Source organism: Haematobacter sp., assembly GCF_032102465.1.
In the GTDB taxonomy this organism is placed as follows: Bacteria; Pseudomonadota; Alphaproteobacteria; order Rhodobacterales; family Rhodobacteraceae; genus Haematobacter.
This window is the reverse complement of sequence record NZ_DAMDHB010000001.1, coordinates 1-95,887: the sequence shown is the minus strand read 5'-3', so window position 1 is coordinate 95,887 and position 95,887 is coordinate 1. Positions and strand designations below refer to the sequence as shown.

Genomic DNA, 95,887 nt, shown 5'->3' with positions numbered 1-95,887 from the left:
TCTCGGGCGAAACGCTCAGCATACCCTGTTCACCCCGTTGCAACGCCCCGGAGACGGGTGAACCCCGATGTGAAGAAAGGGGCATCTTCTGCAGGGCCAGCGCGGGGACCAGTGGGGGAAGAGGGTAGCCGTTCGCCGGCTACCCCGTGGCTGCGGCTCAGAAGCCGGCCTTGATCTTCTCGAACTCCTGCACCATCCGGTCGCGAAGCGATTGTTCCAGCGGCTTTTGCGTCAGCACCGGGACCGTGACGGGGCCAAGACCGGCCTCCTTCAGCTTCTCCGGATCCATCGCATCCATGGCGGTCTTGTTGGAGGAGCCGTAGCCGAACACGTCCACCAGATATTCGGCGGACGACGGCTGGAGCCAGGCATTCATGAAATCATAGGCCTGATCTTCCGATCCGGGCCCGTTCTTGAAGTTCACGAAGCCGCAGACGAAGGCCGAGGAGCCTTCTTTCGCCTCACGCTGGAAGCCGACGGGATAGCCGTCCGCAACAAGCTGTGTCACGCCCTCGGGCCAGGACCAGGCGATCAGCACCTCTCCCGTCGCCATGAGCTGGCCCATCTCTGACGGATCGGCCCAGTAGGCGCGGACGTTCGGATGCACCTCGCGGAGCCAGTCGGCGGCGGCCTTGAACTGATCGTCCGTCACATGGGTCCAGTCGTGCACGCCGGTTGCCAGAAAGGCGAGCGGCCAGATATCGTCCACCGAGTTCGGCAGCGAGATGCGGCCGGCGTATTTCGGATCCTTGAACACCTGAAGGGTCGAGACATCCTCCGCCGGTACCTTCTCCGTGTTCCAGGCGATGGCGGTGGAGGCCCAGTCCGTCGGCAGGAACCACAGCCCTCCGTCATCCTTGAAGATGGGGGAATCAAGCAGCTCCGGATCCAGATCCTTGAAGGCGGTCAGCTTGGAGGTATCCCACGGCTCGATCAGGCCAGCATCGCGGTATTTGGAGATCATCTGTGAGCAGGGGTGGGCGATGTCCGGCTTGAAGCCGGAGACGACCTTCTGGAACGCCTCGTCGTCATCTGCGTAAAAGCTGTACTGCGGACTTGCGCCATATTTGTCGATATAAGCCTGATGAAGCCCCGGATCCTCGAAGCCGGCCCAGTCGAAAACGAGCAAATTCGGCGATTGCGCCCATGCGGCCTGCGCGACAAGCGTCGCGGCGGCCGTGCCAAGAAGCCAGGTCCTGATGGCCATTCTCGATCCTCTGTTGGAGAGCTGTTTCTCCCGAGGCTAGAGGACAGCGCCCGACGCCTCAAGCGGCGATTGTATTCGGTCGATCAAGATTCTGCGGGAACGTCCGATCCACCCGGCAGAGAGAGGGGACATGCCGCCCAAGCAGTACGGAAACCGAACAATCAGCATCTTTAACAATATGGTATAGAACGATGCTATCAGAATTGTTTAATGGTTTTAAGTTACCCAATGGCGACAGGTCAGCGTGTTGACCGTGCTCTGCCGGCGGTAACGACGGGGGATGGGGTTGCGCCCCCGTCGCCATCGGGCAACTGTGCCGGCGATCTTCCCGGAGACGGATATGACGGACTTCTTCTTCTACGGCACGCTGCGTCACCCCCCCGTATTGGAGGCCGTATTGGGCCATCCCGTTAGCGGCCGCGCGGCGCGGCTGTCCGGGCAGCGGGTGGTGGCGGGCGATACGGGCCCGGTGCTTGTCGCGGCGGAGGCGGCGCTCGCGCCCGGCTTGCTGGTTACCGGGCTGAGCGAGGCGGATCGCGCGCGGCTCGATCACTATGAGGCGGGTGAGGCCATGCCCATGACGCTCGAAACCGAGCGTGGGCGCGTCAAGGCGCTGGTCTATCCCGGTGCGGCGGGCAGCGATCACGACTGGTCCTTCGATGACTGGGTGGACGATTGGGGCAATATCACCGCAGAAACCGCTCGCGACATCATGCGCGGCTTCGGGATCAACCCGCCGACGGCTCATCTTGCCCGCCTCCCCATGTTGCTGGGCCGGGCTCATTCCCGCATCCGTGCGGCAAATGACATGCCGCGGGAGGCGCGTGGCGTGGCCGAGGCAGGCGATGTGGAGGTCATCGCAGCGCGGGAGCCCTATGCCCATTTCTTCTCCGTTGAGGAATATGATCTGCGCTTTCGCCGTTTCGACGGGACGATGAGCCCGGTCGTCAATCGTGCGGTCTTCGTCTCCGGCGACGCCGCGACGCTGGTCCCCTATGATCCGGTGCGGGACAGGGTGCTCGTCATCGAGCAGTTTCGCCCCGGGCCTTTCGCACGGGGCGACCGGCAGCCGTGGCTGATCGAGCCGATCGCAGGACGGATCGATGCGGGCGAAGACCCGCGCTCCACGGTGGTGCGGGAGGCCGTGGAGGAGGCGGGCCTGAACGTCTCCGACGTGCGGGAGATCATGCGCTATTACTCCAGCCCCGGCACGATGACCGAATTTCTTTACTGCTTCGTCGCTCTCTGCGACCTGCCGGATGACGTGGCGCAGACGGGCGGGCTGGCGGAGGAGGCGGAGGACATTCGCGGCCTTCTCATGAGCCTTGATGATCTGCTGAAACTCGTCAATTCCGGCGAAGGGGCGAACGGCCCGCTTGTCGTGACGGCGCAGTGGCTGGCGATGAACCGTGACGCGCTCCGCGGGTAAACGGGAAACTGAACCGAAACGGTGCGGGTTGAGTTCGTCTGACGGCGGCCCTATCACCGAAGCGATCCTGAAGAGGGAGAAGGAAATGCCCGTTTACGGCGATCTCATGGCCTCCATCGGTCATACCCCGCTCATCCGGCTGCGCAAGGCCAGCGAGATGACCGGCTGCGACATCTACGGCAAGGCCGAGTTCATGAATCCCGGTCAGTCGGTGAAGGACCGCGCAGCGCTCTATATCATCAAGGACGCCGTGGCACGGGGAGAGCTTGCCCCGGGCGGCACGATCGTGGAGGGGACGGCGGGCAACACCGGTATTGGCCTGGCGCTTGTGGGCGCAGCCATGGGCTTTCGCACCGTGATCGTCATTCCCGAGACGCAGAGCCAGGAGAAGAAGGACATGATCCGCCTTGCCGGGGCGGAACTGGTGGAGGTGCCTGCGGCACCCTATGCCAACCCGAACAACTATGTGCGCTATTCGAGCCGCCTTGCCGCGGAACTCGCCAAGACAGAGCCGAACGGCGCGATCTGGGCCAACCAGTTCGACAACACCGCCAACCGGCTTGCGCATGTTGAGACGACCGGCCCCGAGATCTGGGAGGAAACGGGCGGCAAGGTGGATGGTTTCGTGGCCTCCGTCGGGTCGGGCGGCACTTTCGCGGGTGTCGGCATGGCTCTGCAACCGAAGGGCGTGAAGATCGCGCTGGCGGATCCAGAGGGGTCGGCGCTATACGAATACTACGCGCACGGAACACTGAAATCCGAAGGCAATTCGATCACCGAAGGTATCGGGCAGGGCCGTATCACTGCCAATCTGGAAGGTTTCACGCCCGACTTCGCCTATCGCATCCCGGATGGCGAAGCTCTGCCGCTGATCTTTGACCTGCTGTCGGAGGAGGGGCTTTGCGTGGGCGGTTCTTCCGGCATCAACATCGCAGGGGCGATCCGGCTTGCCCGCGACCTGGGTCCGGGCAAGACCATCGTGACCGTGCTGTGCGATTACGGCACCCGGTACCAGACAAAGCTGTTCAATCCGGCCTTTCTGCGGACGAAGAACCTACCCGTGCCGGAATGGCTGGCCACGCCCGCTCAACCCCTCCCTTCGGTGCTCGAGGGCTGATCCATGCAGCGTCTGACCGGTATCCTGATCGCGCTGATCTTTGCGCTCCTGCCCGTCTCCGGTGTGCCAACCGGGGTTTTCGTCACGCCCGTCCACGCGCAGGAACCCGCGCAGACCACGCCTGATTTCGCCGCATGGGAGAAAACGGCGAGCGAGATAGAGGGCGAGGTCGCGGACCCGGAGGTTACGGATCAGCAACTCGACACGCGTCGTGCCCAACTGGTCCCTCTCCGGGCCGAGTTTCAGACGGCGCAGGGCGCGAACAATAGCCGGATCGACACGCTGAAGGGCCAACTCGCCGCGCTGGGTGCGCCCCCGGAGGACGGCACGACCGAAGTCCCGGAGATCACGGCGCGCCGCTCGGAGCTTCAGACCCAGATTTCCGAAGCCGAGGCGCCCGGCAAGGCGGCGGTCGAGGCCTATACGCGGGCCGACAATCTCATCAAGCAGATCGATGCAATCCTGCGCGACCGGCAGACAAATGCCCTTCTGGAGTTGTCGCCGTCGCCGCTGAATCCGGCCAACTGGACGGTTGCAGCGGGGGCCCTTCTGGACGCGGGCAAGGGGATCGTGGCGGAGGTCAACCGCAACGTCGCGTCTGATTTCCGGCGTCAGAACCTCGTTTCCAACCTGCCGATCATCCTGCTCCACCTTGTCGTCGCGGCGGTGATCCTTCTCCGCGGCCGGGTGTGGATGGAGCGGCTTGTCCGCAATATCAGCGGGCGGAGTTCACTCCGCGGCGCCAAGGTCATCGCGAAGCTGGTCTCGCTCGGTCAGGTGGTGATCCCGGTCCTGGGGCTGGTGCTGGTGAGCCGGGCGTTGCAGCTTTCGGGGATGGTGGGTGTCCGCACTCTTCCGATCGTCGAAACTCTGCCATGGGCCGGTTTTCTTGTCTTCGCGGCGCTCTGGCTCGCCGGCCGGCTCTTTCCCGACGACGCAGGCGACAGCCCGTTTCAACTTGCGCCCGAGCGGCGGCGCGAGGCCCGCGTTCATATGGTGGCGTTCGGCATCCTCCTCGCCATTCGCAGCCTGCTCTGGCAGATCATCCCGAACCCCGAACCGCAGGTCTTTTCCGTTCTGGCCTTCCCGCTTCTGGTCGTGGGCGGGATCCTGCTCTTTCGCTTCGGACAGCTCATCCGCGCCCATGCGGTGAATGCGACGGCGGCAAGTGCGGAGGTATTGTTCCGTCACCGGCTCATTAGCTACGTGGCCTATGTCACCATTGCCATCGGGGCGTTGGCTCCGCTTCTCGCAGCGGTCGGCTATGTCTCCGCAGCAACGGCGCTGATCTATCCGGCGGCCATGACGCTTGCGCTCATCGGCATGGTGATGTTCCTGCAGGGCCTCTGCGCCGACATCTACGTGCTGGCGATCAAGGGGGACGAAGCCAATCGCGGTGACCTCGTGCCGGTTTTGCTCGGCTTCGTGCTCTGCGCGCTGGCGATCCCTTTCCTGCTGCTGATCTGGGGCGCGCGCGGCTCTGACTTGGCGGAGATGTGGATCAAGTTCCGCGACGGCTTCAACGTGGCAGGGGTGCAGATCTCTCCCACCATCTTCCTGACCTTCGTCGTCGTGTTCGTTATCGGCTACACGGTCACCAAGCTGCTGCAAGGCGCGCTCGGCGCCTCCATCCTCCCCAAGACCAAGCTGGACACCGGCGGGCAGCGGGCGGTGGTTCTGGGGGTTGGCTATGTCGGGGTCGTGCTGTCCGCGATCATCGCCATGACGGCGGCGGGCATCAACCTTTCATCGCTGGCGATCCTTGCCTCCGCGCTTTCCGTCGGTATCGGTTTCGGCCTGCAGAATATTGTGCAGAACTTTGTCTCCGGTATCATCCTTCTGATCGAACGTCCCGTGTCGGAAGGCGACTGGATCGAGGTTGCGGGCGTGCAGGGCCGCGTGCGCGCGATCTCTGTCCGTTCGACCCGGATCGAGACATTCGACCGCAACCACGTCATCGTGCCCAACGCCTCGCTGATCTCCGGTCAGGTCACGAACATCACGCGTTTCAACCTGTCGGGGCGTGTGCTCCAGCAGGTTACCGTGTCGGGGGTCAATGACAGCGATCATGTGCAGAAGGTGCTGGAAGATATCGCCAAGGTGCCGCCCATGGTGATCTTGAACCCGCCGCCTTCCGTGGGGCTGGTCGGTATCGACGGCGGCAACCTGACGTTCGAGATGCGGCTCATCATCCGGGACGTGAACTTCAAGGGCGCGGTTCAGGACGAAGTGCTCCACCTCATCCATCGCCGCTTCAAGGAAGAGGGGATCGTCTTCGGTGTCATGGGGTCGAGCAAGACCATCATGGCCGATGGCGACGGCACGCCCTATGTCCTGCCCGGCGCGATCTTCGGCGAGAAGCCCGCCCCCGATCCGGTGTATGCGGAAGCGGCGCGCGACGGCAAGGCCGAGGAGCAGGCAGAGGAAAACGATCAGCGCCGCGCCGGAAGCCCTACACGGTGAGGCCCACACGCTGGAACCGGGGCGGCGGTGCTTGACTCCAGCCGCCTCTCCACGCATGATTCACCGAAGGGCGGTATGGACCGTTCAGTGCAACGGGCCATGCCCACAAGGTGAAAACGCCATGGCGATCCTTGCGGATCGAATGTGCATCGGGCCAGCACACCACTCCCGGATAGACAACCTCACATGACTGATACGCCCTCTTCCCGGCCAAGCTCCCCGGAACCGGTGGATGATGCGTCATCCCATGGATCACGGGGCCGCGAGGGCTTTCTGAAGCTCGCGCTCGGTTCCATCGGCGTTGTCTATGGGGATATCGGCACAAGCCCGCTCTATGCCATGCGGGAAGCGCTGCACCACGCGGCGAGCGACGGGCTGACGAATGAAGAAGTGCTGGGCGTCGTCTCCCTGCTCGTCTGGGCCTTGTTCCTGATCGTCACCGGCAAATACGTGGTGTTCCTTCTCCGCGTGGACAACCGGGGAGAGGGGGGTGTGCTCGCGCTGTTCTCTCTCGCCATGGCGGCGGTCGGGCGGCGTTCCGTTCCGGTCTTCATCCTTGGTATCATGGGGGCGGCGCTGTTTTTCGGCGATGCGATGATCACGCCCGCGGTTTCCGTCCTCTCGGCGGTGGAGGGGTTGGAGCTCATCACGCCGAGCTTTACCCCGTTCGTTCTGCCGATCACCATCATCATCCTGGTCGGCGTCTTCATGGTGCAGAGACACGGCACGGCGCGGATCGGCGCATGGTTCGGTCCGATCACGCTCATCTGGTTTATCACCATGGGAGCAGCCGGTATCTGGCAGATCTCCGGCAATCCCCATGTGCTCACGGCGCTGAACCCGCATCATGCGGTGTTCTTCCTCACCGACCATGGCTTCACGGCCTTCCTCGTGCTGGGTGCGGTGTTTCTGGCGGTGACAGGGGCGGAGGCGCTCTATGCAGATCTGGGGCACTTCGGACGCGGGCCGATCCGCTTCGCCTGGCTCTGGGTGGTGCTGCCGGCGTTGGTGCTGAACTATCTCGGGCAGGGAGCGCTGGTCATTTCGCGGCCGGAGACGCTGGGTAATCCGTTCTTCCTCATGGTGCCGGACTGGGGGCTGATCCCGCTGGTGCTGCTGGCGACGGTGGCGACAGTCATCGCCTGTCAGGCCGTGATTTCCGGCGCTTTTTCCATGACGCGGCAAGCGGTGCAGCTTGGCCTGCTGCCGCGGTTCGAGATCCGCCATACGTCCGAGCAACAAAGCGGCCAGATCTACGTGCCCACGATGAACTGGCTGCTGCTCATCGCGGTGATCTGGCTTACGCTGGCGTTCGGCTCGTCAAGCAGCCTTGCCTCCGCCTATGGGATCGCGGTGACGGGGACGATGATCGTCACCACGGCGCTCGCGGTGGTGCTGGCGGTGAAGGGGTGGCGCAAGCCGCTATGGGTCGTGCTGCTGATCGCGGCGCCGGTTGCGGTGATCGAGCTTTCCTTCCTGACTTCCAACCTGCTGAAAATCCTTGATGGCGGCTATGTTCCGGTGCTGGCGGCGCTGGCGCTCATGCTGGTCATGTGGTCGTGGTGGCGGGGCTCTCAGCTGTCCTTCGAGCGGCAGCATCGGATGGCCGTGCCGCTGGAGAGTTTTGCCCATTCGATGTCGCATAGCTCCGTGCATATCGCTGATGGAGTCGCGGTCTTCCTGACCTCCGATCCGACCACGGCACCGCCTGCCTTGTTGCATAACCTCAAGCACAACAAGGTGCTGCATCGCCGCAACCTCGTCACGACGGTGCTGGTGGCGGAGGAGCCGCGTGTCTCAGAGCACGACCGGCTGACCTACGAGAATCTCGACGACCGGTTTGCGCGCGTCACCCTTCGCTTCGGCTTCATGGAGACGCCTGATGTCAGCCGTGCCCTGTTCCGCTCGCGGATCGACGGGGTGAAGCTTGAGGTGATGCGCACCTCCTTCTTCCTCGGGCGCCGCCGCTATGTGCCGGGTGCGCGTATCGGCATGCCGCTCCTGCTGGACAGGATATATATCCTGCTGAACGGATTTTCCGCCGATCCGACGGTGTTCTATCACCTCCCGAGGGACCGGGTTGTGGAGATCGGCGCCCGGATCAGCGTCTGACCGTCCGGGGGTTAAGCGGAGCGGGATCGCCCGCGCCGAACATGCTGTCCGGTTGCCCGTCGCGCGACATGAGGACGGCGAGCGGCCGGAGCGGCGGAATATGGGAGCAGAGGATCATCGCCGCGACCATCATCGGCACCGCGAGAAACAACCCGGCGATTCCCCATATCGCGCCCCAGAAGGCCAGCGCCAGCACGATGCAGAAGGTGGAAAGCTGCAATGTCCGCCCCATGAAGATCGGCTCGATGATATTTCCGTTGCCGAACTGGATGCCGCACACGATGAGGGATACCGTCACGGTGACCCAGGGTTCCGGCATCTGGATGAACACTGCTAGTATGGTGAGGATGGAGGCGACCAGCGAGCCGATGGTCGGAATGAAGTTCAGGATGACCGTCAGCATCCCCATGGCACCCGCAAATTCCAGCCCCGCCACGCGCATCACCAGATAGACCTCAAGCCCCGTCACAAGGCTGACTGCGCTTTTCACCAGAAGATAGCGGTTCACCCGGCGGATGATGGAGCGGCTGATGGCGGCGGCACGCGCCGCACGCTCCGGCGAGGCGAACAGGTTCAGCAGCTTTGCATGGAACCAGTGCTGCTCCGCGAACAGAAACCCCACGACGAGGCTTGTCATCACCGCGATCGACACCAGCCCGGAAAGCTGAAACGCGATCGAGCGGAGGTAGGCGTTGAGGTTGATCGTCTGGATCGCGTTCTGAACCGCCGAGGTTGCCTCTGGCCCGAGCCAGGCGAACAGGCGGGCGACAGCATTGATGGCCGCATCGCTGTAAAGCAGCATGGTGGTGATCAGCCGGTTGACCTCATTCACCACCACAACGGCCAGCAGGATGAGGCAGAAGGTGAGTAGCGTCACCGCGAGCACCACTGCAATCCAGCGCGGGAAATAGAAGCGACCGAGCCTGAGTTGCGCGATCCGGTCGATGGTGGCGGTCGTCACGCTGAAAAGGATGATGCCGAAGGCGAGCGAGATGAGAATGGAACTGCCCACCCAGAGGAGAAACACCGCCACCCCGAAGGCGATGATGGTGAGCGCCCATGTCTGGATGCGGAGCCTGTCTTCAAGACTTGGGCGGTAGGGGGGGAAGACGCCGGTTTGATCCTCGGGCGGTGTCGTCTTGAGCATGGCGCGCGGAACCTCGGCGTGGGTCTGCGCCACTATGCGGGGTTGCAGGCCGAACGGCAACTCCGGCCTGCACGGGAAGGTGTTCAGCCTGTCGGTTCAGTGGAAAGTGCAGCCGCAGGCGGCGCGGTCACTTGGCTATCCGGGCCGGGGGAGGCGATTTCCTCCCGGCGCCAGTCATTCAGGATTTCCTGCTGCCGAATCATCACGGGGCGCGGATGCTGTTCCTCGGGCTTCATGAACAGCCGCAACCGACGGGCGGAGGCGCCCTCCCCGGAATCGGAGGACCAGGCGATGATCAGGGGTGCGATGAGCATCGGGCCGCCAACCGGAAGGAACCATATGAAAAGATTGGTGAACTTCCATGCCGCGAAGAGGATGACAGCGCCGGTGGCGGTGATCCACCAACTTGCCTTCCAGGCGGTTGAGAGCGGGATCGCCTGCGCCTCCCGATCTGCAACCGGCCAGCCGCCGTCTGCTCCGGTAAGGATCTCGATGACGGAGCGGGTCTGGAAGGCCAGCATGAGCGGGGCGATCAGGCTCGACCACAGGATTTCAATGATGACACTTGCCAGGCATGCAAAGGCACCGCCGAATTGCCGGGCGCGCCCATCGAAGATGGATCGAAGCGCGATGAGCAGCTTCGGCCCAAGAAGAAGCCCCAGGACAAGCAGCAGCAACAGAATGGCGCGTGTGGACTCACTGATCGGAAACTGCGGAACGCCGAGCGCCGAGTCAGGAAAGAACTCAAAGGGCGCGGCCAGAATCGGTGCCAGAATGGTCGCGATCAGGAATACGCCCCAGAGGGAGGAGGCGAGGTAGGCCATGATGCCCTGAAAGAATACGAACCGGCTCCACATCTTCAGGCCGGGCACGGCGAGCAGGCGCGAATGCTGAAGGTTGCCCTGTGCCCAGCGGCGGTCGCGCTTGGCATAATCGAGGATGTTGTCGGGTGCTTCCTCATAGGAGCCGCCGATGTCGGGATCGACCCGCACGATCCAGCCCGCGCGCGCGAGGAGGGCGGCCTCCACATAGTCGTGGCTGAGGATATGGCCCCCGAACGGCGGCTTGCCCTTGAGCTCTGGCAGGCCGCAGCTTTCCGCGAATGCCGTGGTGCGCGTGATGGCATTGTGGCCCCAGAACGGCCCCTCGCGCCCCTGAAGCGCCGCGACGCCACGGGTGAAGATCGGCGAAAAGAACGCAGCGGAGAATTGCAGAACCCGGCCAAAGAACGACCGCGAGCGGATGATCTTCGGCAGGGTCTGAAGCAGCCCGAGCTTCGGCTCGGCCTCCATGCGTCGCACCATCTCGACCAGCGTCTCGCCTTCCATCAGGCTGTCCGCATCGAGAATGATGAGGAAATCGTACCGTCCGCCAAAGCGGCGGATGAACTCCGCGATGTTGCCCGCCTTCTTGCCGGTATTGTCTGTCCGGCGGCGGTAATAGACCGGCAGGATATGCCCCCAGCCGCCGCGCAGCTTTTCGAACCACGCCTCTTCCTCCGCCCCTATCGCGGCGCGGGTGGTATCCGAGACGATCGCAAGTTCGAAAGCGCCATGAAGGCCGGTGGCCTCCAAGCTCTCGATCATCGCCGCAGCATGGGAAAAGGGCTTTTCAGGAGGTTCGTTGTAAACCGGAAGCAGGATCGCTGTGCGCGTGGTCAGCGGGCCGGTCGTCCGCGCACGGCGGATATGACTGCTCATGAACACGCCGCTCATGCCGAGCATCGCGCCCCAGGCGATCCACCAGGTGGTCAGGCCGAGCAGGGCGATCCTGACATAATCCGTTCCGTCCCGCCCGTCGGCAAAAAAGACGTTGAGGCCAAGCCATACGGCTGTTCCGGCCAACACAAGGCTCGCCAGAAAGAGGACGGTCCGCAATATCATGGGGAGATCAGGTCAGTCGCCGGCCGCCAGACTGGGCGAACCTGGCGCGCAGCAGCCCGAACCAGGAGGAGGAGCGCTCCAGAACCTGCACCGGCATGATCATCGGCGCCGCCGGCGGCAACCGGTCATCGAGCGCGAGCGTGCCAGCTGCGTCACTCACTTCCATGACCCTCGCAGCAGCGATGTCAGTGAGGCGATTCATCTCCAGGTCTCCACTGATAGCTCCAGGTTTCGGTCAGACGACGACCGCCAACGCTCAAATATACCGACAGTTCCACAGGATTGCTTGCCGTACTCTTCACGTCGGCAACGAACCGCCAGATGTCCTCTCCCGCGACTTTCTTCAAGTCCGTGTGGACAAATTCTCCATTAAAAATTGACGTGTTCGCGGCGACGGAATCGAGGTCGAGCAGGCGGTCCAGATAGGGGCCTTCGAAATCCACCACAAATTTCCGCTCTCCCGTTGTCGGATCGGAGCCGGATGTCCCGGAATGGCCTGAACTGAAGGTGATGACGCGCGCGAATCGCGTGCTCGATTCGGCGATGTCGCCCCACACCAGCCGATAGCTGAACTCGACCGCCGAACCCGCGGTTGCGGGCGCTTCCGGCATCCAGAAGCAGACGATGTTGTCGTTGACCTCCCGCTTTGTCGGGATCTCGATCAGGCAGATGTGGCCCACGCCCCATTGCCCGGACGGCTCCACCAGAACGGAGGGGCGCTTTTCGTAATGCGCCTCCGCATCGGCATAATCCTCGAAACGACGGCTGCGCTGCATGAGGCCGAAGGCGCGGGGGTTTTCCTCCTTGTAGAAGGAAGCCGCCAATTGCGCCGGATTGTTCAGGTTGCGCCAGACTTCCTCTCCGCTGGCACGGATGATCTTCAATCCCTCGCTGTCATGCACACGCTCGCGATAATCGTCAAAAGCGGCACGATTCGGCCCGCCGTAGAGGAACATCGAGGTGAGCGGCGCGATGCCCAGCCGCGAGACGTCGCGCCGCACGAAGATGCGCGCGGTCACGTCCATGGTCGTGTCCTTGCCGGGGCGGGTGATGAAGCGATACGCGCCGGTGACGCTTGGCCCTTCGAGCTGGGCGTAGATGGTGATCGACGAATCGAACTGGCCGGGCGGGACGACGTAGAACCGGGTGAAGCGAGGAAACTCCTCCGGCTTGCCCGCTGCCGTGTCGATGGCAATGCCGCGCGCGGAGGTGCCATAGGACGACCCTTGTCCCAGCGCGCGGAAGTAGCTGGCCCCCAGAAACGTCAGCAACTCATCCCAGATTTCGGGAGAATTCAGCGGGTAGTTGATCTTCAGTCCGGCGATACCGGGGAAGGGGTTCACTGCATCGAAAGGCGCCCGGTCGAGCGGCGCGTGATAGAGGAAGTCCTGCGAGGTGAAGGAAAGCTCCCGCCGCTCCCCGCCTTCGAGCAGGGCAATCGTCACCGGCTCATCATAAAGCCAGCCGAGAGAGAAGGCGTTCAGCGTGAACAGGGCCTGACCCGCCCAGATGGCCCGCGCGGGATCCGCCTGCACCTGACGATAGCCGTCATATCCGAGCGTCGAGAACGGCTCGGGCAACGTAAGTTCGTTCCGCTGATAGGGCTGGTTAACGAGCGCCTGCATTTCCTGCGTCAACGCGTCGAAGAAGTCGGCCGTCTGCGCGGAAATGCGGAGCGGAGCAATGGCGGCAAGGGCGCTTACGGAAAGACCGGTAAGAAGAAATTGCCTGCGCCGCATGACCCACCTTCGATTAGACGATCCATGCTATTTAGAGGAAGTTTGCCGAAGGAAAAGCGGCATTTCTACGCAGACCAAGGGACTTGCGGTGAAGTGATGATTATGCGCCTCACCCTGAGCGGGGAACCGCAATACTCTGTTCAGACCCCCTTGCCCCCGACCAAAACCCGCGTTAGGAAGCCCGCCACGGAGAGGTGGCCGAGTGGTCGAAGGCGCACGCCTGGAAAGTGTGTAGGCGGGGAACCGTCTCGAGGGTTCGAATCCCTCTCTCTCCGCCATACATCATTGATATTGTGTCATTTTTTGACGGCATGACGGATTTACCCGCCATGATGCCCGCCAAACGCATTGCGCTTGGATGCAACGGGATGCAGTGCCGCGATTGAAGGGAACTCAAACCGGCGAGAAGGAGGCCTCCTCGCCTACGAGGGAGACGCTCGGGTTCTTGGCGTGAATTTCGCGAATTCAGGGCAGGATACACACATCCGCGGCTTCGCGCCCGCCATCACCTCTCGAATTTGATCAGTAAGAGCACTTCGTGTGAGAAATTATGCCTATTGCTTCTTGGGCTTCTGGCTGAAAGATGGGGAGCCTCGCGGATTGGTCTTCAAATCTCCAGCGGAGGTAGGGCGCGCACGATTTTCATCGTCTCAAGGCTCACGGTGATAACACGGCACAACAGGTCGAAGGGATAGCGCGCATCGCCGATGGTTTCGTTGGCGTAGTCGTTGGCGTCATTCACGATGCCGCTGTCCTTGTCCTCACGGACCGCCTGGCGCTCCATCACCCAGTCGATGGCGGGCTTGCCGTTCACGACGTAGTCATAGGCGGCCAGCGGGACGTTAGTCAGGGTGATGTTCGCGTTGTAGTGGATCACCGAACGATCCTTGCCCTTGCCGAAGGTCATCTTCTCGACGCGGAAGAACTTCGCCGCGTTATCGATCTGCGCGAGCGACAGATCGCCTTGCTTGATCGTCACCGGATAGGGTTCGACGCTCTCATAGACAACATGCAGATCCCCCAGCCGGCGCCCAGCCTCGACGAAAGCCCGGAAATCGGCTGCCTTCTTCACGCAAGGAATGCGGGGCAGTTCTTTCGTCAGGTTGTCGGCGAAGCGGCGGCGGTAGTCCTCGGAATGCAGCAGACCATAGGTATAGTAGAAGATGTCGTCCTTGGTGAGTTCCTCACCGGGATAGGCGGTTTGAAAATGCGCGAGTCCGGCGTCGGTGATGCCGTGGCGGGGGCGATAGGTCGGCCGTACCTCCTCAATCACCGAGAAGAGATCATCATCAGCGACTGGGTCTTCTTGCGCGTAGAGGGTGAGCGGGAAACATTGGGAGCCACCCTTCATAGCCGCGATTTCCAGTGTCGGAATCTGATTCGTCATGAGGGTTGAAAAGCCACCGACATGGCCAACGCCCGCAACGGAAATCACCCGATTGGGCTCGTCAGGGTTAGGAAACATGCGAGGCATCTGATAGATCATCTCGTTCAGGCGGCGGCTGAAATAGAGGTGTTGGCGGAAGAAGGGCCGATAGGTGGCGGGCACGATCTGGCCTTCGTCAAAGTTCAGCGGCTTCAGACGTGCGAAATCATTGCGCAGGGCGCGGGTCCAAGACACGTCGTGCGGCGCATGGGTGATGAAATCCTCCACCGATGAGGTGGCCTTGGCAGCGGCATATCGGGCAAGCTGGCCGTTGTAGTAATCGACCGTACGGCGGATGTTTTGTTTTAGGCGCCATTCAGAGGAATTGAAGCACCAGGCATCGCGCTGCGTCTTCAGCCCGGCCGAATAGTTCTCGAACAGGACCTTCGCGTCCTTGTCCTTTTTGTGGCCAATGCTGATGTAGCCCGCCACGCTGTCGTCGCGCTGTTTGAGCCAGTCGCCGTGGGCGTCGGGGATCACCTCCTGCCATCCGCCCTTGGCTCCGATGCCGCGGATGCTGCGGAAACCGGCGATGATCTTCAGCTTGTCCTCGCGGCTGAGGTAATCGCCGATGTCGTGGTAGAGGACCTGCCCCTGCCTCGCAGCAGCGGGGTTTTTGATGAAAAGGGTGATTGCGACCGGAGCCCGGCTACCTTCCTGAAAGACGTTGCCGCTCTCCTTGCGGCGCTGTTCGCCGGAGGTGCGGGCGTTGCCGCGCAGGTGGAAAACGTAGATCGAGGAGAATTCCTCGACCAGGGATTTGCGCATGCCGTCGCCGGTGTTGGCATCGATCCAGCCCCCGTTGGTCACATAGGCCATGACGCCGCTGTCACCCAGTCGGTCAGCACCCCAGCGGATCGCGCGGATGTAGCTGTCGTAGAGCGCGTTCTTGTTGGTCGCGGTCGAACGTCCGGCAAAGGTCTCGCCGATCCGACCATCGAGGCGCCGGTAGTTGACGTGGTGCGACACGGCGTAGGGCGGGTTGCCCATAATGACGCGGATGTCGAGTTCCTGCTGGCGGCGGCGGCGTTCCGAGTTGTCGGGCATGACCAGCGCCAACTCGTCCTTGCCCTCGCCCATGGCGAAAGTGTCGGTCAGAAGGATGCCATTGAAGGGAGCGTAGCTATCCGAGAGGCCTTCGTAGATCGACTCGATGTTGATCGCGGCGATGTAATAGGCCAACAGCACGATCTCGTTCGCGTGCAGTTCGTAGCGGAACTTGTGCTCCAGTTCCTCGGGCTGGATCAGGCCGGATTGCAGGAGACGGGTGATGAATGTGCCCGTACCGGTAAAGGGGTCGAGGATATGGACGCCTCTTGAGCCGAGGGTTTGTCCGAATTCGTCCTCCAGCACGTCATTGACCGAGTGGATGATGAAATCGACTATCTCGACGGGGGTGTAGACAATGCCCAGCTTGTCGCGCGTGCCCTTGAAGGCCACGCCGAAGAAGTTGTCGTAAAGCTGGCGGATCAGGTCCTGTTTGGCGGCCGGGTTGGTGATGCCCCGCGCCTTGAGCCTGACAGAGCGATAGAAATCGTCGAGGTCGCGGCTTTCCTTTTCCAGATGCGCGCTTTCGAGTGCATCAAGCACGCCCTGGATGGCGCAGGAGACCGGGTTTTCCGTGGTGAAAGTATGGCCTTCAAACAAAGCGTCGAAGACCGGGCGGGTGATGATATGCTGGGCCAGCATCTCAATGGCCTCGGCCTCGGTAATGCCGCTGTTCAAATCGTCGCGGATTTCGGCGAGGAAACGGTCGAACTCCTGCCGCGCGTGGCTTCCTTCGACAGAAAGGATCGCTTCCAGCCGGGTGATATGGGCAATGGCAATGTCGCGCAGGCTGGCGGCCCACCGGTCCCAGTATTCACGGTCGCCGCATTTCTTGACGATCTTCGCCATGATGGCGCGGCTGAAATCGTCAAGGATGATGCCGGGCAGTTCAGGCTGGCTTTCATCCTCGATGATGAAATCATCGTCACCGCGGTCGTGCCCCGAGCCGGTGATGCCGGAGCGTTCGGCGGCTGGGCGGCTTGGCAGGTTTTCAACCGTCGCCGTGACGGATTCCAGTTCCTTGCTCCCGATGATCTGGATCCTGTCGGAAACATCCTGACCAAGCGACATCTGGTTGATAGTCGCATCGAACCGCTCGTCATGGGCGCGAAGGGCGTTCAGAATCTGCCAGACAACACGGTATTTGTCGTTGTCATTCAATGCCTCTTCCGGGGTCTTGTCGGCCGGAACACCGACCGGCAGGATGACGTACCCCATCCGTTTGCCCGGCGCCCTTCGCATGACGCGGCCAACGGATTGCACCACGTCGATCTGACTTTTGCGCGGGTGCAGGAACATGATCGCATCCAGTGCCGGTACATCCACGCCTTCGGAGAGGCAGCGGGCGTTCGTCAGAATCCGGCAGATCTGGTCTTCGGTTTCGGCCTTCAGCCAATCCAGAAGTTCGCCTCGGGACTTGGCGTTGAATGTTCCGTCGACATGCTGGATTTCGCAGTTGAGGTGATGGTGTGCGAGGTCGCCTTCACGGCTCTGCACTTCGGTCGAGCTGAGATATTCATCAACCACGGCGCCGAACTCGTCTTGGACCAACTTGGAGGATTTGATGTCCCGACAGAAGGCCAGAGCCCGGCGCATCGGCTGGGTATCGGCGCCCAAGTCAGACTGAATGTCCATCTTAGTCAGCGCCTTGTAGCAGCCGAGGATACGTGTCGCATCGTCCAGAATGAGCCCGGAGGTTGGATCCTCGATCCGCTTCTGAAGCGAGCGCGCCACCAGCCCTTCGTCCATGGTCAGCACGATGACCTTGTAGTCGGTCAGCAGACCTTCCTGCACCGCCCAACCGAAGCCGCGATAGAAAAGCGTTGGGCCGAACAGGCTTTCGTCGTCCATTGTCGCCAGGGTCACGCCCAGATCGCTCGCCTTGGACTTCGCACCATCACCGTAAATACGCGGGGTCGCGGTCATGTAGAGCCGCTTGTCGCCGCCCACCACCTCGTCGCGGTGAACGCGGATGAAGTTGCTCTCCTCCTGTCCGTCGAGCGCCGCCCCGGTCGTACGATGAGCCTCGTCGCAGATGATGAGATTGAACCGCCCCATGCTGTGTTTCAGCTGGGCATCGGAAACCGTCTGGATCGACTGATATGTGGCGAAGACGACCGTCATCTTGCCGGGCGCTGGGTCCGCAACGCCGGTGGCGAGCTTTCCCGCGTCGGTCGTCGCCGGGAATGCGAGGTCGAGTGGACTGATTTCGGCGACATCGTCTTTCGCCGGCCGCCGCCTACCAACTTGGGTGTCGGAACACACAGCAAAAGAACGGATTGGCGTTTTGGTGTCGTTCGTCCATTCGCGCACCGTCTGCGCCATCAGCGCAAGCGAGGGGACAAGGAACTGGACAGAGCCGTCAGCACCGACCAAATCTTCGGCAATCTTCAGCGACGTGAAGGTCTTGCCGGTTCCACAGGCCATGATGATCTTGCCGCGGTCATGTTCCGCCAGACCGGCGCGGACAGCATCCAGAGCGTCACGCTGATGGGGGCGAATCTCCTTCTTTGCCTCCAGCACCACTTCCTGCCTGGCGGCAAACAGCCCCCACCGGATTGGCGAGGCACGCATGTCGGCCAACCCGATGCGGAGGACAGGGATCAGCTGACCGATCAGCATCGCCTCGGCATTCTCGGACCATGCGCCTTCGGTCGAATCCATCACGATCCGGCGCACGAACGGCGCTTTGGAAGATGCCGACAGGAAGGAGTCGATGTCCGCCTTGGCGATCTTGTCACGTGCCCCATAAAACTTGCACTGAATCGCGGCAAAGCCAGCATGGCCACGCAGCTTTGCCACAAGGTCGATCCCCACGTCCTTGCCGTTCCAGCCGTTCTCCGCTGCCCAATCGGCCCAGGTCCATACGGCTTCGTACTGCTCCGCTTGCACAGGATCATGAGACAGAAAGGCCGCGCAGAGGCGTTCGTAGTAGCTGCCCTTATCCCGCTCGCTGGTTGCTGATACCCGATAGTGGTTGAGAAGGGTGTCGAGCGAGAAGGTCATTTAGGTCACCGGGCTAGTGGAACCGCGCGAAACTACGGTTTCAACCGCAAGGGGGCAACCAGTGCGAGAGCAGCGCGACATCTCCGTGGCGTAGGGGCGACATCATCGTTCGTTATGAAGGCCTGTCGCGGGGTCCGCCTTAGTCTCGGCATTCCAGTAGTCGAAGCTGGGGCAAGAGACATCGGCGCGAAGGGGAATGAACCCAACCCCGCAAGCGGCACTATTAACCGCTGCGGCTGGGGTTTCAATCGAATCGTCGAGCGAAATGGGAACCGGCGTTCTTTGCGCCGTGGCTGAGGCTGGCAAGGTCATCCCGCCCTCGCAGAGCGGTTGTAGGCTGGTGTCATGGATACCTGGAACTCGGTAGAAGTTATCATTGCCTGCGGCTGGCAGCGGGGCCCGGAGTGCACGATCCGAGGAGGACCGGTCTCCGACGGTGCCATCACCCGATAACGGGCCAGTGGGCTTGCCGGTAGAAGGATTCAGCCCCGCCAGTTGGAATATTGCCGTCCGCCCCACAGATTTCAACGGGGGAGCAGGGACGGCTCGTTGGTGGTTTGGGGGCAGACCTGTTGACGCGGGCTGAGCAGGCTCGTCTTGGCGCATAGGAAGCACCCCGCCACGAAAGATTTCGGCTCGGCCTGCCCGAACCCTGCTTTCCAACGCCCGAAGCGATGGCGGGGATAGGCGGAAGGTAGCTCTGGCAACTGACTGGCGTCAACAAATCTCAGTGCGTCAACTCCACGGCGGCACACAGGGCGTGCGGTCTGCGGCGGTGGAGGTACGGTTGTAGGCGTCCTCTGCGGCTATGTGGGTGGGCGCGGCTCTAGGCGCTGATGGCATCGAGCCGAGGAACATCCGCTCCGCAGAGGACGAGGTGAGCATTGCGCGGACTGGGCGTGATTTCAATGCGGGGATCAGCGATGTCATCTGGTCAATGCCATGCTGCGGGTGATGATGAGACCCCGAGTGCCGCTCCCATTCGCTCAAATCCACTCGTCCGGATGTTGTCAGAGCGCTCCGGCCGCCCCGATCATTTTCGCGCATGGTGGCACCCTCTGGGGATGGATGCATGCCCAAACTACCAAGCGCGGGTCCTAACACCCCATGACGAGACCGCTGCGCATGGACATATAGTTTTATCAAGTCGAACCCGGCAGAGGTTCCACTCCGCCAAGCTCCGCCTTGTCCCGCCGCCAGCGGATCCACCTTTGCCGTTGTGCGTCGCGGATGCGGTCGAGACCCTCGGGGGTTCTGGCTCCGGTGGATAGCCCGCCGTGGAACTTGCAGCGTGCCTTGCCGGGCTGCGGCTTGCAGGCACAAGAGGTGCCCTTTCGAGTGCGAGCCCCGCAGCGCGGCTGGGAGGTAGTTCGAGCTTTGGGCGGGCCGGAGACGACGCGGACCTGGCATGCCCTTACCTGTGCCATGAGGGCGGCGTTCTGCTCCTGCGCCAAGATGCGCGATCTCTCCACCCACGGGTCGGGGCCGGCAGCCGACGCGACGGGAAGCGCCAGCACCTCGGCCATGCGCCTCACCGCCAACGCCTGAGGATCTACTCTCGCCTTTGTCTCCCAATAGCTGACAGCGTGACGGCCGACGCCCGCTCGTTGGGCCAGAGCGGCTTGGGACAGCCCGGCAGAGCGGCGGAGGGCGGCAAGCTCCGGTCCGGTCATATTTCCTCCCCATCATGGCAGCGGGGGAAATCCTCCGCTGGCACCCACGCGCGGCAAATGCCGCAGAAGTGCCGCCCATCCGGCCCGTGGCAGTCCCATGCGGAAAGCCTGCGCCATTCATCGAGCCGGATGATGCGACCTGTCCATGTGACCGGGTTTCCCGCGATGGATCGGCCATGCCGGAACATGTCGTCATCATTTCGCGAAGGGGCCGGAGCGCTGGGTGGTGGGGCGAAGGGGACGGCAAGCGGCGTTACGATTGCAGGTGTCTGCGATTGCGATTTCCGCGATTTTTGCGATTCCGGCCGGTCCAAATCGCAGAAATCGCGACTATCGCAACGCGCAGGTGTCTCGCTCAGGATTTCAGCAAGAGCGGCTTGAACGTCAAACAGCATGGCCCGACCTTACAATCCGATATGCTTCCTGCCGGGGTTTGCCCCGCACCTCGGCTCCCCTTGGCAACTGAACCAGGTGACCTGCCTTCACGAGCATGGACAATGGACCGGAAAGCGCCTTGCGCTCCCGAAGGGGGTTTGGTCCCCGGTGCAGGATCTCGGATGGCGTCACATCCTCATGCGGCCAGCTTTCCGAGAGCCATTGCCGCAGGCGCTCTGCCTTCGCGGTTTCCTCGGAAACGAGTCCCGCCTCGGCCAGCCTGCGCGCTTCCGACAGGTAGAATTGAGCGAGATCGATGCCCCATCCCATCGCCTGCGGCGTCAGCTCCGGCGCATCGAGATCGGCCCAGAGCGTCAGCACCCCAGCAATGCGCGCCGCCTGCTCTGCGGCCTTGGAGCCATAGGCCCTGACATGCTCCATCTTCCCACCAGTCGCCTGTGCTGTCTCCACCGTGGTATAGAAGCGCCACAGCAATTCCTTGGCCCCCTGCGCCAGCGGCAGGCGTGCCGGGGCGAGTTCCTGCGGGCTATCTCTGGTCGGCATCGGGGTTTCGAGAATGACGCCAAGTCGCGCCGTGAAGGCAGCAATGGCCATCTCGCTCGCTGCGCTGTGCCCCCGCCGCAACCGGGTGCCAATCGCGCTGGGCGGCTCGGTGATGAGGAAGCGGGCGAGGAAGCCCTGTCCCGATGCCTGCGGGTCGGCCAACAGCGGACGGGCGGCGATAGGCTGTGCCATCAGGTGGATGGCGAGACGGCGGCCGGGATAGTCGCTGGCGCCATCCCCGGAGCGGATGCGGTTCACCGTGTCGCCGTTCCAGAGCTGCGAGAGCCCGGCAATGGTCTTGAGCCGGTTGTCCGAGTTCATCGCGTGGCCGCCGATGAAGCCCCCGGCCTCGTCCGAGAACAGGCCCAAGGCCGGGCGGCCAATCTGGTAGAGCTTCAACAGGCCCTCAAGCGTTGGTTCCTGTGCCGTGAGGCTCGGATAGAGCGGCGCGCGGGGCTCCGGCCCAAGGGCGCGCAGATCGGCCTCGGCCGCCGTGGCCTTCATCTTGTCGGCCGCTGCGGCCTCGGTCATCAGCCGCTTGCGCTTGCCCTGCCAGATTTCGCGGGCAACCTCGAAGTCGGAGAATGCGGCCCGGAAGGCGTCGGCCTGTGCCCGCTCATGGTCGCGCACGCCCTTCATCAGCAGCCGGTCGCAGGAGGATTTGCGCTCGCCGCTCTCCGCGATGGTCAGGCAGAACAGCGAACACGGCACATCCCCGCCCAGCGTCTCCACGTTGGCGAAGCCCTGCACCGCCAGAGAGGCGACAGAGAGCGCCGACTGCGCGGCGATGCCGACAGGGGCCTGTGTCACATCCTGCACCGCCGCCACGGCCGCCGCGAGCGGACCGAGCGCTGCGACGGGATAGGGTTTGCCGGGAGGAATTTCCCGCAGGAGGGGTTGCGGTCCTTCGGCCTTGAAGGGGATGGGTTCGGCCGCGAAAGCCGGAGTGATGCCGGGCGCGTTCATGCAGCGGCCCCTTTCATGGTGAGAATGTCGTTCCAGTCGCGCCCCTCCGGCGCGGGAAGCAGGCTGACGGTCCAGCCAAGGGCGGCGGCGCGTTCGGCCAGTGCATGGCCCGCTGCTCGGCCCGGCGCGTCACCGTCCGTCGCAACGGTCAGGCGACCCGGAGTGGGCGGCAGGCGCAGTCCGGTCAGACCGGAGGTGGAGAGCGCGGCCCAGATCGTCGCGGGAGCGCGCAGGAGTCCGCTGGAGAGGCTGAGGGCGGTTTCTATGCCCTCCGCCACCACAAGCGCGCCGTTGCCCTCAGCGACTCGCACGGCGCCTCCGGTGACAGCCCCCAGCATCGCCTTGGCCGGGCTCACCTCCGCCTTGCCGCTGCCATCGGCGCGCAGATAGGTGCGATGCAGCGCGAAACGGTCGGCCCCCTCCACCATCGCCACCAGCGCGGGCAGGCGCTGCGCGGTCGGATGCCAGCACGCGGGATGGAAGCGCAGGCTCTCCGGCAGCGCGCAGGTGATGCCCCGGCCGCGAAGGTAGGTTTCGGCCAGCGTGCCGCTGATCGGTTGCGCCGCGCGCCAGACGGCGAGCGCCTGACGTTCCCGCTTCTCGGCCTCCCGGCGTTGCTCCGCCTGATAGCGGGCCAGCTCGGACGGATCGGTCTGCGGAACCGTGCCGCGGCCCTCCACGATGCCCAGCCCGCGCAGGGCGTCGAGCACAGCCGCGAAGCTGCACCCTGTCTTGCAGTGGGCCAGCAGCCGCCCGGACGGGCCGTCTGCCAGCGTGAGGCTGGGGTGGCGGTCGCCATGTGCCGGGCAGCAGGCCAAGCCGTAGCGGCCGTGCCAGCGTCCTCGCAGCGCTGCCGTGATGCGCTGGGCCTCTGTCACCGAAACCCCCCGCACGATGCCAGCCCGATGAGCAGAGCCAGCAGCATCAGAAACTGAAGGTCGGTCACGCCCGTCCTCCCAAACCCTGACAGGCCTGATAGGCCATCACCCGCTCCTGTCCTTCGAAGATGCGGGCTTTCACTTCCGCCTCGCATCCCAGCCGGTCCGACAGCTCAAGAAGCGAGCCACCCGCCACGGCGAGGGCTTCAAACAGCACGTCATGCAGCTGTTCGACCTTGTCGGCATTCGTGGGGTCGTTCGCTGCGATGAGTTTGCGTGCGAAAAGCACGATGGAGGCCGCGCCAGCCAAAAGCTCGACGTTGACGGGATCGATATCCGCGCTCACTGGAGCACCGCCTTGCGTGCTTCGCGCAGCGCGTTCAGAAGCTCGCCCAGCAGGTCCGGGCGAAAGGCGGTCTCCGCCTTGCTGGGGCGGAATTTGTCCTTCGCGTCGCGATGCCAGAGACAGGGACGCACCCATTCCAGGCCGTTGACAGTTTCCACCGTGAAACGGATTTCCTCGTGGGTGTCTTTGAAAAGTGTGCCAATTTGCGCTGGGGCCCTACATCCTTTCTGATCAGGAGAGGAATTTTTGTCTGAGGTAAATGGAGGATATGCCACGTCGGTCTCATTTTAGAGGCCGGGTATGGTGGGCGATCTTTGGGTCGTTCTAGCCGCCCCAAAAGACAAGCACCGCCACCCCGTTCCTCGGGGTGATGGATTGTTAAGCAGCGCCGGCGCGCCGCGCTTCCCAGGCTTCGATCTCGGAAAGCTTCCAGCGCGAGCATTGGGGCGACAGTTTCACCGGCTGGGGAAAGGTCGGATCACTCTTGACCCACCGCCACGGCGTCGTGCGGTGAACGCCATAGCGGACGGAAAGCTGAACATCGGAAAAGTAGATCTCGGCCACGGATTTGCACTCCAACGGGTTGCGATTAGCAGCCACATGCAACGCAATATCGTGGATCGGAACAGCAAAGCCGGCCCAAATAGCCCGTAAAAGACGCCCGTAACGATCAGCCTTCTAGGTTGGATTTCTGGGCTTCTTTATGGGCATGAAGAATGGGGGCGAGATAGCGTTGCGCAGTCGACCTGCTTATTTCCTCTCCCAAGGCCTTCTTTGCCCAGTCCATAACCTCTTGCCACACCCCTTCAGCTTTCTCAGGTAGCTGCCCTGACGCGAGACGCTCGGCAAACTCGTCCTGAACAGCCTGCTCGACAGCTCCGCCACCCTTGCGCCGGCGTCCCCTTGGCGCCTTACCGAGCGTCGCACTTTTGCCACTTTCGTCATCAACGATCAGCGCCACACCGCTGACGATGCCGGAGATTACCTGCGCTTCCAGATGGGAACGTGGAAAAAGAGCCAACAAATCGCAGAGATCAACCTGCACTCCGATCCAACCGAGATCATCGTCCGGAACAGACAAGTTAGCTTTGGACCAGTCGATCCTTGCCGCACGCCAAGCATCTACCGGAACGGGTCGAAGCTCTCCGAGGATATCCCCCGCGTCGTCCGTGTCAGTCAGCTCCTCGGTTTCCCCACCAGCATCTTCACTTACCGATTCAGCGACGAGATCGTCGTCGCGAGCTTCACTGCTGTTACTTTCATGGAAGCGCCCTTCAACAGAGCAAGCGTTTGGGGTATCTTCCTCGGACTCAGGCATGTGATTGTTTCGGATGCTCTGAGTAACATGAGCTGAACGCCACGCCTGGACACCAATAGCATTCAGCTGACCTTCGGCGAAGGCGCAAAAGAGCTTCGCCTGCGCAACATCAAGATGCCTTTCCATCTCTGACAGCCGGGGTGTGACCCAACGAGCTACATTGAGTGCCTCTCTTTCCTCCTCGAGGATAGCATCTACGTTGACGACTTCCTGTTCGTCCTTTCCCTCGAGATGAGGCCCCTGATTAGCCCGCCAGCTTTCCAGCAGCGAGATGTGACGAGAAATCTCCGCCTCCGTGCTCCCTTCGATGCGATACCATGCATCTTGCAACTCCCTGTCTGCCGCATTGATGAGCGAGGGAGAAATCAGAGCTTCACCCCAGTCCAAATGTTCTTCCACGTCACTACGGATATCGATGCGCGCTCCGATTGCTCCGGTTTGCGAAAAAGCCGGAACTAGGCCGAATGCTATCCAGTGCGCCGCTTCGTGGATGTAACAGGTATCGGGCAGCTCCGCGCGTACATAAATTTCCACTAACCGATCCTCACAACCTTCGCCCCTGTCCGGTCCTCTCCGGTCAGGTAATCCGCCCAAGCCGCCATCATCGTGCGGCGTTTCTCGATCATGTCGCCCCGGCGGTAAGACGCCTCGACGGCGTTCCCGACCCTATGGGCCAGGGCCACTTCGGCCATGTCGCCGGGAAAATGCGTGCGTTCAGCCACCCAGTCTCGGAACGTGCTGCGCAGCCCGTGCGGAACTGCTGGCCGGTTGCTCACCCGATCCTCGAAACCAGAACCGCCCGTCGCCAAATCGGCAGCATGAAGCCGCTTCATGGCGGCGCTCAGCGTCATATCGGACATCTCCCCACCACGTGGGGCGGGAAACACCAACGGATTGTCTTCGAGGCGTGGCAATGCCTCAAGCATCGTCATGGCCGCTGGCGAGAGGGGCACCCGATGTTCGCGGTCCATTTTCATGCGTGCGGCCGGGATGGTCCAGATTCCCGCCACGATGTCAATCTCATCCCAGCGTGCTCCACGCACCTCGCGCGATCGGGCAGCGGTCAGGGCGGTAAACTCCAGTGCCCGGCTGCCGAAGCCATCGCGTGCCCGGATCGCTGCGAACCACCGTGGCGCATCCTCAATCTGCACGGCGGGTTGATTGTCCTGCTTTGCCACCTTGGACGCCGCAGGCAGCAACTCCTTGAGGTTTCCGGCCCATCGGGCGGGATTGTCGCCCGTGCGATGTCCGCTCACGGTTGCCCACGACAACACCGCCTCAATCCGCCCGCGCAGGCGCGACGCGGTTTCCGTCTTGGCCTGCCACAGGGTTTCACCCTCGGCGTTCGCGGGTTGGTTCAGCACTCGCAACACGTCCTGCACGCTGATGTCCTGCACGAGCATCGCGCCAATCTCGGGCATGGCATAGGTTTGTAAGGTATTGCGCCATTGGTCGCGGTGCTTGGCATTCCTGAACGCGTCCAGCTTCGCCGCAAGACTCTTGTCCACCGCTTCCGCGAAGCTCAGCCCCCGCTGACGGGCTGCAACCAGCGCCGCGCGGGCGGTTCTGCGCTCCTCAACCGGATCAATACCTCGTTTGATCTGATCCTTCGCCTCTCTCGCCTTATCCCGTGCCTGCGCGAGTGTCACATCCGGGAAGCCGCCCAAGCCGATCTCACGGCGACGGCCGCCGACTAGAACGCGCAAAAGCCACGTCCGACCATTGTTCGGCGTGACCTGCAACAGCAAACCTGAAACACCGCCCACGGCGAAGGTTGCATTGCCGCCCGATCCAGGGTGCCGCAACCTTTTCAGATCAAGAGCAGTCAACTCCTTCGCGACTCGCGGCATGCCGTACCCGTTAATTTACCCGCCTATATGATCGATACTGGATGCTACAAAACACGAAGGAGCGCAACAAGGTCTGAGGCGAACACCTGTTATTTCTCAATAAAACACTTCCGGTTGCGACAGAGTGCCAGTCTGTGATGGCGGTCTCTCTCTCCGCCATCAACCAACTGAAATGATGTGAGCTTATCGCGTCCTGCGCGGGATTTGCCTGCGCGATGCCGCAGGGCGATGTCTCATAGCCGTCGCAGGGACATCCTACATCGCGATGTAGCGATCACGGCGGTGGTTGATGGCGATGACAAGATTGACCACGACGACACCCAAGACCGACCAGATCAGCCGGTCGAGCGGCACCCACCACAGGGCGACGGCGAAAAGCGCCACGTCGAAACCCATCTGGACCCAGCCCGCGCGGACACCCGTGCTGTCCTGCAGATAGAGCGCGACCACCCCCACGCCACCAAGGCTGGAGCCGTGACGGAAAAGCGCCAGCAGTCCTGCGCCGGTGGTGCAGCCGAAGAGAACCGCCGCCAGCGGCTCCGACAGCATCTCGAAGCTGAGATAGTGAGGGAAGAGCGCGGCAAGCACGGACATGAGCGCGACCGAAGCAAAGCTCTTCAACGTGAAAGACAGCCCGATTCTACGGTATCCGAGCCAATAGAACGGCAGGTTTATCAAAAAGAAAACCGGCCCGAACCCCCAGCCTGTCGCATAGCTTATGAGCAGGGCAAGACCCGCGGTCTGACCGGTCATGAAACCGTGGAAGGCCAGAAACTGAATGCCCAAGGCACACATCATGGTGCCGAAGGCGATCCCTTGCGCGTCCTCGAAGCCGGTGTGGCGGGTCGGTTTGTCGGTTTGGCTCATGGCGAAGTGATGCCGCGACGGCGAAAGGCTTTCCAGCGCTAATTTCGTGGCCTCCTGCGTTGCGGATTGCAGGAGGGAAGACAATCAATGCAGGGGATGCACCGGCAATGCGGGGGCGCACCGGTTCCTGTATTGCCAAGCGAAGGCTATCTCGCGCCTCATGACGCGTGGCTGTTCAGCTGCGGAAACCAATCTGCCGGCAACCGTTTTGGGGCGGGGTAGGGCGGTTCGGCAGGGAGGAGGGTGTGTCGGCTTTGACCCGCAGGGGAGACGTGACCGGGCCACGGCCTTGCGAAGCGGGGGGAGCGAACCGACATAGGGTGGATCAAGGAGACCCACCATGGAAATGCCCGAAGGGGAAGTCTTTATCGCCACCTCGTTGGATGGCTACATCGCCCGACCCGATGGAGATGTTTCGTGGTTAACGAGCTGCCCGCTCCCGGAGGGAGAGGATTTCGGCTATTCCGAACTCATGGCGCGGGTTGACGCGCTTGTTCTGGGCCGCAAGAGCTACGAGAAGGTTCTGAGCTTCGGGGCGTGGCCCTACGATAAGCCGGTGACGGTGCTGAGCCGCACGCTGCCCCCTTGCCGCGCCTGCGATACGGGCGGAAGGGTGGCGATACGGGACCGGGATCCCCTTACTGTCATGGAGGAACTCGGCCGGCAGGGGGCAAGGCGCGTCTATGTGGACGGGGGGGCGGTTGTCTCGGCCTTTCTGCGAGCGGGGCTGATCGAGCAGATGACCATTACCCGGCTGCCGATCCTGCTTGGAGATGGCATCCCGCTTTTCTGCGATACCGGAGAGATCGCGCTTCGGCATGAAGCCACGAGAAGCTGGCCGAACGGCTTCGTGCAATCCGTTTACAGTGTCGGGTAATTTTTTGAAATCATTGTATTATGTGGATGATCTTCCCCTTGATTCCGCCGCAGCTACCCGTGCGGCACGACCGCTTGCACGACGGGCGACGCGGGCACGGATCGCGTCCAAATCGGTGACCGGCGTGGCGGCGAACAGCTCTTTCGTATAGGAGTGTTTCGGGTTGGAGAAAATTTCATCCCGGCTGGCCTGTTCCACAGCCTCCCCCTTGTAGAGCACCATCACATCGTCGGCGATGTAATTCACCACCGAGAGGTCGTGGCTGATGAAGACGTAGGTCAGCTCGAACTCCTCCTGCAGATCGGCAAGCAGGTTCAGCACCTGTGCCTGAACAGAGAGATCGAGTGCGGAAACCGGCTCATCCAGCACCAGCAGCGAAGGCTTCAGCATGAGCGCCCGCGCGATGGCGATCCGCTGACGCTGTCCGCCCGAAAACATATGCGGATAGCGGTTGAAATGCTCGGGCGCCAGGCCGACCTTCAGCAGCATCTGTTCGGCCAGCTCCCGCCGTTCGGCAGCAGGGATGGAAGTGTTGAGCTGCAGCGGCTCCATGAGCACATCGCCGACCTTCTGGCGCGGATTGAGCGAGCCATAGGGGTTCTGAAATACCATCTGCACCTTTGAGCGCATCTCATGCGTCAGGCGGGTCTTGCCGATGTTCACGCTCTTGCCGGCGATCTTAAGATCGCCGCCCGATTGCGGATCGATGAGCGCGATGATCCGGGCAAGCGTCGATTTGCCGGAGCCGGATTCTCCGACGATCGCCAGCGTCTTGCCCTTTGCGACCGCAAAATCCACGCCCTTCACTGCACGGAACGTTCCCCTTTTGGAGAACAGTCCACCCGGAAGATCGTAGTCCTGCGTGATCCCATGGCCTTCGACAACGATCATTGGTTCGCCTCCCCGGCCATGAAATCGGCCACCGTGGACAGCCGGTCACCCGTCGCATTCTCTGGCAGAGCCGAGAGGAGGGCGCGCGTATAGGGGGTTTTCGGCGCCTCGAAGAGGGTCAGCACATCGGCCTCCTCCATCTTCCGGCCCTTGTATTGCACGATCACCCGATCTGCCGTTTCCGCCACCACGCCCATGTCGTGAGTGATCATGATGAGCGCCATGCCGTATTTCTCCTGCAGTTCCATGACCAGATCGAGGATCTGTTTCTGGATCGTCACATCCAGCGCGGTCGTGGGTTCGTCCGCGATGAGCAGGCGCGGATTGGAGGCGATGGCGATGGCGATCATCACCCGCTGGCACTGCCCGCCGGACATCTGATGCGGATAGGCCTTGAGCTTGCCCTCCGGGTCCGGCAGACCCACCGCCCGGAACAGCTCCAGGGCGCGAGCCCGCGCGGCGGAGCGCGACAGGCCGAGGTTCAGCCGCAGCACCTCCTCGATCTGGAAGCCGGCGGTGAAGGAGGGATTGAGCGAGGCGATCGGTTCCTGGAAGATCATCGTGATCTCGCGTCCAATGATCCTGCGCCGCTCCCTCGGCGTCATTGTCAGCATGTCCCGTCCGTCGAAGCGCATGGCGTCTGCCGTGACGGTCGCGCTGTCCGGGAGCAGTCCCATGACGGCCAGCATGGAAACCGATTTGCCGGAGCCGGACTCACCGACGATGGCCAGCACCTCGCCCGCATCCACCGACACATCCACCGCGTCCACGGCGGTGAAGGGGCCTGTCGCGGTGGCGAAGCGCACGGTGAGGTTCTTGATCTCGAGCAGCGGCATCTCAGCCCCTCTTCAGCTTGGGGTCCAGCGCGTCGCGCAGCCCGTCGCCCATGACGTTGATGGCGAGCACGGTGATGAGGATGGCGAGGCCGGGGAAGGTCACCACCCACCACGCCCGCAGGATGAACTCCCGCGCCTCGGCCAGCATGGTGCCCCATTCCGGGGTCGGCGGTTGAGCACCCATACCGAGAAAGCCGAGCGCCGCCGCATCCAGCACCGCGTTGGAGAAGGAGAGCGTGCCCTGCACGATCAGCGGGGCGAGGCAGTTGGGCAGGATCGTCCTGAACATCAGCCGCAGGTTGCCCGCGCCGGACACCCGGGCGGCGGTGACATATTCGCGCCGCTTCTCGCCCATGACCGCCGCACGGGTGAGGCGGGCGAAATGCGGCTGATAGACGATGGCGATGGCGATCATCGCGTTGACCAGTCCCGGCCCCAGTACCGCCACCAGCACGAGCGCCAGCAAAAGCGAGGGGAAGGCAAGGATCACGTCCATCACCCGCATGATGACCGTATCCACCCAGCCGCCGAAGTATCCGGCGACCAGGCCGATGATGATGCCGCCGATCAGGGCGACGGCCACCACGACGATACCGATGAAGAGCGAATACTGCGCGCCATAGATCAGGCGGGAGAGAATGTCCCGCCCGACCGCATCGGTGCCCAGAAGGAACCCGGATTTACCGCCCTCCTGCCAGATCGGCGGGACGAGGAGGGAGTCGCGATATTGCATCGCCGGATTATGCGGCGCGATCAATGATGCGAATATCGCCACGAGGACGAGCAGGACAAAGATCGCCAGCCCTACGACGGCACCCCGGTTCTCGCTGAAATAGAACCAGAAATCCGCGAACATGCGCCGCCGGATGGCGGCATCGGAGAGTTTTGCCGGAGCGGTGGAGGAGGTATCGGTCATGCGCGCCTCACTGATGCCGGATGCGGGGATTGATGAGGCCGTAGGTCAGGTCCACGATCAGGTTCACGATCATGACCACGGCCGCGATGAGGAGCAGACCGCTCTGCACCACGGGATAGTCCCGGCGGGAGATGGAATCGATCATCCACTTGCCGATGCCGGGCCAAGAGAAGATCGTCTCCGTCAGGATCGCGCCAGCCAGGAGCACGCCGATCTGCAGGCCGATGGTGGTGACGACCGGGATCATCGCGTTGCGCAGCGCATGAACCCCAACGACGCGCCCCTCTGACAGGCCCTTGGCCTTGGCGGTGCGGACGTAATCCTCGCCCATTACCTCCAGCATGGCGGAACGGGTCTGACGGGCAATGACCGCAAGCGGGATCGTCGCCAGGACGACGGAGGGCAGGATCAGGTGCGAGACGGCGGAGGCGAAAGCGCCCTTCTGGCCCGAGAGCAGGCTGTCGATCAGCATGAAGCCTGTCACCTGCGGAAAGAAATACATCAGGGAGATGCGCCCGGAAACCGGCGTCCAGCCCAGAGTGCCCGAGAACAGGATGATGAGCAGCAGCCCCCACCAGAAGATCGGCATGGAAAAACCGACAAGCGCCGTCGTCATGGCGAGCTGGTCGAACCAGGAGCCGCGCTTGATTGCCGCGATCACACCCACAGGAACGCCCACCAGCGTTGCGATCAGAATGGCACACAGGCCAAGTTCGATCGTGGCCGGAAAGAGCGCGAGAAACTCAGTCAGAACGGGTTTCTTCGTGACGATGGAATTGCCGAAATCGCCGTGCAGCAGCCGCCACAGGAAATCCAGATACTGTTGCCACATCGGCTTGTCGTAGCCGAGTTGATGGGAAAGCTGCGCATAGCGCTCCGGCGAGATACCGCGCTCACCCGCCATCAGCAGCACCGGATCGCCCGGCAGGATGCGGACGAAACCGAAAGCCACGATCGTGATGCCGAGAAAGGTGGGGATCAGGTAGAGAAGCTTGCCGAGGATGAACCGGATCATGTTTCGCGCTTCTTCCGAGAAGAATAAGGAGCCGGTGCGACGCCTGCCGCACCGGCCATTCAGACATCGGCCCGCTGGTCAGTCGGCCAGTTCGACGCCATCGAAGGTGTGATCGCCAAGCGCGCTCATCACATAGCCTTTGACCTTGTTCGACATCGGCATGAAGACGGTCGAGTGGTCCAGCGTCGCCCAGGGGGCCTGATCCTTGAAGATCACCTGAGCCTGTTCATAGAGCTTGGTCCGTTCGGCCATGTCGGACGTTGCCTTGGCCTTGGCCAGCAGGTCCGAGAACTCCTCGTTGCACCAGAAGGCGCGGTTGGCCCCGCCCGGTTGTGCGGAGGCGCAGGACAGCAGGACGCTGAGGAAGTTGTCCGGATCGCCGTTGTCGCCGGTCCAGCCGAGGATCACGGCGCCGTCGCGGCCCTCCTCCATCGACTTCTTCAGATATTCACCCCATTCGTAGGAGACGATCTCCACCTTCACCCCGACCTTGTCGAAGTCCGACTGGATCAGCTCCGCCGTGCGCCGTGCGTTGGGCATGTAGGGACGCTGCACCGGCATTGCCCAGATCTTCATGGACAGATCCTTGACGCCGGCCTCGTCCAGCAGCTTCTTCGCCGCGGCCGGATCGTAGGCATCGTCCTGCACGGCGTCGTTGTAGGACCACATGGTCGGCGGGATCGGGTTCTTGGCCACCGCACCGGAGCCCTGGAACACGGCATCGATGATCGCTTGCTTGTTCATCGCCATGTTCAGCGCCTTGCGGACGCTCGGGTTGTCGAACGGCGCCTGCTGGGTGTTGTAGGCGAGATAGCCGACGTTGAGGCCGGGAGCCTCCATCATGGTGAGGTTCGAATCCGCCTTGATGCCCTGGATATCCGCAGGGGCGGGGTAGGGCATGATGTGGCACTCACCCGCCTTCAGCTTCTGGAGCCGGACGGCAGCGTCGGGGGTGATCGCAAAGATCAGGTTCTCCACCTTCGCCTTTTCGCCCCAGTAGTCATCGTTCCGCTGGTAGCGGATCACCGCGTCCTTCTGGTAGGCGACGAACTTGAACGGCCCGGTGCCTACGGGAAGGTTGTTGAAGTCCTCCGGGTGGCCTGCCGCCATCAGCGTGTCGGCATATTCCTTGGAGGCAATGGAGGCAAAGGGCATGGCCAGGTTCGCCATGAACGGCGCTTCGGGCCGGTTCAGCACGAACTTGACGGTATGGTCGTCAACCTTCTGGATTTCCTTGATGAGACTGTCCATCTCCATCGAGGAGTAATATTCATAGGTGATACCCGCCACATAGTTGTGGAACGGATTGTCCGCCTTGCCCTGCCGCTCGAAGGAGAAGATCACGTCATCCGCGGTGAGCTCACGGCTGGGCGTAAAGCCTTGCGTGCTGTGGAATTTCACACCCGGACGCAGATGGAACGTGTATTCCAGCCCGTCATCGGACACATCCCAGCTCTCTGCGAGCGCCGGCTGCACCTCCGTGGTGCCCGGCTTGAACTGGACCAGACGGTTGTACACAGGATGCGCGCTGGCGTCGAAAGTCGTGCCGGCGGTATAGGGCGCGGGGTCGAAGCCCTCGGGCGAGCCCTCCGAGCAATAGACCAGTGTCTGTGCCTGAAGTGCGCCTGCCGACATCAGCGCGAGCGCTGAGGCGGCCAGAAGGCGTGTGCTGAACGGTTTCATGTCTTCTCCCTGAGGTTCGAAATTGCCCCTGCGCCATGGTGACGTGCCGGTCACGCCGGTCAAGCGGATTTCCGCTTTTGACAAGTGCAGTCAGGACGGGGGGATTTTTGCCGGCTGTTGGATGCCGGTTGGGGCAGCCCGCTTCGGGGCGCCGCGGGTCCGGCCGGCGGAAGGCTCCGCCAGCCGGAATTGGTGTCAGGCGAGGGCCCGGTTCAGGTATTCGTCAACCTTCTCGAGATAGCCCATCGTCGTGAGCCACTTCTGATCCGGGCCGACGAGCAGCGCGAGGTCCTTGGTCATGTAACCATCCTCAACCGCCTGCACGGTCACCTTCTCCAGCGTTTCGGCGAAGGACAGCAGCGCCTGGTTGTTGTCGAGCTTGGCGCGGTGCTTCAGGCCGCCGGTCCAAGCGTAGATCGAGGCGATGGAGTTGGTCGAGGTCTCCTTGCCTGCCTGATGCTGGCGATAGTGCCGGGTCACGGTGCCGTGGGCGGCTTCCGCTTCGACCGTCTTGCCATCGGGCGTCATCAGGACGGAGGTCATCAGGCCGAGGGAGCCGAAGCCCTGCGCCACGGTATCGGACTGCACGTCGCCGTCGTAGTTCTTGCAGGCCCAGACATAGCCGCCGGACCATTTCAGCGCCGAGGCCACCATATCGTCGATCAGGCGGTGCTCGTAGGTGATGCCCTTCTTCTTGAAGGCCTCCTCGAACTCTTCCTCATAGACCTTCTGGAACAGGTCCTTGAAGCGGCCGTCATAGGCTTTCAGGATCGTGTTCTTGGTGGAAAGATAAACCGGCCAGCCAAGGTTCAGACCGTAGTTCATCGAGGCACGGGCGAAGTCGATGATCGAATCGTCAAGGTTGTACATCGCCATCGTCACGCCGGAGCCGGGCGCATCGAAGACGTCACGCTCGATCGTCGTGCCATCTTCGCCCACGAACTTCAGCGTGAGCTTGCCCTTGCCGGGGAAGCGGAAGTCGGTGGCGCGATACTGGTCGCCGTAGGCATGACGCCCGACCACGATGGGCTGGGTCCAGCCGGGGACAAGACGGGGCACGTTCTTGCAGATGATCGGCTGACGGAAGATTACGCCGCCCAGGATGTTGCGGATCGTGCCGTTGGGCGACCGCCACATCTGCTTGAGGCCGAATTCCTCCACCCGCGCTTCATCGGGGGTGATCGTGGCGCATTTCACGCCGACGCCATACTGCTTGATCGCGTTGGCCGCATCGATGGTGATCTGGTCGTTGGTGCGGTCACGCTCCTCGATGCCCAGATCGTAGTACTTCAGGTCGAGGTCGAGGTAAGGCAGTATGAGCTTCTTCTTGATGAACTCCCAGATAATACGGGTCATCTCATCGCCGTCGAGTTCGACGACGGGATTGGCTACCTTGATCTTGGACACGGGCAGAAGCTCCTTTGCCGGAATCGTCAGCCTGCCTCTAGCGCAAATGTGCCTTGGGGGAAAGGGCGGTATCCAACGGCATACGATGCAAGATGCCCCGCAAGGGCAGCTTGAACCCGGCATGTGGCGCGAAGCCGCCCCGGCGCGCAATATGCGGGCGGCCCGCGACCGACCCGAGACATATCATGAGCGGCAGTTGCAGAGATCTGCGTTATTCCGTCGCACGATCTGCAGTAAGATGCCCCTCGGTGAGCGCGCGCACATGGTGCCACAGGTCGGGGGCCCCGCGCGCGATCTTGCTGCCCACGCGGCGCTCCAGGAGCTCCTCCGTGACGCCGAATTCCTGCCATGTCCCGCCGCCGAGGGCGATGTTGTGCATGACCGGCTGAACCCGGTCTATGGCCTTGGCGAAGATGGCGTCAGGGGTGCGCGCGGCTTCGAATTCTTCCCACAACGCCCGGAGGCTGGATGCTAGCTCCGACGGCAACAGGCCGAAAATCCGGTCTGCCGCACGCTGTTCACGCGCCGCGACATCCGCCGCATCGAACGTGCCGTGGATCGGGGTATCGCCCACGTCGATCTCCACCAGGTCGTGGATCAGCAGCATGCGGATGACGCGATCTATGCTGACATCCGGGCCTGCCTGATCGGCGAGGATCAGCGCGTAAAGCGCCACGTGCCACGAATGCTCGCCGGAGTTCTCCCGCCGGGAATCATCGGTCAGGCGGCTGGCCCGAAGCACGGTCTTCAGCCGGTCGGCCTCCTGAAGGAAGGCAAGCTGCCGCTCCAGATTTGAGGGGGTATGCGCGCTGTCGGCCATTGAGGGTGTCTCCGTCCGGATCGCCGGAAGAAAACGGCCGCCGGAGGGGGCGGCCGTCGGATGTCAGCGTGTCGTTTCCGTCAGCCGGCGCTTCACATAGCCGGTGACCGTGTCGATCATCGGCTCCATATGCGGGTCTTCGAAGAAGTGCCCGGCGCCATCGACCTGCTCATGGGTGATCGTGATACCCTTCTGCTCGCGCAGCTTGCCCACCAGCGTGGACGTATCCTTCGGCGGAGCGACGCGGTCCGCGCTGCCGTTGATGATGAGCCCGGAGGACGGGCAGGGCGCGAGGAAGGAGAAGTCGTAGAGGTTCGCCTGCGGCGCCACCGACACGAATCCCGTGATCTCCGGCCGCCGCATGAGGAGCTGCATGCCGATCCATGCGCCGAAGGAGAAGCCCGCCACCCAGCAATGCTTGGAGTTCTGGTTCATCGACTGGAGGTAATCGAGCGCGGAGGCCGCGTCCGACAGCTCGCCGATGCCCTGATCGTATTCGCCCTGGCTGCGCCCGACACCGCGGAAGTTGAACCGCAGCACCGTGAAGCCCATGTTGTAAAAGGCATAATGCAGGTTGTAGACGACGCGGTTGTTCATCGTCCCGCCGAACTGCGGGTGCGGATGCAGGACGATGGCGATCGGTGCGTCACGCTCTTTTTGGGGATGATAGCGACCTTCGAGCCGGCCGTCCGGCCCCTGGAAAATAACTTCGGGCATCCTGCCGCCTGTATCCTCGCTTCACTGTGACCTGCCGTCCGGCGGACGGGGCGAACTTGACCGCGGGCTTCACAGCACTTAGAATAATTCCAAGTTTCCGGACGCCGGTGGACGGATGGCAATTAAGCAGCCTTCCGGCCCGCGTCAATGCTTTGGGGGTATCATGAAGCTCTCGACCAAGGGGCGCTACGCGATGGTGGCGCTTGCCGATCTTGCGATGGCGGAAGGCGACGGGATGGTTTCGCTGGCCGAGATCGCCCGTCGGCAGGATCTGTCGCTGCCCTATCTGGAGCAGCTTTTCGTCAAGCTCCGCCGCGCGGGGCTGGTTGAATCCGTGCGTGGCCCCGGCGGCGGCTACAGGCTGGCGCGCCCCGCCTCCGACATCCGGGTGTCCGATATTCTGGAAGCCGTCGATGAAACGGTGAGCGCCATGCACACCGGGGCGGGGGCGACGGGCGGGGTTTCCGGCACGCGGGCGCAGTCGCTGACCAACCGGCTCTGGGAAGGTCTCTCCGCCCATGTCTATGTCTTTCTGCATCAGACGCGGCTGTCGGAAGTCATCGGCAACCAGCTTCGCCCCTGTCCCGCGGTTCCCTCGATCTTTCGCATCGTGGATGAGGAGGAGGCTTCCGCGCCGCTGAACGCGGCGCCCGCTCCGGCGGCGGTGAAATGAACGGCGATACTGCGCGGGTCTATCTGGACTGGAATGCCACGACCCCGCTCCGGCCCGAGGCGCGCCAGGCGATGATCGCGGCAATGGAGGCGGTGGGCAACCCGTCCTCCGTCCATGCCGAGGGACGCGCGGCCAAGGCCATCGTCGAAAGGGCGCGCGCGCAGATCGCCGCGGCGCTCGGGGCGGACGGGGCGGATATCGTCTTTACCTCGGGGGCGACGGAGGCAGCGGCGCTGACGCTCGCGGGCCGTGATTTTGCCGGGGCGGAGATCGAGCATGACGCGGTGGGCGCCTGGATCAGCCCTGTTCTTACGACCGACCGGAACGGGCAGGTCAGCGTCCCGGACCCCGCGCATTCCACGCTGCAACTCGCCAACAGCGAAACGGGTATCCTTCAGACCCTGCCGGAAGGGCTTGCGGTCTCCGATCTCACGCAGGGGTTCGGCAAGGTGCCTTTTGCCTTCAACTGGCTCGGTCTCGACATGGGGCTGGTATCGGCACACAAGCTCGGCGGTCCCAAGGGGATCGGCGCCGTGGTCCTGCGGCGCTGGCTGGACCTTGCCGCCCAGATACGCGGCGGCGGTCAGGAGATGGGGCGCCGCTCGGGTACGGAGAACATCGTCGGGATCGCCGGATTCGGGGCAGCCGCAGAAGCGGCGGCGCGGGATTTGGCAGAGGGCGTCTGGGATCGCGTCGCGGAACTTAGAAATAGTCTAGAACTAAACTTGGCATCCGCCGCTGAAGGGACTATTTTTGTCGGGAAAGACGGTCCGCGGCTGCCAAACACCTCCTGCATCGTGACGCCCGGCTGGAAGGGCGAGACGCAGGTGATGCAGCTTGATCTGGCCGGTTTCGCGATTTCGGCCGGTTCTGCCTGCTCCAGCGGCAAGGTCAGGGTAAGCCGGACGCTCCGTGCGATGGGCTTTGATGACATCGCGGCCGCATCGGCGATCCGGGTGTCGATCGGGCCCGGAACGCGGGAAGAGGATTTGTCGCGCTTCGCCGAAGCGTGGCTCTCGCGGCGCGCGAAGGCGCGGCTGCGGGTCGCTTGAATGGCCGGCAACCGCCGGCGGAAGGATGAGGAAGATGGCAGCACGCGAGATGAGCGAAGCCGAACGGCTGGAACTCGCCGCAGCAGATGCGGTGACCGAGGTCCGTGACGGCGTCGACCGCGAGACGGTCGAAACCGTCCAGGCGATGGCCGGCAAGTATAAATACGGCTGGGAAACCGAGATCGAGACCGAATACGCGCCGAAGGGTCTGAACGAGGACATCGTGCGCCTGATCTCTGAAAAGAACGGCGAACCGGAGTGGATGCTGGACTGGCGTCTGGCCGCGTATCGCCGCTGGGTGAAGATGGAGGAGCCCCGCTGGGCCATGCTCCACTACCCAGAGATCGCCTATCAGGACCAGTACTACTACGCCAAACCGAAGAGCATGACGGAGAAGCCGAAGTCGCTTGACGACGTGGATCCGGCCCTGCTCGCGACCTATGCAAAGCTCGGTATCCCGCTGAAGGAACAGATGATCCTCGCGGGAGTCGAGGGCGCAGGAGACACTCCGGCGGAGGCCCGCAAGGTCGCCGTCGATGCGGTGTTCGACAGCGTCTCCGTCGGCACGACCTTCAAGGAGGAGCTGGCGAAGGCGGGCGTGATCTTCTGCTCGATCTCCGAAGCGGTCCGGGAGCACCCCGAGCTGGTAAAGAAATACCTGGGCTCGGTCGTGCCGCAATCCGACAACTTCTTCGCCACGCTGAACTCCGCCGTGTTCTCGGACGGGTCGTTCGTCTACGTGCCGCCGGGCGTGCGCTGCCCGATGGAGCTGTCCACCTACTTCCGCATCAATGCGGAGAACACCGGGCAGTTCGAACGCACGCTGATCATCGCTGACAAGGGCGCCTACGTCAGCTACCTCGAAGGCTGCACCGCGCCGAAACGCGAGACGCACCAGCTTCACGCCGCCGTGGTGGAAATCGTGCTGCTCGACGATGCGGAGGTGAAATACTCTACCGTCCAGAACTGGTATCCGGGCGACGAGGAGGGCCGGGGCGGCATCTACAACTTCGTCACCAAGCGGGCGGACTGCCGCGGCGCGCGCTCCAAGGTCATGTGGACGCAGGTGGAAACCGGATCGGCGATCACCTGGAAATACCCGTCCTGCATCCTGCGGGGTGATGACAGCCAGGGCGAGTTCTACTCCATCGCCATCGCCAACAACATGCAGCAGGCCGATACCGGCACCAAGATGATCCACCTCGGCCGGAACACCAAGTCCCGGATCGTGTCGAAGGGCATCTCGGCGGGCAAGGCGCAGAATACCTATCGCGGGCTGGTTTCCATGCATCCGCGCGCGCAGAACAGCCGCAACTACACGCAGTGCGACAGCCTGCTCATCGGCGATCAGTGCGGGGCGCATACCGTGCCCTACATCGAGATCCGCAACAACTCGAGCCGGACGGAGCATGAGGCCACCACCTCCAAGGTCGATGACGATCAGCTCTTCTACTGCCGCCAGCGCGGCATGGATGAGGAGGAGGCCGTGGCGCTTGTGGTGAACGGTTTCTGCCGGGAAGTGCTTCAGGCGCTGCCGATGGAATTCGCCATGGAAGCGCAGCAGCTTGTCGCCATTTCGCTGGAAGGCTCGGTCGGCTGAGCCGCCGCCAATTATCAGGGACGGCGCCCAGGCGTCGGAATAAACATGTTGAATATCAAAAATCTGCACGTCAAACTTGAAGAAGAGGATAAGCAAATCCTCAAGGGCGTCGATCTGACGGTCGAGGCCGGCAAGGTGCATGCGATCATGGGGCCGAACGGCTCGGGCAAATCGACGCTCTCCTATGTGCTCTCCGGTCGCGACGGCTACGAGGTCACCGAGGGTTCCGCGACGCTGGATGGCGAGGAGCTCTTGGAGATGGACCCGGAGGAGCGTGCCGCCGCTGGCCTGTTCCTTGCCTTCCAGTATCCGGTGGAAATTCCCGGCGTCGGCAACATGACCTTCCTACGCACCGCCGTGAACGCGCAGCGCAAGGCGCGGGGCGAGGAGGAGATGTCCTCCACCGAATTCCTGAAGGTCGTGCGGGAAAAGGCCAAGGCGCTGAAGATCGACGCGGACATGCTGAAGCGTCCTGTCAACGTGGGCTTCTCCGGCGGGGAGAAGAAGCGTAACGAAATCCTCCAGATGGCCATGCTGGAGCCGCGGATGTGCATTCTGGACGAGACGGATTCCGGTCTTGACGTTGATGCGATGAAGCTGGTGGCCGACGGTGTGAATGCGCTCCGCTCGCCGGATCGTTCCTTCCTTGTGATTACCCACTACCAGCGCCTGCTGGACCATATCAAACCCGATGTGGTGCATATCATGGCGAACGGCCGGATCGTAAAGACCGGCGGGCCGGAACTGGCGCTGGAGGTCGAGAACAACGGTTACGCCGATATCCTGGGGGAGACGGCCTGATGGCGATCCCGCAAGCGAAGATCGACGTGACGGAGGCGCGGCTTTCCGCGCTGACCGCCCCGGAAGGGAGCGGCTGGGGAGAGGGCGCGCGCGCCAAGGCGCTCCAGCGTCTGCGCGACATGGGCCTGCCCACCCGCCGCGACGAATACTGGAAGTATACCGACCCTGCATCTCTGACGCAGGCGGAGGCGCCTGCCGCCGCGCTTAATTCCCACGCGGAGGAGGCTTTTGCCGATATCGACCGCGTGAAGATCGTCTTTACGGACGGGCGTTTCGACAGCGCGGCGTCGGACGATCTCGGTCTCTCCGGGATCGAGGTGGAGCAACTGGCCGATGCGCTGGCGCGTGACATCCACTGGGGGCGTGAGATTTACGGTGTGCTGGAGGCCGCGGGTCAGAATCCGGTGCAGCGCTCTCTGGCAACGCTGAACACGGCCTATGCCGAAGCGGGCGTCATGATCCGCGTCAAGGGCGCGGTCGCCAGGCCCGTTCATCTGATTTATCGTTCTGGATCAGAGAATAAAGACGTTATTCTTCACCATTGCGTAAAGATGGATGAAGGCTCCGATCTTACGCTGCTTGAGAGCGGTACAGCGGCGGGGCGTCTGAACAGTGTGCTGGAGGTCGATGTCGCCGATGGCGCGCGCTTTCACCACGTTCGCATTCAGGGCCGCGATCATGAGCGCCGGGTGAACACGCATGTCTTTGCCCGTATCGGCAAGGAAAGCCTGTTCAAGAGCTTCACGCTTGCCATGAACGGCGTGCTGACGCGCAATGAAGTGGTGATGGATATCGTCGGGCACAGCGCGAATGCGCATGTCGCCGGTGCCTGCGTGGGCGACGGCACGGATTTCCACCACGACGACACGGTGTTCATCACCCATGCCGGCGTGGGCTGCGAAAGCCGTCAAGTGTTCAAGAAGGTGCTCCGCAACGGCGCGACCGGCGTTTTCCAGGGCAAGATCCTTGTCAAGCAGAGCGCGCAGAAAACGGATGGCTATCAGATCAGCCAGTCGCTTCTGCTCGATGGTGACAGCCAGTTCCTGACGAAGCCGGAGCTTGAGATCTACGCCGACGATGTGAAATGCTCCCACGGCTCCACCTCCGGCGCCATCGACGAGGAGGCGCTGTTCTACCTGCGCTCCCGCGGGGTGGATCTCCACACGGCGCAGACGCTGCTCGTGCTCTCCTTCCTCGCCGATGCTGTGGCGGAGATCGAGGATGAGGGCATCGCGGGCGATATCCTGACCCGGCTTGAGGGCTGGCTTGTCCGTCACCGGCACTGAAGCGGCATGGCGATCACGACCGAGATCCTGCGCAGCTATCGCACGCCGGGGGCGGTCGTGCGCCGTCGCTTGTCGGATGGGGTGAGAGAGGACAGGGCGCTTGCGGTTCTGATGGCGGCCTGTCTGGTGATCTTCGTGGCTCAATGGCCCCGGCTGGCACGGGAGGCGCATCTTGACCCGACCGTCCCGCTTGACGCACGGCTGGGGGGTGCGCTGCTCGGCTGGCTGTTTCTGGCGCCGCTGTTCTTTTATCTGCTGGCGGGCCTGTCTCATCTTGTCGCACGGGTTCTGGGCGGGCGAGGCAGCTATCATACCGCACGTGTTGCGCTTTTCTGGTCTTTGCTGGCCTCGGCGCCGCTTTTTCTGCTCAATGGGCTGGTCGCCGGTCTGGTCGGCCCGTCCCCCGCGGCGACCGTCACGGGCATCGTGGTGCTTGCGGTCTTTCTGACGATCTGGTTTCTCTCGCTTGCCGAAGCGGAGCGGCCGCAGCCGGCGACGCCGTGAGGACATATGGCCATCTTCAGTCTCCGTGAGCTGATCCTGACACCGCGCGCTGCCCTGCGCCGTATTCTGGATCTCAACCTGCCCATGTCAGCACGCTGGCAGGTTTTCCTGATCGTGGCGGTGGCGAGCGCGCTTTTCTCCCACCTGTTCCTGTGGCTCGTCGGAGGCACGGCCTTGATGGGGGCGAGCCTCAGCCCGATTCTGACCGGCGCGATCCAAGCGCTGCTTTTGCTGATTGTTGTGGGGGCGGTGCAGCTTTTCGGGCGCGCGTTCGGGGGAACGGCACGGTTTGCCGATACGCTGCTTGGCGTCTCCGTTCTGCAGGGGGTGATGGTCATTGCGCAATGCGCGCAGCTTCTTCTCTATTTCGCCCTTCCCGTTCTGGGCGAGGTCGCCGGTTTCGCCGCCGTCATCCTGTTCTTCTGGTTGCTGACCAACTTCGTCACGGAGTTGCATGGCTTCCGCAGCCGGATGCGGGTGTTTCTGGGGGTGATCTTTGCCGTGTTCTGCGTGGCTTCGGTTCTTGCCCTGCTGTTTGGCAGCCTTGCCACGATGCCGCCCGGGCTGACCCCGGCTGGAGGCTGACATGTACGATGTCGAAAAAATCCGCCGCGACTTTCCCATCCTCTCGCGGGAGGTGAACGGGAAGCCGCTGGTCTATCTCGATAACGGTGCCTCTGCGCAGAAGCCGCAGGTGGTGATCGATGCGGTGACCCGCGCCTATTCCCACGAATATGCCAATGTCCATCGGGGTTTGCACTACCTCTCCAACCTTGCCACCGACCATTATGAGGCGGTGCGGGGCAAGATCGCCCGTTTTCTGAACGCCCCGTCGGAGGAGGAGATCGTCTTTACCTCCGGGACGACGGAGGGGATAAACCTCGTCTCCTACGCCTGGGCCGCGCCACGGCTGGAAGCCGGGGATGAGATCGTCCTGACGGTCATGGAGCACCATGCCAATATCGTCCCGTGGCACTTCCTGCGGGAGCGTCAGGGGGTGGTGCTGAAATGGATTGCGCCCGAGGCAGACGGCTCGCTCGACCCCCAGAAGGTAATCGCGGCGATCGGTCCGCGCACGCGTCTGGTCGCGGTGACGCAGATGTCCAATGTCCTTGGGACGCGTGTGGATGTGGGGGCCATCTGTTCCGCCGCGCGTGCCAAGGGCGTGCCGGTGCTCGTCGATGGGTCGCAGGCGGCCGTTCACGGGCCGGTGGACGTTGACGAGATGGGCTGCGATTTTTACGCCATAACCGGGCATAAGCTATACGGGCCAAGCGGTTCTGGCGCAATCTTCATGCGTCGCGAGAGGATGGCCGAGATGCGGCCCTTCCTCGGCGGTGGGGACATGATCCGCACCGTCACGCAGGATGCCGTGACCTATGCCGATCCACCGATGAAGTTCGAGGCCGGAACGCCCGGTATCGTCCAGCAGATCGGTTTGGGTGTGGCGCTCGATTATCTGATGGACCTCGGCATGGAGAATGTCGCGGCGCATGAGCGGGCCTTGCGCGACTATGCGCGCCAGCGGCTCTCCGGTCTCAACTGGTTGCAGGTGCAGGGGGAAGCGCCGGACAAGGGGGCGATCTTCTCGTTCACGCTTTCCGGCGGTGCTCATCCCCATGACATTTCCACCGTGCTGGACAAGAAAGGCGTCGCCGTCAGAGCCGGCCATCATTGCGCGCAGCCGTTGATGTCCCATCTCGGGCTGACGGCGACCTGCCGCGCCTCCTTCGGGCTTTACAACACGGAGGCGGAGGTCGATGCGCTGGTGGAAGCGCTGGAGCTGTGCCACGAGTTGTTCGGCTGACGGCGGTCACCGCCGCTTCGGCTTGAGCAGGGCGCGCATTGGCTTGGACGCGACGACGACGCGGCGAGAGGCAAAACTTTCGTGGTTCTCCTCCACCGTGTCGCGTTCGTAAAGATAGTTGACCATCACCCCGCAGGACTGGGCGAGACCGTTCCGCGCGGTATCTGCCAGCGCATGCACGTCATGCACCAGTGCTCCGTTGCCCAGATGGAACCGGGCGACCGGGTCCAGCGGCAATCCGTCGGCACGCCGCGCCTCCAGCAGATAGACCGCGGCGAAATGTCGAAGATCGTCGCCCGCCTCTGCCAGAGCGGCAAGGTCTCCCGCCTCCGCCGCTTCCAGTGCCGCTGCGGCTTCCGGCCTGTCGCGGAGCCAGCGGGCAAGGCCGGGGATGGGAGAGAGGGTGACGAAATGCTGAAGATGGGGCAGTTCGTGGCTCAACTCCTCCACCACCTGCTTGATGAGCGAGTTGCCGAAGGAAATCCCGCGAAGCCCCTGCTGACAGTTGGAGATGGAATAGAAGACGGCCGTGTTGGCCTGTGCCGGATCCATCGGCGCGCGGTCGGCGGAGAGAAGCGCCTGGATGGAGCCAGGGATTCCCGCCGCCAGCGCCACTTCGACGAAGATCAGCGGCTCCTCCGGCATGGCGGGGTGGAAGAAGGCGAAGCAGCGCCGGTCGGGCGGTTCCAGCCTGCGGCGGAGATCGCCCCAGCCGTGGATCGCATGGACCGCCTCATAGTCGATGATCTTTTCCAGCACATTCGCGGGGCTGCGCCAGTTGATCGGGCGGAGGACGAGAAACCCGCGATTGAACCATGTCTCGAAGAGTTTCACGAAGTCCAGATCGGCGCGGGCGATCTCTGGCGCGGCGGTTGTCAGGGTCAGCAGGTCGAGCCGCATCTTCACCAGCGCGTTCGTGGCATCGGGCGCCTGATTGATCCTGCGGAGCAACTCCCGTCGCCGGGGTTCCGCGGCATGGGTGACAGCAGCGAGTGTGGCCGGCGTCGGCTCGCGGCCATAAGCCGCGACCGCCTGCGCCAGCACCGTCGTGTCGAGATCCATGTCCTCCGTCAGCCAGCGGAAGAAGTCGAGCCGCTCGGTCTCCGTCATGATGCGGTAGCGGGCGAGCACCTCCTTGGCCAGCCGGACCCCGGAGACCTCGCCCCGGCTCGACATCAGCGCGCCGCAAAGCTCCCGGATCGGACGGCGCACGACGCGCGCATCGGCGCTCTGCGAGCGGTCGAGCAGGGTGGACAGAAGGCCTGAGAGAAATTCGGTCGGCTGGAACATGGCGCCTCCGCGATCTGCAGGGAAGGATAGCGCGCCCCGCACCATTTTCCCTAGTTCCTTTTGCGCCCGGCCTCGCCTTCCGCTGCGGTATTGCGTAGAGAGCGGGGCATGACGCGCGCCTTGATGATCCAGGGAACCGGTTCCAACGTGGGGAAGTCCCTTCTCGTGGCAGGGCTATGCCGCGCGGCGCTTCGGCGCGGGCTTTCAGTCGCGCCTTTCAAGCCGCAGAACATGTCCAACAACGCCGCCGTGACACGCGATGGCGGCGAAATCGGTCGCGCGCAGGCTCTGCAGGCGCTGGCGGCCGGGCGGGAGCCTGTCTGCGACATGAATCCCGTTCTCCTGAAGCCCGAAACGGATCGCCGTGCCCAGGTGGTGGTGCAGGGACAGGCGCGCGCGACACTCCCCGCTGCCGGCTACGGAGCCATGAAGGGGACGTTGCTGCCCGCCGTTCTCGAAAGTTTTCAGCGCCTGTCGCGTGACGCCGATCTGATCGTCGTGGAGGGGGCCGGCAGTCCGGCGGAGGTAAACCTCCGGGCGCGCGATATCGCGAATATGGGCTTTGCCCGTGCGGCTGGCGTTCCGGTCATCCTCGCAGGAGACATCGACCGGGGGGGCGTCATCGCCCAGCTCGTTGGCACCGCGGAAATTCTGGACCCCGCCGACCGCGCGATGATTCGCGGCTTTCTGGTCAATCGCTTCCGCGGTGATCCGCGGCTGTTCGACGACGGGTATTCCCTGGTTGCGGAGCGGACGGGCTGGCAGGGCTACGGCGTTCTGCCCTGGTTCGCCGGTGCCGCGAGATTGCCCGCCGAGGACAGTCTTGACCTTGCGCCCGGTGGGCTTCAGGGCACATTCCGCATCGTCTGCCCCGCGCTTTCGCGTATCGCGAATTTCGACGATCTCGATCCGCTGAAGCTTGAGCCGTCCATCCGGCTTGACATCGTGCCGCCCGGGCGCGCCTTGCCGGGGGATGCAGATCTCGTGCTGCTGCCGGGAACCAAATCGACGCGCGGCGACCTTGCCTTCCTGCGCGCGCAGGGCTGGGACATCGACATCCAAGCCCATGTACGACGGGGCGGCGCGGTGCTGGGGATTTGCGGCGGGTATCAGATGCTGGGCAGGCAGGTCGCCGATCCAGACGGCATTGACGGCGAGCCGGGTGTATCGGAGGGGCTTGGCCTTCTGGATGTGGAGACGGTGATGGCCCCGGAGAAGCGGCTTGCCCGGATGGAGGCGCGGGATGACCTGACCGGGCAGCGTCTCTCCGGTTATGAGATCCACGCAGGCCGGACCGAGGGGCCGGATCGCATGCGCCCCTTCGTGCGGCCCGGCGGGCGGGACGAGGGCGCACGCTCCGCGGATGGGCGGATCGCCGGAACCTATCTCCACGGTCTGTTCGCCGCCGACGGGTTCCGCCGCGCCTGGCTTGCCCAGCGGGGCCTGACCAGCGGGCTGAGTTACGGAGGAGAGGTGGAGCGCGTGTTGAACGACCTCGCCGATCACATGGAGGCACATCTGAACGTGGACGGTATCCTCGGCGTGGCGGAGACGGTGGCATGAGCCTCGACGCCTGCGCGAGACTGGTGGAGAAGGGCGACCCGGACAGGTTTCTGGCCACCATGTCGGCCAGCCCGGCGGCGCGTGACAGGCTCTGGCCGCTCTACGCCTATAATCTGGAGATCGCCCGCGCCCCTTGGGCCAGCCGGGAGCCGATGATCGCGGAGATGCGCCTTCAATGGTGGGTCGATACGCTGGACGCCATCGCCGCGGGCAAGACGCACCAGGCGCATGAGGTTGCAGGCCCGCTCTCCACGCTCATCCAGGAGCGCGGACTGGACACAGGGGCGCTCCGCGCCATGGCGGAGGCGCGGTTCTGGGATGTCTGGCAGGAGCCTTTCGCCGATACCCCGGCGCTCGTCGCCTATCTCGATGCCACCTCCGGCAATCTCATGATGGAGGCTGCGAGGGCTTTGGGCGCCGATGCGGCGAGCGAGCCGGCGATCCGTGATCTGGCGCTTGCCTCGGGGATCGCGTCATGGCTTCGGGCGGTGCCGGTGCTCGTGGCGCGGGGGCGGTATCCGCTTCCTGCCGACAGCGAGCCCGTGGACCTTGCCCGGCGGGGCATGGAGGCTCTGGCCCGGGCGCGTCAGGGGCGTGCGACTGTGCCCCGTGCCGCCGCACCCGCAATGCTCGCCGCGTGGCAGGCGGGCCCGACGCTCCGCGCGGCGCTCCACGCGCCGGAAAAGGTCTGGACGGGGCTGCCCGTGCCAGCGGAATTCACCCGCCGCGGCGCCTTGGTGCTGCGCAGCATGACCGGCCTCTGGTGATGCTGGACGCGCGATGCCCCGCGTCCTATTCAGGGCCAACCTGACAGGGGCGGCCCGGCCCGATCGTGACGGATACTCACATGCCCGATTTCAAACCCGTCGAGACACTGACCCCCGGAGAGGCCGCGCAGGAGCTGGCGTCGCTGTCCGATGCGCTCGCCCGCGCCAACCGTGCCTACCATACGGAGGACGCGCCCGAGATCAGCGATGCTGAATACGACGCGCTGAAGCGGCGCAACGCGGATATCGAGGACCATTTTCCCGACCTCAAGCGGCCCGACAGCCCCTCCGAACAGGTCGGCGGTGCGCTGGCGGAGGGTTTCTCCAAGGTCCGTCACGAAATCCGCATGCTGTCCCTTGAGAATGCCTTTTCGGACAGCGAGCTACGCGATTTCGACGAACGGGTGCGGCGGTATCTCGGCCTGGCCTCTGGCGCACCGCTGCTTTACACGGCGGAGCCGAAGATCGACGGGCTGTCGCTGTCGCTCCGCTATGAAAACGGCGTTCTGGTTCAGGCCGCGACGCGCGGCGACGGCGCGGTGGGCGAGAATGTCACCCAGAACGCGATGACGGTCGCAGATATTCCCCGCACATTGACCGGTGCGCCGGAGGTGCTGGAGATCCGGGGTGAGGTCTATATGAGCCACGCCGATTTCGCCGCGCTGAACGAGCGGCAGGCGGCGGCGGGGGATCGCGTCTTTGCCAACCCGCGCAACGCGGCCGCCGGATCGCTCCGCCAGCTTGACGCAACGATCACACGCTCCCGCCCGCTCCGGTTCTTTGCCTATGCCTGGGGCTTGGTGAGCGAGCCGCTGGCCGCCACACAGTTCGACGCCATCGCCCGGATCGCGGCGCTTGGCTTTCAGACCAACCCGCTCACCCGCCTGTGCAACGGGCCGCAGGAGATGCTGGCCACCTACCGGGACATAGAGGAAAACCGGGCGCGGCTCGGATATGACATCGACGGGGTGGTCTATAAGGTCAACGATCTGGACTACCAGCGGCGCCTTGGTTTCCGGTCCACCACGCCCCGGTGGGCGCTGGCACACAAGTTCCCGGCGGAGCTTGCCTGGACGATGCTGGAAGCCATCGACATCCAGGTGGGACGAACGGGCGCTCTTTCCCCCGTCGCGCGGCTGACGCCGGTGACGGTGGGCGGCGTCGTCGTCTCCAATGCCACGCTGCACAACGAGGATTACATCGCCGGACTGGATTCCGCGGGCAACCCGATCCGGGACGGCAAGGACATCCGCATCGGCGATACGGTGCAGGTCTATCGCGCGGGCGACGTGATCCCCAAGGTGGCGGACGTGGACCTTGCCCGCCGCCCGGAAGGCACGGAACCCTATCGCTTCCCGGAAACCTGCCCGCAATGCGGCAGCCCCGCCATCCGCGAGCCGGGGGATTCGGTGCGCCGCTGCACGGGCGGGCTGATCTGCCCCGCGCAGGCGACGGAAAAGCTGAAGCATTTCGTCAGCCGGGGCGCTTTCGACATAGAGGGGCTGGGCGTTAAGCAGATCGAGATGTTCTTTGCCGACGGCATGTTGCCGGTAAAGACCCCTGCCGACATCTTCACGCTGGAGGCGCGTGACAAGGCCCAGATCGCCAAGCTCGCCAATCGCGACGGCTTCGGAAAGCGCAGTGCGGAGAAGCTGTTCGCAGCCATCGACGAACGGCGGGTGATCCCGTTCGAGCGGTTTCTGTTCGCTCTGGGCATCCGGCATCTGGGGGAGGTGGCGGCAAAGGATCTTGCCCACCACTATCACGGCTGGCCCGCGCTGCGCGCCGCGATAGATGCCGCGCAGCCGGCCGCCATCGCAAGCATCGCGGCCGATGAGGCCGAGGCGGAGGAGCGTGCCGCCGCCGCGCAGGCGGGGCGTCGCGCCCAGATCTCGCGGGCGCGTGCGGCCGCGCGGGAGAGTGTCCCCCCGGAGGCGGAGGCGGCCTGGCAAGAACTCCTCTCCATCGACGGGGTGGGGACGACGCTTGCCACCTCCGTCGTCACGACGCTGGCGGAGGGTGGGCATGAGCGGGCGGCAGTGGACGATCTCGTCGCGCAGCTGCGCGAGATCGTGCCCCCCGAAAGCCGCGCCACGGAAAGCCCGGTCGTCGGTCTGACGGTCGTCTTCACCGGCTCGCTGGAGAAGATGACCCGGGCGGAGGCCAAGGCGCGGGCGGAATCGCTGGGTGCCAAGGTCGCGGGCTCCGTCTCTGCCAAAACCGACCTGCTGGTGGCGGGGCCGGGCGCAGGGTCAAAGGCCACGAAGGCCGCGGAACTCGGCATCCGGGTGATCGACGAGGACGGCTGGCTCGACCTCATCGGCGGGGCGTGATGGCGGATCGTCCGTCCCTCCTGCTGCCGCTCTTCGCCCAACTCGACACGCTGGAGGGCGTCGGCCCGAAGACGGCGAAGCATTTCGCGGGGCTGGCGGTGGAGCGCCCCCGTGACCTGCTGTTCACGCTGCCGCATTCGGTCATCGACCGGCGGCGGCGCGAGACGATCCGGGACGCGCAACTGCCCGGTGTCGTCACGGCAGAGGTGGAGGTGCTGGGGCACAGCGCGCCTGTCGCCCGCGGCCGCCCGCATCGGGTGACGGTGCGGGACGCGGCGGTGGAGTTCCAGCTCGTCTTCTTTCACGCCAAGGGCGATTATCTCCAGCGGCAGTTGCCGGTCGGCGCGCGCCGCATCGTGTCGGGCCGGGTCGAACTGTTCGACGGCATGGCCCAGATGGTCCACCCCGACCACATCCTGATGCCGGAGGAGGCGCAGCGCCTGCCGGAGTTCGAGCCGGTCTATCCGCTGACGGCGGGGTTGGGGCAGCGGACTGTCTTCCGCGCGGCGGAAGGTGCGCTCGCCCGTGCGCCCGATCTGCCGGAATGGATCGACCCCGCGCTGTGTGCCCGCGAAGGCTGGCCCTCCTGGCGGGAAGCGCTGAGCGCGGCCCATGCCCCGGACCGGCCGGATGCCGTTTCGCCCAACCATCCCGCGCGGCGCCGGCTCGCCTATGACGAATTCTTCGCGCATCAGTTGACGCTTGCCCTGTCCCGTGCGCGGGCGCGGCGGCAGCGGGGGCGGGAGACGACCGGAAACGGCGTTCTGCAAGGGCGCGTCCTCTCCGCGCTGCCCTATCAACCCACGGGGGCGCAGAGACGGGCGGTGACGGAGATCGCCGCCGACATGGCGCTTCCCCAACGGATGAGCCGGCTGCTGCAGGGTGATGTCGGCTCCGGCAAGACGCTGGTGGCTTTCCTCGCCCTCACCATAGCGGTGGAGGCAGGCGGGCAGGGTGTGCTCATGGCGCCGACGGAGATCCTCGCGCGCCAGCATCTCGACAGCCTTCGCCCGCTGGCGGAGAGCGCGGGAATAGCGCTGGAGTTGCTGACCGGGCGCGACAAGGGGGCGGAGCGCGCCGCCAAGCTCGCCCGGCTTGCCTCCGGGGAGACGCGGATCCTTGTCGGCACCCATGCGGTCTTTCAGCAGGATGTGGTTTTCCATGATCTGCGGCTCGCGGTCGTGGATGAGCAGCATCGCTTCGGCGTCGCGCAGCGGATGGAACTGGGGGCCAAGGGGCAGGCGGTCGATGTGCTGGTGATGACGGCCACGCCGATCCCGCGGAGCCTCGCGCTCGCGCAATACGGCGACATGGACCTTTCGGTGCTGGACGAAAAGCCGCCGGGCCGGACGCCCGTCCGCACCGCGCTGGTGTCCGCCGCGCGGCGGGAGGAGGTCATCGCCCATCTGGGCCGCGCGCTCCATGAAGGCAGGCAGGCCTACTGGGTCTGCCCATTGGTGGAGGAAAGCGAGACATCCGACCTTACCGCCGCAACGGAGCGGTTCAGGGAACTGCGCGCCCTGTTCGGGGAGCACGTCGCGCTGGTCCACGGCCAGCTTCCCCCGGCGGAGAAGGACGCCGCCATGGCCCGCTTTGCCGGGGGGGAGGCGCGTATCCTTGTCGCGACCACGGTGATCGAGGTCGGCGTGAACGTGCCCAACGCGTCGATCATGGTGATCGAACGGGCGGAAACCTTCGGCCTCGCGCAGCTTCATCAGCTTCGCGGCAGGGTCGGGCGCGGGGCCGCTGTCTCCACCTGCCTGCTGCTTTATCAACCGCCGCTGGGAGAGACGGCGGAACGGCGGCTGAAGCTGCTCCGCGATACGGAGGACGGCTTCCGCATTGCGGAGGAGGATCTGGCGATCCGTGGCGCGGGCGATGTCATCGGAACGGCGCAATCCGGCCTGCCGAAGTTCCGCGTTGCCGACCTGGAGCGGCAGGGCGCGCTGATGGCTCTGGCCCAATCGGATGCGCGCGCACTCCTCACGATGGATCCAGAACTGATCTCGCCGCGGGGAGAGGCCGCGCGCCTGCTGCTGTGGCTGATGGAGAAGGACCGCTCCATCCGTCTGGGGCGCATCGGTTAACAGGCTACTGAAAGAGGTCTCCAGTTCCGCGCCAGAGCGGAACTGGGTCGCAATCCGAAAAATCCGCGCGGAAATCTGCATATGTCGGGTCAGTCGGGGGTCAGATTTCCTGATTTACACAGCGCATCGGCCCATACTTCAGAGCTTTTTCAGCAGCAGGTCAGAGGGCGAATCCCACAGGCTGACAGAATGTTCCTAAAAAGTTCTTTACAGAATGCATAGAATCAGGAACAAATAGAGAACGCAACGGAGGTTCAAGATGCTGACCCAACTGAAGTCCGTCGTTTCCCGTCACGCCGATACGCTGGTGGAAGATATGCTTGGCATGGCGGCGATCACGCTGCTGTTCGTCGTGCTGCTTCACCTGCCGATCCTGCTCTGAGTCTGCCTGCCGCCTGCGGCCCTGTCCCACCGCAGACGTGCCACTGGCGCCGCCATCCGCAGGGATGTGCGGCGTCTTTTTCGTCTGCGGGATCAGGTTTTCGCGGCGATTTCCTCAAGCGCTGCGACGGTCGCGTCGAGCGACAGCAGAATGGAGGCATGGCGATTGGGAAAGTCGCGCGCCGCCATCAGCGCCTCCAGCCCCTCAAAGGGCGCCGCCGGGATCGGCCCGCCGGCGGCAAGCATCGCGCGAAGCTCATCGCGGGCGCGGCGGACCTCGGGTTCGGACCGCCCGAGGATGACCTGACCCACCACGGATGCCGCAGCCTGACTCAGCGCACATGCCCGGACGTCCTGCCGGAACGCCGCGATCCTGCCGTCCTTTGTCGTGACGTCAACCGTCACCTGCGAGCCGCAGAGCGGGGACCGGCGCATGACGCTTGCCTCCGGGGCGGCAAGCCGTCCGGTGAGTGGAATGTCGGCAGCCAGTGCCAGCAGCCGCGCGGAGTAGAGCCTGACGAGATCGTCCACGGGTTTCCTCTTTCGCTTCCACCCCATATATGCGGCGCGATGCCCGATGAACAGGAGCCTGTCATGTTCGACCCCTCGACCCTTCGCTACGACGACCGCGGCCTCATCCCCGCCGTGGCGCAGGACCATCGCACGGGCGAGGTGCTGATGGTCGCGTGGATGACGCAGGCTGCGGTGGAGCGGACGCTGGCAACCGGGGAGGTGACCTACTGGTCACGCTCCCGGCAGGAGTTGTGGATCAAGGGCGCGACGTCCGGCCACGTGCAGAAGCTGGTCGATTTCCGTTTCGACTGCGACAGGGATTGCGTGCTCGTGCTCATCGAACAGACGGGACCGGCCTGCCACACCAACCGGCGGAGCTGCTTCTACACCGCTGTCCGGAAGGGCGACGAAGTGGAGCTGATGCAGCCCGAAGGCTGAGATTCACTTCTCCAGCATCGCCCGGATGTTGTCCGGCGTAGCACCCGCCGCCCGATAATGGCGGATCGCGCGGTCATCGTCCCGCTTGGCGAGCCGTTTGCCGTTTTCATCGCGGATGAGGCGGTGGTGGTGGTAGTCGGGCGTGGGCAGGTCCAGCAGCAGTTGCAGCAGGCGGTGAATGAAGGTCGCCTCGAACAGATCCTCTCCGCGCACGACCTCGGTGATCTGCTGAAACGCATCGTCCACCACGACGGCGAGGTGATAGGCCACGCCGATATCTCCCCGTGCCAGTACGATGTCGCCGATAGTGCGAAGCATCGTCTCGGCGTCCAGCAGATGCAGGCCGGGATGCTCCGGGCCGGTTTCCAGAAAACCGGTGCCGGGCGGGATCAGCGTCACGGCCCGCTGCATGTCGAGGCGGATGGCGTCTCCCGGCCCGGCCTCGGCGATCGTGCGCCCCCGGCAGGTGCCGGGATAAACAGGACCGTCCGGCCCGATCAGCGGCATGCCCTCCTGCGGGGCGGACAGGGCCGCGCGGATGTCGGCCCGCGTGCAGCGGCAGGGATAGAGAAGATCCATCTCTGCCAGCCGGGCAAGGGCGGTGTCATAGGCGTCGCGTCGCTCCGATTGCCGGAGCGTCGGTTCCGGCCAGGAAAGGCCCAGCCAGTGCAGGTCTTCCTTCAGGGCCGTTTCGTAGTCGGGGCGGGAGCGGGCGGTGTCGATATCCTCGATCCTGAGCAGGAACTGCCCCGGGGTCGCACGGGCGCTGGCCGTCAGCGCGGAGAAGGCATGCCCGAGGTGGAGCAGCCCCGTGGGCGAGGGCGCGAACCGGGTGCGGCGTGTCGGGGGGAGCGCACTCCCCCCGATCCCCCCGGCCCGAGGGGCAGCGCCCCCCGGAGCCCCCCGATCAGACAGCGGTTCCGGCATGGGCTGACACGGAGGAGGCCTCCTGAAGCCAGTGCGAGAAGGCCTCCTTCGCCCGGTCGGTATAGGCTTTGTAGCGGTCCTTCCGCCCGCGCCGGCCACCCTTTGCGTCGATGGGCGGGAACAGGCCGAAGTTCACATTCATCGGCTGAAAGGTCGCGGCCTCCGCATCGCCGGTGATATGGGCGATGAGCGCGCCCATTGCGGTTTCCCGCGGCGGCGGCGGCACGTTGCGGCCCAGAAGCTCTGCCGCGGCGAGGCGTCCGGCGACCAGCCCCATGGCGGCGGATTCCACATAGCCCTCCACCCCCGTCACCTGACCCGCAAAGCGGATATTGGGCCGCGAGAGCAAACGCATCCGCGGATCGAGCAGGGTGGGTGAGTTCAGGAAGGTATTGCGATGAATACCGCCCAGCCGGGCGAAGCGCGCGTCCTGAAGGCCGGGGATCAGGCGGAACACCTCCGTCTGCGCGGCGTATTTCATCTTCGTCTGGAAACCCACGATATTGTAGAGCGTGCCGAGCGCGTTGTCTCGGCGGAGCTGCACCACGGCATAGGGCTTCACGGCGGGATCATGGGCGTTGGTCAGGCCCACGGGTTTCATCGGGCCGAAGCGCAGCGTCTCCCGTCCGCGTTCGGCCATCACCTCGATGGGCAGACAGCCGTCGAAATATTTCGCTGTCTCCCCCTCCCGGAACTCCGTCTTGTCGGCGGCGATCAGGGCGTCGATGAAGGTCTCATACTGCTCCCGCGTCATGGGACAGTTGATATAGGCGGTCCGCTCCTCCTCCGTCTCGCCCTTGTCGTAGCGGGACTGGCGCCATGCCATGTGCATGTCGATCGTCTCGGCATAGACGATGGGGGCGATGGCGTCGAAGAAGGCAAGCGCGTCCGCCCCCGTTTCCGCCCGGATGGCCTCGGCCAGTGCGCCGGAGGTGAGCGGGCCGGTCGCGATGATCCAGTGGCCTTCCCGCGGCAGCTCGGTGATCTCTCCGGCAACCGTTTCGATCAGCGGATGGGCGCGGAGCCGCGCCGTCACATCGGCGGAGAAGGCATCCCTGTCCACCGCCAGCGCGCCACCCGCAGGCAGGGAGTGCCGGTCGGCGGTGGTCATGATGAGCCCGCCCGCCGCCCGCATCTCCCAGTGCAGCAGGCCCACGGCGTTCTGCTCGTCGTCATCCGAGCGGAACGAGTTGGAACAGACCATCTCGGCGAAGTCGCCGGTGCGATGGGCGAAGGTGCCCACCTGGGGGCGCATTTCGTGCAGGACGACGGGAACCCCGGCCTCGGCCGCCTGCCAGGCGGCTTCCGATCCGGCCATGCCGCCGCCGATGATATGGAGCTTTTCGGTCATGCGCCGCACTTAATCCCGTAAAGCGCATTTGGGAAGGGCCGAGACAGCGGCAAGACCGGCGCGCGCCGACCGCATCAGGAAATGACTTCTGCCGGTCGGGCGGTTTCGCCGCCTTCTGGCAGCGGTATCCCGCATATTATGACCTGTGGAGGGGGCAATCCCTATCCGAAGCGCAGGGGAGCTTCTTCAGGCAGCCGCGACGGGTCTGGAGTCCCGCGCGAAACCCGTCACGAAGCGGCCGCAGCGCGCAAAGGTCGATACTGTTGACATATTTCCGCCCGGCATACATCGCGACCCGACCGCTTCCCGCACCCTACGTGCCGCCGCCGTCAAATGAAAAGGGCCGGCATTTCGCCAGCCCCTTCGCTCATTCCTCGCCGTCTTCCGCCTGTTCGGCGATCCGGGCGACGGAGACGACCTGCTCATCCCCGCCCGTATCGAAGATGCGCACGCCCCCGGCGCTGCGCGAGCGGAAGGAAATGCCATCGACCGGGCAGCGGATCGACTGGCCAGTGGAGGTGGCCAGCATGATCTGATCCTCGATCGCGACGGGGAAGGAGGCGACGAGCCGCCCGCCGCGCATGCCCTTGTCCATCGCCATGACACCCTGGCCGCCCCGTCCGCGCACCGGATAGTCGTGGGAGGAGGAGAGCTTGCCGGTGCCGGAGGCCGTGACCGTCAGGATCAGGTCCTCGATGGCGGACATCTCCGCATAACGTTCGGTGGAGAGCTGCCCCCCCTCCACGGCGTCCTCATCCTCGTCGGCCTCCACCTCCTCCGTCGCCCCCGCGACGAGGCGGCGCTGCTTGAGGTAGGCGGTGCGCTCCTCCGGCGATGCCTCGAAATGCCGGATGACGGACATGGAGACGACCTCGTCCTCCTCCGCCAGACGGATGCCGCGCACGCCGGTGGAATCGCGGCCCTTGAACACGCGCACATCCGTCGTCGGGAAGCGGATCGCCCGCCCGAGCGCGGTGACGAGCATCATGTCGTCCTGCTCGTTGGCGATACGGACACCGACGAGGCTGACGCCCTCGGGCAACTTCATCGCGATCTTGCCGTTCGACTTCACGTTGGTGAAATCGGAAAGGGCGTTGCGCCGCACGTCACCGTCGGAGGTGGCGAAGACGATCTGCAGCATATCCCATTCCACCTCCGGCTCGTCGATGGCCATGATCGCGGCGATGGAGACACCGGCCCCGATCGGCAAGATGTTGACGATGGCCTTGCCGCGGGCATTGCGGCCCGCCAGCGGCAGGCGCCATGTCTTGAGCTTGTAGACCATGCCGTCGGTGGTGAAGAACAGCAGCTGCGTATGGGTGTTGGCGACGAAGAGCGTCGTCACCACATCGTCCTCCTTGGTGGACATGGAGGACAGGCCCTTGCCGCCCCGCCGCTGGGAACGGAATTCCGCCAGGGGGGTGCGCTTGATGTAGCCGCCGGAGGTCACGGTCACGACCATGTCCTCCCGTTCGATCAGATCCTCGTCCTCCATGTCGCCGGACCAGTCGGCGATCTCCGTGCGGCGGGGAACCGCAAAGGCGTCGCGCACCTCGCGCAGTTCGGTGGAGATGATGGACATGATCCGCTCCCGCGAGCGCAGGATGTCGAGATAGTCGCGGATCTTCGCGGCCAGTTCCTGCAGCTCGTCGGTGATCTCCTTCACCCCCATCGCGGTGAGGCGCTGAAGGCGGAGGTCGAGGATCGCGCGAGCCTGAAGCTCCGACAGGTTGTAGGTTCCGTCGTCGTTGATCGTATGGCTCGGATCGTCGATCAGGCGGATGTATTCGGCGATGTCCATGGCGGGCCAGCGGCGCGACATCAGCCGCTCCCGCGCCTCTGCCGGATCGGCGGAGGACCGGATCGTGGCCACCACCTCATCGACGTTGGAGACGGCGACGGCCAGACCGCAGAGCAGGTGGCTCCGCTCCCGCGCCTTGCGGAGTTCAAAGGCGGTGCGCCGGGCGACGACCTCCTCCCGGAAGGAGAGGAAGGCGGTCAGGAAGTCGCGCAGCGCCAGTTGTTCCGGCCGCCCGCCGTTCAGCGCGAGCATGTTGCACCCGAAGGACACCTGCATCGGCGTGAAACGGAAGAGCTGGTTCAGCACCACCTCAGGCGTCGCGTCGCGCTTCAGTTCGACGACGACGCGCACACCGATGCGGTCGCTTTCGTCCTGCACGTGGGCGATGCCTTCGATGCGCTTCTCGCGGGCCATTTCGGCGATCCGCTCGATCATCGTGGCCTTGTTGACCTGATAGGGGATCTCGTCCACCACGATGGCGTAGCGGTCCTTGCGGATTTCCTCCACCCGCGTCTTGGCCCGGATGATGACCGATCCGCGGCCCTCCAGATAGGCCTTGCGCGCGCCGGACCGCCCGAGGATCACGCCGCCCGTCGGAAAGTCGGGGGCGGGGATGTATTCCATCAGCCGTTCGGTGGAGAGGTCTGGTTCCTCGATCAGCGCCAGAGTCGCGTCGATCACTTCGCCAAGGTTGTGCGGCGGAATGTTGGTCGCCATGCCGACCGCGATACCGCCCGCGCCGTTGACCAGCATGTTCGGGAAGCGCGCCGGCAGCACCACCGGCTCCCGGTCCTTGCCGTCGTAGTTGTCCTGAAAGTCCACTGTCTCCTTGTCGATATCGGCAAGGAGGAAGGCGGCCGGCTTGTCCATCCTGACTTCGGTATAGCGCATGGCGGCGGCAGAATCCCCGTCCATGGAGCCGAAGTTGCCCTGACCGTCCAGCAGCGGCAGCGACATGGAGAAGGGCTGCGCCAGACGGACGAGCGCGTCATAGATCGCGCTGTCGCCATGGGGGTGGTATTTCCCCATCACGTCGCCCACGGGGCGGGCGGACTTGCGGTAGGGCTTGTCGTGGGTGTTGCCGGTTTCGTGCATCGCGTAGAGGATCCGCCGGTGCACGGGCTTCAGCCCGTCGCGCAGATCGGGGATCGCGCGCGCGACGATCACGCTCATCGCATAGTCGAGGTAGGAGGATTTCATCTCCTCCGCGATGGAGACGGTCGGGCCGGCGTAGGACGGGCGGTCGGGGCCGTTTTCCTCGTCCTCGGGCAATTCAGGGGTATCGTTCACGGTCTTCCGATCTCTTTCTGGCAAGCCGCGCGCAGCGCCCCGCGACTATAGTCCGGGGAGGGGGCAGGCGCAATGCAAGGGGGTCAACGAAGCGCGGCGATCAGGAGGGAAAGCGCGTGTTCCACGGTCGCGCGCCGCACGTTGGAACGCCCGATCGCGCCGAATTCCACGGTTTGCGTCCGCGTGACCCCATCGCCCGCCAACCCGAAGCAGACCCGCCCCTCCGGCTTGTGCTCGCTTCCGCCCGGTCCCGCGATGCCGGTGACGGAGACGGCGAGGGTGGCGTTGGAGCGGGCAAGCGCGCCCTCCGCCATTTCCGCCGCAATCTCCTCCGACACAGCGCCATGTGCGGCGAGCGTTTCGGGACGGATGCCCAGCATCTCCACCTTGGCGGCGTTGGAATAGGTGATGAAGCCGCGGTCGAAGATATCGGAGGAGCCGGGCACTTCAGTGATGGCGCCGCCGATCAACCCGCCGGTGCAGCTTTCCGCCGTGGCTACGACCGCCCCCCGCGCGCGTGCTGCCGCCAGAAGCCCGGCGGCCGCTGCGGGAATGGCGTCTTCGCCGCTCATCGCATCAGAACTCCGTGCGCCAGCGCGGCGAGGATCATCACCAGAATGCCCGCGAAGATCCCGGCGAGCAGGTCGTCCAGCAGCACGCCCCATGCATCTCCCCGCCGGTCCGCGCGCCCGATCAGCCAGGGCTTCCAGATATCGAACAGCCGGAATGCAAGGAACGCTCCCAGCCAGCCGGGGTAGGGGAAGCGCCAGCTGTCGAGCCCCATCATCCAGAACCCGAAGGAGGGGGCGAGCAGGGCCAGCCATTGCCCCGCCACCTCGTCGATCACGATCTCGGACGGATCGCCGCCGCCCATCTCCGGCAAGGCGGCGCTGATGGACCACCTTGCCACCGCGATAACGGCAAGGGTGGCCAGCAGCAGAAGCGGGAAGCTGCCCAACCCGTGGATCAGCACCCCCACCGCCACGGCGGCAAGCGAGGCCCATGTGCCCGGCGCCAAGGGAATGTATCCCAGCCCGAACCCGGTGGCGACGAGGCGCGCCGCGCTCATGCCTTCACCAGCGTTGCCGTGGCGAGCGCCGCGATCCCTTCGCCCCGGCCGGTGAAACCCAGCCGTTCCGAGGTGGTGGCCTTGATGCTGACCCGCTCCGCCTCCAGCCCCATGATCCGGGCCATTTCCGCCTGCATCCGCGGGGCATGCGGGCCGATCTTCGGCGCCTCGCAGACGATGGTCACGTCCGTATGGGTAAGCGCGAATCCCCGCTCCCGCGCCAGGGCGGCGGCATGGGCAAGAAAGATTTCCGAGGCCGCGCCCTTCCACTGCGGGTCGGTTGGGGGGAAGTGGCGGCCGATATCGCCCTCCGCCAGCGCGCCGTAGATCGCATCCGTCACCGCATGCATCGCCACATCGGCATCGGAGTGACCTTCCAGCGCCTGATCGAAGGGAATGCGGATACCGCAGAGGACCACGCCGTCGCCGTCGCGGAAGCGGTGGACATCGTAGCCGTTGCCGGTTCGGATGTCGGGAAAGGGTGCGGGATGTGTCACGCCTGCTGTCTCCCTCTGCGCCAGAAGGCGCGCGGCACGGGCGAAGTCGCCCGGATGGGTGATCTTGATATTGTCCTCATCGCCTTCGACGATCATCACGTCAAGGCCCGCGGCCCGCGCCACCTCCACATCATCGGCGGCGCCGCCCGGATGACGGTCGTGGGCGGCACGGATCGCGGCGAAGTCGAATGCCTGGGGGGTCTGCGCCCGGTAAAGGCTTGCCCGCGGCACTGCCTCCGCCACCCGGCCCTCCACCCCGCGCCAGAGCGCATCCGTGACGGCAAGGCCCGGCGCGGCAGCCCGCGCGCCGCTTTCCAGAGCGGCAATCAGCCGGGAGACAAGGTCAGGAGAAACCAGCGGCCGCGCCCCGTCATGGATCAGCACATGGCGCGGCGGCCGCTCCGCCAGCAGCGCCAGCCCGGCCCGGACGGAGGCGTCACGGCTCTCGCCGCCCGGCGTCATGGTTACCCCATCGCGGAGCAGGGTCTTGGCCAACGCCATGTCATCGCGGTGAATGACCAGCACGATCCGCGCAATTCCCGCCCGCCTGAACGCTTCCACCGTATGCGAAAGCACCGGACGACCGTCGAGAGGCTGCCACTGTTTCGGCATCTCACCGCCTGCGCGGGTGCCGCGACCCGCCGCCACGATCAAGGCCGCGACATCTTCTCCAGCGCCTGTTGCAGCCGCATTTGCCAGCACGTTACGCCTCCATTCACTCCTCTTTGCTTACGGTGAAGGCCGTCGGGTGGCAACGGCGCGGCGTGATCGGGCAGTTAGCTTAAAAATTGTGCATAATTCCGCATTCAGCACCTCCCTCCCCAAGGTCGTGGCGGGGTGCGATTGCAAAGCGGGAAGGCGCGCTATACCTGCAAGCTTGACGCACAAGGATTAGGCAGTTGACGATTCAGGTAGCGACTCTGACGCTCCACCCTCCGGTCTTTCTGGCGCCGCTCGCCGGGATCACCGACCTGCCGTTCCGCCGAATCGTTCAGGGGTTCGGCGCGGGGCTGGTGGTATCCGAAATGGTGGCTTCGCAGGAGGTCGTGCAGGCCAAACCCTCCGCGCGGGCAAGGGCGCGGGCGGAACTGGGGATCGGCGACGGCGTGACTTCCGTGCAGCTTGCGGGGCGGGATGCCTACTGGATGGCGGAGGCCGCGCGCTACGTGGAGGATTGCGGCGCCGCGATCATCGACATCAACATGGGCTGTCCGGCGAAGCGGGTGGTGAACGGCTGGTCGGGGTCCGCGCTCATGCGCGACCCGGATCATGCGCTCCGGCTGATCAAAGCGGTGGTCGGCGCGGTGAAGGTGCCGGTGACGCTGAAAACCCGGCTCGGTTGGGATGATGCGCTGCTGAACGCACCCGACATTGCGCGGCGGGCGGAAGCCGCAGGCATCCGCATGATCACCATCCACGGTCGGACGCGATGCCAGTTCTACAAGGGGCAGGCGGACTGGGCCGCCATCCGCCGCGTGAAGGAGGCCGTTTCGATCCCGGTGATCGCGAACGGCGATATCGTGGATACGGCGACCGCTGCCGAGGCGTTGAAGCTGTCAGGGGCGGATGGCGTGATGGTCGGGCGGGGCGCGCAGGGGCGGCCCTGGCGGCTGGCGCAAATCGCTGCCGCGCGCTTCGGCACGGCGGCACCGGTTGTGCCCTGCGGGGCAGCGCTGGCCGATCTGGTCGCGAAGCATCATGAGGCCATGCTGTCGTTCTACGGCACCGAACTGGGTCTGCGCGTCGCGCGGAAGCATCTAGGCTGGTATCTGGACGAGGCCGGCGCCCCCGCTGTCCTCCGCCGCGAAATCCTGACGGCGGAGGAGGCAGGGCGCATTCCCGCGCTGCTGCGGCTCGCCTTTGTGGAGCAGGGCAGGCAGGCCGCATGATACCTGAATCGACCATTTCCCCGCCCGCCGGCCTTTGGGCCGCACTACCCATTCCCGGTCTGGTCATCGATCAGGATGACCGCATCTGCGACATGAACCCCGCGGCGGAGGAGTTCCTGAACCTCTCCGCCCGGAACAGCCGCGGACAGCCGTTGTTCGAGCGCGTTTCCATCGACGCGCCCATGGAGGAGGCCTTCCGCCGGGTCCGGGGCGGGGAGGTCGCGATGACGCTGAACACCGTCGATGTCGGCACGGGAGAGCGCGCACCGGTTTCGACCACGCTCTACCTCTCCGCGCTGCCCGAAGCGGGGGCGGATGCCATTCTGCTGCTGCTCTCCCCCCGTGAACTGGCTGACAGGCTGGGTCGTGCGCAATCGGTGAAGTCGGCGGCGAAATCGGCGATCGGGATGTCGGAGATGCTGGCCCATGAGATCAAGAACCCGCTCGCAGGCATCACCGGCGCGGCGCAGCTTCTATCCATGAACCTCTCGCCCGAGGATCAGGAACTGACGGACCTGATCGTGGAGGAAAGCAAGCGCATCGTGAAGCTTCTGGAGCAGGTGGAGCAGTTCGGCAACCTCCGCCCGCCGGAGCTTCAGGCCGTCAATATCCACGACCTGCTGGACCGCGCGCGGAAATCCGCGCTGGTCGGCTATGCCGCGCATATGATGATCGAGGAGGATTACGACCCCTCGCTCCCCGATACCTATGCCGATGGCGACCAGCTTCTTCAGGTGTTTCTCAACCTGCTGAAGAACGCTGCCGAAGCCTCCGGCAGCCGCGCGGGCAGGATCAGGCTGCGCACCTTCTACGACGCCGCGCTGCGGATCCGCCGTGCAGATGGCACGCCCCGCCGCCTGCCCTTGCAGGTGGAGATCATCGACGACGGTCCCGGTCTGCCGCCCGCCATCGCGCAGGACATCTTCGAGCCGTTCGTGAGCGGGAAGGAGAACGGCACCGGCCTTGGTCTCGCGCTCGTTTCAAAGATCGTTTCCGATCATGACGGCTGGATCGCCGTCGATTCGGTTCCCGGTCGCACCGTATTTCGCATCTCGCTTCCCATCGCGCCCCCCACCGCGCCGAAGCACCCGGAGGATGAATAACCCATGGATGGTACCGTTCTTGTCGCCGACGACGACCGCACGATCCGCACAGTCCTGACGCAGGCGCTGACGCGGGCGGGCTGCAAGGTCCACGCCACATCCTCCCTCATGACGCTGATGCGCTGGGTGGAGGAGGGGAAGGGTGATCTGGTGATCTCCGATGTCATCATGCCCGACGGCGACGGGCTGGAGGCGCTGCCGAAGATCTCAAAGGAGCGTCCCGGCCTCCCGGTCATCGTCATCTCCGCCCAGAACACCATCATGACGGCGATCCAGGCGGCGGAGGCGGAGGCGTATGACTATCTGCCGAAGCCCTTCGACCTGCCGGATCTGATGAAACGCGCCGCCCGGGCGCTGGAGACGAAACGGCGCGCCCCCGCCCGCAAGGCGGAGGAGCGGGAGCAGTCCGACGATCTTCCGCTGGTCGGGCGGACGGCGGTGATGCAGGCGCTCTACCGGCTGGTGGCGCGCGTGATGAATACCGATCTGCCGGTGCTCATCACGGGTGAATCGGGCACGGGCAAGTCGCTCATCGCCCGGGCCATCCACGATTTCTCCGACCGGCGGATGCTGCCCTTCGTGGTGGCCGGGGCCGCCGAACTCGGCTCGCCGGAAGGGCCGGCCTCGATCCTCGCCCGCGCCCGCGGCGGTTCCATCGTCTTCGACGAGGTATCCGACTATGACGACGAGGCGCAGGGGCGGATCGTGCGGATGCTGGACAGTCTTGGCGAGAACGCCCCCCGCATCATGGCGACCAGCCAGGCGGACCTGATGCAGCGCATGGAGTCGGGAGCGTTCAGGCAGGATCTCTACTACCGGCTCGGCGGTGTGACGATCAACGTGCCCGCTCTGCGCGAGCGGGTGGACGACATTCCGTTGCTGGCGGAACACTTCCTGAGCCGGGGGGAGCGGGACACCGGCGCGCTGCGCCGTTTCTCTCCCGACGCCATGGAGGTGATTCGCACCTACTCATGGCCGGGTAACGTGCGGCAGCTCGAAAACACCATCCGGCGTCTGGTCGTCACCAGCACGGAGGAGGAGATCGCGCGGGGGGAGGTCGATGCCGTATTGGGTAACCAACCCTCCATGGAGCCGCTACGCGCCGGAGGTGAGGGGGAGCGGCTCTCCGCCTCCGTGGGCAAGCATCTGAAGCGGTATTTCGACCTGCACGGCGGGACGCTGCCGCCGCCCGGCCTCTATCAGCGCATCCTCAAGGAAGTCGAAATCCCGCTGATCGAGATCGCGCTCGACGCAACTGCCGGAAATCAGGCGAAATGTGCCGACCTGCTGGGCATTAACCGCAATACCTTGCGCAAGAAGATCACCGACCTTGATATTCGCGTGACACGGAGGCGGAAGCTGATGTAAAACGGCAACATAATGTGGCCCGCCGGTTTCACGCCGGGAGAAGGCCACTCATGTTGGCGGATCCGCGAGAGCGGCGAATACCGAGGGGGAACCGTGCAACGCACGGCTCGTAGCAGCGCGTCCTGGGCGGCAAGGCTTGCCCATCTGCGCCGGCAGCGCCGGGTGCAGAACCTCGCCACTCTTGGATTGGTGATCCTCGGGCCCGTGCTGGCCTGGCTCACGCTTTTTGCGTTGGGACCATTGGAGCAAGGCACGGGATCGACCGGGCTGCGGCTCGTCCTGCTCGCCGATCTTGTCTATACGCTCGTCGTGGCGGCGCTGGTCGCGCAACGCGTGGCCCAGATGGTGGCGGCGCGGCGGGCCCATTCTGCCGGGTCGCGGCTGCACCTGCGACTCACCGGCGTTTTCGTCGTCGTGGCGCTGGTCCCGACCGTGCTCGTCGCGGTCTTTGCCATGCTGACGGTCAACGTGGGGCTTGAGGGGTGGTTCTCCGACCGGGTGCGGAACGTTCTTTCCACCTCCCTCGCCGCAGCCGAAGCCTATGAAGACGAACATCGCCGCGACCTTGTGGAGGATGTGGAGGCGCTGGCGGGCTACCTGAACGATTTCCGCCGCCGGACCCTTCTTCCCTCCGACGGGACGCTCCGCGAGGTACTGACACAGGGTCAGGGCCAGATCCAGCGGGGCATCCGCGAGGCATATGTCATCGACGGTGGCGGAGAGCTTAAGGCGCGGGGCGAACGCTCCTACCTGTTCGACTATGAAAAACCCACCGACGATCAGCTGCGCCGCGCCTCGGAAGGTGAAACGGTTGTCATCGAAGACTGGAACAACAACGAATTCCGCACTCTGATCGCGCTCGACCAATACGTGGACCGCTATCTTTACGTTTCGCGGTCGGTGGACGGGCAGATCCTCAGCCTGCTCGACGATACGAAGCAGACCGTCGGCCTCTACCAGCAGCTCGAGCGGGACAGGGGGCGGCTGCTGTTCGAGTTCGGCCTGCTCTACGTGGGGTTCGCCGTCATCCTGCTGCTCGCGGCCATCTGGCTCGGCCTGTGGTTCGCGGAGCGTCTGTCACGGCCGGTCGGGCGGCTGGCCGGGGCTGCGCAGCGCGTCGGGAGCGGGGATCTCGACATTCATGTGCAGGAAGAACCGGGGGACGACGAAATCGCCATGCTGGGCCGGGTGTTCAACCAGATGACCCGCCAGCTCAAGGTCCAGCGCGAGGCGCTTCTGGATGCCCACCGCAGCACCGAGGAGCAGCGGCGCCTTTTCGACTCCGTGCTCCGATCGGTGACGCCGGGCGTGATCGGCATGGATGCGGAGGGGCGGGTGCTGTTTCTGAACCGTTCCGGTCAGCGGCTTCTGGAGCTTTCCTCCGCCCCGGAAGGGCAGGAACTCGCCCTTTCCGTGCCGGAGTTCGGCACCCTGCTGGACAGGCTGCAACAGGGCGGGGCGGAGACCGTGCAGGAGCAGATCCCCGTCAGCCGCTCCGGGCGCCTGTTCCAGCTTCTGGTCCGCATCGCGATCCGGCGGAACTCGGACGGTGCGCTCGAAGGCTATGTGGTGGCTTTCGACGATGTCTCGGATCTCGTCTCCGCGCAGCGGATGGCGGCCTGGGGGGATGTCGCCCGCCGCATCGCGCATGAGATCAAGAACCCGCTCACCCCCATCCAGCTTTCCGCCGAGCGCATCCGCCGCCGCTTCGGACGGCAGATGGAGGAGGAGGATGCGGCCACGCTCACCCAATACACCGAAGTCATCATCCGGCAGACCGGAGACCTGCGGCGGATCGTGGACGAGTTCTCCAAATTCGCCCGCATGCCGGAGCCGGATCGTCGGGAGCAGGACCTGACGAAGCTCGTGCGCGACGCGGTGGTTCTGCAACAGAACGGCCAGCCCGGCGTGAACATCTCCGCGACGTTGCCCGATCATCCGGTGGCGATGGATGTGGACGCGACCATGCTCTCGCAGGCGCTGACCAATCTCATCAAGAATGCGGGCGAGGCGATAGAGACACTGGTGGAGGCGGGCGCGCCGGAGGGGTATCGGCCGGAAATCCGCGTCTCGCTTGAAGATACGGCGGAAGGCGCGGTCATCCGCATCGCCGATAACGGCGCGGGTCTGCCGGAGGACCGGGGCAGGCTCTTTGAGCCTTACGTGACGACGCGGGACAAGGGCACGGGGCTCGGCCTTCCCATCGTCAAGAAAATCGTCGAGGAGCATGGCGGCACGCTCGCCCTTCTCGACGCGCAACCCTTCTCGGAAGGGGCGCATCGCGGCGCGCTGGCGGAAATCCGGCTGCCGCGGCTCGTACGGACGGACAGCGTCCGCAGCACTCTCGTAAAAACCAAAGAACGGGCCGCAAACGGCTGAAAAGGGGTAGGACGATGGGCGACATACTTGTTGTGGACGACGAAAGGGACATCCGCGAACTGGTCGGCGACATCCTGCGGGACGATGGGTTCACCGTTCGGCTCGCCTCCAATTCGGATGAATGCATGGCGGAGCTGAACCGGGAGGCACCGGCGCTCATGATCCTCGACATCTGGCTGAAGGACAGCGGGATGGACGGGATCGACATCCTGAAGACGGTGAAGCGCAACAACCCCGACATTCCCGTCATCATCATCTCCGGCCACGGCAATATAGAGATCGCCGTGGCTGCGATCCGGCAGGGCGCCTACGACTTCATCGAGAAGCCCTTCAACATCGACCAGCTCATGGTGGTGGTGCAGCGCGGGATGGAGGCGTCGCGCCTGCGGCGGGAGAACGCGGACCTGCGGCGAAAGGAGGTGACGGGCGGTGAGATGCTGGGAAGCTCCGCCGCCTTCCGGGGGCTGAAATCGCAGCTCGACAAGGTGACGAAGTCGAATGGGCGCGTGATGCTGAGCGGCCCCGCCGGCTGCGGCAAGGAGGCGGCAGCGCGCTTCATCCATACCGGCTCGAACCGTGCCTCGGCCCCGTTCGTCACCGTATCCTCTGCCGGGATCGAACCGGAACGCATGGAGGAAGTGCTTTTCGGGCGCGAGACGGAGCGGGGAGTGGAAACCGGGCTGCTCGAACAGGCCCATGGCGGCGTGATCTATTTCGACGAAGTTGCTGACATGCCCGTCGGGACACAGTCGAAGATCCTCCGCGTGCTGACGGAGCAGCAGTTCACCCGGGTCGGCGGCGCGGCGAAGGTGCGGGTCGATCTCCGCGTCATCTCCTCCACCACGCGGAACCTGAAGGGAGAGATCGGGGCCGGGCGCTTCCGGCAGGAGCTTTTCGACCGGCTGAACGTGGTACCGATCGTCGTGCCCTCGCTGGAGGAGCGGCGCGAGGATATCCCCGAACTCGCCGCCTATTTCCTCAGCCAGCTTCACAAGACCCAGGGCCTGCCGAACCGGCCGCTGTCGGAAGATGCCGCCGCGCTGCTCCAGACGATGCCGTGGCCGGGCAACGTCCGGCAGCTGCGGAACGTGCTGGAGCGGATCCTCATCCTCTCCGAAGGCTCGGGCCCCATCGAGGCGCGCGAGGTGCCGTCGCGCAACGAGGGGCAGGGCGGTGAGGGACGTGTCGCGCTCTCCGGCGCGCTGGCCACGCTGCCGCTCCGCGAGGCGCGGGAGCTGTTCGAGCGGGAATACCTGCTGACCCAGATCAACCGCTTCGGCGGCAATATCAGCCGCACGGCCAATTTCGTGGGCATGGAGCGGTCGGCGCTGCACCGCAAGTTGAAGTCGCTCGGCGTCGTCAACACCAAGGGCGGCGGTCGCGGGGCCGATGAGGATGAGGACGATGAGGTTCTGAACGCGGCGGAGTAGCTGCGCCACGCTCTGCAACGCGGGGCGGGGCGAAAGCCTCTGCCCGGTTGACGGGCGCGGCAGGCTCTGCAACCTAGCCAATGGAATGAGCGGGAGCCAGCGCGATGAAGGTCATCATCTGCGGAGCCGGGCAGGTGGGCTGGCAGATCGCGCGGCAGCTTGCCGGTGAGCGCAACGACGTGACGGTGGTGGACAGTAACCCCCAGCTCATCGCGCGCATTTCCGACACGCTGGAAGTGCGGGGGCTGGTGGGCTACGCAAGCTATCCCGATGTGCTGGACCGCGCCGGGGCGCGCGATGCCGACATGGTGATCGCCGCGACCCATTCGGACGAGGTGAACATGGTTGCCTGCCAGGTGGCGCATTCCGTGTTCAATGTCCCGCGCAAGATCGCCCGTGTCCGGGCGCAGAGCTATCTCGACCCGGCCTATGCCGATCTCTACCGCCGCGACCAGTTGCCCATCGACGTGGTGATCTCGCCCGAGCGGGAGGTGGCGGAGGCCGCGCTACAACGGATCGCTGCGCCTTCCGCCTTTGACACCGAGAGCTTCTTCGGCGGCAAGGCTCAGCTTCTGGGCATCGCGATCAGCGAGGACTGCGCCGTGCTCAACACGCCGCTCCGCCAGCTTTCCGACCTGTTCCCGACGCTCGGTACCATCATCGTCGGCGTCCGGCGGGAGGATCGGCTCTTCGCCCCGGAGGCGGAGGATCAGCTTTTCCCCGGCGATCAGGTCTATGCCTTCACCGACACCAAGGATGTGGACCGCACGCTGGAGGTCTTCGGCAAGGTCGTCGCGCCGCAGGAACGCATCGTGATCCTCGGCGGCGGGGCTGTCGGGCTGACCGTGGCGCGCAAGCTGGAGGCGGGGGCCAACCGGGTGCGCGTCCGCATCATCGAACGGGACCGGGAGAAGGCGGAGACGGCCGCTGACATGCTGCAGCGGACCATCGTGCTGAACGGCGACGGGCTGGACGCAGAACTCATGCGCGAGGCGGGGGTGGACAAGGCCGATGCCATCGTCGCGGTGACGGATGATGACAAGACGAACCTTCTTGCCTGTGTGCGGGCGAAGGCGGAGGGCGCAAAGCTCGCCATCGCGCTCATCAACGATCCCAGCATGGCGCAGCTCATGCCCGCGCTGAACATCGACGCCTACATCAACCCGCGCGCCACCACCGTCTCCTCCATCCTGCGGCACATCCGTCACGGGCGGGTGCGGGCGCTCTATTCCATCGGCGACTCGGAGGCGGAGATCATAGAGGCGCAGGTGCTCTCCACCTCTCCGCTCGCAGGCAACATGATCCGGGAGATCGAGTTTCCGGAGGGCGTGCTGGTCGGCGGCATTCTGAGGGCCGGGCGCTACATCAAGCCCGACAGCAAGACCCGGCTGGAGGAGGGGGACGTGATCGCCATCTTTGCGCTGACCCCGGACATCCCGCAGGTGGAGCGGCTGCTCCAGGTGTCGATCGACTTCTTCTGATGGAACGGCTTTTCGCGCTGCCGCTGTTCGTCCCGCTCACGGCTTTCGGGGGGCTGGCGATGTATGTGCCCGCCGCTCACGCGCTGGCGTTTCGGAACCATGGGGTCGCGCGGGCCTTCTTCTACAGCGGCACGATGGTGCTGTTCGTTACGGGTCTGATCGCGCTGGCGCTTTCCGGGCGACGGTTCGGGACCGCGTCGCGGAGCCAGCTTCTCCAGCTTCTTCTGGCCTATACCGCCTTTCCGCTGATCCTCGCTCTGCCCTTCGTGGAGGCCGTGGGGAATACGAGTTACGCGAACGGCTGGTTTGAAATGGTGTCGAGCTTCACCACCACCGGCGCCACGCTCTATGACGCGGGCCGTCTAGCTCCCTCTCTCCATCTCTGGCGGGCGATGGTGGGCTGGATGGGCGGGTTCTTCGTCCTCGTCACGGCCTTTGCAGTGCTGGCGCCCATGAACCTTGGCGGGTTCGAGGTTCTCAACCCCGGATCGGTGGGATTTTCGGGCAAACAGGGACCGGCCGGCATCGCGGTGGCAGACCTGCCGGAGCGGCTCTTGCAGCAGATCAGACTGCTGCTCCCGGTCTATGTGGGGCTGACCGCGGCGCTCGGCCTTCTTCTGGCGGCGGCAGGGGATACGACGCTGGTCGCGATTTGCCATGCGATGTCCACCCTCTCGACCAGCGGCATCAGCCCGCTTCCCCCCGGTTCGGCCACTCCCTCCGGTCGGTGGGGAGAGGCGGCGATCCTGCCGTTTCTTCTTTTCGCCCTGTCCCGCCGGACGATGCCGCTCGGCCGGGCGTCACGCCAATCCTTCCCCTTGTCGGCCGACCCGGAGTTCCGTCTCGGCGTGGCGGCAGCCATCATTGTTCCTCTGGTCATTCTGGGCGTACTCATCGCAGAGGCGGTCAGGCGGGATATGGTTCCGGGATTGGGAGAGGTTCTTTCCGCCTTATGGGGTGCCGGCTTTACCGGATTGTCCTTCCTCACCACCACCGGCTTTCGGAGCGCGGACTGGATCGCGGGCCCGCTCTGGCAGGGGATGACCGCGCCGGGCTTGTTTCTCGTCGCGCTCTGCCTCATCGGCGGAGGGGTCGCCACGACAGCGGGCGGCGTGAAGATCCTGCGGATCTACGCGCTCTACCTCCACGGCCAGCGGGAGATGGAGCGGATCCTGCATCCCCATTCGCTTGGCGGCGGCGGCCCTTTCAAGCGGCATCTGCGGCGGGAGGGCGCCTTCATCGCGTGGCTGTTCTTCATGCTCGTCGCGCTCTCGCTCGCCGGGATGGTATTGATCCTGACGCTGACAGGTCTGGGGCTGGAGGAATCGATCATCTTCTCCATCGCTTCCATCACCACGACCGGCCCTTTGCTGGGGATGGGCACCCACGCCCCGCTCAGCGTGGCGGCGGTGGATGGTTGGGCGCGGCTGGTGATGGCGGGGGGCATGGTGGCGGGCCGGATGGAGATTCTGGCTCTCATCGCGCTTGTCGCGCCGGGCACATGGCGGCAATAGTCGGAAATTGGGGCTGGAATCTCCCTCCGCCTGCCATCATAATCTTGTGAGGACGAGGGCCGGTTCCGCCGCAGGCCGCAAGACCAATAACAGAAAAACAGGGTTTACCCATGGCCGCCGATAAGCAGAACCTGCAGGACGCTTTCCTCAATCACGTCAGGAAGGCCAAGATCCCCGTGACGATCTTTCTGATCAACGGCGTGAAGTTGCAGGGCGTCATTACGTGGTTTGACAATTTCTGCGTGCTTCTGCGCCGGGACGGTCAATCGCAACTCGTGTACAAACACGCGATTTCCACGATCATGCCCGGTCAGCCGATCAGCCTTTATGAGGGTGAGGACTGATTTCCGACGAGCAATCCACCCACAGCGCGCCTACGCGCGCCTATGTGGTTCATCCCGATATCAAGGGTTCCGCGAGCGGCCGTGAGGGCGGTGACCGGCTTCCCGAGCACAGGCTTGCGGAGGCCGTGGCACTCGCCGCGGCCCTGCCGGGACTTGATGTGGTCGGCGCGGACGTTGTCCGGCTGCCGAAGGTTGCCCCGGGCAAGCTTTTCGGCTCCGGTAAGGTCGAAGAGCTGGCCGAGCTGTTCAAGGCGGAGGAGATCGGCCTCGTCCTCATTGACGGGCCGGTCACGCCGGTGCAGCAGCGCAATCTCGAGAAGGCCTGGGGGGTAAAGCTCCTTGACCGGACGGGGCTGATTCTCGAAATCTTCGCCGATCGCGCCCGTACGCGGGAAGGGGTGTTGCAGGTCGAACTCGCCGCGCTCTCCTACCAACGCACCCGTCTGGTCCGCGCCTGGACCCACCTTGAGCGGCAACGCGGCGGGCTCGGATTCGTCGGCGGGCCGGGGGAGACGCAGATCGAGGCCGACCGCCGCGCCATCGACGAGGCCGTCACCCGCATTCGCCGCCAGCTCGCCAAGGTCGTCAAGACGCGCGAGCTCCACAGGGCCGCACGGCGCAAGGTGCCCTATCCCATCGTGGCGCTGGTAGGGTATACGAACGCAGGAAAATCCACCCTGTTCAACAGGATGACGGGCGCAGAGGTGTTGGCGAAGGACATGCTTTTCGCCACGCTGGATCCGACGATGCGGGGCGTGACGCTGCCATCCGGACGGGAGGTGATCCTTTCTGATACGGTCGGTTTCATCTCGGATTTGCCGACGCAGCTCGTCGCGGCTTTCCGTGCCACGCTGGAAGAGGTGCTGGAGGCCGATCTGATCCTCCATGTCCGCGATATTTCTCATCCCGAAACGGAGGCGCAAAAGGCCGATGTTGAGGGGATCCTCGCGGAACTCGGTGTGCGGGAGGAGGTTCCCATGCTGGAGGTCTGGAACAAGATCGACCAGCTTTCGCAGGAGCCGCGAGAAGTGGTGGAGGTGCTTGCGGCGCGCACGCCCGACGTCTTCGTTGCTTCCGCCCTGACGGGAGAGGGGCTTGGCCCGTTGCTTGCGGCCGTCTCCGAACGGTTGAGCGAGGAACGGACGGTGCGCGATCTCGTGCTTCCCTTCGAGGACGGCCGCCGCCGCGCCTGGCTTCATGAGCAGAACGTGGTGGAGAGCGAGGCGCCGGGAGAGGATGGCTGGCACGTGACAGTCCTCTGGACAGCCCGGCAGCGCGCCCGATACGACGCTCTCTGACAGGCGACCGGGACAACCGGTGGAGCGCGCTTCACGCTCCCCCACTTGCGCCATGCATGTGGCGTGGTGGCTGGTCTGGCTATCTACGTTGCCAGAACTCACCCGAGCCTGAGATAAACGGGGCCTGACGAAAGGCCCGGCTGGTGGAAGCAGGATCACCCCTCGCTGCAGGAGCCGACCCGCCCGCGTGACGGAGCGGCGCGGTGACGTGCCAGCTACCTGTGCATATTACGATCCGATGAAGCCGCAACGGGAGGCCGGTTGGCCGTAAGGCAAATCGCCGGCGCAGAACTGGCGGGACAAGCGGTCGGCTCAAGGGGGTGTAATGGTCAGGGGGAAGTCTGGGTATATGCCGATGCCCAACACATTCATCCTGATGCGCATCAGTCGGGTGAATGTCATGTCGATAGGTCACCCCTATCTATGGATCGAGTTCGCGAGGAGGATCTTATTGTCGCGTTTTCTCTCCTCGTTCGACAACCCCGGAGGTCTCTGGTCCCGGTTAACTTCTCAACCCCGTTGCCCCTTTGCAAGGGACCGCGCCGATTAGCAGGGTGCTGAAAGAGTATTCCGAGGCTGCTCCGGGGCGGAAATCTTACCTACATGGTTGAAGAACTGCCCGGAAACCGCAGGTTCTGGCTGGTAACCAGACCGATTTCCTGGTTTTCGCCGCAAGGCCGGGTAGACCCATGACTTTGTCAGCAGCCGATTAGATCAGCGCGCCGGGGCTGCTCACCGCGGCCCGTCCGGAGACGCCGGAACTTTCCCTTCGGGATGGCCGGATCATCTGACTGTTCATCCCATGCATATTCATCAGAACCATGCCCCACGTGACATCAGCCAGATCGAACCGCACCATCCTCACGTCCCGCTGTCGGCAAATTAAGGCCTACCCAACACCCCTGTGTGGGATCGACGCGCAGCCTCCGGTGCAGCGCAACCGGTGTCTTGTGAAAGCGGCGCACCCCAAAGGTAGCGATGCCGCTAGAAGCGGATCTCCAACCTGTCCCCAATGTCCACGCTGATACGCCGCTGCTGCCGGGCGGCTTCCAGCGGTGCGAGCAGGAACTGAACCTGCGCGGCACCGAGTTCCGCGGTCTGGCCGGGCTTTTGAAGGCAGGCCCAGTGGCTCTCCTCTATCCGCATCCTGTCCCCTTCGGCGAGCAGAAGCCATTCTCCCTCCTGACGAACCTCTATCCGCCCGCCGCGCGGCAGGGCCGTCTCGAGGCATTGCAGGAGGAGGAGGGCAAGCTTTACTTCCTGCCGGGAGGTGCTTGCTGCCAGCCAGTCAACCTGAATGCGGCCCTGGCCCCACAGCCCCTCAACTATCTCCCGCAATTCGCCGGGGGCCACGCTCTGTTCCGCGCCCGCCATGCCATAGGCAATGCGGAAGAACCGGATCCGGGCGTTTGCGTGGGCGACACTGTCCCCGATGAGAGACATTTCCTCCCCCGCCGGATCACCAGTCATGCGCAGAAGCTCAAGCCCATTGCCGATCGCGCCCAGCGGACTGATAAGATCGTGACAGATGCGCGAGCCGATCAGCGCGCCAATATCGGGGGTGTCATGGGTCATGGTCTTTCCAATCGGCTTTGGGGGCGTCGATGAGCGGTGTGGCAAGCCTTCTGGAGCCGGGCATGCTCGTCCGTCATCCGAATGCCCCGGAGTGGGGTCTGGGACAAGTGCAGTCGAATATCGGCGGCCGCGTCACCGTGAATTTCGAACATGCGGGCAAGGTTGTCATCGACGCGTCCCGTGTGGATCTCATTCCCGTATTCGACGGGGGGCACTGACGCCACTCTCCCCCATCTCCGTTAAGAAACGGTTACCGGATCGTGATTTGCAGACCATGGGCCCCTCCCTCGGACTTGTCACCTCGTGGGGCAGGCCATAGACAGTCATGAACAGGACGGAGACGCCCATGCAAAACGCGCCTCTCGCCAGGACGGGATCGCAATTCTCCGTCCGGCTGGCCAGCACGCCGCAGGATATCCGGGACGCGCAGCGGCTCCGATATGAAGTCTTCGTGGCAGAACTGGGTGCCACTGGGCCGCTGGTCGATCATGAGGACCGGCTGGAATGTGACCGCTACGATCCATTCTGCGATCACCTCCTGCTTTTCGACGATGCGAAGGGGCGCGTTGCGGCGGTCTATCGGCTGCTCCCGGGGGAACGGGCGGAGCTGGCGGGCGGTTTCTACACGCAGAACGAGTATGACCTCGCGCCCCTGCTTGTCTCCGGGCGGAAGCTCCTGGAACTGGGCAGGTCCTGTGTCCATGCGGATTATCGCGGGAGCGCCGCGATGTTCGTCATGTGGAGCGCGCTTGCGGACTATGTCATGGAGCGGGGGATCGAAATTCTCTTCGGCACGGCCAGTTTCCACGGGACAGATGTGGACGCCCTCGCGCTTCCGCTCTCCTGGCTCCATGCCCATCACCTCGCACCGGAAGCCCTCCGCGTGCAGGCATGGGGCGCGCCGGCGCAGCCGATGGACCTGATCCCGGTGACGCCGGATGACAAGAACCGCGCGATTGCCGCGATGCCGCCCCTCATACGCGCCTACCTCCGGCTCGGCGGTGTTGTGGGCGAGGGCGCATGGCGGGATGCGGCCTTCAATACGACGGATGTCTGCCTCATCGTTGACACCACGCATATGTCTGCACAGCATCGCGGCTACTATACCCGCGGCCGGGGGCAGCCTGCGTGAGTCGAACCTGGCAGCCCGAGGAACCGCCGCCCGCGCTTAACCGCCCCGACATGCGCGGGTGGATCAGGGTGATCTGCCGTGTTGTGCCGATGGTAGCCATCACCTTTCCGGCGCTCTTGTTCATCCTGATGGTCCGGCTCGTGGAACGCCCCCTCGCCCGCGGGGGGCGTCCGGTGACCGCACGGATCAAGCAGGTCATCTGCCGTATCGATCTGGCGCTGCTGGGTATCTCCTTCACCCGCCGCGGACAGCCGATGACGGGTGCCGGGATCCTCGTTGCCAACCATTCCTCCTGGCTCGACATCCTCGTGCTGGGCGCGAGTGCGCCGGTGACCTTCGTCTCCAAGGATGACGTTGCGGACTGGCCCGGTATCGGCCTGCTCGCGCGGGGGACGGGCACGATGTTCATCACCCGCGATCCGAAGCTCGCCGCTCAGCAACGCGATGAGTTGGCGCATCGGCTGGCGGAGGGGGAGCTGATGCTTTTCTTCCCCGAAGGTACCAGTTCCGACGGGCGCCGCATTCTGCCCTTCAAGCCCGCGCTCTTCGAGTCGCTCTTTCTTCCCGGCCTGCGCGAGAAGTTGCAGGTGCAGCCGGTGTCGGTTCGCTACCACGCGCCGGGGGGCGAGGATCCGCGCTTTCATGCCTGGTTCGGCGACATGGATTTCGGCCCGCATGCGCTGAGCGTTCTGGCTGCTCCGCGCGGTGGGGCGGTGGAGGTGGTCCTGCATCCGCCGGTCCGGGTGCGGGATTTCGACGGGCGCAAGAGCATCGCCGCCTGGAGCGAAACCGCCGTGCGCGACGGTTCCCGCCCGCGGGCCTGAGGTGCTGGCAAAGAGCCGAAATCCCGGCTATAGCGGCTCACGTTTCAGGAGCCCGCGATGCAAGACCAAGATCAGGACCGGCCGCAGCTTTATCTCGTGACCCCCCCGGACTTCGAGGTGGAATCCTTCGGTCCGCGACTCGCTGCCGTTCTGGACGGGGCGGAGGTCGCCTGCCTGCGGCTGGCCCTCGTCTCCCGCGATGAGGACCGTGTGGCCCGCGCCGCCGATGCGCTGCGCGAGATCGCACATGTGCGGGACGTCGCTTTGGTAGTGGACCGGCATGTCGGACTGGTGGAGCGGCTCGGGCTTGACGGTGTGCATCTGACCGACGGGGCGCGGGGCGTGCGCAAGGCGCGCGAGACGCTGGGCGCGGACGCGATCGTGGGCGCCTTCTGCGGTGCGTCGAGGCATGACGGGATGACAGCGGGTGAGACGGGGGCCGATTACGTCGCCTTCGGCCCGGTCACTGCGGGCGGTCTTGGCGATGGCACGGTGGCGGAGCGGGAGCTTTTTGCCTGGTGGTCCGAGATGATCGAGGTTCCGGTTGTGGCGGAGGGTGGCCTGACGGTCGATCTGGTCCGCGATCTTTCCCCGGTGACCGATTTCTTTGCGGTGGGAGAGGAAATCTGGCGGGAGGAGGATGCGCTGGCGGCCCTCCGCCGTCTGCTGGCCCCCATCGGCTGATTATTTCGGCGGCAGGCTGTCCGTGAAGCGGATGGCCTGCGCCAGAAGTTCCCCGCGGATCGCGTCATCCCCCGCCGCCTCGTCCCCAAGCAGGACGATCCCGCCAAGCGCCCGCATCCTGCCCATCTGAAAAGGCGAGACTCCGGGAAGAGCCAGCGCCACTGGCGCTGCCGTCTTGCCGACGCGGTAGAAAATCCCGCGCGAGATCAGCCCTGCCACCATGTTGCCCTGCCGGAAGAATGCCAGCCCGCCGAACATCCGCCGCTCGCCGAAATGGCCGAACGGCTCCATGTCCTCGCGCAGCAACTCTTCCAGCCCCGTTTCCCACGCCATGGCCGATCCTTGCCATTCACCCATGTGAAGCGTATCAGGCCGCGTTCCCGAACGGAAAGGCCGATGACAGAAGCTCGCCCCGCATTCATCCTCGTGCGCCCGCAGATGGGTGAAAACATCGGCGCCGCGGCGCGTGCGATGCTGAACTTCGGTCTGGACCGCATGCGCCTTGTTGCGCCGCGCGATGGCTGGCCCAATCCCAAGGCTGTTGCGATGGCAAGCGGAGCGGGGCGGGTCCTGGACAATGCCACGGTATTCGACACGGTCGAGGCGGCGATCGCCGATTGCACCCATGTCTATGCCACCACGGCGCGGAGCCGAGAGCTCACCAAGCCGGTGCTGACGCCGGAGCAGGCGATGGCCGAGGCGCGCGCGATCACGGCGGCGGGCGGGCGCGTGGGCGTTCTCTTCGGGCCGGAGCGGGCGGGGCTGGAGAATGCCGATGTCGTTCATGCCAACGCGATCATCACCGTACCGGTCAACCCGGAGTTTCCCTCGCTGAACCTCGCGCAATGCGCGCTGCTGACCGGCTATGAATGGGCGCGGCACGGGGAAGCTCCCCCGCTGCGCGAAGCGATGGGCGAGCGCGCGACATCCGGGGATGTGGCGCGGCTTGGCGAGCATTTCGAGGAACGTCTGGATGCGGCGGGCTTCTTTTTCCCGACGGACAAGGCCGCGCATATGCGGATGAACCTGCGCAACATGCTCTCCCGCCTGCCGCTCACACGGGCGGATGTGCAGACCTTCCACGGAATGCTGCGCCAGTTCGGTCGCAGGATGGGCGGGTAGGAGCGCGCCGCGAAAGGCACGCTCCCCCTTTGTCAGCCCTTCAGTTCGGCCGCAGTTTCGTCCAGCGATTTGGAGAAGCGGGCGATCATCTCATCCACCTGCGCCTCGGTGATGATGAGCGGCGGGCAGAAGCAGATCGAATCGCCGATGGCGCGGTTGATGAGGCCGTTCTCGGCGCTCTTGCGGGTGTAGATCGCGCCCGCCTTGCCCACGGGATCGAACTTCGCCTTGGTCGCCTTGTCGGCCACCAATTCCACTGCGGCAATCAGCCCTACGCCACGCACCTCGCCGACCAGCGGGTGATCCGCGAACTCCCGCAGACGCTTCTGCATATAGGCGCCGACCTTTTCCGCATTGGCGACGAGACCGCGCTCCTCGATGATCTTCAGGTTCTCGATGGCGACCGCCATGGCGACCGGATGGCCGGACGCGGTATAGCCATGCCCGAAGGCGCCGTTCTTCTGCGAGCCGTCCGCGATGGCCTGATAGATCGCATCCGTCAGCATGATCGCCGCCAGCGGCTGGTAGGAGGAGGTGATCTGCTTGGACAGCACGAGGAAGTCCGGCTTGATTCCGTAGTATTCGCAGGCGAATGTCTTGCCGGAGCGGCCGAAGCCCATGATGACCTCATCGGCCACCAGCAGGATGTCATATTTCTTCAGGACCTTCTGGACCTTCTCCCAGTAGCCCTTCGGCGGAACCAGAACACCGCCCGCGCCGATCACCGGCTCGCCGATGAAGGCGGCAACCGTTTCCGGCCCTTCCGCGAGGATCATGTCCTCGATCTCCTGCGCCAGACGGTCGGAGAACTGCTCCTCCGTCTCGCCTTCCTCGCCGAAGCGGTAGAAATGGGGGGTCGTCACATGCTTCATCTGCGGCAGCGGCAGGTCGAAGTCCTTGTGGTTGATCGGCAACCCGGTGAGCGAGGCGGAGGCCACGGTGATCCCGTGGTAGCCGTTCTTGCGGGCGATGATCTTCTTCTTCTCCGGGCGGCCCAGCACGTTGTTGTAATACCAGATCATCTTGACGACGGTGTCGTTCGCCTCGGACCCGGAGTTGGTGTAGAACACCCGCGTCAGGTGTTCCGGCGTCATCTTCACCAGCGTTTCGGCAAGGTCGATGGCCGGCTCGTGCGACTTGGAGGAGAAGATGTGGTAATAGGGCAGGGTGGACATCTGCCGTTGTGCGGCCTCCACCAGACGTTTTTCGCCAAAGCCCACGGCGACGGACCACAGCCCGGCCAGCGCCTCGATATATTCCTTGCCCGCGTCGTCATAGACATGGATGCCGTCGCCACGCGAAATCACCATCGGGCCGTTCTGCTCGTGCATCCGGGCGTTGGTGTTCGGATGGAGGAGGTATTTGACATCGCGCGCGGCGAGAGAATTCGGAAGCGTGTCCATGATGCGGAACCCTGTCTATGACTCACCCGCGCCGGTTGACGTGGGCTCGGCGCGAAGCGTAGCGACTTCCAGACGATCTTGCACCCCCGAAGCTCGGCGGAGGGCTGGAAAGCGGCATCGCATGTCGGGAATCCACGCCAGCTGCCGCCGCTCCGGGCCAACTGCTTCGGTTGAGGCAGCGTGTGAAGATCCAGCATGCGCGCCGACCCATGCCGCCCTGCTTCAGCAGAAACCCCGGCCCGATCCCGGGCATGCGCGTCAGGCACCTGCTCCCTTGCGAGCTTCTGCGGGAGACAATCGCGCAGACAAGCGGGCTATATCCGCAGGCGGCCAGACCGGTTTCAGACGTCCAGCTCTTCCACGAAACGCGCGTTTTCCTGAATATACTGGAAGCGCATCTCCGGGCGTTTGCCCATCAACCGCTCCACCAGGTCGCCGGTCTCTCCCGGTTCGTCCTCGTCGATGGAGACGCGGATGAGCTTGCGCGTGGCCGGGTTCATCGTCGTATCCTTCAGATCCTTGGCGTCCATCTCGCCCAGACCCTTGAAGCGCTGCACGTCGATCTTGCCCTTGCCGCCGAGCCCCTTGGCCAGCATCCGCTCTTTCTCCGCATCGTCGGCGACGTAGATGCGGTTCGCCCCCTGCGTCAGCCGGTAGAGCGGCGGGCAGGCGAGGTAGAGATGCCCCTGGTCGATCAGCGGGCGCATATGGGTGAAGAAGAACGTCATCAGCAGCGATGCGATATGGGCCCCGTCCACGTCGGCATCGGTCATGATGATGATCTTGTCGTAGCGCAGCTCGTCCACGCGGAACTTCGTGCCCATGCCGGCGCCGAGCGCCTGGCAGAGATCGTTGATCTCCTGGTTCTGCGCGAGTTTGCCCGAGGCCGCGCCCAGCACGTTCAGGATCTTGCCCCGGAGCGGCAGAAGCGCCTGCATCGTGCGATCCCGCGCCATCTTGGCCGAGCCGCCCGCGCTGTCGCCCTCGACGATGAACAGTTCCGTGCCCTCGCGGTTCGTGGCGGAGCAATCCACCAGCTTGCCGGGCAGGCGGAGCCGCTTGGTCGCGGATTTACGCGCCGTTTCCTTTTCGGAACGGCGGCGGATCCGCTCCTCGGCCTTCAGCACAAGGTAGTCGAGAATGGCGCCCGCCGTCTTGGTATCGGCGGCAAGCCAGTTGTCGAAATGGTCGCGCACGCCGACTTCGACCAGCCGCGCGGCCTCGACCGTTGCCAGACGGTCCTTGGTCTGACCCACGAACTCCGGGTCGCGGATGAAGCAGGACACCAGCGCCACGCCGCCCGATTGCAGATCCTCCCGCTGGATCTGTTGCGCCTTGCGGTTGCCCGCCAGCTCTCCATAGGCCCGGATCCCCTTCAGAACCGCAGCCCAGAAACCCTGCTCATGCGTGCCGCCTTCCGGTGTGGGGACGGTGTTGCAGTAGGACTGGATGGCCCCATCCCGCGCGGGAGACCAGTTGATCGCCCATTCCACAGAGCCTGGAACCCCGAATTTCTCCTGAAACCCGACCTTTCCCGCAAAGGGCCGGTCGGCATAGGTGGGGGTGCCGGACAACTGCTCCATCAGGTAATCCGCCAGCCCGCCGGGGAAATGGAACGTCGCCTCCTTCGGCGTCTCGCCGTCGTCGATCACCGTTTTCCAGCGGATTTCGACGCCCGAGAACAGATAGGCCTTGGACCGCGCCATACGGAAGAGCCGCGCCGGCTTGAACCGCTGATGGCCGAAGATCTCCGCATCTGCATGGAAGATCACCGTGGTCCCGCGCCGGTTCGGGGCTGGACCCACCTTCTCCACCGGACCGAGCGGTTTTCCGCGCGAAAACTCCTGCGCGTAGAGTTCGCGGTTCCGCGCAACCTCCACCCGCATCCGGTCCGACAGCGCATTGACGACGGAGGAGCCGACCCCGTTCAACCCGCCCGAGGTCTGATAGGCCTTGCCGGAGAACTTGCCCCCCGCATGAAGCGTGCAGAGGATCACCTCCAGCGCCGATTTGCCGGGAAACTTCGGATGCGGATCGACGGGGATGCCGCGGCCGTTGTCACGGATGACGACGGTGTAGTCCTCCGTCAGCTCGACCTCGATCCGGTTGGCAAAGCCCGCGACGGCCTCGTCCATCGCATTGTCGAGGATCTCGGCCACCATGTGGTGCAGCGCCCGCTCATCCGTGCCGCCGATATACATGCCGGGGCGCTTGCGGACGGGTTCCAGCCCTTCCAGCACCTCGATGGAAGAGGCGTCATAGCTTTGCGACACACTGTCGCCGGAGAGGAGATCTTCGGGAGGCATCAGGCTCATCTGGTAGGTCAGGGGTTCCGGGGCAGTAGAACATGTGTGGAGCGCGGGAACAAGCCCGCCGCAGTCCGCGTCGGTCTGATGCGCCGCAGGAACGGTAGGGCTTGCTGGGGGTTCTGATGTGGGGGTTCTGATGGAAAGGGAGAAAATCATGACCAGAACTTTTGCAACATGCCTCGCCTTCGCGGCACTCGCGTTTCCGGGGGCCGTGAGCGCCCAGACAGCACCTTCGCCGGCGCCGGCCCAGCAGACGGCAACCCAACAAGCGGCGACCACGGGCGAAACCGCCACCGCGGCCTTCGTGGATGGTTCGGGCAATCCCGCGGGGAAAGCCGAACTGCGTCAGACACCGGCAGGCGTTCTGATCCACCTGAACGTCACCGGCCTGCCGGCGGATCACTGGGTAGCGTTCCATATTCATGAAACCGGCACCTGCGATGCGGCGACCCATCACGAAAGCGCTGGCGGCCACTTCAATCCGACCGGCGCGAGCCATGGCTATCTGGCGGAAGGCGGCCCCCATGCCGGTGACATGCCCAACCAGATGACCCGCGCGGATGGCACGATCGAGGCGGAGGTGCTGAACCCTGCCGTCACATTGGCGTCCATCGTGGGCAGGTCGCTCATGATTCACGCGGGGCAGGATGATTACCGCAGCCAGCCGTCGGGTGCGGCGGGGGACAGGCTTGCCTGCGCGCCCATCCGTTAACGCAGCAGAATACCGGCGACGACCAGCGCAAGCCCAAGAGCGGAAAGCCCGAGTGCTGCAAAATTGAGAAGCATGGCCTTGCGCAGCCGGGACTGCATTTCCGCCTCGTCCAGACCGCCCTTGCGGGCAGACATCGCCTGCCGAATGCAAAGGCCGAGGCCTGCGACACCGGCGAGCGTCATCACCGCGCCGATCCAGATCAATGCTTCCATGTCATCCTCCTCGCGCAGCCTGACCCGGCCCTAAAGCAGCAGGCAGTCTTCCGCAAGCGCGCGTCTCCGGGGCCTTGCGTGGAGAGGAGGCGGCGCGCTAGGAGGTTCTCCAAAAGGAGACCGCCCATGAACGCCGTTACCGACGACGCCTATAACGTCACAGCCGAGGAGCTGCGCCAGTTCATCGAACGCTACGAGCAGCTCGAAGCGGAGAAGAAGGACATCGCGGAGCAGCAGAAGGAAGTGATGGCCGAGGCCAAGGGGCGCGGCTACGACACGAAGGTTCTCCGCAAGATCGTCGCCCTGCGCAAGCGGGACAAGGACGACGTGGCGGAGGAAGAAGCCATTCTGGAGGTTTACAAATCCGCCCTGGGCATGGGGTGAGCCGTTAACAGGGTGCTGAAAAAATATTCCGAGGTTGCTCCGGGGCGGAGATCTTCCCTGGATGGTTGAAGATCTCCCCGGAAACCGCAGATTTTTGCGCGTGACCGGACCGATTTCAACGCAAGGCCGGGTAGCCCCGCGACTTTTTCAGCAGGCTGTCAAGGCTGGATAAGCTCCACGTTTTCCATGGCCGCGATCCGCTCCACATCCGCGTCATAGGCGTCGGAGATCGCGGCCACGGATTCCGGCGTCCAGCCGGGCAGGTCCAGTTCCATCTCGATCGCCTCGGGCCTGCCGAACCGGGTGAGGAAGGAGGAGACGATCATGCGGCGCTGCTCCGCGTCTCTTGGCGGGTGGCTTGAGAGATAGAGCCGTAGTCGCTCCAGCCCGTCTTCCGTCAGCAATGGCGATAACCGGTCCAGAAAGCCGCTGTCGCCCGTGCCGCTGATCCCGGCCACGCGCTCCACCACCTCCGGCCAGATGAGCGGCATGTCCTCGTCACACCATACGACCACCAGCGCGCGCGGTGCGGCCTGGCGGAGACGCCGGATGACATCTGCCCAACTCAACCCGGCCATCGCACCGGGATCCCCTGCAAGCGCGGTAGCGGCAGGATCTCCCTGGCAGATCAGCGTGGGAAGCAGGGTGGCGGGGGACCGGACGGCCACGTGGAACTCGATCTCCACATCCTCAGGGAACAGCATGGCCAGCATTTCCGCCTGGGGGCCTGCCAGCGGATAGAGAAGTCCATCGCCAAGGGGCTGCGAGGAAAATCCGGGCAGATCCTGCGAACAGTTCTCGCAAACAAGAACCCGGCGCACTCCCTCCTCCCGGAACCTGCGGAGGACGCGCCCCTCCGTCACAGGCGTTCCGGCGGCTTTCAACGGCTCGTCGGGGTCTGCAATGGCAACGCTGTGGCTGGCGAGTATCTCGCGGCTCCGCTGCAGCGAGGCATAAAGCGCGTCCTGGCCGGAACAAGGGGCGCCAAGGTGAAATGCAACTTGCATCGGACTCCGGTATGCTGGCCGACGTTCCCGTGGGGAGGGAGAGGCGGGCGGAGAATTTTCACGACGAAAAGTTAACAATCTGTTGATGATCCGTCAAAGCGGTTTCGCTGCACTATGACGAAAGGAGGAGACAAGAGCGCAGCGTCACACGCTAAAATACCCGATCGTTGCCGCACTGCGGAAATCATTGTGAAGAATACGCAGCGGCCCCGCTAGCCCGACCGGCGGCCGAGGCTCTTACCGCGAAACCATTGCAAGGTTGTGTCATGTCGCGCACGCAGGTGCCCGATGTCATGCCCAAGGCCGGTGAGCTGCATCGAACCGATGGGCAATAGCTCTGTCTGCAAGACGTGACATCGGTCAAAATGGTCGGGTCGGGTATCCCCATCGAAAAGACCTGCCCGGCAAGCCTTTGCATTTCCTCTGTGGCATAATGACAGAAAGCAGAGTGCCAACCTGCGATGAGCAACCCCCGACGGTCAGCAATGGCGTCGGATGCCGAACGTGGCATCCGTTGATATCCTGCCAAAGCCAAGGGAAGGTCTGGAAGGTAAAAATTTGCCGGAGGGGGCGTGAAAAAAGCCCGCAGTCACGCGGGCTTCACTGTTTCCAAGGCATTCTGCCGTTGTCTATGACCGTGAGATCATTCCCACTCGATCGTGCCCGGAGGCTTCGAGGTGATGTCGTAGGTCACGCGGTTGATGCCCTTCACCTCGTTGATGATCCGCGTCGCGGTCTCACCGAGGAAGGCATGGCTGAACGGATAGTAATCCGCCGTCATCCCGTCCACGCTGGTCACGGCGCGGAGCGCGCAGGCGAAGTCGTAAGTGCGCCCGTCGCCCATCACGCCCACGGTGCGGACCGGCAGAATGGCCACGAAAGCCTGCCAGATGTCGTCGTAAAGGCCATGGCGGCGGATCTGGTCGATATAGACCGCATCGGCGCGGCGCAGGATCTCCAGCTTCTCGCGCGTGATCTCTCCGGGGCAGCGGATGGCGAGACCGGGGCCGGGGAAGGGATGGCGGCCGATGAACTTCTCCGGCAGGCCAAGTTCGCGGCCAAGCGCCCTTACCTCGTCCTTGAACAGTTCACGGAGCGGCTCCACCAGCTTCAGCCCCATCTTTTCCGGCAGGCCGCCCACATTGTGGTGCGACTTGATGGTGACCGAGGGCCCGCCAGCGAAAGAAACCGATTCGATCACATCGGGATAGAGCGTCCCCTGTGCCAGAAACTTCGCACCGCCCACGGCGGCGGCGTGCTTCTGGAACACGTCGATGAACAGCTTGCCGATGGTCTTGCGCTTCACCTCCGGGTCGGAGACCCCCTCCAGCGCGGAGAGGAACAGCTCCGATTCGTCGGCATGGACCAGCGGGATGTTGTAGGTGTCCCGGAACATGGAGACGACTTCCTCCGCCTCCCCCTGCCGCAGCAGGCCGTGGTCCACGAAGACGCAGGTGAGCTGGTCGCCGATCGCCTCATGGATCAGGACGGCGGCGACGGAGCTGTCCACCCCGCCGGAGAGGCCGCAGATGACCTTTTCGTCGCCGACCTGCTCACGGATCTTGCGGATCGCCTCGTCGCGGTAGGCGCCCATCGTCCAGTCGCCGGTGAACCCTGCGAGACGCACGAAGTTCTCCAGCAGGCGCTTGCCGTTCGGGGTATGGTGCACTTCCGGGTGGAACTGCACGGCGTAAAACTGCCGCTCCGCATCACCGACGATGGCATAGGGCGCATTGGGCGACGTGCCGATCACGGTAAAGCCGGGCGCAAGCCGGGTGACACGATCACCGTGGCTCATCCAGACTTCCTCGCGCCCGCTGTCGAACAGGCCGGAGAAGATGCCCTCCCTGCCATGGCCCTCCGCTGGCTCCACATAGGCGCGGCCGAATTCGCGGTGATGGCCGCTTTCCACCTTGCCGCCCAACTGTTCCATCATCGTCTGCTGGCCGTAGCAGATGCCGAGCACGGGAATACCCATGTCGAACAGCGCCTGCGGCGCCCGGGGGCTGCCCGTCTCCGTCACGCTGGCCGGTCCCCCGGAAAGGATGACGGCCTGTGGCGCCATCGCGCGCAGGGTTTCGTCCGTCACCTTGTTGAAGGGCAGGATTTCGCTGAAGACATTCAACTCACGAAGGCGGCGCGCGATGAGCTGCGTCACCTGGCTGCCGAAATCGATGATGAGAAGGCGTTGGTGCTCGGGCTGGGTCATGGTTCCCTTTAGGCATCCCTGCGTTTCCGCGCAAGGGGGACTGCCGCCACTTAGGCATTCGCGGCTTCGCGCTCAAGCCCCGATACGGGCACACGGGCGGCAGTGACGCGGGTGTCAGTGGCACGGGCGGCGGTGACGCGGGTGGTGGGCGTTACGGGCGGGGGTATCAGCCGCGCCTCCGCGATGAGGGCGATCAGCACGTCGATATGCCGCGCGAGGCTGTAACCCGCTTCCTCATTGCGGCGGCTGATGTCGAGACGTTCCTCCTCCTCCATCAATGTAGCGAGCGCGCGTTCGGGAGAGGGCACGGTCGTTTGCCGCGTCACGCGCGGCAGGTCGCGATCCCGGCGATAGTCGGAGAGCCCGAAATGCGCGGCGCGAATCAGCAGTCGGGGGCGGTGCATCGCGGCGAGGTTCGGCATGGCATCATACATTCTTGCTCTCCTTCACAAAGCGGAAGGCCAAGAATACTCAACCGAAACGTGTGTTGCGCTTTCCGGCGATCCGGCGCGCGCTGCTTTCAGGGAGGTTTAGGAATTCCCGACAATTATGGGAATTCGCGCGGTTATTAACGGACAGGTAATAAATGTCACTGAAGTCTGAACCTCGAACGAAAGCGGATCTGAGGGACTGCGGCGGCATCATGAGAGCGGCAAGAACGGCGGTATCTCCGGCACCCTCGAAACTGCCGGACTGGCTGCCGGATGCGGCGCGTCTCTACCTTCTGCATACGGAGGCCGGACTGTCGCTCCGTGCGCTGGCCCGAGACAGGGGCGTGCATGCCTCGACCGTGATGAGGCTGGTCAGGCGCTATGAGAATCGCCGCGACGATCCCCTGATCGACGGCGCCCTTGCGGGGCTCGGCCGCCGCAGCACCGCATCGACCCCCGAAACCGAGAGCGAGGATCCCCCCATGACCGCACCGACTCCGCAAGCCTGCTTCGTTCCCGACGAGGCGCTCATCCAGCGGGAGGCGCTCCGTATCCTACGCCGTCTGTGCGAAACCGGCTCGGTGCTCGTCGTCTCCACCGGGATGGAGCGGGCCGTGGTGCTCAGAACCGCCCCGTGCGGCGAGCAGGAACGAACGGCGGTGGTCGAACGCCAGGTCGCCGAGGCCTTTGCGCTGAAAAGCTGGATCACCTGCCGCCCGCGGGAAAATTCCTCCGAAACCCGCGCACCGCTTTCCGTATATGAAATCACCCAAGGCGGTCGCTCAGCCCTGAAATCCATGCTTCGCGGCATTCCCGACCCACAGGGGTTTCGGGAGGCGCCGACCGCCTTCCGTTGGGCGGAGAGTGCGGAAGACCGGGAAACAACACGAAGAACCCGATGTAACATGGCGGAATCTCCGGTAATTGTTCTCGGCCGAAGACGTGACAAGGATGGCAGACCCTTCCTGTCACGCGAGTTGATCGCCGCCGCCGAGCGCCTGCGGGAGGATTTCGAGCTTGCACAGATGGGGCCACGTGTCGCGCAGAACTGGGATCGGTTCCTTACCGGCGGGGAGCGGAGCACAGCCGGCGCGGGCGATCCTGACAGTGCCCCCGCCCGCGCGCGGGAGCGGGTCGCGGTGGCGCTCCGCGACCTTGGTCCGGGGCTGGGGGACATGGTCCTCAGGTGCTGCTGTTATCTGGAAGGGCTGGAAACGGCGGAGCAGCGGATGGGCTGGTCGGCCCGCTCGGGCAAGATCGTCCTGCGGATCGCGTTGCAGCGGCTGAAGCGGCATTACGATGAAACCGGGCGCGGCGCCGTTCTGGTCGGGTGAGCAACGCAGGGCGGGAATGCAGGCACTGCCGTTGCTTATCCGCGCCCATCGGGCTATCTGAAAGAACCAGTATCCCGAGGGGTTTTCCGTGCGCGATCTTAAAATTCCCGCAGAGCGCCATCCCGAAAAGGCACATCGCCCCGACAGCGAGCAGCCGCGCAAACCGTCCTGGATCCGGGTGAAGGCGCCCACGTCCGAAGGCTACCGCAAGACGCGGGAGATCATGCGCGAGAACCGCCTCGTCACCGTGTGCGAGGAGGCAGGCTGCCCCAATGTCGGCGAGTGTTGGAGCCAGGGTCACGCCACCATGATGATCATGGGCGAGATCTGCACGCGGGGATGCACTTTCTGCAACGTGGCGACCGGGCGGCCCGATGCGCTCGACGTGTTCGAGCCGGGACGCGTGGCGCATGCGGTGCAGAAGCTCGGGCTGAAGCATGTGGTCATCACCTCGGTGGACCGTGACGATCTGGAGGATGGCGGGGCGGATCACTTCGCCCAAACCATCCGCGCTGTCCGGCATCGCAGCCCGGAGACGACCATCGAAATCCTGACGCCCGACTTCCTGAAATGCGCGCCCTCCGTGCTGGAAAAGGTCGTTGAGGCGCGTCCCGACGTGTTCAACCACAACCTGGAGACGGTTCCGGGCCTTTATCACGAAGTGCGCCCCGGCGCGCGGTACTTCCACTCCCTGCGTCTGTTGCAACGGGTGAAGGAACTGGATCCGACGATGTTCACCAAATCGGGCATCATGGTGGGTCTGGGTGAGGAGCGCCCGCAGGTGCTTCAGGTGATGGACGACATGCGATCTGCCGATATCGACTTCCTGACGATCGGCCAGTATCTGCAACCCACGCCGAAACATCACCGCGTGGCGGATTTCGTGACGCCCGATCAGTTCAAGGCCTATGAGAAAGCCGCCTGGGGCAAGGGTTTCCTGATGGTCTCCGCCACGCCGCTGACACGCTCCTCCTACCATGCGGGGGATGATTTCGCGCGGCTCCGGGCCGCACGGCTGGAAAAGTTCGGCAGGGCCTGACGGTTCGCGCGCGGCCCGGAAAGAGGTCTTGTACTCTCGCCTTCGCGCCGTAGCCCTTTTCAGAAGGCGGCGCGTGGGCGGGAGATTACCTCGACCGTTCGCCGAAAAGCCGCTTTTTCTCCGTACCGTTGAAAGCCGGTAACTCAGCGGGCCACAAGATTTGCGGTTTCAGACGGGCGGCCGGATATTCCGCGCAACTGGGTGCTGAAAAGATCGGCGTTGAAGCGAGATCGTTCGCCATCTGACGAATTCCAGCCGGAAATTACCTGCCGCGGGTCTTTCCGGGGCTGGTTTTCGAAGCACCGGCATGAACCTTCAGGACTTTTTCAGCAACTTGCCAAGCCCCTGACAGGATTCTCAAAAGTCGATCATTGGCCCGGGGGTTGCGCTGCCAGCCGGGAAATCGGTCCGGTCGAGAGCCAAACTAGCGGTTTTCAGGAGGTTTCCCAGCAAAGGGGGAACATCTCCGCCTCCGGCCAGCGCCGAGGGTACTTTTCAGCAGCCTACCAACAGGCTGCTGAAAAAGTCCTGAAGTGTCATGCCTCTGCGCCGGAAATCGGAAAATCGGCCCGGAAACGCCCGGAAGTCTATGGATTTCCGGCTGGAATTCGTCAGATGGCGAACGATTTCCGCTCCAACACAGGCCAAGAGGCCTTTTTCAGCAGCCTGTTAGGGGCGCCAACCCGGACGGCGAAACAGTTGCAGCTTGAGCCGGACTGTCAGGATAACTTGCCGTAACCGTTGTCTGGAAACCGTTTCCGACAGTACGCCGCCGGTCGCAGGCGTCGCGGTTCGGCACTGGTCCCTGTGCTCATTCGACGGCCGGCACTTTCTTCAGATAGGCCGCGATCGCCAGCCGGTCCGAGGCGGGCAGCCGGGCCATCTCCTCCACGACCTGCGCCATCTCTCCCCCTGCGATGTCGAAATCCGGTGTGAAGCCGCTTTGCAGATAGTCGGCGATCTCCTCCACGCTCCAGGTGAGCTTGGCCGGGGTGATGTTGGGGATGCGCCGGTTCGGATTGGCCGGATCCGGGCCGCCCGACAGCCAGGCGTCGCGCTGCATCTGGCCCATCTCGCCGCGCGGTGTATGGCACTCGCCGCAGTGTCCGAGCGCCTCCACCAGATAACGGCCGCGCTCCTCCTCCGGGGTGAGCGCACCCGACACCACCCAGCCCCGATCGAAGAACAACAGCTTCCACCCGCCGATCAACCAGCGCTGGGAGAAGGGGAAGTCGATGTCATGCGGCAGACTGGGCGTGGAGGAGGGCGGCAGTGTCATCATGTAGGCATGAAGGTCGGCCACGTCCTGCGGCCGCATGTGGACGTAGCTGGTATAAGGCAGCGCGGGATACAGATTCTCCCGCCCCGGCCCGATCCCCCGTTGAATGGCATTGGCGAAATCCGTCAGGCTCCAGTCACCGATGCCCTGTTGCGGATCGGGCGAGATGTTCGGCGCGTGGAAGGTGCCGAAGGGCGAGGCAAAGGCCTTGCCGCCGGAAAGGATCAGCTTATCCTCGCCCGCAGCGCCCTCCGCTGCATGACAGGAGGCGCAGCCTGCGGCGTGGAACACCAGTTCTCCCGCAACCGGATCGCCGGTGAGCGCGACCAGCGGAGCCTCCTCCACGGGCGAGGGCCGGGTGATGACCCAGAATGCCGCGCCTCCTGCCAGAGCTGCGACGACAACAAGGGGCAGAATTCGCCGGGCCATGAAATTCCCCATGCTGGCTGGGTGCTTGCCTTTCCTAGGCTAGCGTCTTTGCCGCAGGGATCAACCCGCAGGGTCTGTAAACCGGACCTTGCCGATGTAGGGGAGGTTGCGATTCCGCTGGGCGTAGTCGATGCCGTAGCCCACCACGAATTCATCGGGGATGGAAAATCCCGTCCACGTGGCGCGCACGTCCACCTCCCGCCGGGTCGGCTTGTCGAGCAGGGCACAAACCTCCAGCCGCCGGGGCTTGCGGCTTTTCAGCAGGGCGATCACGTGCGAGAGGGTGAAGCCCGTGTCGATGATATCCTCCACCACCAGCACGTCGCGGCCCTCTATGGGCGCGCGGAGATCCTTGAGGATTCGCACCTCCCGCGAGCTCTCCATGCCGTCTCCGTAGCTGGAGGCCTCAAGGAAATCGACCTCCAGCGGGAGGTCTATCTCCCGCACCAGATCGGCGATGAAGACGAACGAACCCCGCAGCAGACCGACCACGACGAGCTTTTCCGTGTCGCGAAAGCTCTCGGTGATCTCGGCGGCGAGCGCCTCCACCCGCGCGGCAATGGCCTTGGCGGAGATGAGCTGGTCGATCACGTAGGGTTTCTGCATGGTTCCGTCCGGTTGCGCCTTCTTTTCCGTGCCAGCCTATGAAAGAACGGCGCCGAGCGACAGAGCGAACGGAAGAGAATGCCCTCCCATTCGGAAACGCGCGTCATGCCCTACACGGCGCAGCAGATGTATGACCTCGTGGCCGACGTCGGCCGCTACCCGGAGTTCCTGCCCTGGAACACCGCTGCCCGGATCCGCTCCCGGACACCTGTTGAGGGTGGGGGTGAGCTGATGGAGGCCGATCTGGTCATCTCCTTCAAGGTGTTCCGTGAGCGCTTCGGGAGCCGTGTCACCCTCTGGCCCGAGCAGAAGAAGATCGACACCGAGTACCTGGACGGCCCGTTCAAATACATGCGGAGCTGGTGGAAATTCCGGGACCGCCCCGAGGGCGGCTCCGAGGTCGAGTTCTTCGTTGATTTCGAATTCAAGAACGCGATTCTCCAGGGGATCATCGGCGTAGTCTTCAATGAGGCGATGCACCGTATCGTGCGCGCCTTCGAGAAGCGGGCGGATCAGCTCTACGGCAGCCACCCGGCCTGAGTGCCAACAGATTGTGATCGTTGATTTTTGCCGCGCGTGTGAGACGATGGAGCTCTCCCACAGCGCGAGGCGGACATGGAGCGACGCGAGACCGACCTGATGCTCAAGGGCTACGGCCTGACCACTGCCGAGTTCTTCTACCGGATGCCCGATTATCGTCACGTCCTGAACACGTTCACATGGCAGGACTATGACATCGCGCCGGATTATCCCCGACTGTTCCGTTTCATCGAGTTCTGGCAGGAGGAGATAGAGGGCCCGCTCCACTCCGTCCGTTTCACCCACCGCAAGCTGATCTCTCCCGGCGAGTGGCGGAATGTCGTGGGGGAATTCCGCATCAACTAGTCCCGCTTCACCAGCGCCGCGGCCCAGATCAGAGCCAGCAGGAACGACAGGATGGCGTTCCAGCTGGCCATGGAGAGGCCCGCGAACTGCCATGCCACCGCGTCGCAGCGCACGACGGGGGAGGAGAGAATCTGGTCCAGAAGCTGGCCGGTGCTCATGCCCGACAGATCGCCGCCGCCGGTGCAGGTGGTCGGCCCCTGCCACCATCCACGCTCCACGCCCGTATGAAACACGCCGAGACCGGAGGCCGTCAGCGCGGCGACAAGGCCCAGAAACCGCCAGAATCGCACGGCAGGCATCGCAAGAGCCAGCGCTCCCGCCGCTATCGCGGCAGCATGGGGCCAGCGTTGCCACAGACAAAGATGGCAGGGCGCCAAACCACCGATATATTGAAAGGCGAAAGCGCCGAGCAGCAGGGCGACGGACCCGAGAGTGGCGAGTATGGTCAGAGTTCTGGATGTCATGGTTCTTTCTCCCGAGACGGCTCCTTGCAGCACGCGGCACAAGCGGGGTCAAGGCTACGGGCGAGGGCGGGCGGTAAGGCTTAGGTGAGGAGACGGCGATGGAATGGCGCGGGCGCAGGGGCAGCAGCAATATCGAGGATCGCCGGTCGGCAGGCGGTGGCAGGGGCTATGCACGGGTGGGCGGGATCGGTGGCTTCGGCCTGATCGCGCTGGTGTTGATCGGCTGGCTGTTCGGAGTGGATTTGTCGCCCGTGCTGAACGAGGGCGGCGGATATATACAGCAGAGCGGTCCCGTCGAACTGACGCAGGAGGATCAGGATGCCGCGCAGTTCGTCTCCGTCACGCTCGCGGATACGGAGGAGGTCTGGGATCGGGTCTTCCGCGAGCAGGTCGGGCGGCAGTACAGGCCACCGACCCTGGTGCTGTTCAAGGGCATGACGTCCTCCGCCTGCGGCGGCGCTTCGGAAGCGATGGGGCCCTTCTATTGCCCGGCGGACCAGAAGGTCTATCTGGACACCAGTTTCTTCACCACGCTTAGCCGGCAACTCGGCGCCAAGGGCGATTTCGCTGCCGCCTATGTGGTGGCCCATGAGGTCGGCCATCACGTGCAGGATGAGCTGGGGATTCTGGGACAGGTCAACGATCTTCGCCAGCGGGTGAGCGAGGTGGACAGCAACCAGCTTTCCGTGCTCATCGAACTTCAGGCCGATTGTCTGTCGGGCATCTGGGCACGACAGGCGGACACCCAGTTCGGAACGCTCGATCCCGGCGATATCGACGAGGCGATGGATGCCGCGGCGCGCATCGGCGACGATACGTTGCAACGGGCCGCCGGCCGACGTCCCGTGCCCGAGACCTTCACCCATGGAAGTTCGGCGCAAAGACAGCACTGGTTCGCGCAGGGGTATAACTCCGGTCAGATCAAGGATTGCGACACCTTCGCGGGCCTGCGCCGCTGAGGTCACCCGCTCATGGCTCAACGCCGGGGGTCCGCCCCCGAGCGTCATCGCCTTCGTCATGTGAGTGACCGTTGGAGCCGAGGACAAATTGTGCGTCGGTCTGGCGCCGATTTGCCAATTTTCAATGAGGTACGTTCCGCAAGGAAAATTGTGGTGCCGGGAAGGGGACTCGAAACGACTTAATTTTCAACGATCTATAGTTTTGAAGCGTAAAAAATGCGAGCGCCGATTCACTGACCGGCGCGTACCATGGTGATTGCACCCTCGCGCCGCGTCTCTATCTTGCCATCCCGAATCCAGTTTCGCACGGTCTTTCTCGTGCGTCCGATCCGGTCAGCATACTCCCCGATGGTGATCCAGTTCGGCGGGGGAGTAATGCGGGAGCCTTCGATGGCGCGGCGCATCGCGGCCATTTCCTCACGCAGAGCGGCAAGCTCGCCCGCGTCCACGGCGATCATGATCCGCGGCTCACCCATCGCTTCCCCCCTTGTTCTTCCAACCGGGCGGGTATTCGTAGGTCTCGTGGAACTGGTATTGGGTTCCGGGCTTGAGGCCTTCGAATGTCGACCCTTCATAAAAACGGATGGTGGTTGGGTCGTTCGATTCCCACACTTCCCAGCCCGCACGCCCGACCACGCTGCGGGCCTTGACGCCCCATTCCTTGTCGGCCCCGACCCACGCGCGGGGGCTGGCGTAGAAGCGCACGACCGTCTCCAGTTCCTCGATCCGTGCGCGCATTTCATCTTCGGTCATCATGCTCCCCCGCTGTTTGATCTGCGACCATCATGCTCAAGAATCGCAGTGGCGGCGAGGCCCGGGTTGTCCTCGTATTCGCAGGGGTGCCCGTCTTCGTCACGATCGACAATCCGGCGCTGCCAGACTCCGGCATTCCAAAGCCGGAGAGCGGTGTCCGTGTCTCTGTCTACGGTTAACGCCTCGCACCCGTCGGCATGGCATTCCACGTGCCCCTGCATCGGAGGGTGTGAACGCCCGTAGGAGATTTCGTCCGATCCGCAGCGGGGGCAGTTCTTCGCGAGAAACTTCCAATCACCCATCGATGCCTCCCTGTGCGAGGGAGAGGGCGGCGCGGGCGCGGGTGTATTCGTCGCCTTCACTCCAGGACCAGAACCCCGCGTCACCGGATGCCCGAAGCTGCTCCATCCACGTCATGCAACCTACTAGCGCCTCCTCCAGCACCTTGATCCGCGCGCGGAGGCCATCCCAATCGCTGCGGGTGGCGAGGCGCATCTTCCGCTCCGGGCAACAGGAAATGAGGTTGGGATTTTCTCCACGCATGGCGGCGAGGTCTTCATTGGACCGTGTGTCGCCGCAGCCATCACAGATCAGGAGGGCTGCATTGTGCTCGGCGGAGATCAGTCGGGCCAAGCTGGCTTCGATATTGGCCAAGATGACCACGTCCGATTCTTCACAGATGACGTTCGCCCGATCTGACGGAAGGTCTCCGGGATTGTGAGCT

At 64.3% G+C, this 95,887-nt stretch carries 86 protein-coding genes, 1 tRNA gene and 2 pseudogenes; 43 read left to right on the top strand and 46 right to left on the bottom strand.

Annotated features, from left to right (window positions below; genetic code table 11):
* Positions 1-157 precede the first annotated feature (157 nt).
* Entirely contained in the window at positions 158-1,207 is a 1,050-nt protein-coding gene (locus RT513_RS00440; RefSeq protein WP_290689398.1) for an extracellular solute-binding protein, read from the bottom strand.
* 340 nt (positions 1,208-1,547) lie between these two features.
* Between RT513_RS00440 and RT513_RS00435 the strand changes: the two genes are divergently transcribed.
* From RT513_RS00435 to RT513_RS00420, 4 genes are all read left to right on the top strand, one after another.
* On the top strand, positions 1,548-2,636 hold the full coding sequence (locus RT513_RS00435) for an NUDIX domain-containing protein (RefSeq protein WP_290689396.1): 1,089 nt from the start codon (positions 1,548-1,550) through the stop codon (positions 2,634-2,636).
* Between the two features lie 85 nt (positions 2,637-2,721).
* The gene (locus RT513_RS00430) at positions 2,722-3,753 is read left to right on the top strand and encodes a cysteine synthase A (protein WP_088213800.1); all 1,032 of its coding nucleotides are present in this window, start codon (positions 2,722-2,724) and stop codon (positions 3,751-3,753) included.
* A gap of 3 nt (positions 3,754-3,756) precedes the next feature.
* Positions 3,757-6,216: a DUF3772 domain-containing protein gene (locus RT513_RS00425; RefSeq protein ID WP_290689393.1), complete on the top strand. Its 2,460-nt coding sequence runs from the start codon at positions 3,757-3,759 to the stop codon at positions 6,214-6,216.
* A 186-nt stretch (positions 6,217-6,402) separates the two neighbouring features.
* The gene (locus tag RT513_RS00420) at positions 6,403-8,328 is read left to right on the top strand and encodes a potassium transporter Kup (RefSeq protein WP_290689387.1); all 1,926 of its coding nucleotides are present in this window, start codon (positions 6,403-6,405) and stop codon (positions 8,326-8,328) included.
* On the opposite strand, the gene RT513_RS00415 is transcribed toward RT513_RS00420, so the two are convergent.
* From RT513_RS00415 to RT513_RS00400, 4 genes are read right to left on the bottom strand one after another with little or no spacing between them, the layout of a single operon-like run.
* The gene (locus RT513_RS00415) at positions 8,318-9,508 is read right to left on the bottom strand and encodes an AI-2E family transporter (protein ID WP_313533434.1); all 1,191 of its coding nucleotides are present in this window, start codon (positions 9,506-9,508) and stop codon (positions 8,318-8,320) included. The two genes, RT513_RS00420 and RT513_RS00415, sit on opposite strands and share 11 nt — an antisense overlap.
* A gap of 50 nt (positions 9,509-9,558) precedes the next feature.
* Positions 9,559-11,358, bottom strand: coding sequence for a glucans biosynthesis glucosyltransferase MdoH (mdoH, locus tag RT513_RS00410; RefSeq protein WP_290689383.1), 1,800 nt, complete (start codon positions 11,356-11,358; stop codon positions 9,559-9,561).
* Between the two features lie 7 nt (positions 11,359-11,365).
* Positions 11,366-11,560, bottom strand: a complete 195-nt coding sequence (locus tag RT513_RS00405; RefSeq protein WP_143413103.1) for a hypothetical protein — start codon at positions 11,558-11,560, stop codon at positions 11,366-11,368.
* Positions 11,544-13,097: a glucan biosynthesis protein gene (locus RT513_RS00400; protein WP_290689380.1), complete on the bottom strand. Its 1,554-nt coding sequence runs from the start codon at positions 13,095-13,097 to the stop codon at positions 11,544-11,546. The genes RT513_RS00405 and RT513_RS00400 overlap by 17 nt, the downstream gene beginning before the upstream one ends.
* A 188-nt stretch (positions 13,098-13,285) precedes the next feature.
* On the opposite strand from RT513_RS00400, the gene RT513_RS00395 reads away from it, so the two are divergent.
* Positions 13,286-13,375: transfer RNA gene (locus RT513_RS00395), tRNA-Ser, on the top strand.
* Between the two features lie 329 nt (positions 13,376-13,704).
* On the opposite strand, the gene RT513_RS00390 is transcribed toward RT513_RS00395, so the two are convergent.
* Positions 13,705-18,576: a type ISP restriction/modification enzyme gene (locus tag RT513_RS00390; RefSeq protein ID WP_290689378.1), complete on the bottom strand. Its 4,872-nt coding sequence runs from the start codon at positions 18,574-18,576 to the stop codon at positions 13,705-13,707.
* Between the two features lie 1,142 nt (positions 18,577-19,718).
* Positions 19,719-19,916: pseudogene (locus RT513_RS00385) on the bottom strand (HGGxSTG domain-containing protein); the annotation flags it as partial.
* An 85-nt stretch (positions 19,917-20,001) separates the two neighbouring features.
* Here RT513_RS00385 and RT513_RS00380 point away from each other — a divergent pair.
* A complete protein-coding gene (locus RT513_RS00380; RefSeq protein WP_313533473.1) occupies positions 20,002-20,124 on the top strand; it encodes a hypothetical protein in 123 nt (40 codons plus the stop codon).
* 8 nt (positions 20,125-20,132) lie between these two features.
* Here the strand turns inward: RT513_RS00380 and RT513_RS20770 are convergent.
* The 9 genes and pseudogenes from RT513_RS20770 to RT513_RS00340 form a co-directional block, all read right to left on the bottom strand.
* Positions 20,133-20,249 (bottom strand): annotated as a pseudogene (locus RT513_RS20770) (helix-turn-helix domain-containing protein); the annotation flags it as partial.
* A gap of 384 nt (positions 20,250-20,633) precedes the next feature.
* On the bottom strand, positions 20,634-22,154 hold the full coding sequence (locus RT513_RS00375) for a YfjI family protein (RefSeq protein WP_290689375.1): 1,521 nt from the start codon (positions 22,152-22,154) through the stop codon (positions 20,634-20,636).
* Positions 22,151-23,032 carry a toprim domain-containing protein gene (locus RT513_RS00370; RefSeq protein WP_290689373.1) on the bottom strand — a complete coding sequence of 294 codons (882 nt, stop codon included), beginning with the start codon at positions 23,030-23,032 and terminating at the stop codon, positions 22,151-22,153. Before RT513_RS00370 ends, RT513_RS00375 begins: the two co-directional genes overlap by 4 nt.
* Before the next feature lie 64 nt (positions 23,033-23,096).
* Positions 23,097-23,378 (bottom strand): hypothetical protein, encoded by a 282-nt coding sequence (locus RT513_RS00365; protein WP_290689371.1) that lies wholly within the window; start codon positions 23,376-23,378, stop codon positions 23,097-23,099.
* A complete protein-coding gene (locus tag RT513_RS00360; RefSeq protein ID WP_290689369.1) occupies positions 23,375-23,536 on the bottom strand; it encodes a hypothetical protein in 162 nt (53 codons plus the stop codon). The genes RT513_RS00365 and RT513_RS00360 overlap by 4 nt, the downstream gene beginning before the upstream one ends.
* Before the next feature lie 220 nt (positions 23,537-23,756).
* Positions 23,757-23,942, bottom strand: coding sequence for a helix-turn-helix transcriptional regulator (locus tag RT513_RS00355; protein ID WP_290689367.1), 186 nt, complete (start codon positions 23,940-23,942; stop codon positions 23,757-23,759).
* 106 nt (positions 23,943-24,048) lie between these two features.
* A complete protein-coding gene (locus RT513_RS00350) occupies positions 24,049-25,230 on the bottom strand; it encodes a hypothetical protein (RefSeq protein WP_290689366.1) in 1,182 nt (393 codons plus the stop codon).
* Complete coding sequence (locus RT513_RS00345) at positions 25,230-26,546, bottom strand: phage integrase central domain-containing protein (RefSeq protein ID WP_290689364.1); 1,317 nt, start codon at positions 26,544-26,546, stop codon at positions 25,230-25,232. The genes RT513_RS00350 and RT513_RS00345 overlap by 1 nt, the downstream gene beginning before the upstream one ends.
* A gap of 255 nt (positions 26,547-26,801) precedes the next feature.
* On the bottom strand, positions 26,802-27,413 hold the full coding sequence (locus tag RT513_RS00340) for a YitT family protein (RefSeq protein ID WP_290689362.1): 612 nt from the start codon (positions 27,411-27,413) through the stop codon (positions 26,802-26,804).
* 340 nt (positions 27,414-27,753) lie between these two features.
* Between RT513_RS00340 and RT513_RS00335 the strand changes: the two genes are divergently transcribed.
* Complete coding sequence (locus RT513_RS00335; RefSeq protein ID WP_218821864.1) at positions 27,754-28,290, top strand: dihydrofolate reductase family protein; 537 nt, start codon at positions 27,754-27,756, stop codon at positions 28,288-28,290.
* Between the two features lie 18 nt (positions 28,291-28,308).
* Here the strand turns inward: RT513_RS00335 and RT513_RS00330 are convergent, their stop codons facing one another.
* The 8 genes from RT513_RS00330 to RT513_RS00295 all read right to left on the bottom strand — a co-directional run bounded on the left by RT513_RS00330 (position 28,309) and on the right by RT513_RS00295 (position 36,575).
* On the bottom strand, positions 28,309-29,181 hold the full coding sequence (locus RT513_RS00330; protein ID WP_290689360.1) for an ATP-binding cassette domain-containing protein: 873 nt from the start codon (positions 29,179-29,181) through the stop codon (positions 28,309-28,311).
* Positions 29,178-30,017, bottom strand: a complete 840-nt coding sequence (locus tag RT513_RS00325; RefSeq protein WP_290689358.1) for an ABC transporter ATP-binding protein — start codon at positions 30,015-30,017, stop codon at positions 29,178-29,180. The genes RT513_RS00330 and RT513_RS00325 overlap by 4 nt, the downstream gene beginning before the upstream one ends.
* A gap of 1 nt (position 30,018) precedes the next feature.
* Entirely contained in the window at positions 30,019-30,933 is a 915-nt protein-coding gene (locus RT513_RS00320) for an ABC transporter permease subunit (protein WP_290689356.1), read from the bottom strand.
* Between the two features lie 7 nt (positions 30,934-30,940).
* Positions 30,941-31,948: an ABC transporter permease subunit gene (locus RT513_RS00315; protein WP_088213790.1), complete on the bottom strand. Its 1,008-nt coding sequence runs from the start codon at positions 31,946-31,948 to the stop codon at positions 30,941-30,943.
* Positions 31,949-32,026: 78 nt separating this feature from the next.
* On the bottom strand, positions 32,027-33,631 hold the full coding sequence (locus RT513_RS00310; protein WP_290689353.1) for an ABC transporter substrate-binding protein: 1,605 nt from the start codon (positions 33,629-33,631) through the stop codon (positions 32,027-32,029).
* Positions 33,632-33,826: 195 nt separating this feature from the next.
* Positions 33,827-35,038, bottom strand: coding sequence for an NADP-dependent isocitrate dehydrogenase (locus RT513_RS00305; RefSeq protein WP_088213788.1), 1,212 nt, complete (start codon positions 35,036-35,038; stop codon positions 33,827-33,829).
* A gap of 211 nt (positions 35,039-35,249) precedes the next feature.
* Positions 35,250-35,858, bottom strand: a complete 609-nt coding sequence (locus RT513_RS00300; protein ID WP_088213787.1) for an HD domain-containing protein — start codon at positions 35,856-35,858, stop codon at positions 35,250-35,252.
* Positions 35,859-35,921: 63 nt separating this feature from the next.
* Positions 35,922-36,575: an alpha/beta hydrolase gene (locus RT513_RS00295; RefSeq protein WP_088213786.1), complete on the bottom strand. Its 654-nt coding sequence runs from the start codon at positions 36,573-36,575 to the stop codon at positions 35,922-35,924.
* Positions 36,576-36,738: 163 nt separating this feature from the next.
* On the opposite strand from RT513_RS00295, the gene RT513_RS00290 reads away from it, so the two are divergent.
* From RT513_RS00290 to RT513_RS00255, 8 genes are read left to right on the top strand one after another with little or no spacing between them, the layout of a single operon-like run.
* Positions 36,739-37,248: an Rrf2 family transcriptional regulator gene (locus tag RT513_RS00290; RefSeq protein WP_088213785.1), complete on the top strand. Its 510-nt coding sequence runs from the start codon at positions 36,739-36,741 to the stop codon at positions 37,246-37,248.
* Positions 37,245-38,300, top strand: coding sequence for a cysteine desulfurase family protein (locus tag RT513_RS00285; RefSeq protein ID WP_290689348.1), 1,056 nt, complete (start codon positions 37,245-37,247; stop codon positions 38,298-38,300). The genes RT513_RS00290 and RT513_RS00285 overlap by 4 nt, the downstream gene beginning before the upstream one ends.
* A 49-nt stretch (positions 38,301-38,349) precedes the next feature.
* Positions 38,350-39,900 (top strand): Fe-S cluster assembly protein SufB, encoded by a 1,551-nt coding sequence (gene sufB / locus RT513_RS00280; RefSeq protein ID WP_088213928.1) that lies wholly within the window; start codon positions 38,350-38,352, stop codon positions 39,898-39,900.
* A gap of 45 nt (positions 39,901-39,945) precedes the next feature.
* Positions 39,946-40,701, top strand: a complete 756-nt coding sequence (sufC, locus tag RT513_RS00275; RefSeq protein WP_035741084.1) for a Fe-S cluster assembly ATPase SufC — start codon at positions 39,946-39,948, stop codon at positions 40,699-40,701.
* The gene (locus tag RT513_RS00270; protein WP_313533430.1) at positions 40,701-41,987 is read left to right on the top strand and encodes a SufD family Fe-S cluster assembly protein; all 1,287 of its coding nucleotides are present in this window, start codon (positions 40,701-40,703) and stop codon (positions 41,985-41,987) included. Before sufC ends, RT513_RS00270 begins: the two co-directional genes overlap by 1 nt.
* Positions 41,988-41,993: 6 nt before the next feature.
* The gene (locus RT513_RS00265; RefSeq protein ID WP_088213781.1) at positions 41,994-42,491 is read left to right on the top strand and encodes a YIP1 family protein; all 498 of its coding nucleotides are present in this window, start codon (positions 41,994-41,996) and stop codon (positions 42,489-42,491) included.
* A 6-nt stretch (positions 42,492-42,497) separates the two neighbouring features.
* A complete protein-coding gene (locus tag RT513_RS00260) occupies positions 42,498-43,076 on the top strand; it encodes a Yip1 family protein (protein WP_088213780.1) in 579 nt (192 codons plus the stop codon).
* 1 nt (position 43,077) lies between these two features.
* Positions 43,078-44,298, top strand: a complete 1,221-nt coding sequence (locus RT513_RS00255) for a cysteine desulfurase (protein ID WP_290687941.1) — start codon at positions 43,078-43,080, stop codon at positions 44,296-44,298.
* Positions 44,299-44,304: 6 nt separating this feature from the next.
* Here the strand turns inward: RT513_RS00255 and RT513_RS00250 are convergent, their stop codons facing one another.
* Positions 44,305-45,588 carry a malonyl-CoA decarboxylase domain-containing protein gene (locus RT513_RS00250; RefSeq protein WP_290687939.1) on the bottom strand — a complete coding sequence of 428 codons (1,284 nt, stop codon included), beginning with the start codon at positions 45,586-45,588 and terminating at the stop codon, positions 44,305-44,307.
* A 108-nt stretch (positions 45,589-45,696) separates the two neighbouring features.
* Here RT513_RS00250 and RT513_RS00245 point away from each other — a divergent pair, with 108 nt between their 5' ends.
* The 5 genes from RT513_RS00245 to RT513_RS00225 all read left to right on the top strand — a co-directional run bounded on the left by RT513_RS00245 (position 45,697) and on the right by RT513_RS00225 (position 52,720).
* The gene (locus RT513_RS00245) at positions 45,697-47,151 is read left to right on the top strand and encodes a cobyric acid synthase (RefSeq protein WP_313533427.1); all 1,455 of its coding nucleotides are present in this window, start codon (positions 45,697-45,699) and stop codon (positions 47,149-47,151) included.
* Positions 47,148-47,918 (top strand): squalene/phytoene synthase family protein, encoded by a 771-nt coding sequence (locus tag RT513_RS00240; protein WP_290687935.1) that lies wholly within the window; start codon positions 47,148-47,150, stop codon positions 47,916-47,918. The genes RT513_RS00245 and RT513_RS00240 overlap by 4 nt, the downstream gene beginning before the upstream one ends.
* 80 nt (positions 47,919-47,998) lie before the next feature.
* Positions 47,999-50,251, top strand: a complete 2,253-nt coding sequence (ligA, locus tag RT513_RS00235; protein WP_290687933.1) for an NAD-dependent DNA ligase LigA — start codon at positions 47,999-48,001, stop codon at positions 50,249-50,251.
* Positions 50,251-52,338, top strand: a complete 2,088-nt coding sequence (gene recG, locus RT513_RS00230) for an ATP-dependent DNA helicase RecG (protein ID WP_290687931.1) — start codon at positions 50,251-50,253, stop codon at positions 52,336-52,338. The genes ligA and recG overlap by 1 nt, the downstream gene beginning before the upstream one ends.
* A 259-nt stretch (positions 52,339-52,597) precedes the next feature.
* Positions 52,598-52,720 (top strand): hypothetical protein, encoded by a 123-nt coding sequence (locus tag RT513_RS00225; RefSeq protein WP_088213773.1) that lies wholly within the window; start codon positions 52,598-52,600, stop codon positions 52,718-52,720.
* A 92-nt stretch (positions 52,721-52,812) separates the two neighbouring features.
* Here RT513_RS00225 and RT513_RS00220 read toward each other — a convergent pair whose 3' ends face one another.
* A complete protein-coding gene (locus RT513_RS00220; RefSeq protein WP_290687925.1) occupies positions 52,813-53,277 on the bottom strand; it encodes an iron-sulfur cluster assembly scaffold protein in 465 nt (154 codons plus the stop codon).
* Between the two features lie 36 nt (positions 53,278-53,313).
* On the opposite strand from RT513_RS00220, the gene hisI reads away from it, so the two are divergent.
* The gene (gene hisI / locus RT513_RS00215) at positions 53,314-53,670 is read left to right on the top strand and encodes a phosphoribosyl-AMP cyclohydrolase (protein ID WP_088213771.1); all 357 of its coding nucleotides are present in this window, start codon (positions 53,314-53,316) and stop codon (positions 53,668-53,670) included.
* A gap of 3 nt (positions 53,671-53,673) precedes the next feature.
* Here the strand turns inward: hisI and gluQRS are convergent, their stop codons facing one another.
* The 6 genes from gluQRS to RT513_RS00185 form a co-directional block, all read right to left on the bottom strand.
* Entirely contained in the window at positions 53,674-54,597 is a 924-nt protein-coding gene (gene gluQRS / locus RT513_RS00210; protein WP_290687922.1) for a tRNA glutamyl-Q(34) synthetase GluQRS, read from the bottom strand.
* Positions 54,578-55,948: a methylenetetrahydrofolate--tRNA-(uracil(54)-C(5))-methyltransferase (FADH(2)-oxidizing) TrmFO gene (gene trmFO / locus RT513_RS00205; protein WP_290687920.1), complete on the bottom strand. Its 1,371-nt coding sequence runs from the start codon at positions 55,946-55,948 to the stop codon at positions 54,578-54,580. Before trmFO ends, gluQRS begins: the two co-directional genes overlap by 20 nt.
* A 367-nt stretch (positions 55,949-56,315) precedes the next feature.
* Positions 56,316-59,039, bottom strand: coding sequence for a DNA gyrase subunit A (gyrA, locus tag RT513_RS00200; RefSeq protein WP_290687918.1), 2,724 nt, complete (start codon positions 59,037-59,039; stop codon positions 56,316-56,318).
* Between the two features lie 83 nt (positions 59,040-59,122).
* Entirely contained in the window at positions 59,123-59,611 is a 489-nt protein-coding gene (locus RT513_RS00195; RefSeq protein WP_088213767.1) for a CinA family protein, read from the bottom strand.
* Positions 59,608-60,108: a phosphatidylglycerophosphatase A gene (locus RT513_RS00190; RefSeq protein ID WP_290687915.1), complete on the bottom strand. Its 501-nt coding sequence runs from the start codon at positions 60,106-60,108 to the stop codon at positions 59,608-59,610. The genes RT513_RS00195 and RT513_RS00190 overlap by 4 nt, the downstream gene beginning before the upstream one ends.
* Complete coding sequence (locus tag RT513_RS00185) at positions 60,105-61,307, bottom strand: bifunctional 2-C-methyl-D-erythritol 4-phosphate cytidylyltransferase/2-C-methyl-D-erythritol 2,4-cyclodiphosphate synthase (protein WP_313533426.1); 1,203 nt, start codon at positions 61,305-61,307, stop codon at positions 60,105-60,107. The genes RT513_RS00190 and RT513_RS00185 overlap by 4 nt, the downstream gene beginning before the upstream one ends.
* A 197-nt stretch (positions 61,308-61,504) precedes the next feature.
* Here RT513_RS00185 and dusB point away from each other — a divergent pair, with 197 nt between their 5' ends.
* The 9 genes from dusB (at position 61,505) to hflX (ending at position 73,411) form a co-directional block, all read left to right on the top strand.
* Positions 61,505-62,494, top strand: coding sequence for a tRNA dihydrouridine synthase DusB (dusB, locus tag RT513_RS00180; protein ID WP_290687913.1), 990 nt, complete (start codon positions 61,505-61,507; stop codon positions 62,492-62,494).
* Entirely contained in the window at positions 62,491-63,597 is a 1,107-nt protein-coding gene (locus RT513_RS00175) for a two-component system sensor histidine kinase NtrB (RefSeq protein WP_088213764.1), read from the top strand. The genes dusB and RT513_RS00175 overlap by 4 nt, the downstream gene beginning before the upstream one ends.
* Positions 63,598-63,600: 3 nt before the next feature.
* Complete coding sequence (locus tag RT513_RS00170) at positions 63,601-64,965, top strand: response regulator (protein ID WP_290687911.1); 1,365 nt, start codon at positions 63,601-63,603, stop codon at positions 64,963-64,965.
* Between the two features lie 93 nt (positions 64,966-65,058).
* Complete coding sequence (locus RT513_RS00165) at positions 65,059-67,344, top strand: PAS domain-containing sensor histidine kinase (RefSeq protein ID WP_290687909.1); 2,286 nt, start codon at positions 65,059-65,061, stop codon at positions 67,342-67,344.
* Positions 67,345-67,358: 14 nt separating this feature from the next.
* Entirely contained in the window at positions 67,359-68,774 is a 1,416-nt protein-coding gene (locus RT513_RS00160) for a sigma-54 dependent transcriptional regulator (RefSeq protein WP_290687907.1), read from the top strand.
* A 104-nt stretch (positions 68,775-68,878) separates the two neighbouring features.
* The gene (trkA, locus tag RT513_RS00155; RefSeq protein ID WP_088213761.1) at positions 68,879-70,255 is read left to right on the top strand and encodes a Trk system potassium transporter TrkA; all 1,377 of its coding nucleotides are present in this window, start codon (positions 68,879-68,881) and stop codon (positions 70,253-70,255) included.
* Complete coding sequence (locus tag RT513_RS00150; protein ID WP_290687904.1) at positions 70,255-71,769, top strand: potassium transporter TrkG; 1,515 nt, start codon at positions 70,255-70,257, stop codon at positions 71,767-71,769. Before trkA ends, RT513_RS00150 begins: the two co-directional genes overlap by 1 nt.
* 110 nt (positions 71,770-71,879) lie before the next feature.
* Positions 71,880-72,113 (top strand): RNA chaperone Hfq, encoded by a 234-nt coding sequence (gene hfq / locus RT513_RS00145; protein WP_035705913.1) that lies wholly within the window; start codon positions 71,880-71,882, stop codon positions 72,111-72,113.
* Positions 72,113-73,411, top strand: coding sequence for a GTPase HflX (gene hflX / locus RT513_RS00140; protein WP_409518389.1), 1,299 nt, complete (start codon positions 72,113-72,115; stop codon positions 73,409-73,411). The genes hfq and hflX overlap by 1 nt, the downstream gene beginning before the upstream one ends.
* A gap of 984 nt (positions 73,412-74,395) precedes the next feature.
* Here the strand turns inward: hflX and RT513_RS00135 are convergent.
* The gene (locus RT513_RS00135; protein ID WP_290687901.1) at positions 74,396-74,986 is read right to left on the bottom strand and encodes a histidine phosphotransferase family protein; all 591 of its coding nucleotides are present in this window, start codon (positions 74,984-74,986) and stop codon (positions 74,396-74,398) included.
* 29 nt (positions 74,987-75,015) lie between these two features.
* Here RT513_RS00135 and RT513_RS00130 point away from each other — a divergent pair, with 29 nt between their 5' ends.
* From RT513_RS00130 to RT513_RS00115, 4 genes are all read left to right on the top strand, one after another.
* Positions 75,016-75,204 carry a DUF3553 domain-containing protein gene (locus RT513_RS00130; RefSeq protein WP_290687899.1) on the top strand — a complete coding sequence of 63 codons (189 nt, stop codon included), beginning with the start codon at positions 75,016-75,018 and terminating at the stop codon, positions 75,202-75,204.
* 128 nt (positions 75,205-75,332) lie between these two features.
* A complete protein-coding gene (locus RT513_RS00125) occupies positions 75,333-76,118 on the top strand; it encodes a GNAT family N-acetyltransferase (RefSeq protein ID WP_290687897.1) in 786 nt (261 codons plus the stop codon).
* Positions 76,115-76,942, top strand: coding sequence for a 1-acyl-sn-glycerol-3-phosphate acyltransferase (locus tag RT513_RS00120; RefSeq protein WP_290687896.1), 828 nt, complete (start codon positions 76,115-76,117; stop codon positions 76,940-76,942). The genes RT513_RS00125 and RT513_RS00120 overlap by 4 nt, the downstream gene beginning before the upstream one ends.
* 57 nt (positions 76,943-76,999) lie before the next feature.
* Positions 77,000-77,626, top strand: coding sequence for a thiamine phosphate synthase (locus RT513_RS00115; protein ID WP_290687894.1), 627 nt, complete (start codon positions 77,000-77,002; stop codon positions 77,624-77,626).
* Here RT513_RS00115 and RT513_RS00110 read toward each other — a convergent pair whose 3' ends face one another.
* Positions 77,627-77,959 carry a TfoX/Sxy family protein gene (locus RT513_RS00110; RefSeq protein WP_290687892.1) on the bottom strand — a complete coding sequence of 111 codons (333 nt, stop codon included), beginning with the start codon at positions 77,957-77,959 and terminating at the stop codon, positions 77,627-77,629.
* A gap of 63 nt (positions 77,960-78,022) precedes the next feature.
* Here RT513_RS00110 and RT513_RS00105 point away from each other — a divergent pair, with 63 nt between their 5' ends.
* Positions 78,023-78,748, top strand: a complete 726-nt coding sequence (locus RT513_RS00105) for an RNA methyltransferase (protein WP_290687890.1) — start codon at positions 78,023-78,025, stop codon at positions 78,746-78,748.
* A gap of 32 nt (positions 78,749-78,780) precedes the next feature.
* Here the strand turns inward: RT513_RS00105 and RT513_RS00100 are convergent, their stop codons facing one another.
* Positions 78,781-80,151 carry an aspartate aminotransferase family protein gene (locus RT513_RS00100; protein WP_290687888.1) on the bottom strand — a complete coding sequence of 457 codons (1,371 nt, stop codon included), beginning with the start codon at positions 80,149-80,151 and terminating at the stop codon, positions 78,781-78,783.
* A 341-nt stretch (positions 80,152-80,492) separates the two neighbouring features.
* Positions 80,493-82,466, bottom strand: a complete 1,974-nt coding sequence (gene parE, locus RT513_RS00095; RefSeq protein WP_409518386.1) for a DNA topoisomerase IV subunit B — start codon at positions 82,464-82,466, stop codon at positions 80,493-80,495.
* Positions 82,467-82,614: 148 nt separating this feature from the next.
* On the opposite strand from parE, the gene RT513_RS00090 reads away from it, so the two are divergent.
* On the top strand, positions 82,615-83,172 hold the full coding sequence (locus tag RT513_RS00090) for a superoxide dismutase family protein (protein ID WP_290685270.1): 558 nt from the start codon (positions 82,615-82,617) through the stop codon (positions 83,170-83,172).
* On the opposite strand, the gene RT513_RS00085 is transcribed toward RT513_RS00090, so the two are convergent.
* The gene (locus RT513_RS00085) at positions 83,169-83,384 is read right to left on the bottom strand and encodes a hypothetical protein (protein ID WP_290685272.1); all 216 of its coding nucleotides are present in this window, start codon (positions 83,382-83,384) and stop codon (positions 83,169-83,171) included. The two genes, RT513_RS00090 and RT513_RS00085, sit on opposite strands and share 4 nt — an antisense overlap.
* Before the next feature lie 126 nt (positions 83,385-83,510).
* On the opposite strand from RT513_RS00085, the gene RT513_RS00080 reads away from it, so the two are divergent.
* On the top strand, positions 83,511-83,768 hold the full coding sequence (locus RT513_RS00080) for a DUF2312 domain-containing protein (RefSeq protein ID WP_035705883.1): 258 nt from the start codon (positions 83,511-83,513) through the stop codon (positions 83,766-83,768).
* A gap of 158 nt (positions 83,769-83,926) precedes the next feature.
* Here RT513_RS00080 and RT513_RS00075 read toward each other — a convergent pair whose 3' ends face one another.
* The 3 genes from RT513_RS00075 to RT513_RS00065 form a co-directional block, all read right to left on the bottom strand.
* Complete coding sequence (locus RT513_RS00075; RefSeq protein WP_290685278.1) at positions 83,927-84,775, bottom strand: hypothetical protein; 849 nt, start codon at positions 84,773-84,775, stop codon at positions 83,927-83,929.
* Between the two features lie 643 nt (positions 84,776-85,418).
* Entirely contained in the window at positions 85,419-86,984 is a 1,566-nt protein-coding gene (gene guaA / locus RT513_RS00070; protein WP_290685280.1) for a glutamine-hydrolyzing GMP synthase, read from the bottom strand.
* 50 nt (positions 86,985-87,034) lie between these two features.
* Positions 87,035-87,418 (bottom strand): DUF6477 family protein, encoded by a 384-nt coding sequence (locus tag RT513_RS00065; RefSeq protein ID WP_290685282.1) that lies wholly within the window; start codon positions 87,416-87,418, stop codon positions 87,035-87,037.
* A gap of 209 nt (positions 87,419-87,627) precedes the next feature.
* On the opposite strand from RT513_RS00065, the gene RT513_RS00060 reads away from it, so the two are divergent.
* From RT513_RS00060 to RT513_RS00050, 3 genes are all read left to right on the top strand, one after another.
* Positions 87,628-88,749: a DUF6456 domain-containing protein gene (locus RT513_RS00060; protein WP_290685284.1), complete on the top strand. Its 1,122-nt coding sequence runs from the start codon at positions 87,628-87,630 to the stop codon at positions 88,747-88,749.
* A gap of 88 nt (positions 88,750-88,837) precedes the next feature.
* Positions 88,838-89,788, top strand: a complete 951-nt coding sequence (lipA, locus tag RT513_RS00055) for a lipoyl synthase (protein WP_088213746.1) — start codon at positions 88,838-88,840, stop codon at positions 89,786-89,788.
* Positions 89,789-89,989: 201 nt separating this feature from the next.
* Positions 89,990-90,526, top strand: coding sequence for a hypothetical protein (locus tag RT513_RS00050; RefSeq protein WP_313533423.1), 537 nt, complete (start codon positions 89,990-89,992; stop codon positions 90,524-90,526).
* A gap of 73 nt (positions 90,527-90,599) precedes the next feature.
* Here RT513_RS00050 and RT513_RS00045 read toward each other — a convergent pair whose 3' ends face one another.
* Positions 90,600-91,496 (bottom strand): cytochrome c, encoded by an 897-nt coding sequence (locus RT513_RS00045; RefSeq protein ID WP_179209085.1) that lies wholly within the window; start codon positions 91,494-91,496, stop codon positions 90,600-90,602.
* 60 nt (positions 91,497-91,556) lie between these two features.
* A complete protein-coding gene (gene hpt, locus RT513_RS00040; RefSeq protein ID WP_088213744.1) occupies positions 91,557-92,102 on the bottom strand; it encodes a hypoxanthine phosphoribosyltransferase in 546 nt (181 codons plus the stop codon).
* A gap of 78 nt (positions 92,103-92,180) precedes the next feature.
* Here hpt and RT513_RS00035 point away from each other — a divergent pair, with 78 nt between their 5' ends.
* Together RT513_RS00035 and RT513_RS00030 are read left to right on the top strand one after the other, a co-directional pair.
* Positions 92,181-92,642: a type II toxin-antitoxin system RatA family toxin gene (locus tag RT513_RS00035; protein ID WP_088213743.1), complete on the top strand. Its 462-nt coding sequence runs from the start codon at positions 92,181-92,183 to the stop codon at positions 92,640-92,642.
* A 75-nt stretch (positions 92,643-92,717) separates the two neighbouring features.
* Complete coding sequence (locus RT513_RS00030; RefSeq protein WP_035741155.1) at positions 92,718-92,987, top strand: usg protein; 270 nt, start codon at positions 92,718-92,720, stop codon at positions 92,985-92,987.
* On the opposite strand, the gene RT513_RS00025 is transcribed toward RT513_RS00030, so the two are convergent.
* The gene (locus tag RT513_RS00025) at positions 92,984-93,451 is read right to left on the bottom strand and encodes a disulfide bond formation protein B (protein ID WP_088213742.1); all 468 of its coding nucleotides are present in this window, start codon (positions 93,449-93,451) and stop codon (positions 92,984-92,986) included. The genes RT513_RS00030 and RT513_RS00025 overlap by 4 nt on opposite strands.
* A gap of 98 nt (positions 93,452-93,549) precedes the next feature.
* Here RT513_RS00025 and RT513_RS00020 point away from each other — a divergent pair, with 98 nt between their 5' ends.
* Positions 93,550-94,410: a neutral zinc metallopeptidase gene (locus RT513_RS00020; RefSeq protein ID WP_088213741.1), complete on the top strand. Its 861-nt coding sequence runs from the start codon at positions 93,550-93,552 to the stop codon at positions 94,408-94,410.
* A 230-nt stretch (positions 94,411-94,640) separates the two neighbouring features.
* On the opposite strand, the gene RT513_RS00015 is transcribed toward RT513_RS00020, so the two are convergent.
* The 3 genes from RT513_RS00015 to RT513_RS00005 all read right to left on the bottom strand — a co-directional run.
* Positions 94,641-94,886, bottom strand: a complete 246-nt coding sequence (locus RT513_RS00015; protein ID WP_290685296.1) for a hypothetical protein — start codon at positions 94,884-94,886, stop codon at positions 94,641-94,643.
* A complete protein-coding gene (locus RT513_RS00010; RefSeq protein WP_290685298.1) occupies positions 94,879-95,163 on the bottom strand; it encodes a hypothetical protein in 285 nt (94 codons plus the stop codon). The genes RT513_RS00015 and RT513_RS00010 overlap by 8 nt, the downstream gene beginning before the upstream one ends.
* A 294-nt stretch (positions 95,164-95,457) precedes the next feature.
* On the bottom strand, positions 95,458-95,887 hold a 430-nt coding region (locus RT513_RS00005), incomplete at its 5' end, for a hypothetical protein (RefSeq protein ID WP_313533418.1).

Bases quoted from the DNA above. Each gene is read 5' to 3' on its own strand.
- hfq (WP_035705913.1), top strand. From the start codon at position 71,880: ATGGCCGCCGATAAGCAGAACCTGCAGGACGCTTTCCTCAATCACGTC.
- RT513_RS00245 (WP_313533427.1), top strand. From the start codon at position 45,697: ATGACGCGCGCCTTGATGATCCAGGGAACCGGTTCCAACGTGGGGAAG.
- RT513_RS00030 (WP_035741155.1), top strand. From the start codon at position 92,718: ATGGAGCGACGCGAGACCGACCTGATGCTCAAGGGCTACGGCCTGACC.
- guaA (WP_290685280.1), bottom strand. From the start codon at position 86,984: ATGACCCAGCCCGAGCACCAACGCCTTCTCATCATCGATTTCGGCAGC.
- RT513_RS00345 (WP_290689364.1), bottom strand. From the start codon at position 26,546: ATGCCGCGAGTCGCGAAGGAGTTGACTGCTCTTGATCTGAAAAGGTTG.
- RT513_RS00170 (WP_290687911.1), top strand. From the start codon at position 63,601: ATGGATGGTACCGTTCTTGTCGCCGACGACGACCGCACGATCCGCACA.
- RT513_RS00100 (WP_290687888.1), bottom strand. From the start codon at position 80,151: ATGGACACGCTTCCGAATTCTCTCGCCGCGCGCGATGTCAAATACCTC.
- RT513_RS00075 (WP_290685278.1), bottom strand. From the start codon at position 84,775: ATGCAAGTTGCATTTCACCTTGGCGCCCCTTGTTCCGGCCAGGACGCG.
- RT513_RS00320 (WP_290689356.1), bottom strand. From the start codon at position 30,933: ATGACCGATACCTCCTCCACCGCTCCGGCAAAACTCTCCGATGCCGCC.
- recG (WP_290687931.1), top strand. From the start codon at position 50,251: ATGGCGGATCGTCCGTCCCTCCTGCTGCCGCTCTTCGCCCAACTCGAC.
- RT513_RS00020 (WP_088213741.1), top strand. From the start codon at position 93,550: ATGGAATGGCGCGGGCGCAGGGGCAGCAGCAATATCGAGGATCGCCGG.
- RT513_RS00105 (WP_290687890.1), top strand. From the start codon at position 78,023: ATGACAGAAGCTCGCCCCGCATTCATCCTCGTGCGCCCGCAGATGGGT.
- trmFO (WP_290687920.1), bottom strand. From the start codon at position 55,948: ATGACCGAAAAGCTCCATATCATCGGCGGCGGCATGGCCGGATCGGAA.
- RT513_RS00260 (WP_088213780.1), top strand. From the start codon at position 42,498: ATGGCCATCTTCAGTCTCCGTGAGCTGATCCTGACACCGCGCGCTGCC.
- RT513_RS00310 (WP_290689353.1), bottom strand. From the start codon at position 33,631: ATGAAACCGTTCAGCACACGCCTTCTGGCCGCCTCAGCGCTCGCGCTG.
- RT513_RS00300 (WP_088213787.1), bottom strand. From the start codon at position 35,858: ATGGCCGACAGCGCGCATACCCCCTCAAATCTGGAGCGGCAGCTTGCC.
- RT513_RS00375 (WP_290689375.1), bottom strand. From the start codon at position 22,154: ATGAACGCGCCCGGCATCACTCCGGCTTTCGCGGCCGAACCCATCCCC.
- ligA (WP_290687933.1), top strand. From the start codon at position 47,999: ATGCCCGATTTCAAACCCGTCGAGACACTGACCCCCGGAGAGGCCGCG.
- RT513_RS00160 (WP_290687907.1), top strand. From the start codon at position 67,359: ATGGGCGACATACTTGTTGTGGACGACGAAAGGGACATCCGCGAACTG.
- sufC (WP_035741084.1), top strand. From the start codon at position 39,946: ATGTTGAATATCAAAAATCTGCACGTCAAACTTGAAGAAGAGGATAAG.
- RT513_RS00315 (WP_088213790.1), bottom strand. From the start codon at position 31,948: ATGATCCGGTTCATCCTCGGCAAGCTTCTCTACCTGATCCCCACCTTT.
- RT513_RS00425 (WP_290689393.1), top strand. From the start codon at position 3,757: ATGCAGCGTCTGACCGGTATCCTGATCGCGCTGATCTTTGCGCTCCTG.
- hpt (WP_088213744.1), bottom strand. From the start codon at position 92,102: ATGCAGAAACCCTACGTGATCGACCAGCTCATCTCCGCCAAGGCCATT.
- sufB (WP_088213928.1), top strand. From the start codon at position 38,350: ATGAGCGAAGCCGAACGGCTGGAACTCGCCGCAGCAGATGCGGTGACC.
- RT513_RS00290 (WP_088213785.1), top strand. From the start codon at position 36,739: ATGAAGCTCTCGACCAAGGGGCGCTACGCGATGGTGGCGCTTGCCGAT.
- RT513_RS00330 (WP_290689360.1), bottom strand. From the start codon at position 29,181: ATGATCGTTGTCGAAGGCCATGGGATCACGCAGGACTACGATCTTCCG.
- parE (WP_409518386.1), bottom strand. From the start codon at position 82,466: ATGAGCCTGATGCCTCCCGAAGATCTCCTCTCCGGCGACAGTGTGTCG.
- RT513_RS00380 (WP_313533473.1), top strand. From the start codon at position 20,002: ATGAGGGCGGCGTTCTGCTCCTGCGCCAAGATGCGCGATCTCTCCACC.
- RT513_RS00340 (WP_290689362.1), bottom strand. From the start codon at position 27,413: ATGAGCCAAACCGACAAACCGACCCGCCACACCGGCTTCGAGGACGCG.
- RT513_RS00130 (WP_290687899.1), top strand. From the start codon at position 75,016: ATGAGCGGTGTGGCAAGCCTTCTGGAGCCGGGCATGCTCGTCCGTCAT.
- RT513_RS00150 (WP_290687904.1), top strand. From the start codon at position 70,255: ATGGAACGGCTTTTCGCGCTGCCGCTGTTCGTCCCGCTCACGGCTTTC.
- RT513_RS00135 (WP_290687901.1), bottom strand. From the start codon at position 74,986: ATGACCCATGACACCCCCGATATTGGCGCGCTGATCGGCTCGCGCATC.
- gluQRS (WP_290687922.1), bottom strand. From the start codon at position 54,597: ATGCCGGAACCGCTGTCTGATCGGGGGGCTCCGGGGGGCGCTGCCCCT.
- RT513_RS00110 (WP_290687892.1), bottom strand. From the start codon at position 77,959: ATGGCGTGGGAAACGGGGCTGGAAGAGTTGCTGCGCGAGGACATGGAG.
- RT513_RS00400 (WP_290689380.1), bottom strand. From the start codon at position 13,097: ATGCGGCGCAGGCAATTTCTTCTTACCGGTCTTTCCGTAAGCGCCCTT.
- RT513_RS00325 (WP_290689358.1), bottom strand. From the start codon at position 30,017: ATGCCGCTGCTCGAGATCAAGAACCTCACCGTGCGCTTCGCCACCGCG.
- RT513_RS00435 (WP_290689396.1), top strand. From the start codon at position 1,548: ATGACGGACTTCTTCTTCTACGGCACGCTGCGTCACCCCCCCGTATTG.
- RT513_RS00060 (WP_290685284.1), top strand. From the start codon at position 87,628: ATGAGAGCGGCAAGAACGGCGGTATCTCCGGCACCCTCGAAACTGCCG.
- RT513_RS00240 (WP_290687935.1), top strand. From the start codon at position 47,148: ATGAGCCTCGACGCCTGCGCGAGACTGGTGGAGAAGGGCGACCCGGAC.
- RT513_RS00390 (WP_290689378.1), bottom strand. From the start codon at position 18,576: ATGACCTTCTCGCTCGACACCCTTCTCAACCACTATCGGGTATCAGCA.
- RT513_RS00265 (WP_088213781.1), top strand. From the start codon at position 41,994: ATGGCGATCACGACCGAGATCCTGCGCAGCTATCGCACGCCGGGGGCG.
- RT513_RS00220 (WP_290687925.1), bottom strand. From the start codon at position 53,277: ATGGGGTGGAAGCGAAAGAGGAAACCCGTGGACGATCTCGTCAGGCTC.
- RT513_RS00080 (WP_035705883.1), top strand. From the start codon at position 83,511: ATGAACGCCGTTACCGACGACGCCTATAACGTCACAGCCGAGGAGCTG.
- RT513_RS00335 (WP_218821864.1), top strand. From the start codon at position 27,754: ATGGAAATGCCCGAAGGGGAAGTCTTTATCGCCACCTCGTTGGATGGC.
- RT513_RS00035 (WP_088213743.1), top strand. From the start codon at position 92,181: ATGCCCTCCCATTCGGAAACGCGCGTCATGCCCTACACGGCGCAGCAG.
- RT513_RS00065 (WP_290685282.1), bottom strand. From the start codon at position 87,418: ATGTATGATGCCATGCCGAACCTCGCCGCGATGCACCGCCCCCGACTG.
- RT513_RS00085 (WP_290685272.1), bottom strand. From the start codon at position 83,384: ATGGAAGCATTGATCTGGATCGGCGCGGTGATGACGCTCGCCGGTGTC.
- RT513_RS00440 (WP_290689398.1), bottom strand. From the start codon at position 1,207: ATGGCCATCAGGACCTGGCTTCTTGGCACGGCCGCCGCGACGCTTGTC.
- mdoH (WP_290689383.1), bottom strand. From the start codon at position 11,358: ATGATATTGCGGACCGTCCTCTTTCTGGCGAGCCTTGTGTTGGCCGGA.
- RT513_RS00195 (WP_088213767.1), bottom strand. From the start codon at position 59,611: ATGAGCGGCGAAGACGCCATTCCCGCAGCGGCCGCCGGGCTTCTGGCG.
- RT513_RS00255 (WP_290687941.1), top strand. From the start codon at position 43,078: ATGTACGATGTCGAAAAAATCCGCCGCGACTTTCCCATCCTCTCGCGG.
- RT513_RS00270 (WP_313533430.1), top strand. From the start codon at position 40,701: ATGGCGATCCCGCAAGCGAAGATCGACGTGACGGAGGCGCGGCTTTCC.
- RT513_RS00420 (WP_290689387.1), top strand. From the start codon at position 6,403: ATGACTGATACGCCCTCTTCCCGGCCAAGCTCCCCGGAACCGGTGGAT.
- RT513_RS00090 (WP_290685270.1), top strand. From the start codon at position 82,615: ATGACCAGAACTTTTGCAACATGCCTCGCCTTCGCGGCACTCGCGTTT.
- RT513_RS00225 (WP_088213773.1), top strand. From the start codon at position 52,598: ATGCTGACCCAACTGAAGTCCGTCGTTTCCCGTCACGCCGATACGCTG.
- RT513_RS00125 (WP_290687897.1), top strand. From the start codon at position 75,333: ATGCAAAACGCGCCTCTCGCCAGGACGGGATCGCAATTCTCCGTCCGG.
- RT513_RS00045 (WP_179209085.1), bottom strand. From the start codon at position 91,496: ATGGCCCGGCGAATTCTGCCCCTTGTTGTCGTCGCAGCTCTGGCAGGA.
- hisI (WP_088213771.1), top strand. From the start codon at position 53,314: ATGTTCGACCCCTCGACCCTTCGCTACGACGACCGCGGCCTCATCCCC.
- RT513_RS00430 (WP_088213800.1), top strand. From the start codon at position 2,722: ATGCCCGTTTACGGCGATCTCATGGCCTCCATCGGTCATACCCCGCTC.
- RT513_RS00115 (WP_290687894.1), top strand. From the start codon at position 77,000: ATGCAAGACCAAGATCAGGACCGGCCGCAGCTTTATCTCGTGACCCCC.
- RT513_RS00010 (WP_290685298.1), bottom strand. From the start codon at position 95,163: ATGACCGAAGATGAAATGCGCGCACGGATCGAGGAACTGGAGACGGTC.
- RT513_RS00190 (WP_290687915.1), bottom strand. From the start codon at position 60,108: ATGAGCGCGGCGCGCCTCGTCGCCACCGGGTTCGGGCTGGGATACATT.
- RT513_RS00175 (WP_088213764.1), top strand. From the start codon at position 62,491: ATGATACCTGAATCGACCATTTCCCCGCCCGCCGGCCTTTGGGCCGCA.
- RT513_RS00295 (WP_088213786.1), bottom strand. From the start codon at position 36,575: ATGCCCGAAGTTATTTTCCAGGGGCCGGACGGCCGGCTCGAAGGTCGC.
- RT513_RS00285 (WP_290689348.1), top strand. From the start codon at position 37,245: ATGAACGGCGATACTGCGCGGGTCTATCTGGACTGGAATGCCACGACC.
- trkA (WP_088213761.1), top strand. From the start codon at position 68,879: ATGAAGGTCATCATCTGCGGAGCCGGGCAGGTGGGCTGGCAGATCGCG.
- RT513_RS00015 (WP_290685296.1), bottom strand. From the start codon at position 94,886: ATGGGTGAGCCGCGGATCATGATCGCCGTGGACGCGGGCGAGCTTGCC.
- RT513_RS00405 (WP_143413103.1), bottom strand. From the start codon at position 11,560: ATGAATCGCCTCACTGACATCGCTGCTGCGAGGGTCATGGAAGTGAGT.
- RT513_RS00025 (WP_088213742.1), bottom strand. From the start codon at position 93,451: ATGACATCCAGAACTCTGACCATACTCGCCACTCTCGGGTCCGTCGCC.
- RT513_RS00250 (WP_290687939.1), bottom strand. From the start codon at position 45,588: ATGTTCCAGCCGACCGAATTTCTCTCAGGCCTTCTGTCCACCCTGCTC.